Source organism: Sphingomonas sp. DC4900 (genome assembly GCF_049896485.1).
Lineage (GTDB): Bacteria > Pseudomonadota > Alphaproteobacteria > Sphingomonadales > Sphingomonadaceae > Sphingomonas > Sphingomonas aquatilis.
In genome coordinates, this window is the sequence record NZ_JAFCUK010000006.1 from 115344 (window position 1) to 207080 (window position 91737).

Consider the following 91737-nt stretch of genomic DNA (forward strand, 5'->3'; position numbering starts at 1 on the left):
GATGTTCACGACGCGATTGCCGCCGGCCGTGCGCGCGGTGCTGCTGGCCTTCGCGGCGATCGACGATGTGTTCGGGCTGCTGGTGATCGCCTTCGCCTATACCGCGTCGGTGCAGCCGGTGTTCCTGGGGGTGGCGGCCGCGGCGTATCTGGGCATCGTCGGACTGCTGCGGCTGCGCTGGGTGGCGTCGATCCCCTATGTGCTGCTCGGCGCCGTGGTGTGGATCGGCATCTTCGGGTCGGGGGTGCATCCGACGATCGCGGGCGTGGCGGTCGGCCTGTTGCTGCCGACGCGGTCGCGGCTCAGCCATGGCGACTTCGCCGAACGCGTCGAGCGGCCCTTGGACGAGTTGCGCGCGGCGCAATCCGAACAGGCGCATGCGAGTGACGCCGCGGAGGCGGAGGAGAAGGAGGACGCGGTCGAGGCGAAGCTGGGGTACATCCACGAAATGGTCGCGGCGACCGACGAGGCGGCGGAGCGGCTGGTGCGAATCCTGACGCCATGGGTGTCCTATGTCGTGCTGCCGCTGTTCGCGCTGTCCAACGTGCGCATCCATTTGTCGCCCAACGCGATCGCCGATGCGCTGCACGCACCGCTAAGCCTGGGCATCGTCGCCGGCTTGGCGATCGGCAAGCCGCTGGGCTTCATGGCGTCGACATGGATCGCGACACGCGTGCTGGGCGCGCGCCTGCCCGATGGAGTAACGTGGCGAATGGTGCTGGGGATCGGCGGCGTCGCCGGGATTGGCTTCACGCTGTCGCTGTTCATCACCGAACTCGCCTTCACCGACGTGGCGCAGACCGAGATGGCGTCGCTGGCGATCCTGTGCGCGTCGCTGGTGTCCGGCCTGTTCGGCTATGCCATCTTCTGGCTGGCGACGCGCTCAGCCGAGCGCGTACCAGACCGGTGAGGCGGTGAAGAGGTCGGCGGCGGCGTGCGCGGTGCCGTCGGCAAAGCGGATCGTCGCGTCCGGAACCTCGGTGCCGCGGATCAGCGCGGCGACGCGGAGCGTGGCGCCGGCATGGTGGCGGCTGAAGGCGAGGATGCGGTCGCTGCCCTCCACCTGTGACGGACGATAGTCGCCGTCGGCGAACAGCGCGGGCGCGGCGCGGCGCTGCGCGAGCAGGTCGGCGATCAGGCGGAACTTGGCCGGCGCGTGCGATGCGTCGAACAGCGCCTGGCGCTGCGCATAATCGACGGGGCGGCGGTTGTCGGGATCGACCAGGCTGAGGTCGGCAAGCTCGGTGCCCTGGTACAGGTCGGGCACGCCGGGCACGGTGTAGCGGAGCAGCGTCTGGATGAGCGTATTGGCGTCTGCAATCGGCGCAAGGTCGGCGACAAAGGCGGTGACCTCCGCGACGAAGCGCGGGTCGGCGAGGAAGGCATCGGTGAGGGCGGCGGCGGCGGCTTCATAGGCCTCGTCCGGGGCTTCCCATGACGAGCGCAGGCGTGCTTCGCGCAGGGCCTTTTGCTGCCAGGCCTTGATGCGGTCGGCGAAATCGGGCGTCGCGCCCGCGTCCGGCCAGGCGCCGACGATGGTCTGGAGCAGCATGTAGCGGTCGGCGCCCGAGACGTCGTGATCCCAGGCCCAGGAGAGCTGGTCCCATGCCTCGACGCGGGTGCGCCAGGCGTCGGGCATAACGCTGAGTGCGGCAAGGCGGGCGCGGACGTCCTCGCCGCGCTTGTGGTCGTGCGTCGCGGTGGTGAGCATGGCGTGCGGCACGTCGCGCGCACGCGCGGTCATCAGCTCGTGGAAGGCGTCGACGCCGATGCCGAGGATCGTCGCGTCGAAGCCGACGTCGTTGCGCGAGAGCAGGCGGCCGGAACGGTAGAAGGCGGTGTCCTCGACCGATTTGGCGGCGATCGGTGCGGACAGCTGCTGGAAACGGCGCACCGCGTCGGCGGCATCGCCCGGTCCTTCACCGGCGAGCCAGGCGAGGATCGCGTCGACGACATGCGCCTCGCCCGGCGGGATGAGGTCGGCGACGCGTTCGCGCACCGCGCCGCGGATCGCGGCGTCGCTGGCGGGGGCGGCATCGCCGGTGCCGTAGGTGCGATAGACGGGGAAGACCCACAACAATCGCTCGATCGCGCGGCGTAGCATCGCGGGCGTGACGGCGGCATCGGTGTTGAGCGCGACGAAGGCGGCGACGCAGGCGTCGAGCTGGCCCGCAAATTGCCAGGCGAGCAGGTCCTGCCGTGCGGCGAATTCCTCGCTTTCGAAATCGAGGTAGCGGTGGCTCATGTCCTGCCACACTTCCTCGAGCGGCAGCGCGCCGAGCGGTTCGTGGATCAGCGTCGCGACCTGCTCCATGAAGTCGTAGCCGCTGGTGCCGTCGACGCCCCAGCCGACGGGCTGGCCTTCGCCGGCGCCGAGGATCTTCTCGATCACGATCCAGGCATCGGGGCCGAGGCGGTCGCGCAGTGCGCGGCAATAGCCGATCGGGTCGGTAAGGCCGTCGACGTGATCGATGCGGACGCCGTCGATCAGCCCTTCGTCATACAGGCGGACATAGAGCGCATGCGTCGCCGCGAACACGGCGGGGTCTTCGATGCGGACGCCGGCGAGGTCGTTGACGGTGAAGAAGCGGCGCCAGTTGAGCAGGTCGTTGGCGGTGCGCCAGCTGGCGAGGCGGTAGCGCTGGCGGTCGAGCAGCGCGGAGAGGTCGGCGGTGTTGCCCCGGTCTTCGGGGCGGATCGGGAAACGATGTTCGCCATAGGCGACGATCTGATCGCCCTCGACCGCAATGTCGCCGTTGGCGAGCGCGGTGTCGAGCGTGTCGCCGAGCACAGGAAGCAGGATCGGGCGGCTCCAGTCGATATCGAAGACGCAGGCGTGTTCGCTGTCCTGCCCGCGGGCGAGGACATCGTTCCACCATGCGTTTCCGCCTCCGGCGACACCCATATGGTTGGGGACGATATCGATGATCAGCCCCATGTCGCGCGCCTTGAGCGCGGCGACGAGGCTGCGGAAGGCATCCTCGCCGCCGAGTTCCGGATTGATCGTCGTGGGGTCGATCACGTCGTAGCCGTGCATCGAGCCGGCCGCCGCGGTGGTGATCGGCGAGGCGTAGATATGGCTGATGCCGAGCCGGTCGAGATAGGGGACCAGCGCCTCGGCGTCGGCGAAGGTGAAGCCCTTGTGGAATTGCAGGCGATAGGTGGCGCGGGGGCTCATGCGGGGCTCTTGTGCGAGAGGATGGCGGTGCGGCGGGCGACCTCGGGCCGGGCGAGCAATGCCTCGGTCGTGTCGGGCATGCGGCGGCGCCAATTGGGGTGTTCGTCGGTCGTGCCGGGCAGGTTGGGCTGTTCCTCGATCCCGACCAGGTCCTCGAGCGGGACGATGGTGAGCGGGCAGGGCGCCTGCGCGGTGAAGGCGAGCGCGGCGTCGATCGCGGGCGCGGCATCGTGCGGCACGGGGCCGCTGGCGACGCCGGCCTGCGTGGCGGCGGTCCACAGCGCCTTCTTTTCGCCGATGCGGCGGAGGCGATCGCTGGGTTCGTCGCTGTCGCTGCGCTTCAGCTTGTGCGCCCAGGTGATGTCGCGCCCGGTCCACCAGCCGGCGAGCGTCGCGGTGTCGTGCGTGCCGGTCATGGCGACGGCGCAGGCGTCCCATGCCTTGGCGGGGATGAAGCTCTTCGCGTCGCGCTCGAATGGCAGGACGCGCATGCCGTAGATGCCGCGTGCGGTCAGCGTGTCGCGAAAACCGGGGGGCACGGTGCCGAGGTCCTCGCCGATGACGATCGCGTTCGCCCGATGCGATTCGATCGCGAGGATGCGGAGCAGATCGATGAAGGGCATGGCGAGATAGGCGCCGTCGCCGGGCTTGCCGCCCTCTGGGATGACCCACAGCCGGCACAGGCCGAGGGCGTGGTCGATGCGGATGCCGCCCGCGTGCGCCAAGCCTGCGCGGACGGTGCGGATGAAGGCGTCGAAGCCGGTGCGGCGCAGCGCGAACGGGCAGAGCGCGGTGATGCCCCAATTTTGCCCCTGCGGCCCGAGCGGATCGGGCGGCGCGCCGATCGACAGGCCGGTCAGCAGGTCGCTGCGGCGGCTCCACGCATGGCTGCCGCCCGCATCCATGCCGACGGCGAGATCGGCGATCAGGCCGATCCGCATGCCCGCGTCGCGCGCGGCGGCGTGCGCATCGGCAAGGCCGGTGTCGGCGCGCCATTGCAGGAAGGTGTAAAAGCGGACCGCGTCGGCATGGTCGCGCGCGAAGGCCTCGACCGCCGGGGCGGCGGGGTCGCGATAGGCGGTGGGCCAGTCCTGCCAGCCGTGCGCGCCGCTCTCCGCGAAGAAATGGGCGTGCAGCGCGTCGTAAAGGGCGTGCTGCTGCCAGTCGGGGCGATGGGCGGCGGCGGCGTCGAAGCGGGCGATCTCGTCCGGGGTTGCGCGGTCGAAGGCGTGGCGCAGCGCGGCGAGGCGGCGGGGGAGGGCGGCTTGCCAGTCGATCAGCGCGCCGGAGTCCGTGTCATCGTCGGCGGTGCTGGCGAGTAGGGCGTGGTGGACCAGCCGGCTCGACGGAGCATAGGGGCTGAAGCGCGACGGGTCGGCGGGGAAGAGCGCGTGCGTCGGACTGATCGCCAGCGCGTCGGCTCCGGCACCGGCAAAGGCACGGGCGGCCTCGGCAAGACTGCCGAAGTCGCCATACGGGGCGGGGCGCGATCCGCGCAGCGCCGGGATCTGAACCGCGGGACCCCAGCTGTGGCCGGGTGGCGCGGGAATGCAGCGACGCGGCGCGACGGCGAGGGTGATGGCGCCGCGCGCGGTGTCGAGCCGGTGATAGCCGGGTTCGCCGATTGGCGGGATGGTGCCGTCGGACGCGACCTGCACGATACGCTGGGGGCCATGCTCCAGCGCCAGCGTCGCGGCGCCGGGGGCGGCGGTGGTGACGATGGGCATGCCGACATCGGCGGTGACGAAGGTTGTCTCGCCGTCGGTCGAGCGGTCGAGCCGGTCGAGAATGGCGGCGAGCGTATCGTCGGCGACGGTGCGCTGGCGGCCGGTCGCATCCTCCCAATGCACGGCGATGCCGGCGGCCTTGGCGCGTGCGGCGAGGTCGCTCATCGCGCAATCCAGGCGGCGAAGCGGTCGCCCTCGGCATGCAGCAGATCGCCGTCGCCCGCGGCAAGCGGCGCGGGCGCGTCGGCGAGGTCGAGCGCGATGGTGAGCATGCTGCCGTCAGCCAGGCGCCAGCGGGCGGTGACCGCGGCGTCGCCGGTCGCCTCCGCACCGATCGCCATCGCGCCGGCAAGGTGGGGGACGATATGGGTCATGCGCAGCGTGATCAGGTCGCGGTACAGCGCACGCCATGTGGCGGCGTCCGGGCCGGGCTCGGGCCGCGATGCTTCGAAGGTGCTGCGGGCGTTGGGATCGGGAATGCGTGCGCGCGCCTGCGGATCGGCGAAAGCGTCGAACTTGGCGAATTCCTTGCGCCGCCCCTCACGCACCGCATCGGCGAGCTCGTCGTGGAAGTCGGTGAAGAACAGGAAGGGCGTCTCGCTGCCGTCGGTGTCGCCCATGAACAGCAAGGGGATTTGCGGGGCGAGCAGCAGCAAGGCGGTCGCGGCCCGCAGCTTGGCGGGGTCGGTCAGCACGGTCAGCCGCTCGCCAAGCGCGCGATTTCCGATCTGATCGTGGTTCTGGAGGAACGACACGAAGCGGGTCGGCGACAGATGCGCGCTGGGCGTGCCGCGCGGCTTGCCGTCGTGGTTCGCCGATCCTTCGCCCTGATAGATGAAGCCTTCCGCCAGGCAGCGGGCAAGGCGTTCGGCCGGGCGATCGGCGAAGTCGGTGTAATAGGCGCTGGTCTCGCCCGTCAGCAGGACGTGGAGCACGTTGTGGAAGTCGTCGTTCCACTGCGCGTCATAGCCGCCATCGCGCAGCCGTGCGGCATCGTTGCGGTCGTTTTCGAGGACGAGGTGGATGTGGCGATCGGGCAGCGCCTCGCGAATTTCCGTGGCCATGGCGTCGAGGAAGGCGTCGTCGGCGATGGCGTGGACTGCGTCGAAGCGCAGGCCGTCGATGCGATAGTCGCGCAGCCACATCAGCGCATTGTCGACGAAGAAGCGATGCACCGCCTCCTCATGCATCGCGACCGCGCCGCCCCAGGGCGTGTGGACCTCGGCATCGAAGAAGCCCGCGGCATATTGGCCGATGTAATTCCCGTCGGGACCGAAGTGATTGTAAACGACGTCGAGGAAAACGGAGAGGCCGAAGCCGTGCGCGGCGTCGACCAGCGCCTGCAGATCGGCGGGGGCGCCGTAGCGTTCGTGCGGCGCATAGGGCAGCACGCCGTCATAGCCCCAGCCGCGCGTACCGCCGAAGGCCCCCACGGGCATCAGTTCGATGGCGGTGATGCCGATCGCGGCGATGGCGGGGAGCTGGTCGATCACGCCGCGGAAACCGCCGAGCAGGCCGGGGTGCAGCTCGACGAGCACCGTCTCTTCCCACGGCCGCCCGCGCCAGTCCGTGACCGTCCAGGGATAGGCCCGGTCGATGACCAAGCTCCAGCCATGGACGCCGCCCGATTGCGCGCGGGACGCGGGGTCGGGGACGATCGTGTCGCCGATGCGGAAGCGATAGCGCGTGCCGGCGGGGGCCTGCGTCGTCGCGACGAACCAGCCGTCGTCCCCCGCCTCCATATCGACCGGCGGGGCGCCGTCGATCTCCAGCTCGACGCCAGCAGCGTCCGGCGCCCACAGTGCGAAGCGGGTGCGTCCGTCGTCCAGCGGCGTCGCGCCCCAGCCCGGGGTCATGCCTGGTCCTCGAACGCGCCGGTCCAGGTGAGGAGGACGGCGCCTTGCGGCGCGACCTCATACGCGTCCTCGATCTCCACCTCGCCCTGATCAGGCTTGGCGCTGTCGATCAGGACGATGCGCGTCGCGTGCGGCGGGGGAAGGTAGAAGGTGACGGGATCGGGCGAACCGTTGAGCAGCAGCGACACGACGTCCAGCTCGCCGGCCGCATTGCGGCTGGCCCGGCGCATCATCAGCGCGCGGCCTTCGGGGTTCTGCCAATCCTCCGCGCTGAGCTGCTGCCCGCGCTCGTCCCACCATTCGATGTCGTTGACGCCCTGTCCGGGCGTATCCTGCCCGTAGAGGAAGGTCGGCGCGCGCAGCACGGCGTAGCGGCGGCGCAGGTCGGTCAGGCGGGCGACGAAATCGATCTGCGTCTGGCCTTCGGGCGTTGCCGCGGCGTCCCAATCGAGCCAGCTGATCGCATTGTCCTGGCAATAGGCGTTGTTGTTGCCCCGTTGCGTGCGACCGAACTCGTCGCCCGCGACCAGCATCGGCGTGCCGAGCGAGGCGAGCAGCGTCGTCAGCATCGACCGTTGCACGCGTCCGCGCGCATCGTTGATCGCGGGATCGTCGGTCGGTCCTTCGTGGCCCCAGTTGCGCGAATGGTTGTTGTCGTGGCCGTCGCGATTGTCCTCGCCGTTCGCCTCATTGTGCCGCTCTTCGTACATCACCGTGTCGGCGAGGGTGAAGCCGTCGTGCGCGGACAGCAGGTTGATGCTCGCCCAGGGACGGCGCGAGCGGCGGTCGAACAGGTCGCCTGATCCCGACAGACGCGCGGCGAGATCGGCGCGCTGGCCGGCATCGCCGCGCCAGAACTGGCGGACGGTGTCGCGATATTTGTCGTTCCACTCCGCAAAGCCGGGCGGGAAATTGCCGAGCTGATAGCCGCCGGGGCCGACGTCCCACGGCTCCGCCATCAGCTTCAGGCGGCCGAGCACCGGGTCCTGCCGGACGACGTCGAAGAAGGCGGCGCCGGGATCGAAGCCATGCTCTTCGCGCCCCAGCGTCAGGCCGAGATCGAAGCGGAAGCCGTCGATGCCGAAGCTGGTCGCCCAATAGCGAAGGCTGTCCGTCACCATCTGGATGACGCGCGCCTTGCTGAGGTTCAGCGTGTTGCCGGTGCCGGTGTCGTTGATGCTGTAGCGCGGCTGGTCCTTGACCAGGCGGTAATAGCTGGCGTTGTCGAGCCCGCGCCACGACAGGGTGGGGCCCTTTTCACTACCTTCGCAGGTGTGGTTGTAGACGACATCCAGGATCACCTCGATCCCCGCCTTGTGCAGGCGGTGGACGGCGCGACGCAGCTCGTCCTGGCTGTCCGACGCCATATACGCCTGTTCCGGCGCGAAGAAGCCGAGCGTGTTATAGCCCCAATAGTTCTTCAGGCCCTTTTCCTGGAGGAAGCGGTCCTGCGTGAAGCTGTGGATGGGCAGCAGTTCGAGTGCGGTGACGCCGATGCGCTTCAGATGTGCGATGACCGCGGGGTGGCCGAGGCCGGCATAGGTGCCGCGTTCGTTCGGCGGGACCAGCTCCATCAGCTTGGTCAGGCCCTTCACATGCGCTTCGTAGATGACGGTTTCGGACCAGGGCGTGTTGGGCTTGGTATCGCGCGACCAGTCCCAATGATCGTCGACGACGACCGCCTTGGGCATGGCGGGCGCGCTGTCGCGCTTGTCGAAGGACAGGTCCTCCTTCGGATGGCCGACCTTGTAGCCGTGCAGCGCGTCGGTCCATTTGATCTGGCCGTGCAGCTTGCGGGCATAGGGATCGAGCAGCAGCTTGTTGGGATTGAAGCGATGGCCGTTCTCGGGCTCGTAGCGGCCGTGCGCGCGATAGCCGTAAAGCAGGCCCGGGCCGGCGTCGGGCAGATAGCCGTGCCACACCTCGTCGGTGCATTCGGGCAAGGCGATGCGCTTCAGCTCGCGCTTGCCGGTGGCGTCGAACAGGCACAGCTCGATCGCATCGGCATTGGCGGAATAGACCGCGAAATTGACACCGAGGCCGTCGAACGTCGCGCCGAGCGGATAGGGCGAGCCGGCGTCGAGCCGGTCGGGCAGGCTGTGCAAGATGAGGACCCCCATAATGTGTGCCAGCGAGAACGCAGGCGCAGCATGGAAGGTCCCCGTCGATCGCAGCCCGGCCGCACATCCCGCCATGAGGCGGACGTGCGGCCGGCGTTCCGGAGGATCACTTGCCGGGCAGCGGATCAATACCGTCGGCGCGCCATTGGCCGAGCAGCTTGCAGGTCTTGGTGGGGATGCGCGTGCCGGTGGGGTAATCGACGATGCAGACGCGCGGGTTGTAGCGGCCCTTGGCGGGCTGGGCGGCGGCGTCGCTCTGGCCGGCGGCGGGCGCTGCGGGGGCCGGTGCCGGCGCGGCGGCGGGCGTGGTGATCGACAGGATGGCGGCGGCGAGCGTGGTGGCGAACATGGACTTTCCTCTCAAAGGCGACAGCCCGATGCGGCTGCGACTGTGGTAGTGCATTATGCATGCCAAACACTGAAATGGCGGAAATCTGCGGTTTTGTCCGTTTGGTGAGGTGCGAAACACGCCGAAAGCTGGTGTATCTTGCCGATCGTCGGCAGCTTTGGCTTGGGCGGTTTGAGCCGCTTACCCTGCGTCGTTGCTTCGCTGCGCTCGCAATGACGGATCGACCGTTGTCCCTCTAACGCGCAGGCCGGCTGAGGTAGCGCGAACCGGCGAGGCAGAAGCGCCATGGCGTGTCTATCGCGCGGGTAATGCCGATGCGGGGGCCGGCGTGCAGGGGCGCTGCGCTGGTGGCGGGGATCAGCGTGAAGCGTGGCGCATCGATCGGGGCGTGATCGAGCCGCGCATCGATGCCGAGCGCCTGGCACAGCCGCCCCGGGCCGGCGCAGAGCAGGCGCGGATCGGCGAGGCCGCGGCGCGCGATCATCATATCGAGACCGTGCGTGGGCTCGAGCGCGCGGATCAGCACCGCGCTGCCGGGCGCACACACGATGTTGAAGCACCAATGGATGCCGTAGCTGCGGTAGACATAGGCGCGTCCCGCCGGCCCGAACATCGCGGCATTGCGCGGCGAGGGGCCGCGCGCGCTGTGCGAGGCGGGATCGTTGGCGTCATAGGCCTCCGTCTCGACGATCGTGCCGCCGACGCCGTCGACCAGCAGGGTCGCGCCGATCAGCGCCCGCGCGACCTGTTCGACGTCATGGTCGAAAACGGCGGCAGGCGTCGACACGGCGCGGGTGTCGCGCTCAGTCGACCTTGGCGAGCCAGCGCTCCAGATCGTCGCTGCCGCCGATCACCTCTCCGTCGATTTCGATCAACGGCGTGGTCGCGAGGCCGCGCTCGGCCTTGAACGCATCGACCTCTTCGCGCGTGCGCAGGATATGGTCCTCGACCTCAAATCCTTCGGATTGCAGGATCTGCTTGGCGCGTACGCCGAACGGGCAGATATGGTCGGCAAGCACCATCCGGTGCAACACGGCCTTGCGGGTATCGGTCATGACGGCTCCTGACGAATCTGCGGTGTTCGGGGACATAAAGGTGGAGGGCCAGCGCCGTTCCGCAAGGGAGCGGATGACGCTGTATTTCGACGGCGGGGCGCGCGGCGATCCGGCGCGGATGGAAATCGGCGTGGTCGCGCATGGCGACAGCTACATTCGGGACGACATGGGCGTCGGCGACAATTGCACGGCGGAGTGGCTGGCGCTGCGGTTTGCCGCAGCCATCGCTACCGCCGCGGGCGCACGCGACGTGCTGTTCATCGGCGATGCGCGGACGATCGTCGAACAGGCGCTGGGGCGCTGGGCATGCCGCAGCCCGCAACTGCTGCCGCATCGCGACGCCTGGGTGCACGCGCGTGGTGGCTTCGATCGCGTCCATGTCCGCCATGTGCCGCGATCGAAGAACTTGGCCGGCATCGCGCTCGCGCGGCGTCATCCGCGCTGAGCGTGATGCCGGGCGTGACTTAGGCCTTCAGGCCCTTTGCCATGTTGAGATGCGCTGCGACGGTCGGGGCGAGGCCGGAGGCGAAGGTCTTCAGCGCAGGCACGTCGCCGCTCGCGCCATAGGCGGTCAGCATGTCATAGGCCTGCTGATGCGCCTGCTGCTGCGCCGCGATATAGGCGGTGTCGAAGGCGGTGCCGGTGAGGCCCTTCAGCGAATCGAGCTTCGCCTGCTGATCGGCGTTGAGCGTCGGGTCGGGCGTGATCGCCGGGCTGAGGCCCGAAACGGTCGCCTTCAGCTTGTCCGTCGACGCGGTATGGGCGGCGATCATCTGGTTGGCGTATTTCTTGATCGCGGCCGACGAGCTGTTGTCGAGCGCGAGCTTCGAGCTGGCGATCTCGAACGCGTCGCTCGCCGCGGCGGTGTTGACGAAGGTCTGGCCGGCGGCGGGACGCGAGGCGGCACCCATGTTGGCGCCGGTCGCACCGACGTTGGCCGCGTCGAAGCCTGCGGTGTCGTTTGCCATCGTGGCGTCCGCGCTGTTGGCGGTGTCGGTACGCGATCCGCAGGCGGACAGCGCCAGCGCGAGCGCTGCGGCCGACGCGATCCCCATGAAATTCTTAGACATTGTCCACTCCCTCAATCCGGGGTGGCCAACGTTCGGACGCGGCGCTGCGTTCCGGCGCGGGGAGCATTCGGCGCGCGTCGACGTTTGATGGCGCAACGGTCGCTGCTTCGGCGACGCAACGGGAGCATGACGATGAGCATCTTCGGCAGCATCATGAGCAAGGTTTTCGGCCACAAGCCCGCCGCATCGGCCGCCCCGACCCCGGCGCCGGCCCAGGCTGCACCGCAGGCGCCGCAGCCAACCTCTGCGCCGCCGCAAGCTCCTGCGGCCGCGCCGACGCCCGCGGCGCCGGTCGATGTCGGCGCGGTGCTGTCGGAAATGGCGACGATGAGGAACGGCGGAGGCGATTACCAATCGTCGATCGTCGATCTGCTGAAGCTGCTCGACCTCGATTCCAGCCTCGCCGCGCGGCGCGAGCTGGGGCAGGAACTGGGCGTCCATGCGGGCGAGGACGGTAGCGCCGAACAGAATATCGCGCTGCACAAGGCGGTGATGGCGAAGCTGGCCGAGAATGGCGGCATCGTGCCGGATTCGCTGCGCAACTGACGGGCTTTCCCGATGTCGGCGTTCGGGTTAGCCCGGACGCCATGACGCTCGCCACCACGCGCCTCGATTCCCCCGTGGGTGTTCTGAGGCTGGTGGCGAGCGACGCCGGGCTGGTCGCCGTGCTGTGGCCGGATGACGATCCGCGACGGGTGCCGTTGCCTGCGCTCGTCGAGAATGACGACCATCCGACATTGCGGTCCGCGACCGCGCAGCTGACGGCCTATTTCGCGGGTGAGCGGCGGGTCTTCGACGTACCGCTCGATATGCGCGGCACCGACTTTCAAAAGGCGGTGTGGGCGGCGCTGCTGACTATCCCCTATGGCGAAACGCGCAGCTATGGCGCGATCGCGCTGGCGCTGGGCCGACCGGATGCGTCGAGGGCCGTGGGCGCCGCAAATGGGCGTAACCCGATCTCGATCATCGTGCCCTGCCACCGCGTCGTCGGATCGACGGGCAAGCTGACCGGCTTTGCGGGCGGCATGACGGCGAAGGCGCAGTTGCTGGCGCTGGAACGACGCGACGGCGAACTGCCGTTCGGCTGAGGGCGAGGCCCCCCCGCCGGTCGTTACAATTAGTCCGCCTCGCGTTCCAGCTTGCGCGCCTGCACCGGCGTCTCGCCCGTTCGCGCTGCGGCGATGGCGGCCTGCAACGCATCGGCACCATAAGGTTTGGCAAGCAGCACCGCGCCGGTGCCCGGGGGCACGCCCGCCGTGTCGCCGGTCGCGAAGACGATGCCGACGCCCGGACGCAGATCGCGCGCGCGGGCCGCGAAGGCCGGGCCGGAGGCGCCGGGCAGGTTGACGTCGGTGACCAGCACGTCGATCGGAACCGTCTGGAGCGCCGTGGCGGCATCCTCCGCACTTGCCGCATCGACGACGACATAGCCGCAGGCCTGCAGCATTTCGGCGGTGGTCGCGCGGATCACCTCGTCATCCTCGACCAGCAGGACCGTGACCTGTCCCGCCGCACCCGCAGCGCTGCGCAGCGGGGCCGGCGCCGTGGTCAGGTCGCGCGCGGCGAGGCTGGCGCTGCGCTGGCGCTGGTTGGCGAGGACCGTGCGGAACTTCCGGGCCAGCGCCTCGCGCGTGTACGGCTTCGACAGCAACTCGACGCCGGCGTCGAGGCGGCCGCCATGCACGATCGAATTTTCGGTATAGCCGCTGGTGAACAGCACCGCGAGTTCGGGCAGCCGCTCCTTCGCCTTGCGCGCGAGTTCCGGGCTCTTCAGCGTGCCGGGCATCACCACGTCGGTGAATAGCATGTCGATCGGGATACCGCTTTCGATGACGCTGAGCGCGCTTTGCGCGTCGACCGCCTTCAGCACGCGATAGCCGAGATCGCCCAGCATCTCGACGACGGTGGCGCGCACCTCGTCATCGTCCTCGACGACCAGCACCGTTTCGGTGCCGCCCTCGATCGCGCCGGTGTTGACGATGACCTCGACATCCTCGCTGTCCATGCTGCGCGGCAGGTACAGTTTGATCGTCGTGCCGTGGCCGGGCTCGGAATAGATTTTCACGTGGCCGCCCGATTGCTTGACGAAGCCATAGACCATGGAGAGGCCAAGGCCCGATCCTTTGCCCTCGGACTTGGTCGAGAAGAAAGGTTCGAAGACCTTGTCGACGATATCGGGCGTCATGCCGGTGCCCGTGTCGCTGACCGCAAGCATGACATACTGGCCCGGCTCGACCTCGTCATGGGTGCGGGCATAATCGTCGTCGAGATGCGCGTTGGACAGTTCGATGGTCAGCTTGCCCTGGCCGCTCATCGCGTCACGCGCGTTGATCGCGAGGTTGAGCAGCGCATTCTCGATCTGCGCAGGATCGATGAAGCAATTCCACAGGCCGCCGCCGAACACCGTCTCCACCTCGACGCCCTCGCCGATCGCGCGGCGCAGCATGTCATCCATGCCCTGGACGAAGCGGGTGACGTTGACGACCTTGGGTTCCAGCGCCTGGCGCCGGCCGAAGGCGAGCAGCTGCGCGGCGAGCTTCGATCCGCGCGACACGCCCGCCATCGCGTTGGCGACGCGGCGTTCGGCGCGATCGTTGCCGGCGATGTCCTTGGCGAGCAGCTGAAGGTTGCCCGACACGACCTGCAGCAGATTGTTGAAATCGTGTGCGACGCCGCCGGTGAGCTTGCCGATCGTCTCCATCTTCTGCGCCTGGGCCAGCGCCGCCTCGGCGCGGCGACGCTCGCCGATTTCGGAGATGACGCGTGCTTCGAGATGTTCGTTGAGGTGGCGCAGCTGTTCCTCGGCCCGTTCGCGATGGCGGACCTGGCGTTGCAGATGCTCGGCCTGATCGCGTAGCGACTGTTCGGCGGCGCGCTGTTCGGTGATGTCGGTATGGACGCCGACCCATTCGACGATCTCGCCGTCGGCACCCGTGATCGGCTGCGCGCGGATCAGGCAGTTGCGCCACGCGCCGTCATGGCGGCGGACGCGATGTTCGAACACGAAGACTGATTTGGCGGCGACCGCGGCATTCCAGGCCGCGACGGTCGCGTCGGCATCCTCGGGATGGACGGCGCTCGCCCAGCCATAGCCGGCATAGTCTTCGCGCGATTGCCCGGTCAGCGCCGCCCAGCCGGGCTGTTCGCCGGTCATCTGGCCATCCCGCGAATTGGTCCACAAAACGCCGTGGACCGCCTCCATCGCGCCGCGGAAGCGGTCGTTGCTGCGACGGACCGCCGCTTCGCGTTGCGCGCGCTCTTCGACGTCGGTCACCAGGACATGGATGCCCAGCACGTCGCCATCGTCACCGATGCGGGGGATGTACCGGATGTCCGCGCGATGGAAACTGCCGTCGCGATGCGGCAGACGTCCTTCCGATGCGATCGGTTCTCCCGCGAGCGCGCGTTCGACCAGCGGCAGGCGTTCGGCGTAGCTCTCCTCGCCCAGCACCTCGCGCAGGTGGCAGCCGACCATCTGATCCGGCGTACGGCCGAACCACTGCTGATAGGCGCCGTTGGCGAAACGGTAGACCAGGTCGCGGTCGAGATACGAGATGAGGACCGGCAACGCATCGGTGATGGTGCGCAATTCGGCGACGCTGTGTGCGACCGCCACCTCCGCGCTGACGCGCGCGGTATTGTCGATCACCGTACACATCGCGCCGCCGACCGTGCCGTCATCGAGGTAGACGGGGGTGTAGAACAGGTCGAAGAAGAAGGTCTGCGGTACGCCGTCGCGCAGCAGCGTCATCGGCTGGTCGCGATAGGCGACGACCTCTCCGGTCGCGGACCGATCGAGGATCGCGCGGTTCCAGTCCCAGATTTCGGGCCAGACGCCTTCGGCGGTGCCGCCGAGCGCCGCCGGATGCTTGTCGCCCGCGATGGCGGTGTAGGCGTCGTTGTAGATCAGGACGTTGTCCGGCCCCCACATCAGCACCTTGGGCACCGGCGAATTGACGATATTGGCGACCGTCGTGCGCAGCGCGCCCGACCAGCCGGCAACCGACCCCAGCGGAGTCGCGGACCAGTCATGATCGCGGATCAGCGCACCGCACTCTCCGCCGCCGAGCGGCCATTGGGGGGCGGAATCAAGGGTCGGTTTTGGACGCAACGCGGGCATGGTGTTGAAATGGGCCGGGGTTGGGCGCGAGTCAAACCCTTAGGCAGGCCAATTCGTCGGATCGGTATGGACGCGCGGCCTGCCGCCCGGCAAAGCTCGCCACCATGACCCAGGATGTTTTGATCGAGATCAATGGCGCGCTCGGGCGGCTGCGGTTGCACCGGCCGCGCGCGCTGCATGCGCTCAACATGGCGATGTGCGAGGCGATGCTCGCGGCGCTGGAGGATTGGCGTACCGATGCCGACATCGCGGCGGTGATGATCGACCACGCGCCCTCGGCGGACGGCGATCCCAAGGGGGCACGCGGGTTTTGCGCCGGCGGCGACATCCGCATGCTCGCCGACAGCGGCGCGGGCGACGGCGCGGCGGCGCGGGCGTTCTTCCACACCGAATACCGGCTGAACCACCGGCTGTTCACCTACGCCAAGCCGAGCGTCGCCTTCATGGACGGCGTGACGATGGGCGGCGGCGTCGGCATCGCGCTGCCCTGCCGCTACCGCGTCGCGACCGAGAACACGAAGTTCGCGATGCCGGAAACGGGGATCGGCCTGTTCCCCGACGTCGGCGGCGGTTGGTATCTGTCGCGCCTGCCGGGGCGGATCGGCCAGTTCATCGCGCTGACCGGCCACCGGCTCGACGGGGCGGAGGCGCATGCGCTGGGCCTGGCGACGCATTACCTGCCTGCGAGCGCACTGCCCGGGGTGAAGGCGGCGATCGCCGCCGACCCGCACGGTATCGATGCCATCCTGACTGCGGCGAGTGCTGCGGTGCCGCATGCAGCGCTGCTCGACCATCGCGCCGACATCGACCGTCTGTTCGCCTCCGATACGCTGGAAGAGGTGTTTGCGGCGCTGGAGGCGGATGGGGGTGATTTCGCTGCGCAACAGATCGCGCTCCTCAAGACCAAGTCGCCGCAGTCGATGAAGGTATCGCTGCGCCTGCTGTACGACGGCAGCCTGATGCAGAGCTTCGCCGACGAAATGCGCCAAGAATATGCGGTCGCGACGCATGTCGTGCAGCGCCACGATTTCCTGGAAGGCGTGCGCGCGGTGATCGTCGATAAGGACAACAGCCCGCGCTGGAACCCGGCGACGCCCGAGGCCGTGACCGATCACCTGATCGACCAGATCTTCGCGCCCTTGCCGCCCGCCGAGGCGTGGACGCCGAATTAAGGAGAGGCCCCTATGTCCGATTACCAGACCATCCTCGTCGAGCGGCGCGATGCCGTGACGCTCATCACGCTTAACCGGCCGGAGGCGCTGAACGCGCTCAATGCGCAGGTGCTCGCCGATCTGCTGGCGGCGCTCGCGGCCTTCGACGCCGACGCGAGCCAGGGCTGCGCGGTGCTGACCGGCAGCGCCAAGGCGTTCGCGGCGGGCGCGGACATCAAGGAGATGGCGGCGATGGATTTCGCCGCCATGTACGGGACGAACCATTTCGCCGGCTACGAGCGGCTGACGCAGACGCGCAAGCCCGTGATCGCGGCGGTGGCCGGCTATGCGCTGGGCGGCGGCTGTGAGCTTGCGATGATGTGCGACTTCATCCTCGCCGCCGACACCGCCAAATTCGGTCAGCCCGAAGTGAAGCTGGCGGTCAGCCCCGGCATGGGCGGATCGCAGCGGCTTGCCCGCGCGGTCGGCAAGGCGAAGGCGATGGAGATGTGCCTGACGGGACGGATGATGGATGCCGCCGAGGCGGAGCGCGCCGGCCTCGTCAGTCGGATCATCCCGGCGGCCGATCTGGTCGAGGAGGCGGTGAAGACCGCCGCGTCGATCGCCGCGATGGCGCCGCTTGCCGTGCTGGCGAACAAGGAAATGGTGAACGCCGCGTTCGAAACGCCGCTGGCACAGGGCATCCAGTTCGAGCGGCGGCTGTTCAACGGGCTGTTCGGCACGGCGGACCAGAAGGAAGGCATGGCGGCCTTCGTCGAGAAGCGGCCGGGGAATTGGTCCGGGCGGTAAGGGTGTTTCGGCCGTCTTGTTAAGAAACGGCAGTCCGGTTTAATCCGTCATTGCGAGCACAAGCGAAGCACGCTTCGCTCGCAATGACGAATCCGGTGCCTCATTGCGCGTCAGGCCTAGCCGGCGCGAGTGCTACCTCCACCGACACTTCGGCGCCGGCGCGCGACAGCATCGTGATCAGCGACGCGATCGAAATCCGGCGGTTGTCGTGGTTGAGGATGTTGTTGAGCGTCGAGCGCCCGATACCAAGCCGTGCGGTCGCGGTCGATTGCGGCACCTGCCACGCCTTCACTTGATCGGCCAGGGCCAGGCGCAGGTTTGCCCGGATCGCTTCGGCTCGGGCGTCGCAGGGCGGTTGAGGATCGATCGTCATGAGGAAAAAAGGAAGACCCCGGGTTGCCCCGGAGCCTTCCGATACAGGTTAGAACTTGACGTTGACGTTCGCGAAGAACGACCGGCCGACATAATCATAGCCCGAATAGAGCGGGGCATTGCCGATGGTCGTGAACCCGATGGAGGTGATCCGCGGGGGCTTCGTGTCGAGCAGGTTCCGCACGCCGAAGGTGAACTGGTACTTCTTCTGCACGTTGAACTGCACCGACAGCTGGTGGAGGACGTAGCCGTCCGCTTCCAAGAAGTAATTGTCGCGATACTGCTGGACCAGCGCCGGGTCGGTGATGCCGGTCAAATTGTCGAACGCGAAATAGTTATACGTCTTGTTGTGGTCGCCACCGATCCAGTCGAGCCCGTAGCGGACCGTCATCGGGCCGACGGTGTAGTTGGCGTCGAAATTGCCGACCCATTCCGGCGAGGTGACGATGCCGTTGGCATCGGTCAGGAATTCCTCGGGGAACAGGCGGGTCGACTGTTCGGTGTATTTGGTGACGTTCGCGTTGAAGACGAACTTGCCGCCGAACAGGTTGCGGGCGTAGCGGCCGTTGAACTCGTAACCCTTCACGATGTTTTCGGACAGGTTCACGAAGCTGCTGGTGACGGTAAGCGCCTGATTGGCGTCACGCTGCACGAAGCGGCAGAACCCGGCGTTCGCATCGAAATTCGGGTTGCTGTAGCAGCGCGACAGGATCGTCGCACCGGACAGGTCCGACACGCCGTTGTCGACCTTCACGTCGAAATAGTCGAGCGACAGCGACAGCTGGCCGACCGATTCCGGCAGGCGCGGACGCAGCACCGCGCCGACCGTCCAGTTGGTCGAGGTTTCCGCGCTCAAGCCCGCCTCTGCCCCACCGACGCGGAACGAGGTGATGCTGTTGCGCTGTTCGAAGTCCGCCGGCAGGCCGATCGAGGCGCAGTTGCGCGCGATGATCTGCTGGTTGGGCGACTGCTGCGCGGGCACCGGCAGGCCGCTGCACGGGTCCGAGTTGGTCGGCAGGAAGCCGCTGGTCGCGCCCAGGAACTGTTCGGCGAGCGCCGGCGCGCGATACGACGTGCCGTAGCTGCCGCGGAAGCCGAAGCCGCGGAACGGTTCCCACTCGGCCGAGACCTTGTAGGTCGTGCCCGAGCCGTAAGAGGCGTAATCGGTATAGCGGCCCGAGGCGGTAACGTTCAGGCGATAGGCGAAGGGCAGGTCCTGCAGCAGCGGCAGGTAGATTTCGCCGAACGCTTCCTTGACGTTGTCCTTGCCGACCGTCGGCGTTGCGGCGGTCAGGCCGAACAGATTGCCGTTGATCGAGTTAAGGTCGGGCTGGTCGTTGATGCTCTGGCGGCGATGCTCGACGCCCAGGGCCAACTGCGCATCGCCGCCCGGCAGTTTGAACAGCGGGCCGTCGATGTTGAAGGCATAGGTCGTCTCGCGGAACGCCGTCGTGCCGCGAGTATTCGCCAAGATGTAGTTGCGGAAGTTCTGCGGCAGCTGACCGCCGATCACCCCGGCGGTCAGCGCAGGGGCGGCGACGCAATTGGGATTGGACGCGGCGCTGGCGCAGCTGAACGTGCCGTCCGGATTGGCGACGACGTTGAGCGAGTTGGCGAGGCGATCGATCAGGAACGACTGACCGGTGTAGACGCCATCGTTCCACGATTTGCCGACATAGGCGTCATAGCGCCAGCCGGGGAAGAAGAAGTCGCCGCGGATGCCGCCCGAGGCGCGGACGTAATCGACGGTCTGCGCGTCTTCGGTCAGGCCGAAGCCGATAAAGGCGCGCGCCGCGATGATCCTGCCGCTCGACGTGTTGGTCGGGTTGGCGAACGAGCCGTCGCGGATGTTCGCCGGGAGCAGCGGGCTGCCCTGGAGATAGTCGAGCGACAGCTGGCGATACAGCGGCGATCCCGACTTGCGGCGAGTGCCGAGCAGTTCGCCGTAGATTTCCGCGTTGCCCAGCGCTTCCAGCTTGTAGGTTGCCGACAGATAGCCCGTGTAGGTTTCGACGCCGGTGACGAGCGGTTCGCGCTGCATCGCCGGATCGAACGTGTCGCGATCGTAATTGCCGACGCCGAGATAGCCGGGGAACGGCCCGGTGGTGACGCCGGGGGCGGGGACGAAGCGGTTGAAGTTGCCGAGCACGCCGCTGGTGCGGCCGATCGCCTGACGCGTCGGCAGGCCGAGCGTGTTGATCGTGGTGCCGCCATTGTCGATCGTGAAGCAGTTGCGCGGATCGCCGACCGGGAAGGGATCGCCAGACCCGAACGCCGACCCCTCGCCATCGAGGAAGCCGCCGATCGGGCAGTTGAAGAACGGCACGTCGCCGCGGGCGAGCGCGTTGCGCTTGCGATATTCGAGCGAGCCGACGATGCCGAGGCGATCGGTCTGCATGCCGAAGCTGGCGCTGGCGCGGCGATCGACGCCGGCGCCGACGGCGGGCACGTTGGTTTGCAGGTCGAGCTGCAGGCCGGTCAGCGCCTTGTCGGTGATGATGTTGACGACGCCCGCAACCGCGTCTGAGCCGTAGACCGACGAGGCGCCGGACTTCAGCACTTCGATCCGGTCGATGAGCGCGGTCGGCAGCACGTTGAGGTCGGCGGCGACCACCGAGCCGCGCGTGCCGCCCGGCGCCAGGCGGCGGCCGTTGAGCAGGATCAGCGTGCGGTTCGGGCCGAGGCCGCGCAGGCCCAGCGTGTTCGCGCCGGTGCCGCCGTCGGTGACGAAGCCGCCGTAGGTGTTGTTGATCTGCGACGTGCCCTGCGTGATCGCATTGCTCTGCAACGCGTCGGCGGCGCTGGCGAAGCCGGCCTGCGTGATCTCGTCCTTGCCGATGACGGTGATGGGATCGGAGACGGAGAATTCGTCGCGGCGGATGCGCGACCCGGTGACGACGATGTCGCCGCCGCTCTGCGTGTTGCTGCCCGCGTCGGCGTTGGGCGACTGCGGGTTCTGCTGGTCGGTCGGGACCTGGGTGGGATCGGGAACCGGGCTGGTCTGGGTATCGGTGGCGGTGGTCTGCGCGAACGCAGGCAAAGCAGTAGCGAGGGCGAGCGGCAGGATCGCCGTCGCCGCATAGAGATGCGACAGTTTCACGAATTAACCCCTTTGGTCCCAGCCCCTTACGGAGCCTCTAGGGGCCATAAGATCGGTTCGCCGCATTCGGATCAAGCGACAAAATGACAGCATTATGAACGTTTCTTGGCATTGTGATATGTATGCAACATTGTCTTATTATGTTGCGCCGGGGGATTGGAAAGCGTCGCGATGACGGTCTCTGGCGCATGAAAGGTCCGAATTGCTGACTGACGCCGGCGTTTCTGTCATCGCGCATCGCATCATGGGCTGATCCGGGATCGGCCGAAGTCCCCTATGGCACCCGCTCCGCACTTCGCTATGTCTCGGAACGAGCGGCGGACGGATCAGTGGAATCGACGTCGCGCGGGAGAGGAAGACGTGACCATGGCGTATGAGCATATTCTGGCCGAGCGGCAGGGCGCGGTGCTGGTGCTGACGCTCAACCGGCCCGATCGGCTGAATGCGGCGCCGCCGGCGCTGTTCGACGAGTTGCGCGACGCGCTGGCGCGACTGGATGGCGCGCGGGCGGTGCTGCTGGCGGGGGCGGGGCGGGCCTTTTGTTCGGGCGCGGACGTCGGCGGCGGCGCGCTTGGCGCCGATGATCCCGGCGAGGCGACCTATGCGGCGCTGACCGACCAGTACAACCCGACGATGCAGGCGATCGCCGATCTTGGCGTACCGGTGGTCAGCGCGGTGCGTGGACCGGCGGCGGGGATCGGGTGCAGCCTGGCGCTGGCCGCGGATTTCTGCGTGGCGAGCGAGACCGCCTATTTCCTGCAGGCGTTCGTCAATATCGGGCTGGTGCCGGACGGGGGCGCGTCGTGGATGCTGCCGCGGCTGATCGGGCGGGCGCGGGCGGCGGAGATGATGCTGCTCGGCGAGCGTGTGCCGGCGGCCAAGGCACTCGATTGGGGCATGATACACCGCGTCGTTGCCGACGAGGCGCTGGATGCCGAGGCGCTGGCGCTCGCGACGCGGCTGGCGGCCGGGCCGACGGTGGCGCTGGGCCTGATGCGGCGCGCCTTGGGCCGGGCGATGGAGAGCGACTATGCCGCGGCGCTGGCCGCCGAGGCGGATGCGCAGCGCACCGCGCGCGGATCGGCGGATTCGACCGAGGGCGGCATGGCGTTCCTGCAAAAGCGCAAGCCGGCGTTCCAGGGGCGTTGATGACGCGGACGTGACACTTTGCGACACAAAAGCGCTGGACGCGATGCGGTGTGTTGATCACACAGGACGCATGGTTCGCCTGACCGCTTCCCCGTTCGCCGCTCCGGCGCTCGCCGCGCTGGCCCTGGCGGGCTGCACCGTCGGCCCCGATTATCGCGCGAAGACGCCCGCCGAGCTGGGCGTTCCCACCGCCTATTCGGTGCCGGCGCCGGCCAGTCCCGAAGATCTGACGCGCTGGTGGTCGAACTTCGACGACCCCGTGCTCGGCCAATTGGTCGAGCAGGCGCGCGGCGCCAACACCGATATCGCCCAGGCGATCGGCCGGCTGCGGCAGGCGCGCGAGGCGCTGGTGCAGAGCCGCGCGTCGCTGCTGCCGACGCTGTCCGGGTCGGCGGGCTATCAGCGTAACGAGAATCTGCGCGGCGGTGGCCGCTCGTTCACGCTGCCCGACGGCACCGTGGTCGACACGGGTGGCGGCGGCACCAACAGCTTCTCCGCCGGCCTGTCGGCAAGCTATCAGGTCGGCCTGTTCGGCGAGATCCGCCGGACGGTGGAGGCGAGCCGCGCGCAATATGAGGCGAGCGGGTTCGACTATGCGACCGTGCTGCTGAGCGTCGAAAGCGAGGTCGCGCGCAATTACGTGCTGGCGCGCGCCTATCAGGCGCAGCTCGCCAATGCGCGCGCCAGCCTGGCGATCCAGGACGACAATCTGGAGATTGCGGGGTTCCGCGTGCAGGCGGGCCTCGTTTCGTCGGTCGATGTCGAACAGGCGCGCAGCCAGCGGGCGCAGACCGCGGCGAGCGTGCCGCAGATCGAACAGCAATATGCCGCCGCCGTCGCGCGGCTGGGCGTGCTGACCGGGCAGGCGCCGGGCGCGTTGCGTAGCGCGCTCGCCGCGCCGCGGGCGATCCCGAAGGGGCCGGCGAGCGTCGGCGTCGGCATTCCCGCCGATGCGCTGCGCCGCCGCCCCGACGTGCGCAGTGCCGAGCGCACGCTGGCCGCCGCCACCGCGCGGATCGGCGTCGCCAAGGCGCAGCTGTACCCGGCGCTGGCGATCACCGGGAACATCAACAGCAATGCGACCAGCCTTACGGGACTCGGCGACGCGATTACCGGCGGCCTGTTCGCCGGGCTGACGCAGGCGATCTTCAACGGCGGGCGGCTGCGCGCGCAGGTCCGCAGCAACGAGGCGGCGGCGGATACGGCCTTCGCCAATTACAAGGGCGTAGTACTGCTGGCGCTCGAGGACATCGAAAATGCCATCGTCGCGCTGGATTCGGCGCGGCGACGCGAGACGCAGTTCGCGATCGCTTATGATGCCGCCAACGCCTCGGCGATCCTGAGCCGCAGCCAGTATCGCACCGGGCTTACCGATTTCACGACGCTGAACCAGCAGGAAGCCGCGCTGCTTTCGGCGCAGAACGGCCTGACGCAGGCGCGCTCCGATCAGGCGACGGCGCTGATCGCGCTGTACGATGCGCTGGGCGGCGGCTGGGACCCCAGCGTCGTGCCGCAGGCGCCCGAGCGCGGCGCTACCCCCATTTTCGCAACGGAACCCCGCTGATGGCCGACGCACAGCTCGACGATTTCCTCGGCGTGAAGCCGGTGCCCGTGTGGCGCCGCTATCTGAAATGGGGGCTGGTCGCGATCGGCGTGGTGCTGCTCGCGCTGCTGCTGAAGAGCTGCTTCGGCGGCAAGGCGGAGGCGGGCTATGCGACGCAGGGCGTGGAGCGCGGCAACCTTACCGTTACCGTCTCCGCGACGGGCAAGCTCGCGCCCACCAACCAGGTGACGGTCGGCTCGCAGCTGTCGGGCCTCGTCACCAAGGTGGTGGTTGACGTCAACGATCGCGTCCGGGCGGGCCAGCCGCTCGCGCTGATCGACCCGCAGCAGATCGACGACCAGATCCGCCAGCAGCGCGCGCAGATCGCGGCGAACCAGGCGCAGGTGAACCAGGCGCAAGCGACCGTCGCCGAAAGCCGCGCGCAGCTCGCCCGGCTCGAAGAGGTGTACAAGCTGTCGAACGGGCGCGTGCCGTCGGGCACCGAACTCCAGTCCGGCCGCGCCGATTACCAGCGCGCGATCGCGGCGCTGAAGACCGCGCAGGCGAACGTCAGCGCCTCGCAGGCCCTGCTGGCGCAGAGCCAGACGCAGCGGCAGCGCGCGATCATCCGCTCGCCGGTCAACGGCGTGGTGCTGGCGCGCCAGATCGATCCGGGCGCCACGGTCGCCGCCTCGTTCAACACGCCGACGCTGTTCGTGATCGCCGAAGACCTGTCCCAGATGAAGCTGGAGGTCGCGATCGACGAGGCAGACGTGGGCGAGGTGAAGACCGGGCAGAAAGCGACCTTCACCGTCGACGCCTTCCCCGGCCGCACCTTCCCCGCGACGATCAGCCGCGTCGATCTGGGATCGAACCTGACGGTCAATTCGGCGAGCTCCACCGCGACGACGGCGACGACCGCCTCCTCCAACCAGGTGGTGAGCTATGCCGCCGACCTGACCGTCGCCAACCCGTCGTTGCAGCTACGCCCGGGCATGACCGCGACCGCGGATATCGTGACGTCGGACAAGCAGAACGTGCTGCTCGTCCCCAATGCGGCGCTGCGCTTCAAGCCGAGCGACGGCGCGTCGGCTGGCGGATCGAGCGGCGGCATCGCCGGATCGCTGACCTTCCGCCCGCGCCGCGACCGGCCGGAGCGGACCGCGACGCTGGGCCGCGGCGCGACGCAGACCGTCTACGTCAAGGGTGCCGACGGCCAGCCGCAGCCGGTGCAGGTGACGACCGGCGACACCAACGGCACGATGACCGAGGTGCTGAGCGGCGACCTGAAGCCGGGACAGCAGGTGATCACCGGCCAGCTGGCGGGCAATGGCGACAAGGCCAGCGGATCGCGGCGCGGTGGCGGTGCGGGCGGTGCCGGTGGTGGCCGTCGCGGGGGCGGGGCCGGTGGGCAGTAAGCGCGCCGTTGCTGGCATCATGGGCTTGCAGGGACGCCTGCCAAGCCACCCCCGTCACCCCGGACTCGTTCCGGGGTCCACCGGGCAGCGGGGGCAACGCTTGAGCCTCCAACCGTTCTCCTCGCCGCGGAGTGGACCCCGGAACGAGTCCGGGGGGACGGGTGGGGCGGGGCTGCGTTTCGCGACCCCCTGCCCGGGATGGTATCGGGGAGCGGCCCATGGCTGACCCGCTCATCTCCCTTCGCAACGTCACTAAGGTCTATGGCACCGGCGCGACGCAATTTCAGGCGTTGAAGGGCGTCGACCTCGACATCCAGGCGGGCGATTTCGTCGCCGTCATGGGGCCGTCGGGGTCGGGCAAGTCGACGACGATGAACATTCTCGGCTGCCTCGACGTGCCGTCGGGCGGGACCTTCCTGTTCCGCGGCCACCATGTCGAAACGCTGGATCGCGACCAGCGCGCGCTGTTGCGGCGGCGCTACCTGGGCTTCGTGTTTCAGGGGTTCAATCTGCTCAGCCGCACCAGCGCGCTGGAGAATGTCGAGCTGCCGCTGCTCTATCGCGGCGAGGACAAGAAGACGCGGCGCGAACTGGGCATGGCGGCGCTGGAGAAGGTGGGCCTCGACCGCTGGTGGGATCATACGCCCGCGGAACTGTCGGGCGGCCAGCAGCAGCGCGTCGCCATCGCGCGGGCGATCGTGACGCAGCCCGACGTGCTGCTCGCCGACGAACCGACCGGCAACCTCGACAGCGAACGCTCGGTCGAGATCATGGAGTTGCTGACCGACCTCAACCGCACCGCCAACATCACCGTGCTGATGGTGACGCACGAACCCGACATGGCGGCGTTCGCGCGGACGGTCGTCCACTTCAAGGACGGGCTCGTCGAACGGATCGAGGCGCAGCACCGGCAGGGCGAGGCGGTGGAGGCATAGATGCTAGGCACCACCTTCATCCTCGCGATCCGGTCGATCCGGCGGCATCTGCTGCGCTCGTTCCTGACGATCCTGGGCATCGTGATCGGCGTCGGCGCGGTCGTCACGATGGTGACGCTGGGCAAGGCGACGACGGCCGCGGTGCAGCAGCAGATCAGCGCGCTGGGCAGCAACGTGTTGCAGGTGCGACCCGGCCAAGGCTTTGGCCGGGGTGGCGGTGGTCCGCCGCCACCGCCGTTCAAGGTGCCCGATGCGGACGCGATCGCGACGCAGATCGCCGGCGTCACAGCGGTCGCGCCGCAGACCAACGCCAGCGCCACCGCCATCTACGAAGGCGCGAACTGGTCCACCACGATCAACGGCACGACGCTGGCGTTCAATACGGTGCAGCCGTGGCCGCTCGCTGCCGGGCGCTATTGGACGCGGGCGGAGCAGGAAGCGGGCAAGGCGGTGTGCCTGATCGGCAATACCGTGCGCAAGAACCTGTTCCCCTCCGGCGAGGCGGTCGGCACGCGCATCCGGCTGGGCAATATCAGCTGCGACGTCATCGGGGTGCTGACGACGCGCGGGCAGGGCGGCTTCGGCGACCAGGACGACGTGGTCGTCATGCCGATCAAGACGGTGCAGCGCCGCTTCGTCGGCAACGACGACGTGCGCGTGATGCTGGTCGGTGTCGATCCCGCCTATTCCAGCGCGACCGTGCAGTCGTCAATCACCGCCCTGCTGCGCGAACGCCGCCATCTGACGGGCGCGCGGCCGGACGATTTCAACATCTTCGACACCAAGCAGATTTCGGACACGTTGACGGGTACGACGACCTTGCTGACCCGCATCGTCGCGGCGGTGGCGGCGATCAGCCTGGTCGTCGGCGGGATCGGCATCATGAACATCATGCTCGTGTCGGTGACCGAGCGCACGCGCGAGATCGGCATCCGCCTGGCGATCGGCGCGGTGGCGCGCGAGGTGCTGCTGCAATTCCTGGTCGAGGCGGTGGCGTTGTCGTGCCTGGGCGGGATCGTCGGACTGATCATCGCGCAGGGCGTCATCCTGGCGCTGGTGCCGCTGATGCAGGTGCCCTGGACGTTCGATCCGCAGATCAACCTGATCGCGTTCGGCATATCGGCGGTGATCGGCGTGGTGTTCGGCTATTTCCCGGCGCGGCGCGCAGCGGCGCTGAACCCGATCGATGCGCTGCGCCACGAGTGACGTGCGCGGCAACATGGACAAGATGAACGCCTGAATGGGTTGGGATAGGTTGCGTCCAACGCCGTCGCGGGGGCGAAGACGTCAGCCTTCGTCATCCCCGCGCAGGCGGGGATCCAGACACGCTACCGCCAGCGATTCCCGCGAAACCTGCGCGTCTGGATTCCCGCCTTCGCGGGTATGGCGACTGGGTGAGGGGCGGGGAATTACGCGGCTTGGTGTATCGTCACCCCGGACTTGATCCGGGGTCCCGCTATTTCCAGGCGTCGAAGAAGAAGCGGGACCCCGGGGCGAGCCCGGGGTGACGGGGCTGCTGGCGGCGCCTTACGACCGTCGCAGGCGCGTGTAGGTTTCTGGGTCGCCGACCAGCGCGCGGAGCCGCTCCAGTTCCTCATGCGTATCGACGTCGATCAGTTCGGCGGGGGTCGTGACGACGTGCTTGCCGCCGCGAACCATGTCGCGGGCGCCCTGATCCCCCTCCAGCGCCAGCAGGGCGTCGAATCGGTTGCGGCCGAAGACGGCGGGGGGCTTGGGGCTGATGCCGTCGCTCGACGCCACCACGGCGTCGGGGCCGTCCGCGGCTTCCAGCAAGTGCCAAATGTGCGTCGCGGTGACGCGCGGCATGTCGGCGAGCGCGACGACCACCGCCTGCGCACCATGCGCGCGCGCGCAGTCGACGCCGAGCGCGACCGACCGGCCGAGGCCCAGCGCCGGGTCGTCGTTCCGCACGGTCGTATAGCCATGCGCGGCATAATCGCATTGCGCCTTGCCGACGACGGCGACGCGTTCGCGGAACGGCATGTCTTCGAGCGCGACGGCGACGTGCAGGCCGAGCGCGCGGCCGAGGAACGGTTCGTCGAGCTTGCTGCCAAGGTCGCCCATCCGCTGCGAACGGCCGGCGGCGAGCAGCACAAGCACGCAGTCTTCAGCGGCGATCATGGAACGCCCCCACCATCGCCGCGGCGATCGACAGCGCGATTTCCGACGGGCCGATCGCGCCGATATCGATGCCGACGGGCGCGTCGATCCGGTCGATCTGCGCCGCGCTGAGGCCCTCCGCCGCTAGCCGTTCGCGGCGCGCGGCGTGGCTGCGGCGGCTGCCGAGCGCGCCGACGTACGGCGCGTCGGTGGCGAGCGCGGCGATGAGCGCGGGATCGTCGATTTTGATGTCGTGGCTCAAGGTGACGACCGCGGTGGCGGGGCCGGGTTTCAGCGCGGCGATCGCCTCATCGGGCCAGCGGTCGTCCAGCGTCACGCCGGGGAAGCGCTCTTCGGTCAGGAAGCGGGCGCGCGGGTCGATGACCGTCGTGGCGATGCCGAGCGTCGTCGCCAGCGCGGCGAGGCTCTGCGCGATCTGCACTGCGCCGACGATCAGCAGGCGGCGCGGGGGATCGTAGCGGTTGACGAAGACTTCGCCGGTTTCCTGGGGCCTGAGATCGCTGTGACCGGTGGCGAGATCGGTGGTGACGGTCAGCGCCTCGCCACGGTCACGCGCGTCGGCGATGCGGTCGAACAATTCGGGGTCGAAGCCGGTGGCGGAGACGGGCTGTACCATCACCGCGATCTCGCCGCCGCAGGGCAAACCGACTTCCCAGGCCGCGGCATCGGCGACGCCGTAGCGCTTCAGCTGGAAGGGCGCGCCGGCGATGACGTCGGCGGCGGTTTGCAGGATGTCGCTTTCGACGCAGCCGCCCGACACCGATCCTTCGAACCGGCCGTCGCCATGGACGAGCATATGGCTGCCCTTGGGACGCGGCGCGCTGCCCCAGGTGGAAACCACGGTGGCGAGGGCGAGGGGGTCGCCTTTCCATTCGCGCGCGGCGGCGAGGACGCTGTCGTTTTCGGCCATGATGTTGCGGTTCCTGCCTAGCGGTGATCGTGAGAGGTAAGGTTCATAGAAAGGCGCTTGCCACCTTCACTTCGTCACCCCGGACTTGTTCCGGGGTCCACCGTGCCGCGAGGGCAACGCTGGAGCCTCCTGCCGTCCCCTTGTGGAGCAGGGGACCCCGGAACAAGCCCGGGGTGACGGTGTGTGGGGCGGCTGGTAGTGGCGAAGGCGGCGGCGTTTTCAGCCATGTCGTGTCCTTTTTCAGTCCTCCCCCGCCAGGGGGAGGTGGCGCCGCCGAAGGCGGTGACGGAGGGGGCGGTTGGCGGTGTCCATCATGACAGGCCGTCGCGTACCTCCCCCTCCGTCGGCTTCGCTGCCACCTCCCCCTGGCGGGGGAGGACTTTAAAGAGCGGGCAAGCCAGGCAGCAGCGTGTCGAGCGTCACCGGGACATCGCGCACCCGCACGCCGGTCGCGTTGTAGATGGCGTTGACCACCGCCGCGCCCGCGCCAGAAATGCCGAGTTCACCGACGCCCTTTGCGCCCGCCGGGTTTGCGCTGTCGTCGATCTCCTCGACGAAATGCACCTCGATCTGCGGCACGTCCGCGTTCACCGCGACGTGATATTCGCCGAAGTCCGGGTTGACGAAATGGCCCGAGCGCGGGTCGACGACCGCCTCTTCGCTGAGCGCATAGGCGATGCCCCAGACCATGCCGCCGATCAGCTGGTTCGCGGCGGTCTTGGCGTTGAGCACGCGGCCGACGTCGAACACGCCGAGCATGCGGCGCACGCGCACCTCGCCGGTGACGGCGTTGACCGCGACCTCGACGAAATGCGCGCCGTGGCTCGCCTGGCTGGTGCGCTGGCTTTCCTTGCCGGGGGCGGTCTTGCCGCGGGCCACGATCGGCTCCCCGCGCAGCAGGTCGGGCAGCGCGATGCTGCGGCCCCCGGCGGTGACGCAGCCTTCCTTCAGCGTCAGGTCTTCGGGCGCGGCGTTCATGCGGCGGGCGAGGTCGCTGAGGATATCCTCGCAGGCGAGCGCCGCCGCGGCGCAGGCGCTGCCCGCGCCGAACGATCCGCCCGAGCCGGCGCTGGGCGGCAGGTCGCTGTCGCCCAGGCGTACCTCGACCGAAGCGACGGGCAGGCCGAGCATCTCGCCGACGGTCTGCGCGAGAATGGTGTAGGTGCCGGTGCCGATGTCGGTCATGTCGCAGGCGACGACCGCGCGGCCGTCCGCCTCCAGCCGCACCTCGGCTTCGGCCTTGACGGTGAAATTGCCGCGCAATGCCGCGGCCATGCCGTGGCCGATCAGCCATTCGCCTTCGCGGCGCGCACCGGGCGTGCGGTTGCGCTGGTCCCAGCCGAAGCGGCGCGCGCCCTCGTCATAGCAATCGAGCAGGCGGCGGGTGGAGAAGGGCTTGCCGCTGACCGGATCGACGTCGGGTTCGTTGATCCGGCGCAGCTCGACCGGGTCTAGCCCCAGCTGTTCAGCGAGCTCGTCCATCGCGCATTCGACCGCGAAGGTGCCGATCGCCTCGCCCGGCGCGCGCACCGCGCCGGTGGCGGGAAGGTCGAGCCGGACGAGGTCAGTGCGAAAGCGACGGTTTTCGCCGCCGTAGAGCGGCAGCGAGCCGAACGGGATGGGTTCGAGGAAGCGCGCGTCGTCGTTCTGCGCGGCGACGCCTTCGTGGGCGAAGGCGGTGATGCGGCCATCCTGCGTGGCGGCGATCCGCACGCGCTGCGTCGTCGCCGAGCGGTGGTGGACCAGATAGGCGGTCTGTGCGCGGGGGAGCGCGACCTTGACCGGACGACCGGTCTTTTGTGCGGCGATCGCGGCGAGGATCACCTCCGGCCCGACGCCGGTCTTGCCGCCGAAGCCGCCGCCGACGAAGGGGGCGAGAACGCGGACCTTATCCGTGTCGAGGCCCAGCGCTTTCGCGATCGTGGTGCGCGCGGCGCCGATCACCTGGTTGCTGGTGCGGACGGTGAGCGTGCCGTCCTGCCACCAGACGGTGCTGGCATGCGGTTCGAGCGCGGCGGGGAAATGGACGGGGGTGGTGTAGGCGAGGTCGACCGTCACCGGCGCGTCGGCCAGCGCGGCGTCGAGGTCGCCCTTGTCGATCGCGGGGAGGAAGCCAAGGTCGTGGTCCTGCTCGACCGGCTGCTCCGCCATGGCGAGGCGGGCGGGGGCTTCGTCGACCGATATGACAACGCGGCTGGCGGCGTCGCGGGCGATCGCCTGATCCTCGGCGACGACGATCGCGACGGGCTGGCCATAGTGAAAGATCGCGTCGGTGCCGCTGTGCGCGGCGCCCTGCGAATTGCTGCCGCCGGTGACCATGCGCGGGTCGTCGTGGATGACCGCGACGACGCCGGGCAGTGCTTCGGCTGCCGATGCGTCGATCCCCGTCACGCGGCCGCGCGGCACCGGTGCGCCGACGATCGCGGCATAGAGCGTGCCGTCGGGCGCGTCCTCATAGGCGTAGGTGGCGGTGCCGCTGACCTTCGCGGGCCCCTCGATCCGCGCGATCGGCGCGCCGAGTACGCCCTGCTGCCCGTGCGCCAGCCCGTGGGGGCGATACGCGCGGTCCATCGTCATCTCGTTCATACAGGCTTCTGATCCTTGCCCGGGACCGGGTGAGGGCGAATGTAAGGTGTTGGGCGGGGAGGGGAAAGGGTGGCCCCTTCATACTTCGTCACCCTTCCCGTCATTCCCGCGAAGGCGGGAATCCATAACCTCTGACGATTGGAAAGAGGCGCGACGGTAGCGCGTCTGGATTCCCGCCTTCGCGGGAATGACGGTTGAGGGGCGGGGCGAGGGAGTCACACCGCGGGCAGGCCCTCCAGCAATTTGTCGAGCGTCACCGGGAAGTCGCGCACGCGCACGCCGGTGGCGTTGTAGATCGCATTGCCCACCGCGCCTGCCGCGCCGCAGATGCCGAGTTCGCCGATGCCCTTGGCGTGGAGCGGGTTCGCCTGGATGTCGCGTTCGGGCAGGAATTCGACCTCCAGCTGCGGCACGTCGGCATTCACGGGCACGTGATATTCGCCGAGGTCGCGGTTGACGATCTTACCGTTGCGCGGATCGTGGACCAGCTCTTCCGACAAAGCGCAGCCGATACCGAAGGTCATGCCGCCGAGGCATTGCGAGCGGGCGGTCTTGGCGTTGAGGATGCGGCCCGCGGTGAAGACGCCGAGCATCCGCTTGACGCGCACTTCGCCCGTCACCGCATGGACCGCGACCTCGCAGAAATGCGCGCCATAGCTCGCCTGGTTGAACGTCTTTTCCTGGCGGCCGGGGCTGACTTCGCCGGTCGCCTCGATGCCGTCGCCGACCAGTTCGGCCAGCGGCACGCTGCGATTGTCGGCAATCACGCGACCGTCCTTCAGCGTCATCGCGTCTTCGGCGACGCCCATCGCCTTGGCGATCTTGGCGCGCAACGCCTCGCAGGCGAGATAGACCGAGGTGCCGGACGATCCCGCGCCCCACGACCCGCCCGACCCCGCGCCCGGCGGTGCATCGGTATCGCCGAGGTGGACGGTGACGTCCTCGATGGGCAGGCCGAGGATCTCGGCGGTGATCTGGCCCAGGATCGTGTAAGTGCCGGTGCCGATGTCGGTCATGTCGGTTTCGACATGTGCCTTGCCCTGGCCGTCGATCGAGACCTTGGCAGCGGACTTCATCAGCATGTTCGATCGCGCGGCGGAGGCGACGCCCATGCCATGCAGCCAGTCGCCGCGCCGGTCGGTGCCGGCGGGTTTGCGGCTCGACCAGCCGAATGCCTCCGCACCGCGCTCCAGACAGGGAATCAGCGAGCGGGACGAATAGGGGATGTTCTTTTCGGGGTCCTTTTCGGGCTCGTTGCGCCGGCGCAATTCGATGGGGTCGATACCGATCTTTTCCGCCAGTTCGTCGATCGCGCCTTCCAGCGCGATCAAGCCGACCGCCTCGCCCGGCGCGCGCATCGATCCCGCCAGCATCCAGTCGAGACGGACGATGTCGTGCGTGATCCGCCGGTTGTCGCCCGCGTAGAGGAAGTGCGTCGCCATACCCGTCGGTTCGAAGAAATCCTCGCCCGGCAGGTTGCTGACCAGCGTCTCGTGGCCGATCGCAGTGAGCGTGCCGTCGGCGGTGGCGCCGAGGCGCATCCGCTGTTCGGTGTTCGAGCGGCGCACGGTCGCGTCGAACACCTGCTGGCGTGCCATCACCGCCTTCACCGGGCGGTTCAGACGCTTGGCGGCGATCGCCGCCGCGACGCTTTCGGGGGCGATGCCGAGCTTCGACCCGAAGCCGCCGCCGACATAGGCCGCAACGATCCGCACCTTGTCCGCCGACACGCCCAGCGCCTTGGCGAGCTGCTGCTTGTCGGACGAGGGCATCTGGTAGGCGCCGTACAGCGTCAGCGCGCCATCTTCCCACACCGCCAGGCTGGCATGCGGCTCCATCGCGGCGGAGTTCTGCGAAGGCGTGGTATAAGTGACATCGACGGTGAAGGCGGCGTCGGCCATGGCCTGGTCGATATCGCCCTGATCGTGGTGCGGCGGAATTTGCTGCGGCTTGGGCTCTTCCGCCTCGCCCTTGTGCGCCTCGAAATCGTAGCGACCTTCTGCGGCGTCGTATTGCACGTCGACGTGCAGAGCGGCGTCACGTGCGGCCTCATAGCTTTCGGCGATGACGATCGCGATGATTTCGCCGTGATAGGCGACATCCTCGACGCCCTGCGTCGGCGCGGTCGTCTCGCCGCCCTGCTGGGGATTGCGGATGAAGCTGGCGTAGTCGGTGATGACGTCGATCACGCCGGGCAGCGCCTTGGCGCGGCTTGCGTCGAGCGAGGTGATCTTGCCCGCACCCACCGTCGCGCGGACGAGATAGCCGTAGGCGACATTGTCGAGCGCATATTCCGCCGCATAGGTCGCCTTGCCCGACACCTTCTTCGGGCCGTCGATCCGGTCGATCGGCTTGCCGATCACGTCCTGCGACGAGGTGTCGAGCAAGCTGTCGGGATGGCTTGCATTCATGGTGAGCGAATTGGTGTCGCCCTTGCCGAAACCGAACATGCCTTATTCTCCCGTCAGGTCGCGAAGCGTGGCGACGAGCACCCGGCGCGTCAGCGGGATCTTGAAGTCGTTCGAGCCATAGCCCTTGGCATCCGCCAGCAACGCATCGGCGGCGGCGTTGAACACGGCGTCGGACGGCGCCTGGCCGACCAAAGCGGCCTCCACCGCCGGGTTGCGCCACGGCATCGGGCCAAGGCCGCCGAAGGCGAGCGATGCGGACGCGATCTTGCCGTCTTCGACACGCACCACGCCGGCGATCGACACGATCGCAAAGGCATAAGACGCGCGGTCGCGGACCTTGCGGTACACTTGGCGTCCCTTGGGCGGCGCGGGCAGTTCGATGTGGGTGATCAGTTCGCCCGTCTCCAGCACCGTCTCGATGTTCGGGGTGTCGCCGGGCAGGCGGTAGAAATCGTGGATCGCAATGCGCCGTTTGTCGCCGTCGGGGCGCTGCGTGATGATCGTGGCATCCAGCGCGCGCATCGCCACCGCCATGTCGCTGGGGTGCGTCGCGATGCACTGGTCCGACGTGCCGAGGACGGCGAGGATGCGGTTGAACCCGCCGATCGCCGAACAGCCGGTGCCGGGCTCACGCTTGTTGCACGGCATGGCGGTGTCGTAGAAATAGTAGCACCGCGTCCGTTGCAGCAGGTTGCCGCCCGTGGACGCCTTGTTGCGCAACTGGCCGCTGGCGCCGGCGAGCAGGGCGCGGCTCAGCACTTCATATTTGGCGATGACGCGCGGGTCGGCGGCGAGGTCCGAATTGGGTACGAGCGCGCCGATCGTCAGGCCGCCATCCTCGCGCTCCTCGATGTCGCCCAGGGGCAGCCGGCTGATGTCGACCAGCTTTTCGGGCATTTCGATCTGCAGCTTCATCAGGTCGAGCAGATTGGTGCCGCCCGCGATGAACTTGGCGCCCGAGCTGTGCGCGTCGCGCACCGCGGCATCGGCGCTGTCCGCCTTGGCGTACGTGAAGGTCTTCATGCCTCTGCCTCCGCCTTGGTGTTGCTATGGCGCAGCGCGACATCGACCGTGCCGTTCGCCTCCGCCACCTCGCGGATCGCATCGACGATGTTGGGATAGGCGGCGCAGCGGCACAGATTGCCGCTCATCCGTTCGGAGATTTCGCCATCGTCGAAGCGCGGCGCGTCGAGGTCGCCGGTGACGTGGCTGGGCCAGCCCTTCTTCACCTCGTCCATCATGCCGACCGCGGAACAGATCTGGCCCGGCGTGCAATAGCCGCACTGATAGCCGTCGTGGCGGACGAAGGCGGCCTGGAGCGGGTGGAGGTCGTCGGGCGTGCCGAGGCCCTCGATCGTCACGATCTCATCGTCCTGGTGCATCACCGCGAGGCTGAGGCAGCTGTTGATGCGGCGGCCGTTGACCAGCATCGTGCACGCACCGCATTGGCCGTGATCGCAGCCCTTCTTGCTGCCCGTCAGCCCCAGATGCTCGCGACACAGGTCGAGCAGCGAGGTGCGGATATCGGGCTCCGCCTGATAGGACTGCCCGTTGATCGTGAAGTGCATGGAAACCCTCGCAGTTCGGGGGTGTCGCACCCCTGTCAGATTAGGGCCGTAACGCTCTGGGTCATGATGGTTTCCGCTTTGCGAATCGCTCTCACCGGGATGCTGCTGGCATCCGTTCCCGCAACCGGGCAGGATCGTCCCATGACGCATGCGCCTCTTTCGCCCCCTATCGTGATCGCGCACCGCGGCGCGAGCGGATCGCGCCCCGAACATACGCTGGCCTCGTACGAGCTGGCGATCGAGCAGGGCGCCGATTTCATCGAACCCGATCTGGTGCCGACCAAGGACAATGTGCTCGTCGCGCGCCACGAAAATGCGATCGGTGGCACCACCGACGTCGCGCAACATCCCGAATTCGCCGACCGCAAGACGACCAAGACGATCGATGGCCAAACGCTGACCGACTGGTTTACCGAGGATTTCACGCTCGCCGAATTGAAGACGCTGCGCGCGAAGGAGCGCCTGCCGCAGCTGCGCCCCGGCAATGCCGCCTATGACGGCAAGTATCAGGTGCCGACGCTGGCCGAGATCATCGATCTCGCCAAGCGCCAGTCGAAGGAATTGGGGCGGACGATCGGCATCTATCCCGAAACCAAGCACCCGACGTATTTCGCCAGCATCGGCCATCCGACCGACGTCCTGCTGGTCGAACAATTGCGCAAGGCGGGGTGGCATGACGCCAGCGCGCCGGTCTTCATCCAGTCGTTCGAGGTGAAGAACCTGCAACGCATCCACGCGATGACGGGCATCCGCCTGATCCAGCTCGTCGCGGGCGAGGGGGCGCCGGCGGATGGCGCCGCGCCCTCCTATGCCGCGATGCTGACGCCGGCGGGGCTGAAGCAAATCGCGACCTATGCCTTTGGCATCGGCCCCGACAAGGCGCAGCTGTGGACGGACAAGACGGCGACCACGCCCTCCACGCTCGTCGCCGATGCGCATGCCGCGGGCGTTCGCGTCCACCCCTGGACCTACCGCGCCGAAAACGCCTTCCTGCCGCCGCGCTTCCAGCGGGGGACGGACAAGGCCGCGCATGGCGATATCGCGGGCGAGATCACGGCGGGGCTGGCGCAGGGGATCGACGGATTCTTCACGGATTATCCGCTAATTGGCGTAGAGACCCTTCGGTCGGCCAAGGATCATCCGTAAATGCGTATCGCCCCTGTTTCCTGCGTTGCTCTGATACCGCTCGCGCTCGCCACCACCGGCTGCGTCAGCACCGCCGCCACGATCGTGAAGGCGCCGTTCAAGGTCGCCGGCAAGGCGATCGACTGGACGACGACCAGCCAGGACGAGGCCGACCGCAATTACGGCCGCAAGATGCGCAAGCAGGAAGCGAAAGAGGGGCGCGAACGCCGCAAGGCTGCGGAGCAATGCCGCAAGCATCCCGACGATCAGGATGCGTGCCGCTATTCCGGGTATCGCGCGGGGTATTGAAGGGGGGCGCTCTTTTCGTCACGCCGTCTTGCGACACGCCCCTCCCGTCATCCCGGCGGACGCCGGGATCCATGGACACGGGCGACTGATGGCGCCGCGCGACAACGGCGTTCACCGCAACCATGGATCCCGGCGTCCGCCGGGATGACGAGAGTGGGAGAGGCGGCGCCTGACACCCCCAAATCCGTCATTCCCGCGAAGGCGGGAATCCAGAACCTCAAACGGTTGCGATAGAGCCGCGCGGTCAGCCAGTCTGGTTTCCCGCCTTCGCGGGAATGACGCCTATATGGCCTTGGCCGAGGTGTTCATCAGGCACTCCCCCGCCAATTCGTCATCCCGGCGAACGCTGGGATCCATGGACACGGGCGACTGATGGTAGCACGCGACAACGGCGTTCACCGCAACCATAGATCCCGGCGTCCGCCGGGATGACGAAAGTGGGGAGAGGCGGCGCCTGACACCCCCAAATCCGTCATTCCCGCGAAGGCGGGAATCCAGAACCTCTGACGGCTGCGATGGAGCCGCACGGTCAGCCAGTCTGGATTCCCGCCTCCGCGGGAATGACGGGAGGTGGGTGCGCCGGGTGTCAAACCTTCACCGATCCTGCGCCACCGCGCCCTTCGCCAGCGCCGCGGCCACGGCGATCATAACCTCCGGGTGGATATGCACGCCCAGGTGGCCGCTGTTCACCTGCACCGCGTCGGCGCTGGGATCGTGGCAGATGAAGCCGTTGACGAAGCCGTCGTGCGGGCTCCAGATCGCGGTGCAGGGCACCGGTAGCGGGGCGGCGATCGCTTCGCTGCGGGCGATGACGGCGGGGTCGTCGACGCGCTCGCCCGTCGCCCATTCGAACGCGCGCCAGACGTTGGTGGCGCGGCCCCAACCGGCATAGGGCGAGCTGACCGTCACCACGCGCCGGACCAGATCGGGCCGGCGATGCGCGACCAGCCGCGCCATGATGCCGCCGAGGCTGACGCCGACCAGCGTCACCGGCCCGTCCTCCGCCTCCAATGCCTCGACCCGGGCGATCAGTCGCTCCGCCTCCGCGCCGACGCTCTTCACCCCCAGGTTTCGGCCCAGCCCCCAGCCTTCGGCGCGATAGCCGAGGCCTTCGAGGAAGCGCCGCAGCACCAGGCTGGAGCCGTCGGCATCGAATAGGCCGGGCAGGATCATCACCGTGCCGCCGGCGCCCTGCGGCACCGCGGCGAGCGCGGCGGCGTGGCGCCAGCGGGTCGCGAGCATCCAGGCGACGCGCGGCACCTCGCTCGCCGCGAGCGCCTTGGGCGGGGGCGGGGGCGCATCGAAGCGGTCGCCGAAGCGGGCGTGCGACGGCGGTTCGTTGCGCCAGCGGGCGAGGCCTGTCTGCAACCGGCTCAGAACCATGACAGCACCGTGATCGGGAAGGGCGTCCAGCGCCCGACCCGCACGCCCGCGTTCGCCAGCGTCGCGCCGACCCAGGCGTTGCACGTGCGCCGCGCGCTGTAATGGCCGGTGCCGGCATAGAAGACGTCGTTCGCGCCATAGCCGCGGAAGGTGCGGCGGACCGGCGCGGCGCTGGCGCGGATGCCGGTCGCCAGCCGGCGATATTCCTCGGGCCGCAGCGTCACGACGCGGATGCCGTCGCCAGGCGCGGGCGCGGGCACGTGCTCGACGTGGAGCAGCGTCGCGTCGCTGCCGATTGCGGCGTGCAGGATCGTCGCCAGCCGCACGTCCGCCCAGGTCGGCGTATCGAGAAAGAAGGTCCGTTCGCCCCAGCCGATCGCGATATGGTCATAACGGGCATAACGCGGATCGGCGAGGTCGGCTCCCGGTGCCCAGTCGCGCCAGTCGATTCCGGCCGCGACCTTGGGCAGCACCAGCGACACATGCACGCCGTTCGATTCGAGATAGACGGGCACGCCGCGCGTCGGCGGCCGCCAGCCGGCGTTGGCGGGAATCGCCCCACCGATCATCCCGGCGCCGGCATAGCCCGCGACGACGACGGCCAGCACGGCAAGCGCCACGAGCAGCCCCCGTCCCATCCGTCGTATCGCCGCATATAGTATCATCCGAAACCTTATGTTACGCCGTCGTCATGGCCACAGACACGCACGCGCTCGCTTCGCCCCCCACCGATGCCGCCGCAGACTGGACGATCCCCCAGAACTGGCAGCATTACACGGCGGAGGAGCATGCGACCTGGGATACGCTGTTCGCGCGCCAATCCCAACTGCTTCCCGGCCGCGCATCGGACGCCTATCTGCGCGGGCTGGACGTGCTGAAGCTGTCGAAACCCGGCATCCCGGATTTTGAGGAACTGTCCGAACGGCTTATGAAGCTGACCGGGTGGCAGGTAGTGGCGGTGCCGGGCCTGGTGCCGGACGATGTTTTTTTCGATCACATGGCGAATCGCCGCTTCGTCGCGGGGAATTTCATCCGCCGGCCGGATCAGCTCGACTATCTGCAGGAACCCGACGTCTTCCACGACGTGTTCGGCCATGTGCCGATGCTCGCCGATCCGGTGTTCGCCGACTACCTGGAGGCGTACGGCCGCGGCGGGCAGCGCGCGATGCAGCACGACGCGCTGAAGTATCTGGGCCGGCTATACTGGTACACGGTGGAATTCGGGCTGATCCAGGAGCCGGAAGGCCTGCGCATCTATGGCTCGGGCATCGTGTCGAGCTATGCCGAAAGCCGCTTTGCGCTCGACGATCCCAGCCCCAATCGCATCGGCTTCGATATCGCGCGCGTGATGCGGACGGAGTATCGGATCGACGATTTTCAGCAGAATTACTTCGTCATTCCGAGCTTCGACGAACTGCTGCGCGTGACGGTCGAGACGGACTTCGCGCCTTTGTACGAAGCGCTGAAGGCGCAGGACGACATTCCGGTCGCGGCGATCGTCGAGGGGGATGAGGTGCTGACGCACGGCACGCAGGCCTATGCGCGGGGGAAGGCGGGCTGAGCCGACGAGGGCGTCATTCCCGCGGAGGCGGGAATCCAGACGCGCAGGCCTTTGATAGGGCCGTGAGGTCAGAGGTTATGGATCCCCGCCTTCGCGGGGATGACGGTGCGGGTGATGAAGCCGTTTCCAGATGAAACCCGTCACCCCGGACTTGATCCGGGGTCCCGCTCTTAGCCAGTCGAGGAAGAAGCGGGATCCCGGCTCAAGGCCGGGATGACGGAGGGGGTCAGAGATCCAGCGCCCAGCCGTCGCGGCCCTTGGGGTCGAAGGGGGCGGTGGGCACGTAGCGGTCCGCGCCGGCGGTGAGACGCAGGACGGTCCAGTCGCCGCGGCGGTCGATCGCGTCGAGCGTGCAGCCGCAGGCGGTGTAGGCCGCGACGACGGAGTCGCGCTGCGTTTCCAGCAGGCCCGCCAGCACGATGGTCGCGTGCGGCGCGGCGATCGCGGCGAGCTCGGGCGCCATCGATACCAGCGGCCCCGCCAGGATGTTGGCGATCACCAGATCGTAAGGCGCGGCGGCGTCGATATCGGGATGGCGCGCGCCATCGGCGACGAACAGCGTCACCGCGTCCGCCGCGATGCCGTTCAGCGCGGCATTCTCGCGCGTCACATCGACCGCGACGGGATCGATGTCGGTCGCGACGACCAGCGCGTCGGGCCATAGCTCGACCGCAGCGAAGGCGAGCAGACCGGTGCCGGTGCCGACGTCGATCGCGCGGGTGAAGGTCTTGCCCGCCACCGCCAGGCCATCGAGCATGGCGAGGCAACCGCTGGTCGTGCCGTGATGACCGGTGCCGAAGGCCTGCCCCGCATCGATCAGGAAAGCGCGTCCCCCCGCCGGCGCCGCGACGGGGTGCGCGCTGGTGTGGACGACGAAGCGGCCTTCGCGGATCGGCTCCAATCCCGCCTGGCTCATCGCGATCCAATCCTCGTCGCCCAGCTGCGTGACCACCGGATCATGGCCGCTCGCGCTCGGCACCAGAGCGTGGATCGTCGCGAGCATCGCCGCATCGGGCTCATGCTCGACATAGGCGTCGAGCCGCCAGCGTTCGACGTCGTCCTCCACCTCTTCGGTGGTCATCAGCACCGCATCGATCGCGAGATCGGACGCACTGTCGATCGCCTCCGCCTCGGCGCGAGTGCAGGGCAGGGTGATCCGCCAGCTCGTGCCGTTGGACTCAGCGGACATAGGAGGCTCCATTGATGTCGAGCACGGCGCCGGTCATCGAGGCGGGCGCTTCGAGCGCACAGAAGCGGGCGAGCGTCGCCACCTCGTCCGGGTCGGCGACGCGGCCCAGCGGAATGTCAGCGAGCAGTTTGTCGCCACCGCGGCTGGCCAGATAGTCGTCGGCCATGCCGGTCATGGTAAAGCCGGGGCAGATGGCGAAGGCGAGGATGCCGTCCTTCGCATAGGCGCGCGCGATCGTCTTGGTCATCGCGACCATGCCCGCCTTGGCCGCGGCATAATGCCAGTGCGCGGGGCTGTCGCCGCGATAGGCGGCGCGGCTGGCGATGTTGACGATGCGGCCGCCGACCTTCCGGTCCTGCCAGTGCAGCACGGCGAGGCGGCAGAGCTCGGCGGCGGCGGTCAGGTTGATGCGCTGCGTCCGCTCCCAGTCGGCGACCCAGTCGTCGGACGCGCGGTCCAGCGGATTGGCCTCGAACACGCCGGCATTGTTGATCAGGACGTCGATCGTGCCGCCCGCGCGGGCGAGCGCGGCATCCCACAGCGCGCGGGGGGCGGCGGGGTCGGCGAAATCGGCGGCGATGTCGGCCCCGTTGCCCGTGGCGGTCGCCTGGCCGATGACGGCATGGCCGCCGTCGCGGAGCGTCGCGAGGATGCTGGCGCCGATGCCGCGGCTCGATCCGGTAACGATGATGGTCATGGCCGCGGCCCTAACCGGCGGTGGCCGGGCGGGCAACCGCCAGCGATAGGCGCGGAAAGCCGCGTCAGCCCACGCTGGCGGAGAAGCTTTCGGCGGAGCGTTGCAGTTGCGCCAGCCGGTCGCCGACCTCGCTGAAGCCCGCGCCCAGGCACACGATCTCGCCGACGACGGCATGCGTGTCGTCGCGGATCGTGTCGACCGTCGCCGCCATCGTGTCGGCGGCGAGCGCGCCTTCGTCGATCGCGGCGGTGATGGTGTCGACGGTGCGCGCCTGTTCCTCCATCGCACTGCGGATGCGCAGCGCCGAGTTGCGCGCCGCATCCACCGTCTGGCGGATGCTGATGTTGGTTTCGACGGTGGACCGCGTCGCCGCCTGGATCGCGGCGATCTTGGCGGCGATATCGTCGGTCGCGCGCGCGGTCTGGTTGGCGAGGCTCTTCACCTCCTGCGCGACGACGGCGAAGCCGCGGCCGGCATCGCCCGCCCGCGCCGCCTCGATCGTCGCATTGAGCGCAAGCAGATTGGTCTGCCCGGCAATGTCGCGGATCAGGCCCAGGATCGATTCGATCGATTTTGCGTGGTCGGACAGCGTCTCGCTGGCGCGCACTGCATCCACGGCATGTTCGCTGGCGCGCGTCGCGATGCCGGCGGCGGCCTCCACCTCGGTACGGGCGCTGTCGATCGCATGCGTCAGGCCGGCGGCGGTCTGCGCGGCGCTACGCATTGCGAGCGCGGTTTCCTCGGCATTGCTGGCGACGATCCGCGCCTTTTCCATGACGGTGCGGGTCGATGTGGAGGCCGCGTCGGCCTGCACGCGGATGCGCGCGCCCAGCGCCACCGCCGATTCGATCGAGACGGCGATGCTTTCGCGGAAGGCGGCGGAGCGTTCCTGCCGTTCGCTGCGCGCTTCGTTCTCGTGAACCTCGGCAAGATAGCCCGACATCAGATCGGCCTCGACCAGAGAGATGCGCTGCACCGCGTCGCACATGCGCAGCAGGCGGGGCGTGTCGCCCGTGCAATAGCCTTCGAGGATCCGGACCGTGTGGCTGTGCGAATGGGCGAGCGCGGCCTGCAGGCTGGGCAGGGGCACGTTCGATCGCATGCACTGATCGGCATGGCGGTGGGCGATCCTCACCCAGCCGTCGTCGAACGGGTCGCCATATTTCAGCCGGGCATAGTCGATGCTCTCGCGCATCCGGCGCTCCAGCCGATCGCCATGGAACAGGTGGCGGACCGATTGCGTCGCGGGCAGCGAGAGATACTGGTCCCAGAAGCAGCGCGCGATGTCGCGATAATCCGCCTCCGACAGCAAGGCACAGATATCGCGCGAGGTGTCGGCGAGCGTACCGTCCCAATCATATTCGCCCAGATGGTCGACGATGCGGCGTTGCATGATGCTCAGCCCCTCGCCGAACGGAGCGACGAAATGGCGCGCGCCATCAGGCGGCGACCTTGGCGACGAAATCGCCCGCGCTGCTCTTCAGCGTCTGCAACCGCCCGTCGAGCCTGTCGAAGCCGCGGCCCACGCCGTCGATCTCGGCGGCGACGGTTTCGGTGTCCATGCGGATCGTGGCGATCGTGCTCGCCATCGAATCGGCAGCGAGCGCGGTTTCGTCGACCGCGGCGGTGATGGCGGTGACGGTCTGCGCCTGCGCCTCCATCGCGAAGCGGATGCGATCGGCCGATTCCTGCACCTCGGTCACCGTCGTGCGGATGCTGGCGTTGGTTTCGACGGTGGATTTCGTCGCCGACTGGATCGAAGCGATCTTGGCGGCGATGTCGTCGGTCGCGCGCGCGGTCTGGTTGGCCAGGCTCTTCACCTCCTGCGCGACGACGGCGAAGCCGCGGCCGGCGTCACCGGCGCGCGCCGCCTCGATCGTCGCGTTCAGCGCGAGCAGGTTGGTTTGGCCGGCGATGTCGCGGATCAGGCCCAGGATCGATTCGATCGATTTGGCGTGGTCGGACAGCGTTTCTGACATGCCGACCGCGTCGGTCGCCTGGCGTGAGGCGCGGCTGGCGATCTCGGCGGCGGCCTCCACCTCGGTCCGTGCGTCCTCGATCGCGCGGATCAGGCCCGCGGCGGTCTGTGCCGCCTCGCGGATCGCGACGGCGGATTGTTCGGCGGCGGCGGCGACCTCGCTGGTCTTGCCCAGCATGCCGCGCGCCGAGCCGGAGCTGCGCTCGGCCTGTGCGCGCAAGGTGCGGCCTTCGACGGTCGCGGTCTCGACCGCGTCGGCGATGCCTTCGCGGAAATCGCCCGCCAGCCGCTCGCGCGCCGCATGGGCGCTATAGCCGGCAAAGCCGGCGAACAGGGCGACGGTCAGCTCGGTTTCCATGCCGAACAGCCGCATCAGTGCGTCCACCAGTCCGGTGCGGTGCATCGTGTCTTCGGGCAGGCGCTTTTTCAGCGCCTTCAGGACGGCGCGATCGCTGGCGCACGACATGGCGAGCAATTCCATCGTCTCGACACCCGCAGCATAGGCGGCGGCTACCGAGCGTTCGAGCGATTCGACCCAGGCGATCCCTTCCAGATGGCAGAAGCGGTTGCGCAGATAGGCCACGCCCGCCGCGCGTCGACGCTCGCCCTCCATCGGCGTCCAGGTCGGCGCGCCCGGATTGGCGGCGCGCCAATGATCCCAATAGGCATCGACGATCTCGCCCGCGTCGGGTTCGATGATCGTCCACAATTCCCGCGCCTGCGCGACCAATGTGTCGTCGCCGCCATCGAACGCCTTGATTCGACTCGGCAGGTCGATCTTGGCGGCGATGCTGGCCGGGGGCGGCAGGGCGATGTCGGGCAAAGCTGAAGTCTCCGGCGAACGAGCGACGTGCCCGGTAAACGGGCCTCTCGACCGTCGTGCCTACCGCCCAAGTGGTTAATGCTCCGTTAGGAGCGGATGCTATGGGTTGCATCGGCGAACGCGTGGCCTAATAGGCACTGCAATCGATCTTGCCCGAGGACCGTTCATGGCATCCCGTACCCCGGCGCGCCCGCGCAGCCCGCATCTTTTCTCGGGCTTTCTGAAGCTCCACTACAGCTGGGGGCCGCATATGCTGGTCTCCATCCTCCATCGCGCCACGGGTTCGGGGATGGCGACGGTCGGCACGGTGCTGCTGGTGTGGTGGCTCGCCGCGATCGCGGGCGGGGCGGAAAGCTACGCGACCTTCCGCGACGTGTTCACGCATGACAGCGGCGCGCTCAATCCGCTCGGCTGGATCATCGGCGTCGGCATGACCTGGGCGTTCTTCACGCACGCGCTGAACGGCATCCGCCACCTGGTGATGGACGCGGGCGCCGCGTTTGAACTGAAGCGCAACAAGATGTTCAGCATGGTCGTCATCGTCGGCGGCGTGGTGCTGACCGCGGCCTTCTGGCTCTACCTGGGGATGAAGTAATGGGTTCGGGCACCAGCATCGGCCGCGTCCGCGGCCTCGGCAGCGCCAAGGAAGGCGCGCATCACTGGTGGCGCCAGCGCGTCACCGCGGGATCGAACCTGTTCCTGACGCTCTGGTTCGTCTTCTCGCTGCTGCGCCTGCCGGGCTTTGACTATGCCAGCGTCCACGACTGGCTGCGCAACAGCTGGGTCGCGGTGCCGATGATCCTGCTGATCGTGTCGGTCTTCTACCACTTCCGCCTCGGGCTGCAGGTGGTGATCGAGGATTATCAGCACGGCGAAAAGCGCGTCGCCTATATGATCGCCCTGAACTTCTTCACGGTCGCGACCGCCGCGATCGCCATCTTCGCGATCCTCAAGGTCGCCTTCGGAGCTGCGGCATGAACGCGCCTGCCTATAAGATCATCGACCACACTTATGACGCCGTCGTCGTCGGCGCGGGCGGTTCGGGCCTGCGCGCCGTCATGGAATGCGCGCAGAACGGCCTGAAGACCGCCTGCATCACCAAGGTGTTCCCGACCCGGTCGCACACCGTCGCCGCGCAGGGCGGCATCGCCGCGAGCCTCGGCAACATGGGCCCGGATCACTGGACCTGGCATATGTACGATACCGTCAAGGGGTCTGACTGGCTGGGCGACCAGGACGCGATCGAGTACATGGTCCGCGAGGCGCCGGCGGCGGTGTACGAGCTGGAACATGCCGGCATGCCCTTCAGCCGCACCGACGAGGGCCGCATCTACCAGCGCCCGTTCGGCGGCATGATGCAGAACATGGGTGAAGGCCCGCCCGCACAGCGCACCTGCGCCGCGGCGGACCGTACGGGGCATGCGATGCTCCACACGCTGTACCAGCAGTCGCTGCGCTACGACGCCGACTTCTACGTCGAATATTTCGCGCTCGACCTGATCATGGAAAACGGCGTGTGCCGCGGCGTGATCGCTCTGTGCATGGAAGACGGCAGCATCCACCGCTTCCGCAGCCACAACACCGTGCTGGCGACGGGCGGCTACGGCCGCTGCTATTTCTCGGCGACCTCGGCGCACACCTGCACCGGCGACGGCGGCGGCATGGTGCTGCGCGCCGGCCTGCCGCTGCAGGACATGGAGTTCGTCCAGTTCCACCCGACCGGCATCTACGGCGCGGGCGTGCTCATCACCGAGGGCGCGCGCGGTGAGGGCGGCTATCTGACCAATTCCGAAGGCGAGCGCTTCATGGAGCGCTATGCCCCGTCGGCGAAGGACCTGGCGTCGCGCGACGTCGTGTCGCGTTCGATGGCGATGGAGATGCGCGAAGGCCGCGGCGTCGGCAAGAACGGCGACCACATCTTCCTGCACCTCGACCATATCGATCCCAAGGTGCTGCACGAGCGCCTTCCGGGCATCACCGAGACGGGCAAGATCTTCGCCGGCGTCGACCTGACGCGCCAGCCGCTGCCCGTCACGCCGACCGTCCATTACAACATGGGCGGCATTCCGACGAACTTCCACGGCGAGGTCGTCAACCTGGTCGATGGCAATCCGGACACGGTCGTCCCCGGCCTGTTCGCGGTCGGCGAGGCGGCGTGCGTGTCGGTCCATGGCGCGAACCGCCTCGGCTCGAACTCGCTGATCGACCTCGTGGTGTTCGGCCGCGCGACCGGCAAGCGCATCGCCGACATCTGCAAGCCCAACACGACGCACAATCCGCTGCCCAAGGGTTCGGAAGAGCTGTCGCTGACGCGCCTCGATAAGTTCCGCAATGCCGCCGGCAGCACGCCGACCGCGGAAATCCGGGGCAGGATGCAGCGCACGATGCAGAAGCACTGCGCGGTGTTCCGCGACAACGCGCTGCTCAGCGAAGGCCAGGCGCTGATGAAGGACATCTACGCCTCGATGCAGGATGTGCAGGTCAACGACCGCAGCCTGATCTGGAACACCGACCTGATCGAGACGCTGGAGCTCGACAATCTGGTGGCGCAGGCGTTGGTGACGATCGATTCGGCGGCCAACCGCAAGGAATCGCGCGGCGCGCACGTGAACGAGGATCACCCGGATCGCGACGATGCGAACTGGATGAAGCATACGATCGCCACCTTCACCGGCTGGGGCGGCGTCGGCGGCGCGACCGCGATCGATTATCGCCCGGTCCACGATTACACGCTCACCGACGACGTCGAATACATCAAGCCGAAGAAGCGGGTGTATTGATCGGGTAGGGGCGGGCGCGACGACAGGGTCGCGCCCGGCCTTTTCCGTCATGAGCCACGTCATCCCCGCGCAGGCGGGGATCCATAACCTCTAACGCTGGCGATAAAGCCGCACCGTCAGCCAGTCTGGATTCCCGCCTCCGCGGGAATGACGAGCGTGGAGGGCAATGCCCCCGCTCAAACCCCCATCACCAGCGGCGCATGCCGGTCGACGAGCACCGCGCTCGCCGCGTTGAGCCCGACCAGCTCCACCACCATCCCATGGCTGCGCATCTTGGCGACGACGTCGTCCAGCGCCGCGACCGCCGTCACGTCCCACAGATGCGCGTGCGTCAAATCGATCCGCACGCGCGTCGCGGTGTCGCGCAGGTCGAACCGGTCGGCGAACATTTCCGCGCTGGCGAAGAACACCTGCCCCGACACGGTGTAGACGCGCGTGTCGGTGCCGGCGTCATAGGCGACGTCGACGCGCATCATCCGCATCACCTTGAACGCGAAGAACACGCCGCTCAGCAGCACGCCGACCGCGACGCCGGCCGACAGATCGTGCGTCGCCACCGTCACCGCAACGGTGGCCAGCATCACCACGCCCGACACCTTGGGATGGCGGGCGAGGTCGCGCAGCGATCCCCAGGAGAAGGTGCTGATCGACACCATCACCATGATCGCGACCAGCGCCGCGACCGGCACCTGCTCGACCCAGGGGCGCAGCGGCACCATCACGACGAGCAGGAACACGCCCGCGACCAGCGTCGACAGCCGCCCGCGCCCGCCATAGCGGACGTTGCCGACGGTCTGGCCGATCATGCCGCAGCCGGCGATGCCGCCGAACAGTCCCGCGGCGACGTTGGCGAGGCCGAGGCCGGTCGCCTCGCGCGCCTTGTCGCTGCCGCTCTCGGTCAGGTCGTCGACGACGCGCGCGGTCATCAGCGATTCGAGCAGGCCGACCGCGGCCATCGCCAGCGCATAGGTCGCGACGATGCCGAGCGTGCGCCATTCGATCGGCACCGCGGGCAGCGCAAAGGCGGGCAGGGCGTCGGGCAGGCGCCCGAGGTCGGCGATCGTGCGCAGCGGCATCGGAAACGCGACGCTGACGGCGGTCAGCACGACGATGCAGATCAGCGGCGACGGAATGACGGTCGTCACCCGCGGCGTGAGGTAGATGATGACGAGGCCGAGCCCGATCATCGCATAGGTGTGCCAGTCGACGCCGAGCAGCTGCGGCACCTGCGCCGAAAAGATCAGGATCGCGAGCGCGTTGACGAAGCCGGTGCGCACCGACTGCGACACGAAGCGCATCAGCACGTCGAGCCGGAGCAGCCCGAACAGCACCTGCAACAGGCCCGCGAGCACGGTCGCGGCAAGCAGATAGGACAGGCCATGCGCGGTCACCAGCGCCGCGGCGACCAGCGCGACCGAGCCGGCCGCGCCCGAAATCATGGCGGGGCGCCCGCCGAAGATCGCGATGACGATGCCGATGACGAAGGAGGCGAACAAGCCGACCTGCGGGTCGATGCCGGCGACGAAGGAAAAGGCGATGACCTCTGGGATCAACGCGAAGGTGCCGACCATGCCGGCAAGAATGTCCCGGCGCGCGGCGGCGGGGCCGCTATACCATTCGGCGCGGTAGCGGGCGAAATCGAAAGTCATGAAACGAGGGTCCGTATCGACCGCGCAAGGTGAGGCATCACCGGCAAAGGCAATGGTGTGAAAGGGCGCGGTATACGTTGTCCGGCGGATCGGCGGCCGGAATAGCCACCCGGAATTGCACCGGGTCCATGCGAATGCGGCGCGGTTAGCGCGAAGCGCGCCGCGATGCAAACCCGGGGCGATGGGAGGCGCCGCGGCTGACCCTTTCTCTCCGTCACCCCGGACTCGTTCCGGGGTCCACTCTGCGGCGAGGGGCAGGGCTGGAGGCGAGAACCCTCCCCCGCGGCCCGGTGGACCCCGGACCAAGTCCGGGGTGACGGATCGTGTGGGCCGGGGCGGGTGAGTCGCCGCCAAGGCGTGTTGGACGCCGCTCGCAACCCGGTCGGCGCATCTCCTTGCCCAGCAACCGGAAATCCCGGCGCCAGACCCACCCCCTGTCCTATTCCTCAAAACCATGATCCTCCCGCACCGTCACAGCAGGGGAGCGCATCATGACCATCCATGCCCTTATCGACCGGTTGATCGCCCGCGAGGGCGGCTATGTCGACCATCCCGCCGATCGGGGCGGCGCCACCCATTGGGGGATCACCACCGCGGTCGCCCGTGCCAACGGCTGGCAGGGGGCGATCCGCGACCTGCCGCGGGCGCGGGCCGCCGAGATCTACGAACGCGTCTATTGGCGGGGGCCGGGCTTCGACCGGATCGCCACGCGGGCGCCCGTGCTGGCGGGCGAGCTGTTCGATACCGGCGTCAACATGGGGACGGCGACCGCAACCGGCTTTCTCCAGCGGGCGCTCAACGCGCTCAACCGCGGGCAGGCCGATTATCCCGACCTCGCCGCCGACGGGGCGGTGGGCGCGCGAACGCTCGCGGCGCTCGATGCCTTCCTCGCGCGGCGCGGCAAAGCGGGGGAGGCGGTGCTGGTCAAGGCGATCGATGCCTTGCAGGGCGAACGCTATGTCACGCTCGCCGAGCGCCGCCCCGCCAACGAAGTCTTCCTGTACGGCTGGCTCGCGGGGCGCGTCTCGTGACGCCGCGCCGGCCCGCTGCGGAGGACCCGTGGGTGCGCCGCGCGCGCCCCGCCTTCCTCTACGTGATGTATGCGCTGATCCTGTGGACCATCCCGATGAGCCTGATCGCCGCGATCCGGCCCGACGTCGCCATCGCCATGGCGCGGGGGGCGGGTGCGTATCTGAATGCCATTCCTGAGCCGCTCTATGCGCTCTTCGGTACGGGCTACCTCGGCTACACGGCAGCGCGGGCGTGGGGGAAGGCGAAGGGGGTGGAAAGGTGATTCACGCGAAGACGCGAAGACGCGAAGGAGAAGGATGATTCACGCGGAGACGCGGAGACGCGGAGAAGAAGAGGGCGCGCCGCGCTAGCGGCCCTCCTGCGATTGTCTCGCGAGGGAGAAAGACGCTTCGTGTCGAGCGCAACCCCTCCGCGTCTCCGCGTCTCCGCGTGAACCCCCTCTTCGCGGCTTCGCGTCTTCGCGTGAACAGCCCCCTTTGCACCCACCTGCCGCGCACCTACATCGCGGGCCATGAGCGGGAACGATCCACACGCCATGCCGGTCTGGCATGGCACCACCATTTTGTCCGTCCGTCGCAATGGCAAGGTCGTCGTCATCGGCGACGGCCAGGTCTCGATGGGCCAGACGGTCATGAAGCCCAATGCGAAGAAGGTCCGCCGCCTCGGCAGCGAGGGGCAGGTGATCGGCGGCTTTGCCGGCGCGACCGCCGACGCCTTCACCTTGTTCGAGCGGCTGGAGGCGAAGCTGGAGCGTCACCAGGGCCAGTTGATGCGCGCCGCGGTCGAGCTGGCAAAGGACTGGCGCACCGACAAATACCTGCGCAACCTGGAAGCGATGATGATCGTCGCGGACAAGGACGTGACGCTGATCCTGACCGGCAACGGCGACGTGCTGGAGCCGGAAAACGGCGTCGCGGCGATCGGATCGGGCGGCAATTACGCGCTCGCCGCGGCCCGTGCACTGGTCGATTACGAACAGGACGCCGAGACGATCTGCCGCAAGGCGATGGCGATCGCCGCGGAGGTGTGCGTCTACACTAACGACCGCACGACGATCGAAATGCTCGACAGCGCGAGCTGAAAAACACGCGCATCCGTGCGACTTTTGTGACCTTTCAGATCGCCAGATTCCGGCGAACAGGCAGATAATGAACGAAAATCTTACCCCCAAGGCGATCGTCGCCGCGCTTGACGCACACATCATCGGCCAGGCCGACGCCAAGCGCGCGGTCGCCGTCGCGATGCGCAACCGCTGGCGCCGCCAGCAGCTCTCGCCCGACCTGCGCGATGAGGTGACGCCGAAGAATATCCTGATGATCGGCCCCACCGGCTGCGGCAAGACCGAGATCAGCCGGCGTCTTGCCAAGCTGGCCGATGCGCCGTTCGTGAAGGTGGAAGCGACCAAGTTCACCGAGGTCGGCTATGTCGGCCGCGATGTCGAACAGATCGCCCGTGACCTCGTCGAGGAAGCGATCCGGCTGGAGAAGGAGCGCCGCCGCCTCGCGGTGAAGGACAAGGCGGAGGACGCGGCGATGAAGCGGCTGCTCGACGCGCTCGTCGGCAAGGACAGCAGCCAGGCGACGCGCGAAAGCTTCAAGCAGCGCTTCGCCGACGGCCACCTCGACCAGACCGAGATCGAGATCGAGCTGGAACAGGCGCCGTCGATGCCGTTCGAAGTGCCCGGTGGCGCGCCGCAGATGATCAACCTGACCGAGATGATGAAGTCGTTCGGCGGTGGCCAGCAGCTGAAGCGCCGCAAGCTGACGGTGCGCGGGGCGTGGGACAAATTGGTCGAGGAGGAAGCCGACAAGCGTCTCGACCAGGACGAGGTGAGCCGCACCGCGCTGGCCGACGCCGAGGCGAACGGCATCGTTTTCCTCGACGAGATCGACAAGATCGCGGTCAGCGATGTGCGCGGCGGTTCGGTCAGCCGTGAAGGCGTGCAGCGCGACCTGCTGCCGCTGATCGAGGGCACGACGGTGGCGACTAAATACGGGCCGATGAAGACGGATCACATCCTCTTCATCGCCAGTGGCGCGTTCCACGTCGCTAAGCCCAGCGACCTGTTGCCCGAATTACAGGGTCGCCTGCCGATCCGCGTGGAGCTGAAGGGCCTGACGGAAGCGGATTTCATCGCGATCCTGTCCGACACCAAGGCGTCGCTGCCGGCGCAGTACAAGGCGCTGATCGCGACCGAGGGTGTCGATGTCACCTTCACCGACGACGGCATCGCCGCCATCGCCCGCATCGCCGCCGAGGTGAACGGCCAGGTCGAGAATATCGGCGCGCGCCGCCTGCAGACGGTGATGGAAAAGCTGCTGGAAGAGGTGAGCTTCGATGCCGAGGACCGCAGCGAACCGGTGACGGTGGATGCGGCCTATGTGGAAAAGCAACTGGCCGGGATCGCAAGGAACACGGACTTGAGCCGCTTCGTGTTGTAACCGGGACGTCGCCCTACACGCTCCGTCACCCCGGACTTGTTCCGGGGTCCACCGTGCCACACGGGGGCGGTCAAGCCTCTAGCCGTCCCCCTCGCCGCAGAGTGGACCCCGGACCAAGTCCGGGGTGACGAAGTGGGGGGCAGCCCGAACCGCTTCAACTCTCCCGCGCCAACGCCTTCAGCCGGTACAGCGTGTCCAGCGCCTCGCGCGGCGTCAGCGCGTCGACGTCGAGCGCCTCCACCTCCGCCCGGATCGCGTCGCACGTCTCTTCCTCCACCTGCGCGGCGGCGGCGAACAGCGGCAGGTCGTCCAGCCCAGCCGCCAACCCGCCGGTCTTCGCGCGCCCCGCCTCCAGCTTGGCGAGCACCGCCTTCGCCCGCGCCACCGTCGCCGGCGGCATGCCCGCCAGCCGCGCGACGGCCAGGCCGTAGCTGCGATCCGCCGGCCCGGTGGCCAGTTCGTGCAGCAACACCAGCTCGCCCTTCCACTCGCGCGCCCGGACGTGGTGCAGGGTCAGCGCGTCGCAGCGTTCGGCAAGGCGGGTCAGCTCGTGGTAATGCGTCGCGAACAGGCAGCGACAGCGATTGTCCTCATGGATCGCCTCCACCACCGCCCAGGCGATCGCGAGCCCGTCGTAGGTGCTGGTGCCGCGCCCGACCTCGTCGAGGATGACGAAGCTCTGCGGCGTCGCCTGCGCCAGGATCGCCGCGGTCTCGACCATCTCGACCATGAAGGTCGATCGGCCGCGCGCGAGATTGTCCGACGCGCCGACGCGGCTGAACAGGCGGTCGACCAGCCCCAGCGTCGCGCTGGTCGCGGGCACGAAGCTGCCCGCCTGCGCCAGCACCGCGAAAAGCGCGTTCTGGCGGAGGAAGGTCGACTTGCCGCCCATGTTGGGGCCCGTCACCAGCCACAGGCGGGAGTCGGGCGACAGCGTGCAGTCGTTGGCGACGAAGCGCTCGCCGGCCTTGGCGACGGCGGCCTCGACCACTGGATGCCGCCCACCGACGACGTCGAAACAGGGATGGTCGGCGATCGTCGCGCGCGCCCAGCCGCCTTCGGCCGCGCGCTCGGCAAGGCCGGCGGCGACGTCGATCCGGGCGAGCGCATCCGCGGTGGCGGCGATCGCCTCGCGCTGCGCCAGTGCGGCGGCGGTCAGCTCTTCCAGATGCGCCGCTTCGGCGGCGAGCGCATGCGCGCCGGCCTGCGACACCTTGGCCGCGACCTCGTGCAGCGCGGGCGTGTTGAAGCGCACGACGCCCGCCAGCGTCTGGCGATGGGTGAAGCCGCTGTCGGGTTGCATCAGCGCGTCGGCCGATCGCGCCGGCACCTCGACGTGATAGCCGAGCACGTTGTTGTGGCGGACCTTCAGCGTCGCGATGCCGGTCGCGGCCTTCATCTCCGCCTCCAGCGCTGCAATTGCGCGGCGTCCGCCGGCGCCGGTATCCCGCAGCGCGTCGAGCGCGTCGTCATAGCCCGCCGCGATATAGCCGCCGTCGCTCGCCTCGATCGGCGGCGAGGGGACGAGCGCGCGGCGGAGCAGGTCGATCAGCGCGCCATGGCCGCGCAACGCAGGCGCGATCCGGCGGAGCAGCGCCAGCGGCGCGTCAATCTGGCCCAGCCGCTCGCCAAGGTGCCACGCGCCGTCTAGCCCGTCGCGCAGCTGCCCCAGATCGCGCGGCGACCCGCGCCCCGCCGCCAGCCGGCCGATGGCGCGCCCGATATCGGGCAGCGCCCGTAGCGCGGCCCGCACCTGCTCGCGCTGGCCTGCCTGATCGTGGAAGTGCTGCACCAGATCCAGCCGCTCGTCGATCGCACGGGCATCCATCAGTGGTGCGCCAAGATCGCTCGCCAGCGCCCGTGCGCCCGCGCCCGTCACCGTCCGGTCGATACAGTCGAGCAGGCTGCCCTTGCGTTGGCCGTTGGTGGTGCAGGTCAGCTCCAGGCTTTCGCGCGTCGCGGCGTCGATCGCCATCGTCTCCGCGGCGCGGGCAAGCTGCGGCGGGCGGAGGAAGGGCAGGGCGCCCTTCGCGGTATGCTCCAGATAGGCGACGAGACCGCCCGCCGCGGCCAGGCCTGCGCGCGAAAAGCTGCCGAAGCCGTCGAGCGTCGCCACGCCAAACAATGCTTTCAGCCGCGCCTCCGCGCTGCCGCTGTCGAAGCCGCCGCGCGGCCGCAGGCTGGTCGCCGCGTCTGCATGGTCGCTGGTTTCGGAGGCCACCACCTCGGCGGCGCCCAGTCGCGCCAGTTCCGCACCCAGTGCGTCGGCCGAACAGTCGATCACCACGAACCGCCCGGTGGATACGTCCGCCGCCGCCAGCGCCACCGCGCCCGCCGCCTCGCCGATGGCGACACACCAATTGTCGGCCCGCGCGTCGAGCAGCGCCTCCTCGGTCAGCGTGCCGGCAGTGACGACCCGCACGATCGCGCGGTTGACCAGCGCCTTGCTGCCGCGGGCCTTGCGCGCCGCCTCGGGGCTTTCGGTCTGTTCGGCGATGGCGACGCGGTGGCCCGCCTTGATCAGGCGCTGGAGGTAGGCGGTCGCGGCATGGACGGGCACGCCGCACATCGCCACCTTTTCGCCGTCATGCTCGCCGCGGGCGGTGAGGGCGATATCGAGCACCTGGCTCGCAATGCGCGCATCATCGAAGAACAATTCGAAGAAGTCGCCCATGCGGTAGAACAGCAGGCAATCCTCCGCCTCCGCCTTCAGGCCGAGGTATTGCGCCATCATCGGGGTGGGGGTGGTCATGATTCGTCAGTCGGCATCGGGTTGGCGTGCGCCATGCCGGATGGCGAGGATCGTGACCAGATCGCCGTGTACGTCATAGCGTAGAATATAGGGCGGAACGTTCGTCATCTCGCGCTGACGGCCACCCGCAGGCCGCCCGCGATGGGGGAAGTCGGCAAGGCTCTCGCCGAGGTTGAACAGCCGCGTGCCGATCCTGTCCGCCGCGTGTGGATCGAACTGTTCGATATAGGCGATCGTACCGTTCAGGTCTGCGAGCGCCGCTGGGTCCCAGACGACCTCAGCCATTCTGGTCGTTGAGCCAGTCCTCGAAAGTCTTGCGACCGGGCTTGCCCCAGGTCAGCAGCCATTGTCCGACGACGACGTGCTCGACCGGGGCGCCCGCGGCACACGCCGCCTTGGCCCGCGCAAAGTCGCTGGCGTCCGGAATGCGGCGCGGGCGGGGGACGATGTCGGCCTCGTGCTTCATGCCGCGATCATACCTGCTCCGCCTTTGGGTTGAAAGCCTGTGCCGGAACGGCCAAGAGCCGTAGCGTCCTTCCCCGGCAGCGAGGTCCCCATGTCCGACACAGCGTCCGTCCAGTTTTCCGAGCGCGAAGCGCTGCTGTTCCATTCGGAGGGGCGCCCGGGCAAGATCGAGATCATCGCATCCAAGCCGATGGCGACGCAGCGCGACCTCGCGCTCGCCTATTCGCCCGGCGTCGCGGTGCCGGTGCAGGCGATCGCCGACGATCCCGCCACCGCTTACGACTATACCGCCAAGGGCAACCTCGTCGCGGTCATCTCGAACGGCACCGCGATCCTCGGCATGGGCAATCTCGGCGCGCTGGCGTCCAAACCGGTGATGGAGGGCAAGGCCGTCCTCTTCAAGCGCTTCGCCGACGTCGACTCGATCGACATCGAGCTGAAGACCGAGGACGTCGACCGGATCATCGATGCGATCGAGCTGATGGAGCCGAGCTTCGGCGGCATCAACCTGGAAGACATCAAGGCGCCCGAATGCTTCATCATCGAGCAGACGCTGCGCGAGCGGATGAACATTCCGGTCTTCCATGACGACCAGCACGGCACCGCGATCATCTGTGCGGCGGGGCTCATCAACGCCTGCCTGCTGACCGGGCGACGGCTGGACGAGGTGAAGGTCGTCGTCAACGGCGCGGGCGCGGCGGCGATCGCCTGCACCGAGCTGATGAAGGCGATGGGCGTGCGCCACGACAACGTCATCATGTGCGATCGCGAAGGCGTGATCTATCAGGGGCGCGAGGACATCAACCAGTGGCAGTCGGCGCATGCCGCCGCCACCGACCGCCGCACGCTGACCGAGGCGCTGAACGGCGCCGACGTCTTCCTCGGCCTGTCCGCCGCGGGCGCGCTGAAGCCCGAGATGGTGAAGGACATGGCGAAGGCGCCGATCATCTTCGCCATGGCCAATCCCGAACCGGAAATCCGCCCCGAACTCGCCAAGGCGGCGCGCCCCGATGCGATCATCGCCACCGGCCGGTCGGATTATCCGAACCAGGTCAACAACGTCATCGGCTTCCCCTTCATCTTCCGCGGTGCGCTCGACGTGCGCGCCACCGGCATCAACGATGCGATGAAGATCGCCGCCGCCAATGCCATCGCCGAACTGGCGCGCGAACGCGTGCCGGAAGAGGTGGCGATGGCCTATGGCGTGCAGCACAGCTTCGGCCCCGAATATATCATCCCGGCGCCGTTCGATCCGCGGCTGATGGAGCTGGTGCCCTCCGCCGTCGCCAAGGCGGCGATGGATTCGGGCGTCGCAACCAAGCCGATCCTCGACATGGAGGCGTACCGCCAGCAGCTGCGCGCGCGGCTCAACCCGACGACGTCGGTGCTCAGCCTCGCCTATGAAGGTGCGCGTGCGCGGCCGAAGCGCGTGCTGTTCGCCGAGGGCGAGGAGGAAGTGGTGCTGCGCGCCGCCATCGCCTTCAAGGAGGGCGGCTATGGTACTCCGGTGCTCGTCGGCCGCGACGACGTCTACGATCGCCTGAAGGCTTTAGGTGTCTCCAACCCGCAGGAATATGAGGTCCACAACAGCCGCCATTCGCCGCTGGTCCCGAAGATGGTCGACTTCGTGTACAACCGCCTGCAACGCCGTGGCTATCTGCACCGCGATGTCGAGCGGATGATCAACCAGGACCGCAACGTCTTCGGTTCGGCGCTGCTTCAGCTGGGCGAAGCGGATGCGATGATCACCGGCATCACCCGCACCTGGGCGGAATCGATGCGTCAGGTGAAGCGCGTGATCGATCCCGAGGCGGGGCGCACCCCCTTCGGCATCCACGTGCTCGTCGGGCAGAGCCACACCGTCTTCATCGCGGACACGACGGTGAACGAACGGCCAACCGGCGAACAGCTCGCCGACTTCGCCGAACAGACCGCGCAGGTCGCGCGCCGCATGGGCCACGAACCGCGCGTCGCGATGCTGAGCTATTCGACCTTCGGCAACCCCAAGGGCGCCTGGGTCGACAATATCCGCGACGCGGTATCCGAACTCGACAAGCGCAACGTCGGCTTCGAATATGAAGGCGAGATGCCGCCCGACGTCGCGCTGAACCCCAAGCAGCTGGCGAACTATCCCTTCGCGCGCCTGTCGGGGCCCGCCAACATCCTGATCATGCCGGGCCTGCAATCGGCGCATATCGCCGCCAAGCTGTTGCGCGAACTGGGCGGGGACAGCGTGATCGGCCCGATGCTGATCGGCATGGAAAAGCCCGTGCAGATCGCACCGATGACCTCGACCGCGAGCGAGCTGGTGACCCTGGCGGTGCTGGCGGCGGGCGGCATCGCGCGCTGACCGGACACGGGCCGGCGGCGGGCGATAGCGTCTTGCCGCCGGTCTCGCCCTGCGTATGATCCGCTTCGGAACCAGTTCCGGGGGGGATGCATGAACAGGATGATGGTGGCCGCGAGCCTGCTCGCGGCGTGCGGCATGGCGCATATCGCTTACGCACAGGCGACGCTGCCGATGACCTATGGCGGCACCAAACCGCCCGCCGTGGCGCAGACGCCGCCCGCCGATCCGCGCGATACGCCCGAGGAGATCGCCAAGGATGCGGCGCGCGACCTCAAGGACAGCCATTTCTACAATCGGCCGGGCGCGACGCGCGCGCAATATGATGCGGCCTGGCAGCGCTGTCGCCTGATCGCGCGCGGGTCGCGGACGCCCTCGGGGTCGATCCCTTATTACTATAACCCGGCGCTGATGTCGCCGATCGCCGCGGGGATCGGCGGCGGGATTGGCGGGCTGATCGCCGGTGCGATCGCCGAGGGGCAGCAGCGGCGCGCCAACCGCCGCAATTGCCTGCTGATCGATGGCTGGCGGGTGGTCGAGGTGTCGAAGGAGAATGCCGCGCGGGTCGGTGCGATGACCGACGCGGATCGCGATGCCTATTTCAACGGCATCGTCGGCGCGCAGACCGTCGACGGCACAATCACCGAACGCACGACCTTCGCGCAGCCCGATGATCTCGTCGCACGCGTCGATGCGCCGCTCAGCACGCCCGGCACGCTGTTCCTGGGCAAGAAGGTGGATGCCGCCGCGCCCTTCGTCCTCGCGCCCGACGAGGCGGCGGTGGTCGTCGCTTTCCGCCGCCCGAACGCGGCGAGCGCGGGCCGGTCTGGTTTCGTGCAGCTGACGCGGTACGACACGAAGGGGCGGGACCTGGTCTATCGCCCCAAGGATTGGAAGAAGACGGGGGACAAGACCGTCTACGATCTTGCCGTGGGCAGCGCCGATCGCAAGGCGCCCTATGAGGTGCAGGTGCTGCGCGTGACGCCGGGCGACTATGTCATCGCCTCCACCGCCGTCATCACCAAGATGGCGACGACGACCAACTGCTTCGGCGCACCGACCTTCCATGTCGAGGCGGGCGAGGTGGCCTATCTCGGCGACTTCATTCCGGTCGTCGACAGCAAGTCGGCGCTCGGCGTCTCGACGTCGGGCATCGCCTATGTCCGCCATGCCGACGACGCGCAGAAGGCGCTGGCCGGATCGCAGCCGGCCCTCGCCGCCGCGATGAAGCCAGCGACCTTCCGCAACAAGGCGACCTATGCCTGTTCGGCGATTACCATGGATCGCTGGGACCTGCCCGGCGTCGAGGCGCTGCCCGATGCGCCTGCACCCGCCGAGACGGCTGCGGTCAGCGGGGCGGGGTGAGGGGACGCGCTGGCCGGGACGGACATCGCCGTCCCGGCCGCTCCGCTCAGGCGTCGATGCTGGTGCCCAGCGCGGCGTGGACCAGGCCGCCGTCGACGGTGATCGTCTCGCCGATCACGTAATCGCCCGCGCGGCTGGCGAGGTAGATGGCGGCGCCGGCCATGTCTTCATCCGTGCCGATGCGGCCGGCGGGAATGCCTTGCGCGACGTCGTCGCCATGGTCGCGGGCGGCCTTGTTCATGTCGCTGGCGAAGGCGCCCGGCGCGATCGAGGTGACGTTGACGTGGTCGCGCACCAGCCGCGCGGCCATGCGCTTCGTCAGATAGATCAGCGCCGACTTGGAGGCGTGGTAGCTGTACGTCTCCCACGGGTTGAGGCGCTGGCCGTCGATCGAGGTGATGTTAATGACCTTGGCGGGGCGGCCCGGCGTGCCGGCGGCCTTCAGCAGGCCGTGTAGCGCCTGCGTCAGGAAGAAGGGCGATTTGACGTTGAGGTCCATCACCTTGTCCCAGCCGCTTTCCGGAAACTCCTCGAACGGCACGCCCCAGGCGGCGCCCGCATTGTTGACGAGGATGTCGAGCTTGTCCTCATGCGCGGCGAGTTGCTCGGCGAGCGCCTTGCAGCCGGCGACGGTGCTGACGTCGCACGGCAGGGGGATGCAATTGGGCCCGAGTTCGGCGGCAGTGTCGTCGCAAGCCGGCGCCTTGCGGCTGGAGATATAGACCTTCGCGCCCTGGGCGATGAAGCCGGCGGCGATCATCTTGCCGATGCCGCGGCTGCCGCCGGTGACGAGCGCGACCTTGCCGTCGAGGCGGAAGAGGTTGGTGGTGTCCATGATGTTTCTCCTGGTTACGCGCCGCGGCAAAGCCGCGTTGTCAGTCGGGTTCGCGTGCCGCGGCCCGCTGGCCGCGGAAGGCCGCCGAGCCGCGGATCAGCGGGCTGATCCGCTGCGGCCTACCCCCCGCGTTTCATCGTTTCGCGCGCGATAATGACCTGCTGGATCTGGCTGGTGCCTTCGTAGATGCGGAACAGGCGGACGTCGCGGTACAGGCGTTCGATGCCGTAATCGGCGATATAGCCCGCGCCGCCATAGACCTGCACCGCCTTGTCGGCGACGCGGCCCACCATCTCGCTGGCGAAATATTTGGCCGCTGCGCTTTCCAGCACGACGTCCTCGCCGCGGTCCTTCTTCGCCGCCGTTTCCAGCACCATCGCACGGGCGACGAGCGCTTCGGTCTTCATGTCGGCGATCATGCCCTGGATCAGCTGGTGTTCGGCGATTGCCTTGCCGAATTGCTGGCGACCGGTGGCATAAGCGACGCTGTCGGCGATCAGCCGTTCGGCGACGCCGACGCAGACCGCGCTGATGTGCAGCCGGCCGCGGTCGAGCACGCGCATCGCGATCTTGAAGCCTTCACCCTCCGCGCCCAGGCGATTGGCGACCGGCACCGGCACGTCGTCGAAATGGACGTCGGCGACCTTCGCGCCCTTCTGTCCCATCTTCTTTTCGGGTTCGCCGATGGTGATGCCGGGCAGGTCCTTGGGCACCAGAAAGGCGGAGACGCCGCGCGCGCCCTTTTCGTCACCGGTGCGCGCCATCACGGTGAACAGCTGCGCCTTGTCGGCATTGGTGATGTAGCGCTTGGTGCCCGACAGGCGATAGACGTCGCCATCCCGCACCGCGCGCGTCTTTACGCTGCCGGAATCGCTGCCGACATCGGGTTCGGTCAGCGCGAAGCTGGTGACGATCTCGCCGCTGGCGATGCGCGGCAGCCATTCGGCCTTCTGTTCGGGCGTGCCGGCCATCACCAGCCCCTGGCTGCCGATGCCGACATTGGTGCCGAAGGTAGATCGGAAGGCGGGCGTGGTCCGGCCCATCTCGATCGCGACGCGACATTCCTCGACCATGTCGAGGCCCAGGCCGCCGTAGTCCTCGGCGATCGACAGGCCGAACAGGCCCATCTCTTTCATCTCCGCAACGACTGCGTCGGGGATAGCGTCGGCGGCCTCCACATCGGCTTCGAGGGGGCGCAGCCGTTCGCCGACGAAGCGACGGACGGTATCGATCAGCGCGTCGAAGGTTTCGGGGTTGAGGGCCATGCCGTATCCACTGTGATGCCCGGTGACGGGCGGGTTGTGTCCTGAATATCCTAGGATCTGCGCCGTCGTGCTGCAAACCCGAAATTCGAAAGCGTGATTGACCGCCTTCGTCGCGCGACTATGATCGCCTGAGAAAACAGGAGCTTGCATGAGACGAGCGGGAGAGGATGCTGCCGCGGCGGTGCCGGCGGCGCGACGGATCGGCACCGGCGCGATGGGCAGCTACGCCTTCGGGGCGGTGGCCTATGGCGTGAAGGATGCCGGGTTCGGCACCTTCCTGCTGCTCTTCTACAACCAGGTCGTCGGCTTGCCCTCCGCCACCGTCGGTCTCGTCGTGATGGTCGCCTTGCTGATCGATGCCTTCGTCGACCCCGCCGTGGGCTTCCTGTCCGATCGTACGCGCACGCGCTGGGGACGGCGGCACCCATGGATGTATGGCTCGGCGCTGCCGATCATGGTTGGCTGGGTGCTGCTGTGGAATCCGCCGAGCGGCTGGGGGCAGGGCGCGACGCTCGGCTGGCTTTTCGCCTGCGCCGTGCTCGTTCGCACCGCGGTGAGTGCCTATGAGGTCCCCTCGGTTGCGCTGACACCCGAACTGTCGTCGGACTATGACGAGCGGACGCGGATCATGGCGTGGCGCTATCTGTTCGGCTGGGCGGGCGGGCTCACCATGCTGGTGTCGGCCTATCTCTACTTCCTCGCGCCGACGGCGGAGCATGCCAACGGGCTGCTCAACCGGCAGGGCTATATCGGCTATTCGATCCTCGGTGCCCTGCTGATGGGGGCGGCGATCCTGACTTCGGCAGCGGGGACGCACAAGGAAATCCCCAATCTGCCCAACCCGCCGATCGAGCGGCAGACGTTCCGCGAAAACCTGCGCGAACTAGCGGACACGGTGAAGAACCGCGCCTTCGCCATCCTGATGCTGGCGGGGCTGTGCGCCTATACGGTGCAGGGCATCAGCTATGCGATGTCGACCTATCTCTACACCTACGTCTGGGGCTTCCAGGGCGTCGTGTTCGTCTATGCGACGGTCGCGCTGTTCGGTGGCGTGCTGGTCGCCTTCGTCGCCGCGCCGCGCATCGGCAAGCAGTTGAGCAAGCCGCACGCGGCGGCGGGCGCGGTGGCGATCGGCGCGACGCTCAACATCGCGCCGTACGCGCTGCGGTTGCTGCATGTGCTGCCGGATGTGGGGCAGCCCGCGCTGCTGCCGATCCTGCTCGTGTTCTTCGCCGCCGCGACCGCGTGCAACGTCAGCGCGTTCATCCTGGGGGCGTCGATGATGGCGGACGTCGTCGAGGATTCGGAGATGCGCACCGGTCGCCGCTCGGAAGGGGTGTTCTTCGCCGGATCCTTCTTCGTCCAGAAATGCACGTCGGGGATCGGTATCTTCCTGGCGGGCGTCATCCTGGCGATCGCCGGCTTCCCCGAAAAGGCGGTGCCCGGCACCGTACCGATCGACACGATCGACCGGCTGACGCTGACCTTCGGCCTCACCTATCTGCTGATCGCCGGCTGCGCGGCGTTCGTCTTCACCCGCTTTCCGTTCGGCCGTGCCGAGCATGAGGCGCGGCTGGCACGACTTGGGGCAGCAAAACTGGCTGATTCCTGAGCATTTCGCCGTTCAGCGTGGCGACAGGATCGCGATTCACCGCTCATCCCATCGCTTCGTCGGCGCGCAAACACCGTTGGGCGCTTATGGTTCCCGCGCCTGTTGGCGAAAGCCGACCCCCTGTGTAGCGACATCCTCGACGAACGGGTTTTGACCGGGGGGTCAGCAAATGACTTTGAAGGCGTTGGCAGCGCGTTTTGCGCTGGTGGTATCGTGCGGCCTGATGATGGCCACCCCGGCCATGGCGCAGTTCTGGCAGTGCGCGCCCTATGCCCGCGAAATCTCGGGCATCGACATCCACGGCAACGCCAACACCTGGTGGAGCCAGGCCGCCGGCCGGTACGAACGCGGCCATGCGCCGAAGGTCGGTGCGGTTCTCGCCTTCCAGTCCACCCGCCGCATGCGCGTCGGCCATGTCGCGATGGTGTCGCGGGTCGTCAGCGACCGCGAAGTGCTCCTCACCCACGCCAACTGGTCGCGCCCCGGCGCGATCGAGCGCAACGTTCGCGCGATCGACGTCTCGGCCGCCGGCGACTGGAGCGAAGTGAAGGTGTGGTACGGCCCGACCGGCGGCCTCGGCACCTCGAGCTATCCCACCAACGGCTTCATCTATTCGGGCCATGCCCCGGCGATCGATGACGAGCCCGCCACGCCGATGGTCGACATGGACACCAGCATCATCGCCACCGCTGCCGCCGTGCCGGTGGTTCCGGTCGCCGCGAAGTAATCCACACCCACGGGCTTACCTCCAGCGCCATTCGCCCTGAGCCTGTCGAAGGGCAGCCATCCGCGGATGTGACGCTTGGGGGGAGGGGTGCGCTTCGACAGGCTTAGCGCGAACGAAAGAGCGCGCCCTCACCCCGCCCGGAACGTCATCGCCACGCCGTTCATGCAATAGCGCTTGCCGGTCGGCTTCGGCCCGTCGTCGAACACATGGCCCAGATGCCCACCGCAGCGGCTGCAATGCACCTCGACACGCTCCATCATCAGGGACCGATCGCTGCGCGTGCCGACCGCACCCTTCAGCGGCGCATAGAAACTGGGCCAGCCGGTGCCGCTTTCGAACTTGGTCTTGGACGAAAACAGCGGCTGCGCGCAGCCCTTGCAGGCAAAGGTGCCGGCGCGATGTTCGCCATTGAGCGGGCTGGAATAGGGCCGCTCGGTGCCCTCGTGCCGCAACACGGTCCATGCCGCATCGCCCAGCTTCTTGCGCCAGGCGGCATCGCTCATCTCCACCGGATAGCGTTCCGCGGCTGCGGCGGGCGCATTGCGGCACCCCCACAGAAAGGCGCCGACGGCACCGGTGGCGGCGAGGGAGAGAAGCGAGCGGCGGCTGGGCTGATCGGTCATGATGAGGATGTAGGACGGGATCGGGCCGGTTTCATCCCCACCCATGCTATTGATTCGGCCGGGAACCTCGCTTCCCATTCGCGCGCTTGGCACGACCGAGAGGTGATACCATGTCGTTCCAGCAGCTCGATCCGCCGCTTCCCGTCCACGTCCTCGACAAGGGGGCAGGCTATGCCTTCGCCGTCATCGATTACGGGCAGGAGCATAATCTGATCTGGGTCACCGCGATCAACGACACCGGCGAAATCTGGTGCGCGCCCAACCCGCGCGTGCGGATGCAGGCGAACTGGACGATGGGTCGCAAGAAGCCGGCTGCGGTTGCCAAGGCGGAAGCGGGCGACTGCTCGGATGTGGCGCCGGTGAGCGTCGAGGTGGTGAAGCCGAACTAAGGGGTGGGTCCTCTGACCGTCATTGCGAGCGTAGCATAGGTTCGCTCGCAATGACGGGAGGGGCAGCCATCAATACCGGCTGATCTCCACCGGCAACTGCCGGTAACCATGCACGAAGCACGCGGCGACGCGCGTCGGTTCGCCGACGACGTTCACCCGCATCCGCCGCTTCGCCATTTCCTCCATCAGGATGCCGATCTGCAATTCGGCCAGCCGCGCGCCCACGCAACGGTGGATGCCGTGGCCGAACGCGAGGTGCCGGCGTGCATTGGGCCGGTCGACCACAATCTTGTCGGCATCCGGGCCGAACACGCTCTCGTCACGGTTGGCGGAGATATACCACAGCGCCAGCTTGTCGCCTTCACGGATCGTCTGCCCCATCAGTTCGGTATCGCGCGTCGCGGTACGGCGCATGTGCGCGAGCGGCGTCTGCCAGCGAATGATCTCCTGCGTCATGTTGGGGATCAGCGACGGGTCCGCCTCCAGCTTCGCTCGCTCGTCGGGGAAACGATCGAGGCCATACGCGAGCGCGGTCATCGAGTTGCGCGTCGTGTCGTTGCCGCCGACGATCAGCAGGATCAGGTTTCCGATGAATTCGAAATGATCCATGTGGCTCATCGCATCCGAATGGATCATCATGCTGATGAGGTCGGGCGTCTGCGGCTGGCCGACCTTGGCGTTCCACAGATTCTGGAAGTACGCGCCGCATTCGTACATGTAGCCGAGGCGCTGCTTGCGCAGTTCCTCGTTCTTCACCAGCTCGATATCGCCCGCCCAGTCGGACCAGAAAGTCAGCTTGCGCCGGTCCTCCCACGGGAAGTCGAACAGGATCGCAAGCATCTGCGTCGTCAGCTCGATCGAGACCGTATCCACCCAGTCGAACCGCGTGTTCCACGGCAGGCTGTCGAGGATTTCCGCGGTACGGCGGCGGATGTCGTCGCTCATCCGCACCATTTCGGATGGCGTGAAGGCGGGCGCTACGGTGCGCCGCTGCCCGGTATGCACCGGCCGATCGCGCGCGATGAACATCGGCATGCGCACGTCGCTTTCGGGGATGAAGTCGGCGAGGGTGATCCCGCCGACCTCGGACGAATAGATATCGGGTAGCGATTCGACCTCAACGATCGGCTTGTAGGTCGAGACGGACCAATAGGGGCCGTAGTCGCTATGCTCGCAGCGATAGACCGGGGCCTCGGCTCGCAATTGCGCGAAGGGCGCGTGCCAGGTGTCGTCACGGTACAGTTCCGCGCGGCTGACGTCGAACGGATCGACCGCGGGTGCGGTCGCCTGCATGAGGGTCGCCATCATCACTCTCCTGTCTTTTGCCGACAGGAGATACCCGACTGACACTTATGTCAATTGGCTTTCGCGCGCTTCCAGAACGGCCGGGCGCTGCCCGATTGCAGCACGCCGCGCCGGAACAGCCGCGCGCCGAGCGTGATGAAGATCGACACCCACAACAGCTGCCAAGCGATCGCCGCAAGATGCGGCCAGATCGCCGGCGAGGTTGCGGCGCGGCCGGCCATCGCGAAGGGCGAGGACAGCGGGAACAGCTCCGCCACGGTCGCGACCCAGCCGGTGGGGTTGGCGGTGCCGGCCAGCGCGAGCGCCAGCATGCCCATCTGCAACACCGAAATCGGCAGCGCGAGCATCTGGATTTCGCGCGGGGTCGACGCCTGCGCGCCGACGACGAGGAAGGCCGAGCCGAGCAGCAGATAGGCCATGGTGAAATAGGTGACGAACAGCGCGACGAACACCGGCGTGCCGACCGCGGTCTGGATCGCCAGAGCGCGCGCGACCTCTGGCGGCAGGAAGGAGCCCAATTTGGCGATAATCGTCCCCCAGAAGCCGACGAACAGCAACGCGACGCCGAACATGCCCAGCAGTTTGCCCAGGAACACGCTTTCCAGCGGCACCGCGGCGGCGAGCACCTCGATCACCTTGTTGTTGCGCTCTTCGGCCATGGTGCCGACGACCTGGCTGGCGAGGAACAGGTTGAGCAGGAACACGCCGAACACCGCGAACGACGCAGACTGGCGGCGGTTGCCCGCGGAGCCGCTCTGCCGCTCCAAGGGCGTCTTGGTCGCGACGACGCGCGGCGCGGCGTTGCCGAGTTTGTCCGCGGTCAGCGTTTCCTGTGCCAACACGCCCAGGTAATCGGCGGCACGCTTGCCGCGCGGGCCGTACAGGATCTGCGGCCGGTCGAGCGGGCCGTACAGCACGGCACTCGCCTCATAGTCCTTGCTCTCGAACGCGGCGCGCGCCTGCGCCGCGGCGTCGCCGGTCGGCGTCAGCGTGGCGAGGGCGGGGGGCGCCTCTTCGTCACGGCGGAACACGTCGCGCAGGCGATCGTCCGCGTCGGTCATCACGCGCGCCTGATCGGGCGATACGATGGCGACCATCCGCGTCTTGTCGGCGCGGCCATCGGCGACGCTCGCCGCACCCATGCCGCCGATCGCGCCGAACGATCCCATGATGACCGGCGCGAACAGGAACAGCAGGAAGATCGGAGTGAAGACGGTCGCGATGAAATCGCGGCGCGCGATGGTGAGCGCCTGGCGCAGCGTGCGGGCGAGGTTGGTCATGCAGTGGCTCCCCCATTCAACTGACTGGCGCCCGGCGGGTTGGCGGCGTCGCGGCCGACGATGCGGACGAAGGCGTCATGCAGGCTGGGCCGCTCGATCGACAGGCCACCGATGCCATAGCCGCGCGCGATCAGCGTGCCGAGCAGCCCTTCGATCCCCTCGCCGGGCAGCTGGAACCGCCAGCCGTCTCCGTCGCGCATCGCATCATGCGGCAACACGTCGGCGATCGCGGCGTCGGGATGCGTCGGCAGGTAGCGGACCTGGCTGGGCAGCGTGCCCCGCGCCGCGTCCACGGTCCCTTCGAAGCGGCGCTTGCCGCCGGCGATGATCGCCAGCCGGTCGCACACGCGCTCGGCATGCGCCATGATATGCGTCGAAAACAGCACCGTCGCGCCGCGGTCACGCTCGGCGAGGATCAGCGATTCGAGCTTTTCCTGATTGACCGGGTCGAGGCCGCTGAACGGTTCGTCGAGGACCAGCAGGTCGGGGCGATGCACCACCGATCCCAGCAACTGGACGAGCTGCGCCATGCCCTTCGACAGTTTCTTGATCTTCTCGTCGATCGCATGGCCCAGGCCCGCCGCCTCCATCATCTCGGCGGCGCGTGCGCGACCGGTACGGCGATCGAGCCCGCGCAGTGCGCCCATGAAGGCGATCGCGTCACGCGCCTTCATCGACGGATACAGGCCGCGCTCTTCGGGCAGATAGCCGACGCGGTCGCTCGCCTCGCGTGGGGCGGCGTGGCCCAGGATGGAGCGGTGCCCCTCGTCGGGCTCGATGATGCCGAGCAGGGTGCGCAGCGTCGTCGTCTTACCGGCGCCATTGGGGCCGAGCACGCCGTAGATCGCGCCGCGCGGCACCGACAGGTCGACGCCGTCGACGACGCGCCGCTCGCCGAAGCGCTTGACCAGATGTTCGGCAAAAACCGCCGGTTCGCTTGATCCCACCATCCGCCCCCATTCGCTCGACCCGAATGGGTGAGTGTGTCGTCGTGACGTCTGTGGTAGCGGGCGCGCGTGGCGAAAGACAAGCCTTCCCCGACCCCTATCGAAGCGCGGATCAAGGCCGAGGCGGCGGCGCTCGGCTTCGTCGCGTGCGGGATCGCGCACGCCGACGCCGCGCCCCGCAGTGGCGAACGGTTGCGGCAGTGGCTCGATGAAGGCCGCCACGGCGGCATGATCTGGATTGAGGAGCGCAGTGCCCAGCGCGCCGCGCCGGCCGCCTTGTGGAGCGACGTGCGCAGCGTCATCGCGCTCGGCATGAGCTACGCGCCCGCACGCGATCCGCTGGCGCTGGCGGGCGAGGGGGAGCGCGGCCGCATCTCCGTCTACGCGCAGGGCGGCGACTATCACGATGTCGTCAAGCGCGCGCTGAAAGCGCTGGGCCGCTGGCTGGCGCGCGAGGCGGGGTGCGACCTCAAGGTCTTTGTCGATACCGCGCCGGTGATGGAAAAGCCGTTGAGCGAGGCGGCGGGCCTCGGCTGGCAGGGGAAGCACACCAATCTCGTCAGCCGGGATCACGGCAGTTGGCTGTTCCTCGGCGCGATCTACACGACGCTGGACCTCGCGCCGGACACGCCGGGGCGCGACAGTTGCGGATCGTGCGACGCCTGCCAGCGCGCCTGCCCGACCGATGCCTTCCCCGCGCCCTATCGCCTCGATGCGCGTCGCTGCATTTCCTATCTGACGATCGAACATGCCGGGCCGATTCCGGAGGAGTTTCGGACTGGCATCGGCAACCGCATCTATGGCTGCGACGATTGCCTCGCGGTGTGCCCCTGGAACAAGTTCGCCGCCAGCGCCGCGGCCAACATGGCATTCCACCCGCGCGCCGAGCTGACCGCGCCGGCGCTCGCCGACTTGCTGGCGTTGGACGATGCGGGGTTCCGGCAGGTCTTCTCCGGATCGCCGATCAAGCGGATCGGGCGCAATCGCATGGTGCGCAATGCCGCGATCGCCGCGGGCAATAGCGGGTCGCCAACGCTGATCCCGGCGCTCGACCTGTTGCTTGGCGACGACGACCCGGTGGTGGCGGAGGCGGCGGCGTGGGCGCGGGCGCGGCTTGACCGCACGGGGAGTGGCGGCTAACCGCCCCGCCAGCATCAAGAGTCGAACGACGTTCGACGCCAACCTGCTCCCCGAGCAAGGTGGCGCCCCCGGCAACGGGGGGATGTGGCCGGACCGGCAACCAAACGGGACCTCACGCCACATCGTCGTTCGTCTCCGGGTGCAGACCGTTTTGCACAAGGATCCGACGCCGTGACCGCCCAGCCCCAGCAATTCGCCAGCGACAATTATGCGGGCGCCTGCCCCGAGGCGATGCAGGCGATGCTCGCTGCCAATGCCGGATCGGCGGTCGCCTATGGCGACGACGACTGGACGCAGGCGGCCGCCGACCGTCTTCGCGCGCTGTTCGCGAAGGATGCCGAGGTGTTCTTCGTGTTCAACGGCACTGCGGCCAATTCGCTGGCGCTCGCCTCGCTGTGCCAATCGTACCATAGCGTCATCTGTTCGTCGGCGGCGCATGTCGAAACCGACGAATGCGGCGCGCCGGAGTTCTTCTCGAACGGGTCGAAGCTGCTGCTCGCGCCGTCCGCCGACGGCAAGCTGACGCCGGATGCGATCCGCGCGCTGGCGATCAGCCGGTCGGACATCCACTTCCCCAAGCCGCGCGTCGTCACGATCACCCAGCCGACCGAGACGGGGCAGGTCTATGCGATCGAAGAGGTGCAGGCGATTTCCGCGGCGTGCCGGGAGCTGGGACTGAAGTTGCAAATGGACGGCGCGCGCTTCGCGCATGCCTGTGCGGCGCTGGGATGCTCCCCCGCCGCGATCACATGGGAAGCGGGCGTCGACGTGCTATGCTTCGGCGGCACCAAGAACGGCCTGGCGATCGGCGAGGCGGTGATTTTCTTCGACCGCAGCCTTGCCGAGGATTTCGACTATCGCTGCAAGCAGGCGGGGCAGCTCGCGTCCAAGATGCGCTTCCTGTCGGCGCCGTGGATCGGGCTGATCGACAGCGGCGCATGGCTGCGCAACGCCGAACACGGCAATGCCGCGGCGCGGCGGCTGGCGGATCAGGTGTCGGGGCTGCCCGGTATCAACCTGCTGTTCCCGGTCCAGGCCAATTCGGTGTTCCTGATCGCGCCCGAACCGGTGCTCGATGCGCTGCGGCAGCGCGGCTGGCGCTTCTACACCTTCATCGGCGGCGGCGCGCGCTTCATGTTCGCATGGGATGCGGATCCGGCGCGGGTCGATGCATTGGCAGCGGATATTCGCGAGGCGTGCGTCGGGTCACAGGTGGACCTGGCGGCGTAGCGGCCCCGCCATCGTCCTCATCCCAGCGCAGGCTGTGTCTTTTCATGTTGGAACGCACTGCCCGCCAACGGGAGGATCCCAGCCTTGGCCGGGATGACGTATCGCCAGGACCAATCGATATTCATTCACGCCAAGATGCGAAGAAATGAAGAAAAGACGGTTCACGCGGAGGCGCGGAGGACGCGGAGGTGTCTCGCGCGTGGAAGCGCTTCGCCTTGACCTCGACCGAGATGGACAGGCTGCTCGCGCGGCAGACCCCACACCTCTGCGTCCTCCGCGCCTCCGCGCGAACAAAACTCTTTTTCAGGTCTTTCCGCTCGTCGGGAATCCATCACGACGGTGAATGCCGATAGGCCTTGGCTTACCCCAAACGGCGCCCGAAGCCGCCGCCCGCCGGCCGCCGCGGCACGAGCGGGTTTGCCTCGCGCTCCAGCAGCGCCAGCGTTTCGAAGAACAGCGGGCGCAGGCGCACGACATGCTCCAGCGCCTCTTCGCAGGTTTCGTGGCGCTCGACGCAGTCGCGCGCGAATTCCTCGATCGTCTCGGCCAGCATCGCCAGCGGCTCTGCACCGAACTGGCGCGCCTCGCCCTTCAGCGTGTGCGCCGGAATCACCATCGCGGCGGCGGTTTGCGCGCGCATCGCCTGTTCGATCGCCGACACCGATTTCACGCCGTCTTCGCGGAAATAGCCCAATATGCGCACGAAGCCGGCGCCCAGTTCGGCGCGCGCCTGGGCGAACGCCGCCCAATCCACCAACGTGCTGCCTTCGAACGACACGGCCTTCTCCCCTCAGGATCGGACCAACCATATTGAGCAGCGGTAAACAGCTGGTTGCCGATGCGGCCGATTAGGGCGGACCCTAATCTTTGGTGTCGAAGGGATTCTTCGGCGCGCGGAAGGTCAGACGCACAGGAACTGCCCCAAATCCCAGATCCTTACGCATTGAATTGACCAGATAGCGTTCATAGCTCGCCGGCAATTGGTCGACGCGCGTGCCAAAGATCACGAAGCTCGGCGGCCGTGTCTTGATCTGCGTGACGTAGCGCATCTTGATCCGCTTGCCGCCGGGGGCGGGCGGGGGATTCGCCTCGACCGCGCGTTCGAACCAGCGGTTGAGCTCGCCGGTGCCGACGCGCTGCGACCAGGCCTCGCGCGTTTCAAAACAGGCTTGGATCAGCTGGTCGATGCCCTTGCCGGTCGCCGCCGACACGGTCATCACGGTGACGCCCTTTACCTGGGACAGGCCGTCCTCCAGCGCGCGCTTGACGCCGTTGAACAGCGATGAGGCGTTTTCGGCGACGTCCCATTTGTTCAGTGCGATCACCAGCGCGCGGCCTTCGGACAGCACCTTGTCGGCGATGCGCAGATCCTGCGCCTCCAGCCCCAGCGTCGCATCGAGCAGCAGCACGACCACCTCGGCGAAGTCGACCGCGTGCAGCGCATCGGCGACCGACAGCTTTTCCAGCTTGTCCTGCACCTTGGCGCGCTTGCGCATGCCGGCGGTGTCGATCAGGCGGACGGCGCGCGGGATGTTGTCGCGGTCGTACCAGGTCCAGTCGACCGCGATCGAATCGCGGGTGATGCCGGCTTCGGGCCCGGTGATCATCCGGTCCTCGCCCAGCATCTTGTTGATCAGCGTCGACTTGCCCGCGTTGGGGCGGCCGACGATGGCGAGCTTCAGCGGTGCGTCGGGGGAGTCGTCGTCCTCTTCTTCCGGCATCGCCTCGATCGCGGCTTCCAGATGGGGAAGCAGCGCCTCGAACAGGTCGCCCATGCCCTCGCCATGTTCGGCGGACAGCTGCACCGGATCGCCGAAGCCCAGCGCGAGGGATTCGAGGATGCCTTGTTCGCCGGCCTTCCCCTCCGCCTTGTTGGCGGCGAGCACGACGGGGGTGGACGACGAGCGCAGCCAGCGCGCGATCTCTTCGTCGAGCGGCACCACGCCCGCGCGCGCATCGACCAGGAACAGCGCGACGTCTGCCTGGCCGATCGCCGCCTCGGTCTGCAGGCGCATGCGGCCGGGCAGCGTCTGGGCGTCGTGATCTTCGTAGCCGGCGGTGTCGACGACGCGGAAGTCCATGCCGATCAGCGTCGCATCGCCTTCGCGCCGGTCGCGCGTCACGCCCGGCCGATCGTCGACCAGCGCGAGTTTCTTGCCGACGAGGCGGTTGAACAGCGTCGACTTGCCGACATTGGGACGGCCGACGATCGCGACGATAGGAAGACGGGACATGGCCGTGCTTTAGGGGAGGCGGGTGCAAACACCAAGTCCCGGGGCAAACGCCTATCGCCCGGCGCCGTCCGCCTCCAACCGGTCGGCACGCTCGCGATCCTTCTGCGCGCCCCTGGCATCGCCGCGCTCTGCCCGAATATCGCTGCGCAGGCGATAGGCGCGGGCGGAGCGATCGAGGCGGATCGCGCGGTCCATATCCTTTTCCGCCCGCGCCAGGTCGCCGCGCTGCCGATAGGCGAGCGCGCGGTTTAGATAAGCGCTCGCCAGGTCGGGGCGCAGCGCGATGGCCCGGTCCAGCGCGCCGATCGCGGCGGTGGGATCGCCAGCCTCCAGCGCGGCGAGGCCGGTGCGCAAGGCCGTATCCGCGGGGTCGGCGGCAATGCCGGAGGCGCGTTCCGTGTAGCGACCGACGCCGGTGCGGCGTGCGACGCGCGATCCCGTAACCACGACGTCCTGCGTCTGAGCCGGGGCGGACATCGATGCCGCGGGCGCGGGGGGCGGGGGCGGCGGTGGAGGCGGCGCAGGTTCCACCACGGCTTCCGGCACCGGTGCGGGCGCGAACGCGGACACGGGTGCGGATACCGGCGCGGGCACAGGAGGCGGCGGCGGAACGGCCTCTTCCTGCCTCTCCGTCGCGCGGTGTACCGGTGCGGCGGGGGTGGGCGTCCCTTCGGCCTTCACGGCGGATGGCGGCGCCGGAGCCATCCGGTCCGCCACGATCTGTTCCGGCCGTGCGTCGCCTTTGGGTCGGTGGCGCGCGACCTCGCTCGGCACGTCGCGATGATCGAGCGCCATCGGGATGCCCACCAAGGCGACGAGCGCGATCGAGGCGAGCGCTCCCGCCGGCCCCGGCCGCAAGCGCCAGCCGGCACGTGCGGGCGGTTGGCGGCGGGGCGGAGTGGGTGCCTCCACCCCATCGAACCGCGCCATCGCCGCATCCAGCGCCGCCCGCCGCGCGGCGGGGCGCGGCGGCGGCGGATCGGGCAGCTGGCGGGCGAGATCGTCGTCCATCGCGGCTCAACCGGCCAGGCAGGGGGGAAGGACGCGCGCCATCCCCCCGGCTATAGCGGCATCGACGCGGCCACCGGAAGCGTCAATGCCGCCCGCCATCGCTCAGCGCACCAGCGGCGGCATCGCCTGCGCGGCGCGTGCCTTGCCGACGAGGTCGATGAACTCGGCGCGATAGGCGAACGGATCGGCCCCCTTCGCCCCCACCGCGATGCGCGCGACATCGTCATAGCCGAACCGCCCTTCATAGGTGCCGCCGCGCAGCAGCTCGGCGAACCCTGCCACGGCGGTGGCGAAGCGCGCGTCACGCGGGGCATCGGCGAACCGTGCGGCATGCGCGGTCGGGATCGGCCGCGCGATCAGCCGGCTGGTCGACGCCTTGGGCAGCTTGTAGCGGATCTTGACGAAGCCCAGCTCGGCGGCGCGCGCCTTTGCCGCGCTGGCCTTGGCGTTCTTGCCATAGCGCAGCGGATCGACCGTGCGCGGACCGCCGACCGGCACCACTTCGTACAGCGCCGTCACCGTCCGCCCGGCGCCGACATCGCCGGCATCGACCTTATCGTTATTGAAGTCCTCGCGCGCCAGCAGCCGGTTTTCGTATCCGATCAGTCGATATTCGGCGACCGCGGCAGGATTGAACTCCACCTGCACCTTCACGTCCTTGGCGATCGGGAACAGCGACGAGCTCGCCTCCGTCACCAGCGTCTTGCGTGCCTCGTTCAGCGTGTCGATGTAGGCGGCGACGCCATTGCCGTTCTGCGCCAGCGTCTGCATCAGCGCATCGTTGTAATTGCCCATGCCGAAGCCGAGCACGGACAGATACACGCCCTTCGTCCGCTCCGCCTCGATATAGCCCTTCAGCTGATCCTGATCGGTGATGCCGACGTTGAAATCGCCGTCGGTCGCCAGGATCACGCGGTTCACGCCCTTGGGATCGAAGTCGCGTTCGGCGAGCGCATAGGCCTGGCGGATGCCCTCCGCCCCCGCGGTGCTGCCGCCCGCTTCCAGCCGGTCGAGCGCGGCGAGGATACGGGTCCGGTCGCTCGCCGGTGTCGGCTCCAGCACGGTGCCGGCCTGACCCGCATAGGCAACGATCGCCACCCGGTCGTTCTCGCCCAGGCTGTCGAGCAGCAGCCGCAGCGACTGTTTCACCAATGGCAGCTTGTTGGGCTCCATCATCGATCCCGACGTATCGACGAGGAAGACGAGGTTCGCGCGCGGCCGCGTGGTACGGGTGAGGTCATAGCCGCGCACGCCGACGCGGACGATCAGCCGCCCCGGCGCCCAGGGGCTGGGAAAGACCGACAGATCGGTGCTGAACGGCTCCGCCGCGCTCTTCGCGGGGGCATAGTCATAGGGGAAATAGTTCACCAGCTCTTCGGTCCGCACCGCGTCGCGCGGCGGCAGCGTGCCGCGGTTCAAAGACGCACGCACGAATGCATAGGACGCGGTGTCGACATCGAGCGAAAAGGTGGAGACGGGCGCCTCGGCGACGCGCTGGAAGGCATTCTGCTTAATCGGCGTGAAGCGGTCGCGGCCGGTCATCGAAAAGGGCGGCGCGTGCGGCGGCAAGGGCATGCCGATACGCTGCGCCGACATCATCATGACCGGTGCAGGCACAGGAGGCGGCGGCGGCGGGGGCGGCGGTGCCGGCTCGTTGGGGGCGGTGACGCGCGATCCCGTCAGGACGATATCGTTGGCCGCCTCCTGCGCGACAGGCGTCGGACTCTCTGCGCCGGTCCGCCGCGTGGTATCGGCACATCCAACGACGAACAGCGCGGGCAGGCCCAGGGCGGCGAGCAGGACGGGGCGGGCGAAGCGGGCACGGGTCATGGCAGTCTCCTCGAAGAACCGGCGGCACATCGTCCGCCTGTTCCTTCGACGCGGCAGCCCGCATGATCCTTGGGAGCATCCGTGCATTTTTTTACGCGCCCCCGCCCAGCCGCTTGCGCGCCTCGTGCAGGCGCCACGACACCGTCGCTTCGGCGACGCCCAGGATCGCGGCTGCCTCGGCGTGGGTCAGCTGCTGCCCCGCAACCAGCACCACCGCATCGCGATAGGCGGGGGGCAGCTTCATCACCGCGCTCTTCACCCACATCGCATCGTGCAGGTCGGCATGGTCGCCGCCGCGCCCGATCCCGGCGATCACCGCCAGCCGTTCGGTCAGCCCGCGAAACGCCCGGCCGCGGCGGCGCGCATCGCGGCAGGCGTTGAAGGTGATCCCGCACAGCCACGTCGAAAACCGCGCCTCGCCGCGAAAGCTGCCGATCCGCCGGACGAGCGCACAGCAGACGTCCTGCGCGATATCCTCCGCATCGCTGCGCGATCCGGTCAGCTGCCAGGCGAGCGCGTGGATCCGGTCGTAATGCCGATCGATCAGCGCACCGAACGCGTCGCGATCCCCCGCTATCGCCGCAGCGACCAGATCGGCGTCGGGGTCTGTGGTCGGCGCAGAGGCCGACGGCGCACCGTCCGATCGCGCCTGCCCATCAAGACCGTCCCCCGCCATGCCCGCTGTCTGCCCGATCGCGCCGCGCGACGCCATGGCCGGTGTGCAGGACACCCGTTTTCACCAGCGGCGGGGCGACGTCGTGGGATGAGAGCGATGTGCTCCGTCATTGCGAGCGCAGCGAAGCAATCCAGGGCGTCCTGATCCGGCTCTGGATTGCTTCGCTGCGCTCGCAATGACGATCGGGGATGTTCTGCGATGCCGTCTCTGGCGTCGCCTAGAGGTTCGGGCCGACTATGCGTGGATGACCGCGGCCGCAGCGAATTGGACGAATGTGCCCCTAATCGCCGCGCAGCCCCCGGCGTAGCGCGGTCAGGTCGATGCCATGCCGCTGCACCTTGTAGTAGAAGGTCTTTCGCGGCAGCCCCAGTCGCTCCATTGCAATGCTGGCGTCACCGCCCGCCGCGCGGATCGCCTCCACCATCGCTTCGCGTTCGAAGGCGGCGACGCGGTCGGGCAGCGTCGCGGAGGACACGGCGGGGGCGCCATCGCCCGGTTCCAGGTCCAGCACGACGCGATCGGCGAAATGCGCCAGCTCCCGCACGTTGCCCGGCCAGTGATGCTCCGCCAGCCGCTCGCGCGCCATCGCGGTCAGCGGCGGCACCGGCATGCGCAGCCGCGCGGCGGACGCGTCGACCAGATGCGCGAACAGCAGGGGGATGTCCTCGCGCCGCTCGCGCAAAGGCGGCAGCCGCAGGCGGACCGCGGCGAGGCGATAGAAGAGCTCGGGGCTGATCGCCGCCGGCCCATGCTCACCCGCTTCGCCGCCCGCCGCGATGATACGCAGATCGATCGGCGCGGGCGCCCGCGTGCCCGTCCGCACGGCGCGCTCTTCGATCAGCGGCACCAGCCTCGCCTGAAGTCGCGGCGAGGCGCGATCGATATCGTCGAGGAACAGCGTTCCCCGGCTCGACGCCATGACGCCCGTGTCGCCGGGGCCGAACAGCTCGCCGTCGATCAGCTCTTCGGGAATCGCGGCGCAGGCGACGGGGACGAAGCGGTGCCGCCCGCGCCGCCCGGCCCGGTGGATCAGGCGCGCGAGCAATTCCTTGCCCGTGCCCGTCTCGCCCTCGATGAACAGGTCGATGTCGGCATTGGCCAGCACCGGCACCATTTCGCGCAGCCGCCGGATCGCCGGGCTGCGGCCGACCAGCGCCGCGGCGACGCCGCCGCTCTCCGCCTCCTCGGCCGCGGCGCGCAATCGCCGGTTCTCCAGCGTCAGCGCGCGCGCCGTCGCGGCGCGGCCGACGGCCGCGACCAGCGCATCGGGATCGCACGGCTTGCTGAGGAAATCCCACGCGCCCGCCTTCAGTGCGCCGACCGCGGTCGCCACATCGGCATGGCCCGTCACCAGGATCACCGGCAGCGCCGGGTCGCGCGCGTGCAGCGTCGCGAACAGCTCCAGCCCGGACATGATCGGCATGCGGATATCGCTGACCACCACGCCCGGATAGTCGGCGCCCAGCGCGTCGAGCGCGGGCGGCGCGGCGGCAAAACTGTCGACGGTAAAGCCGGCCAGGGACAGCCATTGCGCGGTCGCGGCGCGCAGATCGTCGTCATCGTCGACCAGCGCGACGCGGGGCGTGATCTCGCTCATGCGCGCCGCATCGCGATGGCGAAGGCTGCGCCTTGCGCGCTCGGCACCAGCCGCAGCGATCCGCCAAGGTCGTGCATGATATCCTGCGCAATCGTCAGCCCCAGCCCCAGACCGGTCGGGCGGCTGGTGGCGAAGGGGGTGAACAGCCGTTCCGCGATATCGGGCGCGATGCCGGGGCCGGTATCGGCGATCGTCAGCACCACGCACTCGCCCTGATCGTCCAGCGAGATCGTGATCGCGGGTGCCGGCTGGCCATCCAGCGCCTCGACCGCATTCTGCAGGATGTTGACCACCACCTGTTCCAGCCGCACGCGACCGGCGACCACCAGCAGGCCGGGCGGCAAGGTGGGCCAGCGCACAGCGACGCGCGCCAACCGTTCCTTCAGGATCAGCCGCGCGCCGTCGAGCACCTCGGCGAGCGCCACCGGACCGATCGCGCCCGACCCCTTGCGCGAAAAGCCGCGCAGTTCGGCCGTCACCGCGCCGATCCGCTCGGTCAGCCGCGCGATGGCGTGCAGGTTACCGCGCACCTCCTCCAGCGCACCGCGATCCAGCAGCGCCTCGCCCGCGGCGGCATAGGTGCGGATCGCCGCGACCGGCTGCGCGGTTTCATGCGCGACGCTGGCGGTGATCTGGCCCAGCGCGGCGAGGCGGTTCGCCTGGCGCAGCCCCTCGCGCAGGTCGTCGGCGCGTGCCTCCGCCGCGGCCCGTTCGGCGATCTCGCGGCTCAGGTCCGCGGTGCGTTCCGCCACCGCCGCCTCCAGCGCCTCGGTCCGTTCCGCGCGGCGGCGGGCACGCTCGCGCAACGCCCAGCCCATCGCGACGAGCGCCAGCATCGCCAGCGCCGCCGCGCCGGCGGCATTGCGCATCGCCGCGGTGATCGCGCCGCGCGTCGGCATCGCCAGCGTCACCCGCCAGCCGGCGGCATCGGCCGGGCTGGTCGCCATCATCAGCGTCTCGCCGCTCGCGCCATCGGTCAGCCGGCCGTCGGCATCGCGCCAGGGGCGGGGGCCCAGCGCCGCGATGCCGAAGTCGGCGCGGGCCGCCGCGGCGGCGGCGGGCGCCAGCAGGCGTGTCTCGGCAAAACGCCACGATCCGCGACTGGTGACCAGAATGACGCCCTGCGGCCCCGTCGCAAAGGTGATGCCGCCGGCCTGCCGCCATTCGCGTTCGACCCGGTCGAGCTCCAGCTTCACCACCACGACGCCGCCGTCGCGGGTGCGCCTGGACAGGTACAGGCCCGGCCGGTGGCTGACGGTGCCAAGCGCGAACTGCTCCGCCTGACCGGTCCGCGCGGCCTGCGCATAATAGCGGCGGAAGCGATAATTGTTGCCGACGAAACTGTCCGGCATGCGCCAGTTGCTCGCCGCCAGCGTGTTGCCGTCGCGGTCGATGACATAGATCACCGCCGCGCCGGTGCTCATGGCCAGCCCCTCCAGCTTCCGGTTCAGCGCCGCCGCCATGCCGGGCATGCCCGCCAGCGTGCCCACGACATCGCGATCGTCCGACAACGCTTCGGGCAACAGGCGGAACCGGGCGATCTCGCTGGTCAGCAGCGATTGGCGCAGGCGGACGTCGGCGGTCAGCGCGGCCTCGAACCGCGCGCGCGCGTTGCGTTCGGCGACCATGCCGATCGCCAGTGCCGCCAGCACGCTGGCCGCCAGCGCGGCGAGCACCCATCCGATCCGGCGCACGATTCTCGAATCCCGCATGCCGGCACCGTACGCCGGTGACGGCGCGTGTGCAATTTTCGGCACTGGACGGTCTGGGGGAGGCGAATAGTGACACGTCGCGCAGCGGATGATCTACGCTAAGTCACTAAAAAAAACGATTAAAATATACGCGGTGCACTGTTTCAGTCCGCGCGGCGCGTCCGGCAACACTCGACCCAACCACACCGCGACGTACGCGGGTCATTCGAGAGGAGCCGCATCCATGACGATCTATCCGGCCACCAGCGGAACGCCGCACGCGGTTCCGCCCGCGGCACGCCCCTGGTACGCCCACCTCTATGTCCAGGTGCTCGCCGCGATCGTCGCGGGCGTGCTGCTCGGCCATTTCGCGCCCACCACCGGCGAAGCGCTCAAGCCGCTGGGCGATGCCTTCATCAAGCTTGTGAAGATGGTGATCGCACCGGTCATCTTCCTCACCATCGTCACCGGCATCGCCGGGATGCGCGATCTCGCCTCGGTCGGCCGTGTTGCGGGCAAGGCGTTCATCTACTTCCTGTTCTTTTCCACGCTGGCGCTGATCATCGGTATGGTCGTCGCCAATGTCGTCCGACCGGGCGCGGGGCTCAACATCGATCCCGCGACGCTCGATACCAGCAAGATCGCCGATTTTGCCGAAAAGGCACATGAAACGACGCTGGTCGGCTTCCTGATGAGCATCATCCCCGACACGTTCCTGTCGTCGATGACGGAAGGTAACATCCTCCAGGTCCTGCTCGTCTCGATCCTGTTCGGCGTGGCGCTGGCGCTGGTCGGCGATCGCGGCGCCCGCGTGCTCGACCTGCTCGAAGACGTGTCGATCGCTTTCTTCAAGCTGGTCGGCATCGTCATGAAGGTCGCGCCGATCGGTGCGTTCGGCGCGATGGCCTTCACCGTCGGCAAATACGGGATCGTGGCACTGAAGGGCCTCGCCTGGCTGGTCGGCAGCTTCTACTTCACCTCCTTCCTCTTCGTCGTCGTCGTCCTCGGCATCGTCGCGAAGCTCGCCGGTTTCTCGATCTTCACGCTGATCCGCTATCTGAAGGCGGAATTGCTGCTGGTGCTCGGCACCTCGTCGTCGGAAAGCGCGCTGCCGGCGCTGATCGAAAAGATGGAGCGCGCGGGCTGCCCCAAGTCGATCGTCGGCCTGGTCGTGCCGACCGGCTATTCGTTCAACCTCGACGGCACCAATATCTACATGACGCTGGCGGCGCTGTTCATCGCGCAGGTGTGCAACGTCGACCTGACGATCGGCCAGCAATTGCTGCTGCTGGGCGTCGCCATGTTCTCGTCGAAGGGCGCGGCGGGCGTCACCGGGGCCGGGTTCATCACGCTGGCCGCAACGCTGTCGATCGTCCCCTCGGTGCCGGTCGCCGGTATGGCGCTGATCCTGGGCATCGACCGCTTCATGTCGGAATGCCGCAGCCTGACCAATTTCATCGGTAACGCCGTCGCCACCGTCGTGGTCGCGCGGTGGGAGGGCAAGTTCGACCAGCAGCAGTTCGACCTGGCGGTGGCCGGTCGTCTGCCCCGCGTCGAGGATCTGCCCGCGGGTGCCGTCGCGGCCGAATGACCGCACCAGACGGCGGCGCCCGTGATGCGCCGCCGTCCCACCACCGACCGAAAGATCGATCCCATGTCGAACATCGCGCGCCAATTGGTCGCCACCGCCACGCTCGCCCTTCTCGCCGCCACCCCGGCGCTGGGCGAAACCCCCGCCGCCCCCGCTGCCGCAACTACCCCCGCGACCGCTGCCGCTCCCGCCGTACAGGCGCTACCGCCCAAGGAGCGGGGCAATCAGGTTCCGGCCTCTCCCGTCTCCGAAGCCTATCCCGCCGAAGCGATCGGCGACGGCGTCACCAGCGGCGGCTACAACCAGTCGCGCTGGGTCGAGGACTGGCGCCGCTATCGCGACCCCAAGAAGCGCGACGATATCCTCGACCGGATGAAGTTCATCCCGCTCGACGGCAAGGGCGACATCTATCTGACGCTGTCGGGCGAATTGCGCTTCCGCGTCAACGAAACGACCAACCCCAATTTGCGCGCGGGTGAGGCGCAGCGGCAGGACATCACGCGCATCGTCGGCGGCGCCGATCTGCATCTGGGCAGCCACGTCCGTCTGTTTGGCGAACTGGCGCATGGCGGCCTCGCCGGCCAGAATCTCGGTACGATCACCCCGCAGATGCGCAACGATCTGGTCGTCCAGCAATCGTTCGTCGACCTCACCGGCACGGTCGCGCAAGCCGACGTCGGCATCCGCTACGGTCGCCAGACCTTCGCCGACGGTCCGAACCTGATGGTCGTGCCGCGTGATAACAACACGATCTTCACCGTCTATAACGGCACCCGCGCCTGGGCGCGCGCGAAGCAGGTGCGCGTCGACCTGTTCGATTTCCATACGACCCAATTGGGCGTCGGCGGCACCGGCGACGACATCAGCGATCGCGGCCGTCGCTTCTCGGGCATTTCGGGCGGTATCGTCCTGCCCAAGACGCTGTTCGGCGGGTCGAAGCTTTACCTCGACCCGTTCTTCTGGCGGCTGCGCAATAGTGCCGCCACCTGGGGCCGTACGACGACGCGCGAGGAACGCTTCTTCTACGGCCTGCATACGCTGGGGGACATCGGCCCGGTCAACCTCGACTGGACGGTCAATCATCAGGGCGGCCATTTTGACGGTCGACCGATCAGCGCCTGGCTGCTGCTGTTCGCGCAGAACTATCGCCTGGGCAAGGACCGCAGCGCGCCCCGTATCGGCTTCCACGCCGATTACGCGTCGGGCGGCGGCGCTTATACCGGCGGCACGCTGCGCAACGCGCTCGCGCCCTTCGGCAACAACATCTATTACAGCTACCAGCTGTACGCGACGCCGACCAATTTGATCGCGCTCGCGCCGACCTTCACCTTCAACCCGCTGAAGACCGTGCGCCTGTCGGCGGAATATCAGCTCAGCTGGCGCGATACGGTCCGCGATGCGGTGTATCGCGCGAACGGCACCGCCTTCGCCGGCACGCAGAATGTCCCGGGCCGCAAGATCGCCGACACCGCGCGCCTACAGGCGGTCTGGACGATCTCGCCCCGCGTCAGCGTCACCGGCCGCTACGAACATCTGATGGCGGGTCCGGCGCTGAAGAACGCCGGCTACAGCAGTTCGGATTTCCTCGCCGGCTGGCTCAGCTTGCGCTTCTGACCGGGCGGGGCCCAATACGACGATAGGCCATGTTCCGAGGGGAACGTGGCCTATCGTCGTCTCGAACGAGATACACGCCGCCGCTCATCGTCGGCTGAACGAACCACCTGACAAGCAAGTGGCGGAGACGGAGTCCGCCCGCCTGCATTCCAGCAACGTCCAAGGCTATCCTATAAGTCGTTCAGTATCAGTATCTTAGTAAAGAGTTTTGTCCGACGGGGGCCAATGCAGTCCAGCATATTCCCAACTTTTATGTTGGTCGCTATGTGGGTCAAATGAGCGGTATCAAGCCAGCAGGACGCCACCAAGAGAAGCGGCTTAGCGCCGCGTTCGTACGCACGATAAAGGACCCCGGTTTCTACAGCGATGGTCACGGGCTGTACCTAAAGGTGGATGCATCCGGCGCTAGGCGTTGGGTGCAGCGCATTGTCATTCACGGCAAGCGACGGGACATTGGGTTGGGTTCTGCCAGTCTAGTTAGCCTCGCAGAAGCCCGTGAAGTCGCCTTACAGCACCGAAAGGTGGCTAGGGCGGGTGATGACCCTATAGAGTCTAAGCGGCGCTCTACGGCCATCTTGACGTTCCAAGAAGCTGCGCGCCAAGTTCACGAACTCACCAAGCCCACTTGGCGCAATGAGAAACACGGCGATCAGTGGATTAACACCATGACGACCTATGTGTTTCCGGTGTTTGGATCGAAGCGCATCGATAATGTCGGCGGCGCCGACGTTCTAGCTGCTCTGTCCCCGATCTGGAACGAGAAGCCGGAAACCGCAAGCCGGGTCAGGCAGCGCATCGGGTCGGTGTTCAAGTGGGCTATGGCGAAGGGCTGGCGAACAGATAATCCGGCGGAGACGATCACGAAGGCGTTGCCCAAGCACGACCGGTCCAAGACGGTACACCGCAAGGCTCTGCCGTACGATCAGGTCGGCAGCGCGATTAGAAAGGTACAGGATAGCGACGCTGGCGTTACCACGAAGCTGGCGTTCGAATTCCTCGTCTTAACGGCAACCCGATCTGCGGAGACGCGCGAAGCCGTATGGAGCGAGTTTGACCTAGCTAAAGCCGTTTGGACGATTCCCGCTGGCCGTATGAAGGCAAAGAAGGATCACCGGGTGCCGCTCTCACCGCGGTGCCTCGCGATCCTTGCCAAGGCAAAGACGTTGAAGCGGGACGCAGACGATCTCGTGTTTCCGGGCACAAAGGATGCGAAGCCTTTGTCCGATATGACGCTGTCCAAGCTAATGAAGGACCTTGGCATCGCCGCCGTACCCCACGGCTTCCGGTCATCGTTTCGCGATTGGGCTGGTGAAACGACGGCGCATCCCCGCGAGGTCATCGAATTCGCGTTGGCGCATGTCATACAGGACAAGGCAGAGGCGGCTTATGCCCGCAGCGACCTGTTTGAGAAACGGCGGGCGCTTATGAAAGACTGGGCAGCGTACACAGAAATAAAAAACTGATGTGTGTCTGTCCTGCAACACCTGCCAAATGCCCTTCGCTAAGGCAATGAAGTTAATAATAAATCTCTTTTGGCTGTGTAAAGAAGACGGCTAGATTTTTTCTTATGCTCTAAACTTTTTGACTATGTCCAAAGCGGACGCTTAGGTCATTGCGCTTTGCTTTGCGCGATCATAGCTAGCCCACGTCAATTATGAGAGGTGGCAGTGAAGCAACGCGTTATAAGGATAAAAGATGTTATTATGATGACTAGTCTTTGTCGTAGCAGCATCTATTCCTACATGGCAAAGAGCTTGTTTCCGAAACCAATCAAGATTGGCACAAGGGCAGTAGCTTGGAGGCTGAGCGATATTGTTGCCTGGCTTGCTCTGCGAGAATAATAGTAGGATATGAGATATATGACGACCAGGAAAAAGAGAACAGCCGCACAGTACATCGATAGTATTCTTAACAATAAGACTGCCGAAAAGACGGGGGTTGTTCGCAGAAGCATTGCGACGTTGCCCAATCATTTGAGCGTAGCTGATCTAATTGCGGAGGTGACTAGCCGGAATTACAAGGTATTGATTGGCGACAACCAGTTCGTAATCATTACCGATCGGAACCTCACGATTTGTAACTAGATATACGCACGAGGCCTGTACTGCTATTTGCGGTGCAGGTTTTGTTAAAACCTTACGTGCGCGATCTTACCTTCCGCTAGGGTGATACACTACGAACAACAATACCAAATGATAGATGTTAATAGCTGCATATTACTGAATATGCGGTATCAAGCGAAATATTCCCTAAACCTACGTGCTTTGTTTATCCCGGCTACCTATTTGCCATCCCCTTGAAAGGGACGAACGGGGGCCAGCCCGCGTATGATACCTTATGAATGCACAAGGACATGTATCACCCTATCTTTCGATTAGGCCGGATTATCCCCTACGCAGGTTGTAAGCGATCGGGGGAGGCGGAAGGTTGTAAGTTCCTCCAAAGCAGCTTGAGCAAATCAACGGGTTGGCGTATCTGTCATTACCGGTTTCGAGCATATCGGCACTAGATGCCTTCGCTAACCAAAGTTGCGGATTGAAACAGAGGTCAAAGCCGTCTCAAGGCTAAGTCTCGCGATTATGATACATCGAGCAACCGCCTGTGTAAATAGCGAATAATTACGCTATATAGGTTTAACTTGTGTATTATTTGATTAAACATATACAAATGTGACTATATGATTTATCAATCAATGAGGACGCAACTAGTCTTTCCGACTTACATATCGGTCAGCATGTGCGATTATACGGCTAAAAACGGGGATTTCGCGACCGTAGAGCGCTGAAAGACCGTTTCAGATACTTGGGTAGCCCTTGACCAAAGGAGGCGCATTTTAGGCGCTTTTTTCCGCCTTTTTGGCACCATAGGCTTTGACGGCGGTTGTGCGCAGCCTTGTCGGTGCTGGATCGTGGTTGATTGGCTTCATGTCCGCTATGGCCAATAGTGGGGCGTGCGTGATGGTTGATGTTGCAAATGCCGATGGCCTTCAACCGACCCATCATCGGATATTGGCGCAGCAAGTAGGTTAGCCGAACGATGGTGCAGACTGTCTGGAATAAGCATGGCTGGTTGATCGTGTGCGTATTCGCGACGGCTATAAGCCTGCTGATAGCGTGGGAATTACAATCAGGGGTCGCCTATCACAAAACCGGCGGGCCGTCGTACAGAGCAAGTCGACCAGGTTTGTTCTGGTTTGAGATAGTTTTTCAAACTGCCGTTGCATTACTCGTCTGGTTATTCGCCTACCGGCGGTGGCGCCGCACAAAAATCGGCTGACTATTTGTTCGCACCGACTTGCGGACACCCGCGGATGCTATCAATCTGCCATAATGACGCTGCGACGGCTTGGCCTTGCCATTTTCTGGGGTGCTGTCGCGGGGGTCGTCACCTTCTTCCCGGCGAAGGCAGCGCTCACCTATTGGTATATGCATGAACCGCCAAACGATGGGCAATCGGCTTTGGGGATTGTCGCGGGCAGTCTGTACCTAGCTACAGCTTGCGGCGCGCTGACGTTCGGCATCATGCTGAAACGACGCCGGAGGACGCCATAGCGGCGCGTCCGCCTCCACCCACTTGCGGACATTCAGCCATCCTCTCTCAACGCGGAAGGCTCTAGGCTCATGGTTGCGCCAGTCATTCGTAACTCGGCGCAGCGCGAATGGGCGTAGAGGTTTTGGAAAGGGTCGGCCTTACCACGTTTACCCTCCGCCCAACGCCAGAGGTTCTCGACGCTCACGAGGAGCGCGGAGTTGTCATCGCGATCAATCCCCTCGCCGCAAAACCAGCATGCAAAATCGAGCATGCCCTAGATGATGCAGTAGTGGGCTGTCGGGCGCAACAACCGCTTCCCCCCAATCCTCGGACGTTCGATTAGCGAAGGAGAAGCCAATTCGCTGCGACGGATATAGCGAGGACGGTGAAACACCCGGCGGACGCAAGCCACTCTACCCACCACGGTTTACCACGCCCAACCTGGTAGCCAAAAATATCCGATACGAGATCGAGAGCGATGGCAAATAGCCAACCCATGCAGGCGCTCTAGCGTTGCCCAACCAGAAGGCACTATGCGTGTGACCGCTTTTTGGCGCCAAAAACGAGCATAGAAACGCAAAAAGCGGTCGGAGGGTACTTGGGTAGCCTAACTGGCGCATCGACGTTCTATGATCGAGAATAGGGCCAAATTGCCCCTGTAAATTACAAGCATTGGTGGCAAGACCAAAGCGCGCCGCCGAATGTCCGCTTTCGCCCATACCCGGTCACTTACCGCATCTTAACGCAGTCAAAAAAGGGATGTTGGTTCAGGTAGCGTTATGCGACTGATATTTCCGCACTGACTAGACGTTTTCCTCAAATCTCGGCGCCAGCGCTATCAAGGACACGCCGAATGACAGACCTGATTTTATCATACTTCAACTGAAAAAATTCTCGTCGCCGGTTAACGCGGTAATCCTTGAGTATCTCATGAACCTCATGCTCGATTGTACGAGGGGACCGCACGTTCCAACTTTCGACGATATTGAAGAAGTCGGGCTGTCCACTGGTGTTGCTAAGTTGCGCCGCTCTCTCCTCAACCGACCGTGTCGTGAATCCGATCTTATAGATATCACGGCCGTGCGACGCGTTCCTCATCACATACAGCCAACCCTCATCATTTATATCGTGCAAAGGCTCAATTGTTGAAGGCTTGTCATACGGTGAAAGGCTTTCAACGCGTTCGTTCTCGATCCAAGATTTTTGACTAGTGACCCATGTCTTGCCCTGAATGGGGTTCCCAACTTTGTCCAATCCACTTTTGGTGAGGTCAAGGGCTTTCCAGTAACCTGCCGTTTCAATTTTAAGGTTCGACGGAGCGATATGACGAGGTCCGGGCTTCCTGCTGCCCAGATCGTAAAGCGTGTTCACGCTTACGTATCGTGGAGCCTCCCTCACCGACAGTATCGACGCAGACTTTGCGTCCATCCCGGTGGGGTCCAGGCGCAACCCTGTTGGATGCCGCTCTATTCCAACATCGTCGCCGTCCATCAATGGAAAGCAGCTTGGTACGGCGAACAAAAGTTCGAAGAGAGGCGCGTATGTCTCAATCCGCTGTATCATTTTCGCAACGATTTTAGACGAGTCATCCTTTTGGTTAAGGACGTAAGTTATATCCTCCGGATCGTCCGTTGAAACGCTGAATGTATCCTTCAATTCTTCAAGCACCATGCGTGACTGCACGGTTCCAGCCTCTACATCCACCCGAGCCAGCAGAATGATCGGCTGATAGCCCTCATCCCCGAACAGCGGTTGGTCGCTGAGATCAGCGGCCTCGGCATGCTGCTTCAAAAATGACTTTTCAGGATGCAGATAGAGTGGGTCCAACTTTTCTCTAGACCTTACAGGGTTCGGGTTCTCCCGCCCGAAAACGCCCATCAATGTAATCTCGCCCGAGTCCTTGCAGCAACCTACACCGCAAAAGACGTATTGCGCACTGCCAGGTATCTTGAACTCCGCATGCCCCCCAAGCATATTCATTTCATAGATGGTCAGCTCATCCATTTGGGTTGAAGAGTTTGCTAAAGATGTATCAACTGAAGGATCGGTAATATTGTCCAGCATTCTGCTAAATGAAATTACGTTTTCCTGCTGCGGCAGCAATTTTAGTACAAAGGCATCCTCCGCAGGGTCTAGAAATGCCCTCGCGACATTAAATGACGAGGGCATGTGCATGCCCTCTCCCTGGAGCAGCCGTCCGTTGTACTCAGAGACGAAATGTCGCAGATAGCTGTCGACATAGAGACCTGAACCTCCGGAGCGCTGAACCGCAGCTAAAGCCGCTCCACGCTTGGCGTACTCCTTAACCTTGCGCTTCTCGTCTGCGCTAAACTCACGCGCACGTATAGCGTTATATACGTGCCGCATTCCGGGGACATCCGATCGGACTTGGACGCTCATACTAAACTTGTTAAGCCGCTCCGCTCGTGCACGAGATCTTTCTGATCGATTAGCCACTTTAACCTCAACGATCGTACAGCCCGACGAATTCGATACCCTAGCGTAAATCGTACACGGCGCCACGGCGATCGGCCGTGACTTTTTTCATGACCCGCCCATGAGATGCATAGCTGAACCCCGTCACCTACGTGAACGAAGGGCCGAGAGGGAGTTTCACCCTTGAAAGTGGTTGTTCCGCTTTCCTCCCATCAGCGGACGTCGAATGACGGAAGGCCCCCTCCGCCGCTGCATTCTCAGCACCGCAGAATATCGTCGATTCTGAAAGCGGCTATGGTCAAAATATCCGCTCGATACCCGCGTTCGCTTACGCCCACTTGCGGACATTCGGAATTATGGAATACGCTCAATGGGTGACAAGCCGTTACATTCGTTTTCTTGCCCTAAGCCTTGCACTTTTCGGGTGTTCTAAACCCGTAGAGAAGAGCGCTATGCGCGAGTTCTCTGGTGTGTGGTTATACGAGTTTGAGGGCTCTAGCTTTTTAGAGGGGGCGACAGAGATTCCTAAAAGTCGCCCGCCCTATAACAAATCTGCTTGGCTCGACTACCATCCTGATCAGCTACGCCCCGGCCAGCTTATCAATATGTCTGATAAGGACCGCTACGATCAAGGGAGGCGCTGCTATTTGACGTACCCATTCCTGGTGACGTTCAGCGGCCACAGCATCAACAATCCCAACGGCTCAGGTCATATGGGTCTTTGGGCTTCCGAGGTGACGGTTGATCGGATGATCTCGTCCAAGCCTTTGGGCCAGCCGTTCTGCTATAGCAGTTAACCCCCAATAGCATACGCCCCGTGTAGGCGCCGCCGACCAACCGCACGAAATAAAGCCGGGCAACGTACCGATGACGGTAGCTTCGCCTTCCGTAGCCCCGATGGTCTCAAAATCACGCAGATCGGGCGTTTTTTCGACCGTACAGCGCCGAAACGCGGCGTCAGGTAGTTGGGTAGCCTAAAGCAGGCGATGACGATTTTAGGCGTAATATTGCGGCATTTTGCCATCAGCATCCGCAGGGCTATGCTGTGACCGAAATCCAAACCCAAGGATGCCGCAAAGAAAGCAAAGCGATGCATGCATAGAAGTTGGACAGTGTGCGCTCGAACTATTTACGCTATACGTCTGTCGACGGGTGATCGCCCGGATCGTTGTCACCAGTGATCCGGTAGGGAGCAAAGCCGCTGATCCCCGTCACCTTCCGGAACCACAGTCGGCCGCTTATCAGGCTACAGCCATCAATTGCGACGGATGAGCCGTAGCCAACGTCAATGATTCCTCGACCGGGGCCTGTAACCAATTGTCGTAGTCTTCATCATGAAGGATGACCGGTATTGCCTTCGGATGGATCGCCCCGACCAAATGCGTTGCGGGATCGCCACCATAGCCCGTCGTCATAAATGCATAGGCAGGGCCATCGCCAGTAGGTCGCCACACCCCTGCAAAGGCAAAGATGGGGCGACCGAGGGAATTTAGAAAGCTACGGGCTTTCCCTTTTGCGCCGCGATCTGGCTCGCGCGGGCGTTCAACGACGCCCTAATTTGATCGTGATATTGGTTAGAGCGCGATAGGGCCATATCCACCGTTGTCTCACCAAAGAACACGCTAAACGTATCACCTGATGCTGACTGGCAGTTTCTCATGCCCTGACACCAAAATAGCTTTCCAAGCGCGCTCACTTCGGGGACGCCATATTTTGCTGTCAAAGCCGCTTGCACCTGCGACTTGGTTTGCCCGTTTAACAAGGCAGTATAAGTAATAAGTTCAAGCTTAGGGCCGCTCGCTTCAGGAGCAAACTCAAAATTTACTTGACCTCGATCTTTCGTGATGCCGTACACAAATTTCGGGTTTGATTTTGAGCGCGCAGAAACCGAGCGACTTAGACGTTCATTGGCGAGCGCCGTCGCCTGAACCTCGAAGGAGCCTTGAAGCTGCGGGTCACGGCTTTGATAGACTTTCCGCTTCCTTGCTACGCGTCCTACTTCGCGCGGTGACATACCAAGCTTAAATCCGAGCAGATCGAATGTGCTGATCTGGCGAGGCGCGAGCGCCACACCTTCCAGTGCCGTGTCTGACGGATCGTCAGCAATTAGGCTATCTCCGATAAGCGCAGGTTCCGCATCTGCATCTGCCGGCTGTTGGGCTTGGTCGGCGTTCAACGAAGCCGCCGGTGCAGCCGAAGGCTTCCTGCCTAACGCCTTTAGGCTGGCTTTCAGCGAATTGAAGTTGTCGACAATCGACTGCGCATTGGCCGGAGCCGCGCTGCTTATCACGGTCGCTAGTGCGACGATTTGTAACTTACGCTTCATAAGACCCTCCGCTTGGGCTGGTCATAGGGTTCTTGCGGCTTCACGGTTCTTACCGCGAGTGGTTTCAATTCGTTAAGCAATAACGATAGCGTTATAGACAGGGTGCGCAGCGGACCAGCTATCAAGGTGGATAGCGACCGGGCGCTTCCCTTTCCTACGGGTCATAAGACGGCGGTGAGCAGTAACTGGACCTCATCCGCAGACAGCACCGCTTTGACCCTCTGTGCGGCTCCTACGGCCTGTCTGTAGTGGATCGTGCCATGGTCGTGTCCGTCAACGTGGTGTAATTTCAGGTGTGCCACCGGGCCGCATCGTTCAGGCGGCCTTGGGTGTAATCTGTAGGGGCGGTACCTCCTCGATCTGTGGTGTGGCGAGAGCGGT

Annotated in this window: 75 protein-coding genes, 1 riboswitch and 1 other annotated feature (1 of these 77 cut by a window edge); of the genes, 33 read left to right on the forward strand and 42 right to left on the reverse strand. The window is 66.9% G+C overall.

Annotated features, from left to right (window positions below):
• On the forward strand, positions 1-910 hold the 3' portion of the coding sequence (gene nhaA, locus ACP690_RS09185; RefSeq protein ID WP_426260907.1) for a Na+/H+ antiporter NhaA. Its footprint begins 488 nt before the window's first position; the window shows 910 of its 1398 coding nt (coding positions 489-1398); the start codon falls outside the window, past its left edge; it ends in the stop codon at positions 908-910.
• On the opposite strand, the gene treY is transcribed toward nhaA, so the two are convergent.
• From treY to ACP690_RS09220, 7 genes are all read right to left on the reverse strand, one after another.
• Positions 884-3178, reverse strand: coding sequence for a malto-oligosyltrehalose synthase (gene treY / locus ACP690_RS09190; RefSeq protein ID WP_426260908.1), 2295 nt, complete (start codon positions 3176-3178; stop codon positions 884-886). The genes nhaA and treY overlap by 27 nt on opposite strands.
• The gene (gene malQ / locus ACP690_RS09195; RefSeq protein WP_426260909.1) at positions 3175-5070 is read right to left on the reverse strand and encodes a 4-alpha-glucanotransferase; all 1896 of its coding nucleotides are present in this window, start codon (positions 5068-5070) and stop codon (positions 3175-3177) included. The genes treY and malQ overlap by 4 nt, the downstream gene beginning before the upstream one ends.
• Positions 5067-6761 carry a malto-oligosyltrehalose trehalohydrolase gene (gene treZ / locus ACP690_RS09200; protein WP_426260910.1) on the reverse strand — a complete coding sequence of 565 codons (1695 nt, stop codon included), beginning with the start codon at positions 6759-6761 and terminating at the stop codon, positions 5067-5069. The genes malQ and treZ overlap by 4 nt, the downstream gene beginning before the upstream one ends.
• Positions 6758-8881: a glycogen debranching protein GlgX gene (gene glgX / locus ACP690_RS09205; protein WP_426260911.1), complete on the reverse strand. Its 2124-nt coding sequence runs from the start codon at positions 8879-8881 to the stop codon at positions 6758-6760. Before glgX ends, treZ begins: the two co-directional genes overlap by 4 nt.
• Positions 8882-8987: 106 nt before the next feature.
• The gene (locus ACP690_RS09210) at positions 8988-9230 is read right to left on the reverse strand and encodes a hypothetical protein (protein ID WP_294316549.1); all 243 of its coding nucleotides are present in this window, start codon (positions 9228-9230) and stop codon (positions 8988-8990) included.
• A 235-nt stretch (positions 9231-9465) separates the two neighbouring features.
• Positions 9466-10017 (reverse strand): DNA-3-methyladenine glycosylase, encoded by a 552-nt coding sequence (locus ACP690_RS09215; protein ID WP_426260912.1) that lies wholly within the window; start codon positions 10015-10017, stop codon positions 9466-9468.
• 16 nt (positions 10018-10033) lie between these two features.
• Complete coding sequence (locus ACP690_RS09220; protein ID WP_017979726.1) at positions 10034-10285, reverse strand: glutathione S-transferase N-terminal domain-containing protein; 252 nt, start codon at positions 10283-10285, stop codon at positions 10034-10036.
• A 73-nt stretch (positions 10286-10358) separates the two neighbouring features.
• Between ACP690_RS09220 and ACP690_RS09225 the strand changes: the two genes are divergently transcribed.
• On the forward strand, positions 10359-10730 hold the full coding sequence (locus ACP690_RS09225; RefSeq protein ID WP_426260913.1) for a reverse transcriptase-like protein: 372 nt from the start codon (positions 10359-10361) through the stop codon (positions 10728-10730).
• A gap of 19 nt (positions 10731-10749) precedes the next feature.
• Here ACP690_RS09225 and ACP690_RS09230 read toward each other — a convergent pair whose 3' ends face one another.
• Positions 10750-11355, reverse strand: coding sequence for a DUF4142 domain-containing protein (locus tag ACP690_RS09230; RefSeq protein WP_426260914.1), 606 nt, complete (start codon positions 11353-11355; stop codon positions 10750-10752).
• Between the two features lie 132 nt (positions 11356-11487).
• Between ACP690_RS09230 and ACP690_RS09235 the strand changes: the two genes are divergently transcribed.
• Together ACP690_RS09235 and ACP690_RS09240 are read left to right on the forward strand one after the other, a co-directional pair.
• Positions 11488-11901: a DUF3597 family protein gene (locus tag ACP690_RS09235; protein WP_426260915.1), complete on the forward strand. Its 414-nt coding sequence runs from the start codon at positions 11488-11490 to the stop codon at positions 11899-11901.
• 41 nt (positions 11902-11942) lie between these two features.
• Complete coding sequence (locus ACP690_RS09240; protein ID WP_426260916.1) at positions 11943-12443, forward strand: methylated-DNA--[protein]-cysteine S-methyltransferase; 501 nt, start codon at positions 11943-11945, stop codon at positions 12441-12443.
• A 29-nt stretch (positions 12444-12472) separates the two neighbouring features.
• Here ACP690_RS09240 and ACP690_RS09245 read toward each other — a convergent pair whose 3' ends face one another.
• The gene (locus ACP690_RS09245) at positions 12473-15475 is read right to left on the reverse strand and encodes a PAS domain-containing protein (protein WP_426260917.1); all 3003 of its coding nucleotides are present in this window, start codon (positions 15473-15475) and stop codon (positions 12473-12475) included.
• A 104-nt stretch (positions 15476-15579) separates the two neighbouring features.
• Between ACP690_RS09245 and ACP690_RS09250 the strand changes: the two genes are divergently transcribed.
• On the forward strand, positions 15580-16647 hold the full coding sequence (locus ACP690_RS09250) for an enoyl-CoA hydratase/isomerase family protein (protein WP_426260918.1): 1068 nt from the start codon (positions 15580-15582) through the stop codon (positions 16645-16647).
• 12 nt (positions 16648-16659) lie between these two features.
• The gene (locus ACP690_RS09255) at positions 16660-17436 is read left to right on the forward strand and encodes an enoyl-CoA hydratase (protein ID WP_043059147.1); all 777 of its coding nucleotides are present in this window, start codon (positions 16660-16662) and stop codon (positions 17434-17436) included.
• Positions 17437-17536: 100 nt separating this feature from the next.
• On the opposite strand, the gene ACP690_RS09260 is transcribed toward ACP690_RS09255, so the two are convergent.
• Together ACP690_RS09260 and ACP690_RS09265 are read right to left on the reverse strand one after the other, a co-directional pair.
• Positions 17537-17809, reverse strand: a complete 273-nt coding sequence (locus ACP690_RS09260; RefSeq protein ID WP_426260919.1) for an XRE family transcriptional regulator — start codon at positions 17807-17809, stop codon at positions 17537-17539.
• A 48-nt stretch (positions 17810-17857) separates the two neighbouring features.
• On the reverse strand, positions 17858-20908 hold the full coding sequence (locus ACP690_RS09265; RefSeq protein WP_426260920.1) for a TonB-dependent receptor domain-containing protein: 3051 nt from the start codon (positions 20906-20908) through the stop codon (positions 17858-17860).
• A gap of 366 nt (positions 20909-21274) precedes the next feature.
• Here ACP690_RS09265 and ACP690_RS09270 point away from each other — a divergent pair, with 366 nt between their 5' ends.
• The 5 genes from ACP690_RS09270 (at position 21275) to ACP690_RS09290 (ending at position 27159) form a co-directional block, all read left to right on the forward strand.
• The gene (locus ACP690_RS09270) at positions 21275-22057 is read left to right on the forward strand and encodes an enoyl-CoA hydratase-related protein (RefSeq protein ID WP_426260960.1); all 783 of its coding nucleotides are present in this window, start codon (positions 21275-21277) and stop codon (positions 22055-22057) included.
• A gap of 70 nt (positions 22058-22127) precedes the next feature.
• Entirely contained in the window at positions 22128-23621 is a 1494-nt protein-coding gene (locus ACP690_RS09275) for an efflux transporter outer membrane subunit (RefSeq protein ID WP_183949524.1), read from the forward strand.
• Positions 23621-25018 (forward strand): efflux RND transporter periplasmic adaptor subunit, encoded by a 1398-nt coding sequence (locus ACP690_RS09280; RefSeq protein ID WP_426260921.1) that lies wholly within the window; start codon positions 23621-23623, stop codon positions 25016-25018. The genes ACP690_RS09275 and ACP690_RS09280 overlap by 1 nt, the downstream gene beginning before the upstream one ends.
• A 218-nt stretch (positions 25019-25236) precedes the next feature.
• Complete coding sequence (locus ACP690_RS09285; RefSeq protein WP_043059219.1) at positions 25237-25953, forward strand: ABC transporter ATP-binding protein; 717 nt, start codon at positions 25237-25239, stop codon at positions 25951-25953.
• Positions 25954-27159 (forward strand): ABC transporter permease, encoded by a 1206-nt coding sequence (locus ACP690_RS09290; protein ID WP_426260922.1) that lies wholly within the window; start codon positions 25954-25956, stop codon positions 27157-27159. It begins immediately after the preceding gene.
• Positions 27160-27480: 321 nt separating this feature from the next.
• On the opposite strand, the gene ACP690_RS09295 is transcribed toward ACP690_RS09290, so the two are convergent.
• The 6 genes from ACP690_RS09295 to ACP690_RS09320 all read right to left on the reverse strand — a co-directional run bounded on the left by ACP690_RS09295 (position 27481) and on the right by ACP690_RS09320 (position 35570).
• Positions 27481-28095, reverse strand: a complete 615-nt coding sequence (locus ACP690_RS09295) for a nucleotidyltransferase family protein (protein WP_426260923.1) — start codon at positions 28093-28095, stop codon at positions 27481-27483.
• Positions 28082-29005: an XdhC family protein gene (locus ACP690_RS09300; protein WP_426260924.1), complete on the reverse strand. Its 924-nt coding sequence runs from the start codon at positions 29003-29005 to the stop codon at positions 28082-28084. Before ACP690_RS09300 ends, ACP690_RS09295 begins: the two co-directional genes overlap by 14 nt.
• Positions 29006-29386: 381 nt before the next feature.
• On the reverse strand, positions 29387-31591 hold the full coding sequence (locus tag ACP690_RS09305; RefSeq protein WP_426260925.1) for a molybdopterin cofactor-binding domain-containing protein: 2205 nt from the start codon (positions 31589-31591) through the stop codon (positions 29387-29389).
• A 215-nt stretch (positions 31592-31806) separates the two neighbouring features.
• Positions 31807-34041, reverse strand: a complete 2235-nt coding sequence (locus tag ACP690_RS09310) for a xanthine dehydrogenase family protein molybdopterin-binding subunit (protein WP_426260926.1) — start codon at positions 34039-34041, stop codon at positions 31807-31809.
• A gap of 3 nt (positions 34042-34044) precedes the next feature.
• Positions 34045-35025, reverse strand: coding sequence for an FAD binding domain-containing protein (locus tag ACP690_RS09315; RefSeq protein ID WP_426260927.1), 981 nt, complete (start codon positions 35023-35025; stop codon positions 34045-34047).
• Positions 35022-35570: a 2Fe-2S iron-sulfur cluster-binding protein gene (locus ACP690_RS09320; RefSeq protein ID WP_082049304.1), complete on the reverse strand. Its 549-nt coding sequence runs from the start codon at positions 35568-35570 to the stop codon at positions 35022-35024. The genes ACP690_RS09315 and ACP690_RS09320 overlap by 4 nt, the downstream gene beginning before the upstream one ends.
• Positions 35571-35669: 99 nt before the next feature.
• Here ACP690_RS09320 and ACP690_RS09325 point away from each other — a divergent pair, with 99 nt between their 5' ends.
• Together ACP690_RS09325 and ACP690_RS09330 are read left to right on the forward strand one after the other, a co-directional pair.
• The gene (locus ACP690_RS09325; protein ID WP_426255342.1) at positions 35670-36716 is read left to right on the forward strand and encodes a glycerophosphodiester phosphodiesterase; all 1047 of its coding nucleotides are present in this window, start codon (positions 35670-35672) and stop codon (positions 36714-36716) included.
• Positions 36717-37004, forward strand: a complete 288-nt coding sequence (locus ACP690_RS09330) for a hypothetical protein (protein WP_043060565.1) — start codon at positions 36717-36719, stop codon at positions 37002-37004.
• A 594-nt stretch (positions 37005-37598) separates the two neighbouring features.
• On the opposite strand, the gene ACP690_RS09335 is transcribed toward ACP690_RS09330, so the two are convergent.
• Positions 37599-38387 carry an alpha/beta fold hydrolase gene (locus ACP690_RS09335; RefSeq protein ID WP_426260928.1) on the reverse strand — a complete coding sequence of 263 codons (789 nt, stop codon included), beginning with the start codon at positions 38385-38387 and terminating at the stop codon, positions 37599-37601.
• Positions 38378-39052, reverse strand: a complete 675-nt coding sequence (locus ACP690_RS09340) for a DUF2459 domain-containing protein (RefSeq protein WP_426260929.1) — start codon at positions 39050-39052, stop codon at positions 38378-38380. The genes ACP690_RS09335 and ACP690_RS09340 overlap by 10 nt, the downstream gene beginning before the upstream one ends.
• A 26-nt stretch (positions 39053-39078) precedes the next feature.
• Between ACP690_RS09340 and phhA the strand changes: the two genes are divergently transcribed.
• Complete coding sequence (gene phhA / locus ACP690_RS09345; RefSeq protein ID WP_043060563.1) at positions 39079-39948, forward strand: phenylalanine 4-monooxygenase; 870 nt, start codon at positions 39079-39081, stop codon at positions 39946-39948.
• Positions 39949-40174: 226 nt separating this feature from the next.
• Here the strand turns inward: phhA and ACP690_RS09350 are convergent, their stop codons facing one another.
• The 4 genes from ACP690_RS09350 to ACP690_RS09365 all read right to left on the reverse strand — a co-directional run bounded on the left by ACP690_RS09350 (position 40175) and on the right by ACP690_RS09365 (position 44635).
• Positions 40175-41137: a 50S ribosomal protein L11 methyltransferase gene (locus tag ACP690_RS09350; RefSeq protein ID WP_426260930.1), complete on the reverse strand. Its 963-nt coding sequence runs from the start codon at positions 41135-41137 to the stop codon at positions 40175-40177.
• Positions 41127-41834 (reverse strand): SDR family NAD(P)-dependent oxidoreductase, encoded by a 708-nt coding sequence (locus tag ACP690_RS09355; RefSeq protein ID WP_017979698.1) that lies wholly within the window; start codon positions 41832-41834, stop codon positions 41127-41129. Before ACP690_RS09355 ends, ACP690_RS09350 begins: the two co-directional genes overlap by 11 nt.
• 64 nt (positions 41835-41898) lie before the next feature.
• Positions 41899-43227: a methyl-accepting chemotaxis protein gene (locus tag ACP690_RS09360; RefSeq protein WP_331361672.1), complete on the reverse strand. Its 1329-nt coding sequence runs from the start codon at positions 43225-43227 to the stop codon at positions 41899-41901.
• A gap of 46 nt (positions 43228-43273) precedes the next feature.
• The gene (locus tag ACP690_RS09365) at positions 43274-44635 is read right to left on the reverse strand and encodes a methyl-accepting chemotaxis protein (protein ID WP_426289663.1); all 1362 of its coding nucleotides are present in this window, start codon (positions 44633-44635) and stop codon (positions 43274-43276) included.
• A gap of 166 nt (positions 44636-44801) precedes the next feature.
• Here ACP690_RS09365 and sdhC point away from each other — a divergent pair, with 166 nt between their 5' ends.
• The 3 genes from sdhC to sdhA are packed head-to-tail and all read left to right on the forward strand — an operon-like array spanning position 44802 to position 47415.
• On the forward strand, positions 44802-45230 hold the full coding sequence (gene sdhC, locus ACP690_RS09370) for a succinate dehydrogenase, cytochrome b556 subunit (RefSeq protein WP_331361671.1): 429 nt from the start codon (positions 44802-44804) through the stop codon (positions 45228-45230).
• Positions 45230-45613 carry a succinate dehydrogenase, hydrophobic membrane anchor protein gene (gene sdhD, locus ACP690_RS09375; protein WP_426260932.1) on the forward strand — a complete coding sequence of 128 codons (384 nt, stop codon included), beginning with the start codon at positions 45230-45232 and terminating at the stop codon, positions 45611-45613. Before sdhC ends, sdhD begins: the two co-directional genes overlap by 1 nt.
• Complete coding sequence (gene sdhA, locus ACP690_RS09380; protein ID WP_294316468.1) at positions 45610-47415, forward strand: succinate dehydrogenase flavoprotein subunit; 1806 nt, start codon at positions 45610-45612, stop codon at positions 47413-47415. Before sdhD ends, sdhA begins: the two co-directional genes overlap by 4 nt.
• Before the next feature lie 176 nt (positions 47416-47591).
• Here the strand turns inward: sdhA and ACP690_RS09385 are convergent, their stop codons facing one another.
• On the reverse strand, positions 47592-49064 hold the full coding sequence (locus tag ACP690_RS09385) for a SulP family inorganic anion transporter (RefSeq protein ID WP_426260933.1): 1473 nt from the start codon (positions 49062-49064) through the stop codon (positions 47592-47594).
• Between the two features lie 75 nt (positions 49065-49139).
• Positions 49140-49195 (reverse strand) — a sequence feature (sul1 is cis-regulatory element that is thought to sense ions involved in sulfur or methionine metabolism; They are found in Alphaproteobacteria).
• Positions 49196-49555: 360 nt separating this feature from the next.
• On the opposite strand from ACP690_RS09385, the gene ACP690_RS09390 reads away from it, so the two are divergent.
• From ACP690_RS09390 to hslU, 4 genes are all read left to right on the forward strand, one after another.
• Positions 49556-50095, forward strand: a complete 540-nt coding sequence (locus ACP690_RS09390) for a glycoside hydrolase family 108 protein (protein ID WP_426260934.1) — start codon at positions 49556-49558, stop codon at positions 50093-50095.
• Positions 50092-50358, forward strand: a complete 267-nt coding sequence (locus ACP690_RS09395; protein WP_116461665.1) for a 3TM-type holin — start codon at positions 50092-50094, stop codon at positions 50356-50358. The genes ACP690_RS09390 and ACP690_RS09395 overlap by 4 nt, the downstream gene beginning before the upstream one ends.
• A gap of 273 nt (positions 50359-50631) precedes the next feature.
• Positions 50632-51177 carry an ATP-dependent protease subunit HslV gene (hslV, locus tag ACP690_RS09400; RefSeq protein ID WP_017979689.1) on the forward strand — a complete coding sequence of 182 codons (546 nt, stop codon included), beginning with the start codon at positions 50632-50634 and terminating at the stop codon, positions 51175-51177.
• 67 nt (positions 51178-51244) lie between these two features.
• On the forward strand, positions 51245-52537 hold the full coding sequence (hslU, locus tag ACP690_RS09405) for an ATP-dependent protease ATPase subunit HslU (protein ID WP_426260935.1): 1293 nt from the start codon (positions 51245-51247) through the stop codon (positions 52535-52537).
• Between the two features lie 154 nt (positions 52538-52691).
• On the opposite strand, the gene mutS is transcribed toward hslU, so the two are convergent.
• Genes mutS through ACP690_RS09420 form a run of 3 tightly spaced genes read right to left on the reverse strand, consistent with a single transcriptional unit; the run spans position 52692 to position 55755 of the window.
• On the reverse strand, positions 52692-55271 hold the full coding sequence (mutS, locus tag ACP690_RS09410) for a DNA mismatch repair protein MutS (RefSeq protein ID WP_426260961.1): 2580 nt from the start codon (positions 55269-55271) through the stop codon (positions 52692-52694).
• A gap of 24 nt (positions 55272-55295) precedes the next feature.
• Positions 55296-55574, reverse strand: a complete 279-nt coding sequence (locus ACP690_RS09415; RefSeq protein ID WP_426260936.1) for a type II toxin-antitoxin system RelE/ParE family toxin — start codon at positions 55572-55574, stop codon at positions 55296-55298.
• A complete protein-coding gene (locus tag ACP690_RS09420; RefSeq protein WP_147036564.1) occupies positions 55567-55755 on the reverse strand; it encodes a hypothetical protein in 189 nt (62 codons plus the stop codon). Before ACP690_RS09420 ends, ACP690_RS09415 begins: the two co-directional genes overlap by 8 nt.
• Before the next feature lie 90 nt (positions 55756-55845).
• Between ACP690_RS09420 and ACP690_RS09425 the strand changes: the two genes are divergently transcribed.
• Both ACP690_RS09425 and ACP690_RS09430 read left to right on the forward strand, forming a co-directional pair.
• A complete protein-coding gene (locus tag ACP690_RS09425; RefSeq protein WP_426260937.1) occupies positions 55846-58104 on the forward strand; it encodes an NADP-dependent malic enzyme in 2259 nt (752 codons plus the stop codon).
• A gap of 90 nt (positions 58105-58194) precedes the next feature.
• Positions 58195-59466: a hypothetical protein gene (locus tag ACP690_RS09430; protein ID WP_426260938.1), complete on the forward strand. Its 1272-nt coding sequence runs from the start codon at positions 58195-58197 to the stop codon at positions 59464-59466.
• A gap of 46 nt (positions 59467-59512) precedes the next feature.
• Here the strand turns inward: ACP690_RS09430 and ACP690_RS09435 are convergent, their stop codons facing one another.
• Positions 59513-60301: an SDR family oxidoreductase gene (locus tag ACP690_RS09435; RefSeq protein WP_063685953.1), complete on the reverse strand. Its 789-nt coding sequence runs from the start codon at positions 60299-60301 to the stop codon at positions 59513-59515.
• A gap of 119 nt (positions 60302-60420) precedes the next feature.
• Entirely contained in the window at positions 60421-61566 is a 1146-nt protein-coding gene (locus ACP690_RS09440; RefSeq protein ID WP_426260939.1) for an acyl-CoA dehydrogenase family protein, read from the reverse strand.
• Positions 61567-61780: 214 nt separating this feature from the next.
• On the opposite strand from ACP690_RS09440, the gene ACP690_RS09445 reads away from it, so the two are divergent.
• Together ACP690_RS09445 and ACP690_RS09450 are read left to right on the forward strand one after the other, a co-directional pair.
• Complete coding sequence (locus tag ACP690_RS09445; protein ID WP_426260962.1) at positions 61781-63178, forward strand: MFS transporter; 1398 nt, start codon at positions 61781-61783, stop codon at positions 63176-63178.
• Between the two features lie 169 nt (positions 63179-63347).
• Positions 63348-63905 (forward strand): CHAP domain-containing protein, encoded by a 558-nt coding sequence (locus ACP690_RS09450; RefSeq protein WP_426255208.1) that lies wholly within the window; start codon positions 63348-63350, stop codon positions 63903-63905.
• 128 nt (positions 63906-64033) lie between these two features.
• On the opposite strand, the gene msrB is transcribed toward ACP690_RS09450, so the two are convergent.
• Positions 64034-64573: a peptide-methionine (R)-S-oxide reductase MsrB gene (gene msrB, locus ACP690_RS09455; RefSeq protein ID WP_244056091.1), complete on the reverse strand. Its 540-nt coding sequence runs from the start codon at positions 64571-64573 to the stop codon at positions 64034-64036.
• A gap of 65 nt (positions 64574-64638) precedes the next feature.
• Between msrB and ACP690_RS09460 the strand changes: the two genes are divergently transcribed.
• Positions 64639-64917, forward strand: a complete 279-nt coding sequence (locus ACP690_RS09460; RefSeq protein ID WP_426255209.1) for a hypothetical protein — start codon at positions 64639-64641, stop codon at positions 64915-64917.
• Positions 64918-64986: 69 nt separating this feature from the next.
• Here the strand turns inward: ACP690_RS09460 and ACP690_RS09465 are convergent, their stop codons facing one another.
• Genes ACP690_RS09465 through ACP690_RS09475 form a run of 3 tightly spaced genes read right to left on the reverse strand, consistent with a single transcriptional unit; the run spans position 64987 to position 68452 of the window.
• Entirely contained in the window at positions 64987-66222 is a 1236-nt protein-coding gene (locus ACP690_RS09465) for a cytochrome P450 (protein ID WP_426255345.1), read from the reverse strand.
• 50 nt (positions 66223-66272) lie between these two features.
• On the reverse strand, positions 66273-67502 hold the full coding sequence (locus ACP690_RS09470; RefSeq protein WP_426260940.1) for an ABC transporter permease: 1230 nt from the start codon (positions 67500-67502) through the stop codon (positions 66273-66275).
• Entirely contained in the window at positions 67499-68452 is a 954-nt protein-coding gene (locus tag ACP690_RS09475; RefSeq protein ID WP_426260941.1) for an ABC transporter ATP-binding protein, read from the reverse strand. Before ACP690_RS09475 ends, ACP690_RS09470 begins: the two co-directional genes overlap by 4 nt.
• Positions 68453-68518: 66 nt before the next feature.
• Between ACP690_RS09475 and queG the strand changes: the two genes are divergently transcribed.
• Positions 68519-69589 carry a tRNA epoxyqueuosine(34) reductase QueG gene (gene queG / locus ACP690_RS09480; protein ID WP_426260942.1) on the forward strand — a complete coding sequence of 357 codons (1071 nt, stop codon included), beginning with the start codon at positions 68519-68521 and terminating at the stop codon, positions 69587-69589.
• 6 nt (positions 69590-69595) lie between these two features.
• Positions 69596-69703, forward strand: a riboswitch (SAM-I-IV-variant riboswitch).
• Between the two features lie 57 nt (positions 69704-69760).
• Positions 69761-70819, forward strand: coding sequence for a threonine aldolase family protein (locus ACP690_RS09485; RefSeq protein WP_426260943.1), 1059 nt, complete (start codon positions 69761-69763; stop codon positions 70817-70819).
• Positions 70820-71180: 361 nt separating this feature from the next.
• Here the strand turns inward: ACP690_RS09485 and ACP690_RS09490 are convergent, their stop codons facing one another.
• From ACP690_RS09490 to ACP690_RS09520, 7 genes are all read right to left on the reverse strand, one after another.
• Complete coding sequence (locus ACP690_RS09490) at positions 71181-71597, reverse strand: Hpt domain-containing protein (protein WP_043060370.1); 417 nt, start codon at positions 71595-71597, stop codon at positions 71181-71183.
• Positions 71598-71679: 82 nt separating this feature from the next.
• Positions 71680-73053, reverse strand: a complete 1374-nt coding sequence (der, locus tag ACP690_RS09495; RefSeq protein WP_426260944.1) for a ribosome biogenesis GTPase Der — start codon at positions 73051-73053, stop codon at positions 71680-71682.
• 51 nt (positions 73054-73104) lie between these two features.
• Positions 73105-74064 (reverse strand): tetratricopeptide repeat protein, encoded by a 960-nt coding sequence (locus ACP690_RS09500; protein WP_426260945.1) that lies wholly within the window; start codon positions 74062-74064, stop codon positions 73105-73107.
• A 102-nt stretch (positions 74065-74166) separates the two neighbouring features.
• On the reverse strand, positions 74167-75894 hold the full coding sequence (locus ACP690_RS09505; RefSeq protein ID WP_426260946.1) for a vWA domain-containing protein: 1728 nt from the start codon (positions 75892-75894) through the stop codon (positions 74167-74169).
• A 91-nt stretch (positions 75895-75985) separates the two neighbouring features.
• Positions 75986-76606 (reverse strand): RNA polymerase sigma factor, encoded by a 621-nt coding sequence (locus tag ACP690_RS09510; protein WP_426260947.1) that lies wholly within the window; start codon positions 76604-76606, stop codon positions 75986-75988.
• 244 nt (positions 76607-76850) lie between these two features.
• Positions 76851-78167 (reverse strand): sigma-54-dependent transcriptional regulator, encoded by a 1317-nt coding sequence (locus tag ACP690_RS09515; RefSeq protein ID WP_426260948.1) that lies wholly within the window; start codon positions 78165-78167, stop codon positions 76851-76853.
• A complete protein-coding gene (locus tag ACP690_RS09520) occupies positions 78164-79879 on the reverse strand; it encodes a sensor histidine kinase (RefSeq protein ID WP_426260949.1) in 1716 nt (571 codons plus the stop codon). Before ACP690_RS09520 ends, ACP690_RS09515 begins: the two co-directional genes overlap by 4 nt.
• Before the next feature lie 223 nt (positions 79880-80102).
• On the opposite strand from ACP690_RS09520, the gene ACP690_RS09525 reads away from it, so the two are divergent.
• The 4 genes from ACP690_RS09525 to ACP690_RS09540 all read left to right on the forward strand — a co-directional run bounded on the left by ACP690_RS09525 (position 80103) and on the right by ACP690_RS09540 (position 84904).
• Positions 80103-81449: a dicarboxylate/amino acid:cation symporter gene (locus ACP690_RS09525; RefSeq protein WP_426260950.1), complete on the forward strand. Its 1347-nt coding sequence runs from the start codon at positions 80103-80105 to the stop codon at positions 81447-81449.
• A 63-nt stretch (positions 81450-81512) separates the two neighbouring features.
• A complete protein-coding gene (locus tag ACP690_RS09530; RefSeq protein ID WP_426260951.1) occupies positions 81513-83063 on the forward strand; it encodes an alginate export family protein in 1551 nt (516 codons plus the stop codon).
• Between the two features lie 275 nt (positions 83064-83338).
• A complete protein-coding gene (locus ACP690_RS09535; RefSeq protein ID WP_426260952.1) occupies positions 83339-84526 on the forward strand; it encodes a tyrosine-type recombinase/integrase in 1188 nt (395 codons plus the stop codon).
• Positions 84527-84730: 204 nt separating this feature from the next.
• Positions 84731-84904, forward strand: a complete 174-nt coding sequence (locus ACP690_RS09540) for a helix-turn-helix transcriptional regulator (RefSeq protein WP_426260953.1) — start codon at positions 84731-84733, stop codon at positions 84902-84904.
• Positions 84905-87410: 2506 nt separating this feature from the next.
• Here ACP690_RS09540 and ACP690_RS09545 read toward each other — a convergent pair.
• The gene (locus tag ACP690_RS09545; protein ID WP_426260954.1) at positions 87411-88994 is read right to left on the reverse strand and encodes a GIY-YIG nuclease family protein; all 1584 of its coding nucleotides are present in this window, start codon (positions 88992-88994) and stop codon (positions 87411-87413) included.
• Between the two features lie 488 nt (positions 88995-89482).
• Between ACP690_RS09545 and ACP690_RS09550 the strand changes: the two genes are divergently transcribed.
• The gene (locus ACP690_RS09550; RefSeq protein ID WP_426260955.1) at positions 89483-89827 is read left to right on the forward strand and encodes a hypothetical protein; all 345 of its coding nucleotides are present in this window, start codon (positions 89483-89485) and stop codon (positions 89825-89827) included.
• Between the two features lie 692 nt (positions 89828-90519).
• On the opposite strand, the gene ACP690_RS09555 is transcribed toward ACP690_RS09550, so the two are convergent.
• Positions 90520-91356: a hypothetical protein gene (locus ACP690_RS09555; protein WP_426260956.1), complete on the reverse strand. Its 837-nt coding sequence runs from the start codon at positions 91354-91356 to the stop codon at positions 90520-90522.
• Positions 91357-91737 lie beyond the last annotated feature (381 nt).

Bases quoted from the DNA above. Each gene is read 5' to 3' on its own strand.
- treY (WP_426260908.1), bottom strand. From the start codon at position 3,178: ATGAGCCCCCGCGCCACCTATCGCCTGCAATTCCACAAGGGCTTCACC.
- malQ (WP_426260909.1), bottom strand. From the start codon at position 5,070: ATGAGCGACCTCGCCGCACGCGCCAAGGCCGCCGGCATCGCCGTGCAT.
- treZ (WP_426260910.1), bottom strand. From the start codon at position 6,761: ATGACCCCGGGCTGGGGCGCGACGCCGCTGGACGACGGACGCACCCGC.
- glgX (WP_426260911.1), bottom strand. From the start codon at position 8,881: ATGGGGGTCCTCATCTTGCACAGCCTGCCCGACCGGCTCGACGCCGGC.
- ACP690_RS09210 (WP_294316549.1), bottom strand. From the start codon at position 9,230: ATGTTCGCCACCACGCTCGCCGCCGCCATCCTGTCGATCACCACGCCC.
- ACP690_RS09220 (WP_017979726.1), bottom strand. From the start codon at position 10,285: ATGACCGATACCCGCAAGGCCGTGTTGCACCGGATGGTGCTTGCCGAC.
- ACP690_RS09225 (WP_426260913.1), top strand. From the start codon at position 10,359: ATGACGCTGTATTTCGACGGCGGGGCGCGCGGCGATCCGGCGCGGATG.
- ACP690_RS09230 (WP_426260914.1), bottom strand. From the start codon at position 11,355: ATGTCTAAGAATTTCATGGGGATCGCGTCGGCCGCAGCGCTCGCGCTG.
- ACP690_RS09235 (WP_426260915.1), top strand. From the start codon at position 11,488: ATGAGCATCTTCGGCAGCATCATGAGCAAGGTTTTCGGCCACAAGCCC.
- ACP690_RS09240 (WP_426260916.1), top strand. From the start codon at position 11,943: ATGACGCTCGCCACCACGCGCCTCGATTCCCCCGTGGGTGTTCTGAGG.
- ACP690_RS09245 (WP_426260917.1), bottom strand. From the start codon at position 15,475: ATGCCCGCGTTGCGTCCAAAACCGACCCTTGATTCCGCCCCCCAATGG.
- ACP690_RS09250 (WP_426260918.1), top strand. From the start codon at position 15,580: ATGACCCAGGATGTTTTGATCGAGATCAATGGCGCGCTCGGGCGGCTG.
- ACP690_RS09255 (WP_043059147.1), top strand. From the start codon at position 16,660: ATGTCCGATTACCAGACCATCCTCGTCGAGCGGCGCGATGCCGTGACG.
- ACP690_RS09260 (WP_426260919.1), bottom strand. From the start codon at position 17,809: ATGACGATCGATCCTCAACCGCCCTGCGACGCCCGAGCCGAAGCGATC.
- ACP690_RS09270 (WP_426260960.1), top strand. From the start codon at position 21,275: ATGGCGTATGAGCATATTCTGGCCGAGCGGCAGGGCGCGGTGCTGGTG.
- ACP690_RS09275 (WP_183949524.1), top strand. From the start codon at position 22,128: ATGGTTCGCCTGACCGCTTCCCCGTTCGCCGCTCCGGCGCTCGCCGCG.
- ACP690_RS09280 (WP_426260921.1), top strand. From the start codon at position 23,621: ATGGCCGACGCACAGCTCGACGATTTCCTCGGCGTGAAGCCGGTGCCC.
- ACP690_RS09285 (WP_043059219.1), top strand. From the start codon at position 25,237: ATGGCTGACCCGCTCATCTCCCTTCGCAACGTCACTAAGGTCTATGGC.
- ACP690_RS09290 (WP_426260922.1), top strand. From the start codon at position 25,954: ATGCTAGGCACCACCTTCATCCTCGCGATCCGGTCGATCCGGCGGCAT.
- ACP690_RS09295 (WP_426260923.1), bottom strand. From the start codon at position 28,095: ATGATCGCCGCTGAAGACTGCGTGCTTGTGCTGCTCGCCGCCGGCCGT.
- ACP690_RS09300 (WP_426260924.1), bottom strand. From the start codon at position 29,005: ATGGCCGAAAACGACAGCGTCCTCGCCGCCGCGCGCGAATGGAAAGGC.
- ACP690_RS09305 (WP_426260925.1), bottom strand. From the start codon at position 31,591: ATGAACGAGATGACGATGGACCGCGCGTATCGCCCCCACGGGCTGGCG.
- ACP690_RS09310 (WP_426260926.1), bottom strand. From the start codon at position 34,041: ATGTTCGGTTTCGGCAAGGGCGACACCAATTCGCTCACCATGAATGCA.
- ACP690_RS09315 (WP_426260927.1), bottom strand. From the start codon at position 35,025: ATGAAGACCTTCACGTACGCCAAGGCGGACAGCGCCGATGCCGCGGTG.
- ACP690_RS09320 (WP_082049304.1), bottom strand. From the start codon at position 35,570: ATGCACTTCACGATCAACGGGCAGTCCTATCAGGCGGAGCCCGATATC.
- ACP690_RS09325 (WP_426255342.1), top strand. From the start codon at position 35,670: ATGCTGCTGGCATCCGTTCCCGCAACCGGGCAGGATCGTCCCATGACG.
- ACP690_RS09330 (WP_043060565.1), top strand. From the start codon at position 36,717: ATGCGTATCGCCCCTGTTTCCTGCGTTGCTCTGATACCGCTCGCGCTC.
- ACP690_RS09335 (WP_426260928.1), bottom strand. From the start codon at position 38,387: ATGGTTCTGAGCCGGTTGCAGACAGGCCTCGCCCGCTGGCGCAACGAA.
- ACP690_RS09340 (WP_426260929.1), bottom strand. From the start codon at position 39,052: ATGATACTATATGCGGCGATACGACGGATGGGACGGGGGCTGCTCGTG.
- phhA (WP_043060563.1), top strand. From the start codon at position 39,079: ATGGCCACAGACACGCACGCGCTCGCTTCGCCCCCCACCGATGCCGCC.
- ACP690_RS09350 (WP_426260930.1), bottom strand. From the start codon at position 41,137: ATGTCCGCTGAGTCCAACGGCACGAGCTGGCGGATCACCCTGCCCTGC.
- ACP690_RS09355 (WP_017979698.1), bottom strand. From the start codon at position 41,834: ATGACCATCATCGTTACCGGATCGAGCCGCGGCATCGGCGCCAGCATC.
- ACP690_RS09360 (WP_331361672.1), bottom strand. From the start codon at position 43,227: ATGCAACGCCGCATCGTCGACCATCTGGGCGAATATGATTGGGACGGT.
- sdhC (WP_331361671.1), top strand. From the start codon at position 44,802: ATGGCATCCCGTACCCCGGCGCGCCCGCGCAGCCCGCATCTTTTCTCG.
- sdhD (WP_426260932.1), top strand. From the start codon at position 45,230: ATGGGTTCGGGCACCAGCATCGGCCGCGTCCGCGGCCTCGGCAGCGCC.
- sdhA (WP_294316468.1), top strand. From the start codon at position 45,610: ATGAACGCGCCTGCCTATAAGATCATCGACCACACTTATGACGCCGTC.
- ACP690_RS09385 (WP_426260933.1), bottom strand. From the start codon at position 49,064: ATGACTTTCGATTTCGCCCGCTACCGCGCCGAATGGTATAGCGGCCCC.
- ACP690_RS09390 (WP_426260934.1), top strand. From the start codon at position 49,556: ATGACCATCCATGCCCTTATCGACCGGTTGATCGCCCGCGAGGGCGGC.
- hslV (WP_017979689.1), top strand. From the start codon at position 50,632: ATGCCGGTCTGGCATGGCACCACCATTTTGTCCGTCCGTCGCAATGGC.
- hslU (WP_426260935.1), top strand. From the start codon at position 51,245: ATGAACGAAAATCTTACCCCCAAGGCGATCGTCGCCGCGCTTGACGCA.
- mutS (WP_426260961.1), bottom strand. From the start codon at position 55,271: ATGATGGCGCAATACCTCGGCCTGAAGGCGGAGGCGGAGGATTGCCTG.
- ACP690_RS09415 (WP_426260936.1), bottom strand. From the start codon at position 55,574: ATGGCTGAGGTCGTCTGGGACCCAGCGGCGCTCGCAGACCTGAACGGT.
- ACP690_RS09420 (WP_147036564.1), bottom strand. From the start codon at position 55,755: ATGAAGCACGAGGCCGACATCGTCCCCCGCCCGCGCCGCATTCCGGAC.
- ACP690_RS09425 (WP_426260937.1), top strand. From the start codon at position 55,846: ATGTCCGACACAGCGTCCGTCCAGTTTTCCGAGCGCGAAGCGCTGCTG.
- ACP690_RS09430 (WP_426260938.1), top strand. From the start codon at position 58,195: ATGAACAGGATGATGGTGGCCGCGAGCCTGCTCGCGGCGTGCGGCATG.
- ACP690_RS09435 (WP_063685953.1), bottom strand. From the start codon at position 60,301: ATGGACACCACCAACCTCTTCCGCCTCGACGGCAAGGTCGCGCTCGTC.
- ACP690_RS09440 (WP_426260939.1), bottom strand. From the start codon at position 61,566: ATGGCCCTCAACCCCGAAACCTTCGACGCGCTGATCGATACCGTCCGT.
- ACP690_RS09445 (WP_426260962.1), top strand. From the start codon at position 61,781: ATGGGCAGCTACGCCTTCGGGGCGGTGGCCTATGGCGTGAAGGATGCC.
- ACP690_RS09450 (WP_426255208.1), top strand. From the start codon at position 63,348: ATGACTTTGAAGGCGTTGGCAGCGCGTTTTGCGCTGGTGGTATCGTGC.
- msrB (WP_244056091.1), bottom strand. From the start codon at position 64,573: ATGGGTGGGGATGAAACCGGCCCGATCCCGTCCTACATCCTCATCATG.
- ACP690_RS09460 (WP_426255209.1), top strand. From the start codon at position 64,639: ATGTCGTTCCAGCAGCTCGATCCGCCGCTTCCCGTCCACGTCCTCGAC.
- ACP690_RS09465 (WP_426255345.1), bottom strand. From the start codon at position 66,222: ATGGCGACCCTCATGCAGGCGACCGCACCCGCGGTCGATCCGTTCGAC.
- ACP690_RS09470 (WP_426260940.1), bottom strand. From the start codon at position 67,502: ATGACCAACCTCGCCCGCACGCTGCGCCAGGCGCTCACCATCGCGCGC.
- ACP690_RS09475 (WP_426260941.1), bottom strand. From the start codon at position 68,452: ATGGTGGGATCAAGCGAACCGGCGGTTTTTGCCGAACATCTGGTCAAG.
- der (WP_426260944.1), bottom strand. From the start codon at position 73,053: ATGTCCCGTCTTCCTATCGTCGCGATCGTCGGCCGTCCCAATGTCGGC.
- ACP690_RS09500 (WP_426260945.1), bottom strand. From the start codon at position 74,064: ATGGACGACGATCTCGCCCGCCAGCTGCCCGATCCGCCGCCGCCGCGC.
- ACP690_RS09505 (WP_426260946.1), bottom strand. From the start codon at position 75,894: ATGACCCGTGCCCGCTTCGCCCGCCCCGTCCTGCTCGCCGCCCTGGGC.
- ACP690_RS09510 (WP_426260947.1), bottom strand. From the start codon at position 76,606: ATGGCGTCGCGCGGCGCGATCGGGCAGACAGCGGGCATGGCGGGGGAC.
- ACP690_RS09515 (WP_426260948.1), bottom strand. From the start codon at position 78,167: ATGAGCGAGATCACGCCCCGCGTCGCGCTGGTCGACGATGACGACGAT.
- ACP690_RS09520 (WP_426260949.1), bottom strand. From the start codon at position 79,879: ATGCGGGATTCGAGAATCGTGCGCCGGATCGGATGGGTGCTCGCCGCG.
- ACP690_RS09525 (WP_426260950.1), top strand. From the start codon at position 80,103: ATGACGATCTATCCGGCCACCAGCGGAACGCCGCACGCGGTTCCGCCC.
- ACP690_RS09530 (WP_426260951.1), top strand. From the start codon at position 81,513: ATGTCGAACATCGCGCGCCAATTGGTCGCCACCGCCACGCTCGCCCTT.
- ACP690_RS09535 (WP_426260952.1), top strand. From the start codon at position 83,339: ATGAGCGGTATCAAGCCAGCAGGACGCCACCAAGAGAAGCGGCTTAGC.
- ACP690_RS09545 (WP_426260954.1), bottom strand. From the start codon at position 88,994: ATGAGCGTCCAAGTCCGATCGGATGTCCCCGGAATGCGGCACGTATAT.
- ACP690_RS09550 (WP_426260955.1), top strand. From the start codon at position 89,483: ATGCGCGAGTTCTCTGGTGTGTGGTTATACGAGTTTGAGGGCTCTAGC.
- ACP690_RS09555 (WP_426260956.1), bottom strand. From the start codon at position 91,356: ATGAAGCGTAAGTTACAAATCGTCGCACTAGCGACCGTGATAAGCAGC.